Here is an 86,853-nt window from a genome sequence, read left to right as displayed (position 1 = left end):
TTCACGCGCCCACAACCCGACACCAGCGTGGCCCCCACCCATAACCAGACCAACGAGCGAACTGGCCAACAGTCACGACAAGCACCGTTGCAGTACTAGGCCTTGTCTCTTTGGAAACCTGCGAGCGACAACCAGAGTTTACATATCAAGGAATTGTTAACTAAAGTTGTCGCATGACCTCATTCGAGATCACCCCCGAAGAGCAGGTAGAGCTCGACAAGGCTCTCTACGACGCCCTCACCCCCCTCGCATCGGCCCTGCGCTCCCGGGAGTCGGGGCTGCCCGAGGACCGCATGTGGGAGGCCAACCCCGTCCAGGTGACGCTGTCCGTACTGGCCGCGTGGAAGGTGGTGGACACAGAAGTCAAACGACTGACGGCGATCGCGGCAGGCACCGCCGGGTCCTACGGAGCGAGCTATGAGCAGATGGGCGCCGTGTGGGGCATCACCCGGCAAGGCGCCCGCAAGAAGTGGCCCGAAGCCGTCAGCCGCCTGGCGGCCACAGCGGCGCGGACGAACGGCGCACTCGAACTGTGCGGCGGAACGGCCCAACTGACGCAGGAGCCCTCTTTCAGCGGCTGGCGGTGGACCGGCAAGGGCGCGGACGGAACGCATGGGGCGGCCGACGCCGACACCTGGTATGCGACGAAGGAGGAGGCCGCGGCCCATGCGGGAGCCTTCCTGAAGGAGCACGCCCTCAGCCGGGCCTGAGGCCTGCCTCTTTGGTCATCTGCGGATCCAGATGAGGATGGCGGCGAGATGGGGTGCGGCATGGCAGACGATGGCAAGTTTGTCGGTGCGCAAGGCCAGGCCGCGCCACTGTTTGAGGCGGTACGGTGTTCCGCTGCTTGTAGGTCTCGGCATCGAAGCCGGGCGGACGTCCGTCGTGGCGGCCTCGGCGCAGACCGTGCCCAATCTGGTCGGTCGGCTGCGGGATCACCGTGTGGATTTCCCGCCGGCGCAGATGACTACGGATGGCGCGGGCGGAGTAGGCGCGGTCCGCCAGAACGGCAAGGGGGCGAGTCCCGGGTCTGCCGGCGCCGGGGCGCGGCACGCGGATGCGGGCCATGACGGTCTCGAAGGCCGGCGCGTCACCGGCCTGGCCTGCGGTGAGGCTGATAGCCAGGAGCCTTGCATGGCCGTCCGCGGCCAGAAGGACCTTCGTGCTCAATCCGCCGCGCGAGCGTCCGAGTGCATGGTTGGTGCTCTGACCGCATAAATTCGCCGGGTTGGGCTTGAGCAGGTGCACTGCTGGCCACGGAGGATGGCACGTCCTCGGGATTAACCTGGCTCCGTGACGCAGCGATTGAGCACGGTGGTGCTGATGTGTGGTCTTCCGGGAGCGGGCAAGACCACCTACGCGAGGGATCTGGTGCGACGCGGTTACGTTCGCCTGTCGATCGATGAGGTGGTCTGGCAGCGAGTCGGGCAGCGTGACGCCGGCCTGGTGCTGGAAGCGGAGGCGTTCGACCAGCTCAAGGAAGAGGTCCGCCGCGAGCAGCGTCAGGAACTGGTCGAGCTGATGCTGGCCGGGCGCGATGTGGTGGTGGACTACAGCTTCTGGAGTCGTGCCGCCCGTGATGATTACAAGGCGCTGATCGAGAAGCATGGCGGCCGATGGGAACTAATCCACGTCAAGGCCGATCGGACGACCCTGCAACGTCGCCTTGAAGCACGGAACGGCGAGGAAGGCCCCAACTCCGTCACAGTGGACGAGACGCTGTTCAGCCGCTACCTGACCAACTTCGAGGCACCGGACGGAGAGGGTGAGCAGGTCGTCATGCAGCCCTCGGCCTGAGGACCTGAAGCCGTTCAGCGGAGAGGGGACGCCCTCCCCAGCGGATGCCCTTCTCGCAGCGGACGCGGGCGTTCGCGACGTTGTGCGGCCAGGACGTCGGGGTGGCGGGCGTTTGTGTCGCGCCAGCGCAGGTACGAGTGAAGCCGCTCGGGTCTGCGCGGTGTGGTTGCGGTGGTTGGAGTTGGCGATCGTGAATTGACGCAGCGGTCCGAAGTGGGCCTCGATCGGGTTGGCCCAGGGTGCGTAGGTCGGGGTGAAGCACAGCTCGCCCCGGTGTCTCTTCGCCCAGCGCCGGATGGTCTCGCCCTTGTGCGCGGACAGGTTGTCCAGGATGACGTAGATCGGGGCGCCGTCCGGGCGAGCCGCGCGGATCGACCTGAGCGCGGCAAGGGTGTTCGAGGGGCGCCGCGTGGATGCAGACGTCCTGCATGTGATGTAACCCTTGCGGAAATGGTGGTTCGGCGGGCGTGGCCCGGCGCATGGTGAGAAGTCGGTTCAGTGCCCCGTGACGGGGGAAAGTGGCTGGTCAACGTGCGTGGTGACCTCACGCGCGCACGGATCCGGGCCACGACGAGACTCGCATTCGCGCGTGAGGTTGCCACGCTGGGCGGGGTCCAGGAGTGCGACATAGCGCCCCTGGTACCACCGGCCCCAGGTGAGGGTTTGTCACGATGCCGTGTGTCACGGTGGGTTGCGTTGGCCTCTATGAGGGTACCGGCGTGAGAGATCACGGACTCGGAACCGTCGGACGGGCTCTAGCCGTTCAATCCCCCTCAAGGACTCTCAGGTTTCCCGAGGACGTCCACGACTGAGTCGGAGACGTACCCGACGGGGCTTGTGAGCGCTCCAAGTGGGTCGGGGGCGGCCTGAGCGGGGGTGGCTAGCGTGATACTGCCGAGTGCGAGAAGGACGGTTGCTGCTCCCGCAGTGACGATCCGGCGTACGGGGCTCATGTGGCAGGCCTCCTGAATATGTGTGCTCGTTGGCACAGGTGTGATTGGGCTGGGAGCATTCCCGGTCGTGGCTCTGCTGTACCGGTATTCCCGGCGTGATGGCGCTCGGAAGCTTCCGAGGAGCGCACGAGACTCACCGACGTGCCTGAGGCCAGCGAGCACCCGTCGGATCGGCCCGGGCAGTGTGGGCGCCTGTGGTTGCGGAGCGTGGGCCACGCTCCGCGCGGCTCGTCTCCCCGGTGGCCGACAGAGCAGACGACGAAGCCCCCCGCCATGTTTCGGCGGGGGGCTTCTCTGCTTGGTCCGGGGGCGGGCTGGGTGTCTCGGGCGGCTGGCTGTCCGGACGGGACCGGCCGAAGGCCGCATGCCCGGCCGAGGCGGCCAGGGCCGCCCGGCGCGCGGAGCGCGCGCCCTTGAAGCAAATAACGAGTTGGTGTGTGATAGCGAGTGAGGCGTCGTGCCTGGCTGGTGGCATGATCCGTCTGTGGCGATCATGGTCAATCGGGCAGTGCTGGAGCATCGGCTGTTCACGGGGATCTCTCGGCGTCATCTCGCGTACCTGGTCGACGAGTTGGCGGCGCCGTGGCAGGCCGGGGTCGAGGGTCGTCGCCATGCTGCACGAGGTGGGGCCAGGAAGCGGGCCGCGGGTGCCGGAGCTCGCCACCAGCTGGTCTTCGTCGACCGGCTAGTGGCCACGCTGATCCATCTGCGGCACGACCTGCCGCACGCGGTGCTGGGCCTGCTGTTCGGCGTCGACCGCTCCACCATCACCCGCGCGATCGCAGAAGTGCGAACGCTCCTGGCCGCGCGGGGGTGCGCGGTCCCCGACCGTCCCGGCCTGTGGTTACGAACTCTCGCCGACGTGTTCGCCTACGCCCAGGCCGAAGGCACCGAGCTGCGGTTGGACGCCACCGAGATCCAGGTCCGCCGTCCGCCGGCCGGACGCGGCGGCCGACGCGCATTCGTTTCTGGGAAGAAGAAGCAGAACACCATGAAGGCCACCGTCATCGCCGACCACCGTGGCCGCATGTTATGGACCGATGCCCTGCGGCCTGGTCGTATGCACGACGCCACGGCCGCCCGCAACGAGGGCATCGCCATCTGCTTCCAGCACCTCCCGGCGTCGAAGTCCTGCTGGACGACGGCTATCTCGGCCTGAGTCGCGACCACCGCGGACAAGCCATCACACCGCCCAGAAAGCCGCGGCCGGGAGCACTGCCCGGCAGAGTCGAACAGTGGGAGCGCGACCGCCACTGGCACTCATCCGACCGCATCACCGTCGAACACGCCCTTGCCGATCACAAACGCTGGAAGCAACTGACGCGCTGGACCCACCGCCGCGACCGCCTGCCCGACACCTACCGCGCCATCGCCGGCCTCGTTTCCGACCGCCCCATCAACGTCTGAAAACAGGCCACGAGCAGACCAAACACGCCTCACCCGCTATCACACACCAACTCGTTAGATCCTCGGGATCCAGTGTCTCGTGTGTCCAAGATCAAGGGTCAAGGCCCGATCATCTCCAAGGACGGGCCCGGGCCACCGGAGCCTGGGCCACCGTCCTTGAGGATAGTGGTGCGGATCTAGTGGATCCTTTGCTGTTCCAACCACCTGAGGACGTCGTTCTTCTTGTAGAGAATCTTGGCATTCCTGCCACGGCCCAGCTTGTAGCCCTTCAGTCCAAGCTTCGAAGCCTCTCTGTAGACCCAGCTGGTGGACATGCTGAGCAGCCTTGCAACATCCGACGTGTCAATGAGGACAGACTCCACTCGGCGGCGATCGGCCGGTGGAATGGATCGGAGGGAGACTTCGTCGGCAGTTTTGGGTGGCTTCAAGATCTGCTGCTCCTTGCCGGCGGCCGGACGCTCAATTGTGGCTTCGGCTCGACATTGGTTTCTTGTGGGTGGGTAGCGCCCGTCGCGTGCCACGCCAAGCGTCACTGCGAGGGCGAAACAATGATCAGAGGAAGCGCCGGTTTGGCTAACCGGCGATGTGCGGCTATGTTGCGCGCCGCCGGATCAGCTGACGGATCTTGTTCGACCTGATGTCGGGTGGTCGAGTCCTGCTGTGGTGAGCGTCACGAGAGTCTTCGGGAGCCGTTGCGTACGCTGATCGCGGCCGTTCGTGAGGGGCGCCCCGGGAGCGTGAGGGCGACCCCGATGCTCCTCACGGCGTCTGACGCACCGTCAGGAAAGTCGGCATTCGGTCAGCATGAGTCCTGAAAAACCTGGGGAAAGCTGCTCGAACCTGCGACTCGCTGTAGGGTGTGAAAACAGCCCTTGACCTGCAAAAACGCAGGCAGGGAGCCTATTTGTGGGAGTGCCCCGATGTTGCGTACCATGTTCAAGTCCAAGATCCACCGCGCCACCGTTACCCAGGCCGACCTGCACTACGTGGGATCGGTGACGATCGACGCAGATCTCCTCGACGCCGCCGACCTGCTGCCCGGCGAGCTCGTGCACATCGTCGACATCACCAACGGCGCCCGCCTGGAGACGTACGTCATCGAGGGTGAGCGCGGCTCCGGCGTGATCGGGATCAACGGGGCCGCCGCCCATCTCGTCCATCCCGGCGACCTGGTGATCATCATCAGCTACGCTCAGGTGACCGACGCCGAGGCGCGGGTGCTCGAACCCCGCGTCGTGCACGTGGACCGCGACAACCGCATCGTGGCCCTGGGCGCCGACCCGTCCGAGCCGGTACCGGGCTCGGACCAGGAACGCAGCCCGCAGGCCGTACCGGCCTGATCCACACTCGGACCCCTCGCACCAGGAGCGTGCCCATGAGCGACATCGAGATCCGCGACGACCGGGCGGCGGGCCGCCTGGAGGCCATCGGCGACGGTACGGACGGCGAAGTCGTCGGCCACATCGAGTACTTCGTCCTCGAATCGCCCGCGCGCGCCCTGGTCCCCGTCCACACGATCGTGGAACCGGCCCACGAGGGGAAGGGCATCGCGGGTTCGCTGGCGCGTGAGTTGTACGCCATCGCCGGGCGCGAGGGCGTCGTCGTCGCCCCGCTGTGCCCGTACGTCACCAAGTGGGCCGAACGCCACCCCGACGAGGCTCCGGCCGCCGACCCGGAGCTGCTGCGGGCGGCGAAGGAGTGGCTGGTGGCGCACCCCGGTCGCTTCTGAGCCCGCCCGTATCCCTTCTCCCAAAGGCCTGCCGCCCGCATGCTCGCCCTCCTGCACACCTCACCCGCGCACGTCCCCGTCTTCGAGGCCCTGCGCGATGAGGATCACGAAGGCCTGGAACTGCGGCACTTCGTCGACGAGGAGTTGCTGTCCCGGGCCCGTCGTGAGGGGCCCGAGGCGGTGGCGGACGAGGTGCGGGCCGCCCTGGACAAGGCGGTCGGGGAAGGCGCGCAGGCCGTCCTGTGCACCTGCTCGACCATCGGCGCCGTCGCAGAGGCGGCCACCCCCGGTGTGCCGGTGCTGCGCAGCGACCGTCCGATGGCGGCCGCCGCGGTGGCCGCCGGTTCGCGGATCGTCGTGCTCGCCGGCGTGGAGAGCACGTTCGGGCCGACGGTGTCCCTGATCGAGGAGGAGGCCCGTCGCGCCGGACGCCCCGTCGAGGTGCGGACGCGGCTCGTCGAGGGAGCCTGGGACCGCTTCGCGGCGGGTGACGGCGAGGGCTGCGCCCGGCTCGTGGCGGCCGCGGCCGACGCGGTCACCGGCGCCGACGCGATCGTCCTCGCCCAGGGCTCGATGGCCCCGGCCCAGCAGTTGACGACCACGGCGGTCCCGGTGCTGTCCAGCCCGCGTCCCGGCCTCGCGGCGGCCGCGGAGGCGGTGCGCGCCGGGTAGGCCCACCTGGACGGTGTGCCGTCCTGCGGGCGGGTGAGTGCGAAGGCGGCCGTCGGGTACGCGGGGCAGTAGTCCAGAGCCGACGTCGACCCACTGGCCGGAGGACACCATGACCGATCCGCACCCCGACCCCGTACCACCGGGTCCCGCACCTGGCCCGGGCCCTCAGCCCCCGGACCCGTACCCGTCGCCGGTCCCCGACCCACAGCCACCGCCCGGCCCGGAACCCACACCACCGGCACCGCCCGGCCCGGAACCCACCCCGCCCACACCTCCGGGCCCGGAACCCACACCGCCCTCACCCCCGAACCCGACACCTGAGCCGTCCCCGTCGCCGATCCCGCCGGGACCGGAACCGGTGCCGAACCCGGAGCCGGGGCCACCGCTGACCTGACCCCGCCGACAGGCGTACGGCTGTCGCATCACCGCCCGGCACCCGCGCCGACAAGGCCTCGACGGCAGCGGTCGGCGAGGCGGGGCAGACAGAGGCGGCGGGCAGCTGCTCGGGCCGCCCGCCGCCTCGTACAGCTGCCTGCTACGGTCCCCGCCCCACAGCGCGTTCGGGTCCTCCGCTGACCTGACCCCGCCGACAGGCGTACGGCTGTCGCATCACCGCCCGGCACCCGCGCCGACAAGGCCTCGACGGCAGCGGTCGGCGAGGCGGGGCAGACAGAGGCGGCGAGCAGCCGCTCGGGCCGCCCGCCGCCTCGGGGACCTACCCGCTACGCGTCGACCTCCGACCGGTCCCCGCCCCACAGCGTGTGGAACGAGCCGTCCCGGTCCGTGCGCCGGTACGTGTGCGCGCCGAAGAAGTCACGCTGGCCCTGGGTCAGAGCGGCCGGCAGTCGCTCCGCGCGCAGGGCGTCGTAGTAGGCGAGGGCCGCGGCGAAGCCAGGGGTCGGGACGCCCTGGCGGGTGGCGGCGATGATGACCTCGCGCCAGTCGTCCTGGGCGTCCGCGATCTCCTGGGCGAACGTCTCGTCGGACAGCAGGCTCGGCAGGTCGGCCCGGGTGTCGTACGCGGAGCGGATGCGGTCCAGGAAAGCCGCGCGGATGATGCAGCCGCCGCGCCAGATCGCGGAGACCGCGCCCAGGTCGATGTCCCAGTCGTACTCCTCGCGGGCGGCGGCGATCTCGTGGAAGCCCTGCGTGTACGACACGATCTTCGAGGCGTAGAGCGCCTGCTCCACCCGGTCGGCGAAGGCCGCCGCCTCCGACTCGGACAGCGGGGAGGCCTTCGGGCCGGCCAGCCCGCGCGAGGCCTCGCGCAGCGCCGCGTGACCCGACAGGGATCGGGCGAAGACCGCCTCCGCGATGCCCGACACCGGTACGCCCAGGTCGAGGGCGATCTGCACGGTCCAGCGGCCGGTGCCCTTCTGCTCGGCCTGGTCCACCACCACGTCCACGAAGGGCTTGCCGGTCGCGGCGTCCACGTGGGACAGCACCTCGGCGGTGATCTCGATCAGGTAGGAGTCCAGGCGGCCCGTGTTCCAGGTGCGGAAGATCTCCGCGATCTGCGCGGGGGAGTATCCGGCCACATCGCGCAGCAGCTGGTACGCCTCGCCGATCAGCTGCATGTCGGCGTACTCGATGCCGTTGTGGACCATCTTCACGAAGTGCCCGGCGCCGTCGGGGCCCACGTGGGTCACGCAGGGCGCGCCGTCCTTCGCCTTCGCGGAGATCTTCTCCAGCATCGGGCCGAGCGAGTCGTACGACTCCTTCGGGCCGCCCGGCATGATGCTCGGCCCGTTGAGCGCGCCCTCCTCGCCGCCGGAGACGCCCATGCCGACGAAGTGGATGCCCTGCTCGCGCAGTTCGCGCTCCCGGCGGCGGGTGTCCGCGAAGTGCGCGTTGCCACCGTCGATGATCATGTCGCCGGGCTCCAGGAGCGGGGCGAACTCCTGGATCACCGCGTCCGTCGGGTCGCCCGCCTTGACCATGATGACCAGGCGCCGCGGCCGCTCCAGCGCCGCCACGAACTCCTTGGCGGTCTCCGCCGCGATGAAGTCGCCCTCGTGCCCGAACTCCTCGACCAGGGCGTTCGTACGCGCCACTGTGCGGTTGTGCAAGGCGACCGTGTAGCCGTTGCGCGCGAAGTTGCGGGCGAGATTGCGGCCCATGACCGCGAGTCCCGTGACGCCGATCTGGGCTGAGTTGCTCATTCGGTTGGCTCCTAAAGGATCCGGTTATCGATGGTGCCGCTCGTGCTGGTCAGTATCGCCCCACCGACCATCCTGACTTGCCGGTACGCCGAGCGCATGTCCGGGGTCGACGACTTTCCGCAGGCAGATACGCACGACGGGCCCCAGCCGCCTCAGCCGTTGTGCAACTGACGTGCATCACTGGTTGTTTGAGGGACAGGGCGGCCGATTGCCGTCTTGTCATGGCCTGTTCGGGGCGCTTACTTTTGGCCCTTCTGGCATATGTCGAGGGGGATCTTCATGGCCGTACGCGGCCGGCACCGCCGGTATCAGCCGAACAGGATCAACCGCGCCTCACTCACCGTCACGGTCGGCGGCGCCGGCATGGCGATCCCGCTGATCGGCACCGGCACCGCCCACGCGGCCGACGTGTCCACATGGAACAAGGTCGCCGCCTGCGAGTCGACGAACAACTGGAGCATCAACACCGGCAACGGCTTCTACGGCGGGCTGCAGTTCACCCGGTCCACCTGGGAGTCCTACGGCGGCGCGAAGTACGCGCGGCGTGCCGATCTGGCCACCAAGGACCAGCAGATAGCCGTGGCGGAGAAGGTTCTGGAGGGGCAGGGGCCGCGTGCCTGGCCGGTGTGTTCGCAGCAGGCGGGGCTGACCCGGGACGGTGGCAGCCCGGACGTCCACCCGGCCGCCGCCCGGAAGACCCCCGTGAAGACGTCCGTCGAGGACGTGAAGCCGCAGTCCACGCCCCAGTCCCGGGCCGGTACGGCCGAGATGTACACCGTGGTGCGCGGTGACTCCCTCTCCCGGATCGCCGAGACCGAGCACGTCCGGGGCGGCTGGCAGCGGCTGTACTCCGCGAACCGGAAGACCATCGGTGCCGACCCCGACCTGATCCTGCCGGGGCAGCGGCTGAACCTGCGGGCGAAGGCTCCCGCCACGCACCACGCCCACTCCAAGCACTCGGCGGAGAAGGTCTCTTCGGCCACCGAAGAGACCACCGAGGAGAAGGCCACCACCGGCCACTCCCTCGTCGCCCCGGTCAGCGGCCCGATCGGCACCCCGTACCACGTGGCCGGGTCCTCCTGGTCGAAGGGCTACCACACCGGCGTCGACTTCCCCGTGCCCACCGGCACGACCGTGAAGGCGGTCGCCGCGGGCCGGGTCGTCTCCGCCGGCTGGGGCGGCTCCTACGGCTACCAGGTGGTGATCCGGCATGCCGACGGCCGCTACAGCCAGTACGGCCACCTCTCGGCGATCTCCGTGAAGGCGGGGCAGAGCGTGGGTGGCGGGCAGCGCATCGGCCGCTCCGGGTCGACGGGCAACGCAACGGGCCCGCATCTGCACTTCGAGGTGCGGACAGGGCCCGGATTCGGTACCGACATCGACCCTCTGGCGTATCTCAGGGCCGGTGGCGTCAGGATTTGACGCGTACCCGGTGCCGGTCGACGTCCGGCGACGGGATGTACGAGCCGCCGTAGAAGGGGCCGTAGAAGCGGTAGCGGGCCGGGTCCGGGGGCAGCTCGTCGTCCTCGTCGTAGGCCACCGCCAGGACGGTGGGGCCGACCTGGGCGGGGATGAGGATCTCCTCGCGGAACGGGGCCACGGGCTGCTCGGGGATCGTGGCGAGCAGGTCCTCGACGGACTCCCCGATGGGTTCCGTGACGGGCATCGGCTCGGTGACGGTCCCGGCCGGCTGCGGCGCGGTCTCGGTGGTGGTGCGGGCGAGGCGCTCCGTCGTCAGCAGGATCAGGCCACCGGCCGCGACCACGCCGCAGCTCAGGGCGAGCGCGGTGCCGGTGCTGCCGTAGCGGAAGGTCTCGCCGAACATCGTGATGCCGACCGCGGCCGCCACCACCGGGTTGACGACGGTCAGCGTGGCCAGCGGGGCCGCGAGTCCGGCGCCCCGGTAGGAGGCCTGGGAGAGCAGCATGCCGGCCGTGGCGAAGACGCCGATCACGGCCAGGGCGGGGATGTCGGCCGCGGAGACGCCCGCGGTCCAGTCCACCGCGACGGTCTTCGTGAACACCGAGGACATGCCGAAGGCGATGCCGGACGCGGTCGCGAGCAGCATGCTGCGCACCGCGGGGTGCCGGTGGGCGGCCCGCCCCGCGATCATCAGGGCCACCACCACACTGCCGGAGACGACGGCCACGGCGATCCGCTGCGCCGTGTCCAGGGACTGCGCGTGGGAGGAGCCGACCAGGGCCAGCAGACCGGCGAGGCCCACGGTCGCCATGATCGCGCCCCGCCAGGCGGTCGCACCGGCCTTGCGGCCCACGAACAGGGCCGCCATCGGCAGCGCGAACACGATGGTCAGCGCGCCCAGCGGCTGCACCAGGCTCAGCGGGCCGTAAGCGAGTGCCACCACGTGCAGCAGTCCGCCGAGGCCGTTGAGCGCCACCGCGGCCCACCAGGTCGGCCGACGCAGCGGCGCGTACTCCTGAACGGGCGAGGACACCGCCACGTACTCCTGCACGATCGCCCCGCCGGCGTAGGCGACGGCGGAGACGAGCGAGAGGAGAACGGACAACGCGAGGGCACTCATGAGTTGCTCCTCTGCGTGTGGCGGGGGCGCTGAGCCCTGCGCGGCGAACGGTCGGCCTTCATAGCGAACACGATGCCTTGTCGATCTGTTCCCGTCGTCGTCCCAGAGCAGTCAATGGGTCCTACTGCCGATGGAGTACGAATCGGGCGCCGTCCTCCCCAGGGTGGGCGACACGGGGTGAACACCCCCCAGTGGGAACCCCTAGGGACCTTGGTACTACTGCTCTTCGTGGACCTCGATCAGGATCTCGCCGCCCTCGGACCGCTCGGCGGCTTTTTCGTACTACGGACGGGCGGAGCGCCACGCACGCCACTGCCGACACTCGCCCACGCGTACGAGAACCGGTCTTCCGCTGTGTATGGAAATGCTATTACGTTCCGGGTCAAAAAGGTCGCGCAGGCTCTCCGTGCCCCGGAGTTGCGGATCGCGGCCTCCGTGGCCCAACAGGGGCTGGCGGCCCGGCTGTGGTCGGTGACGCTCGGCTGTGCCGCGCTGTACGGCCGCGTGCCCGACCTGGAGCCCGGCCTGCTGCACTGGGACCCCGACGCCTCCGCCCCCGACGACCTGTGGCTGACGGAGGTCCGCTCGCTGCCCGCGGACTCCGCGACCCTCGCGGACGTCGTCCTGCACGGGCATCTCGCCCCGCTGGCGACGGCCCTGCGGGCGCACCACCGGATCGCTCCCGGCCTGCTCTGGGGCAACGCGGCCTCCGCGCTCGCGGGAGCCGCCCGGCAACTGGAGCACTGGGCGAGCCCGCACGGCCGTACGGAGGCCGTCGCCCGCACCCGTACCCTCACCGCGGAACTCCTCGCCCACCCCCTCCTGTCGGACACCGGCACCCTCACCGGCACCGCCTTCCGGCGCCGCAGCTGCTGCCTCTACTACCGTGTGCCCGGCGGGGGTGTGTGCGGTGACTGTTGCTTCATACGACCGCCGCGCTCTTCCGCGGGCGGCGCATCTGGGTGACCATGAGGGAACCGGTCGCCGAGAGCTGGGGGTTGCGGGTGCGAGTCGGACTGCTGACCCGGGAGTACCCGCCGGATGTGTACGGCGGCGCCGGCGTCCATGTCGAGTTCCTCGCCCGGGAGTTGAACTCCCTGGTCGACCTCGAGGTGCACTGCTGGGGCGAGGGCCGCGGAGTGGGCGTGGTGCGCCACCGCTCCTGGGCCGCCCTGGACACCGCCAACGACGCGCTGCGCACCTTCTCCGTCGACCTCGCGATGGCCGCCGGCCTCGAAGGCCGCGAGCTGGTGCACTCGCACACCTGGTACGCCAACCTCGCCGGCCACTTCGGCAAGCTGCTGTACGGCATACCCCATGTGATGACCGCGCACTCGCTGGAGCCGCTGCGCCCCTGGAAGGCCGAGCAACTCGGCGGCGGATACGCCCTCTCCAGCTGGGCCGAGCGCACCGCGATCGAGAGCGCCGACGCCGTGATCGCCGTGTCCGGGGCCATGCGCGAGGACATCCTCAGCTGCTATCCGACGCTGGACGCGGCCAAGGTCCAGGTCGTGCACAACGGCATCGACACCACGCTGTACCGGCCCGACCACGGCACCGACGTGCTCGACCGCATCGGCCTGGACACCGGCCGCCCCTACATCCTGTTCGTCGGCCGCATCACCCGCCAGAAGGGTGTGCCCCATCTGCTGCGTGCGGTGCGGGACATCGACCCGGGCGTGCAGGTCGTGCTGTGTGCCGGGGCCCCGGACACTCCGGAGATCGACCGGGAGTTCCGCGACCTCTACCAGGAGCTCAGCCGCGTCCGCGACCACGTGCACTGGATCCCGCAGATGCTGCCGCGCCCCGAGGTGATCCAACTTCTCACGCACGCCGCCGCGTTCGTCTGCCCGTCGGTGTACGAACCCCTCGGCATCGTCAACCTGGAGGCGATGGCCTGCGGGACACCCGTCGTGGCCTCCCGGGTCGGCGGCATTCCCGAGGTCGTGGACGACGGCAAGACCGGCCTGCTCGTCGACGTGGACGACGACTTCGAGGCGGGCCTCGCGCGGGCGCTTGATCAGGTGATCGGCGACGCGGAGGCGGCCCGGCGGATGGGCGAGGCGGGGCGTGAGCGCGCGGTGGGGGAGTTCGGCTGGGATGCCGTCGCCCGCCGTACGGTCCGGCTTTACGAGGGGATCCTCAAGCAGGAATAGAACGAGAGGGACTTCTTCGGACAGGCTTACTCCGCCCTGGGCAGGGGCAGGGATGGATCAACCACGGTGAGGGGAGCGGCCATGCGTCGTGGCGGACCTTCGGTGCTCGGGATCGTACTGGCGGGCGGAGAAGGCAAACGCCTCATGCCCCTGACGGCGGACCGCGCGAAACCAGCGGTCACCTTCGGCGGCACCTACCGCCTCGTCGACTTCGTGCTGTCCAACCTCGTCAACGGCGACATCCTGCGCATCTGCGTGCTGACGCAGTACAAGTCGCACTCGCTGGACCGGCACATCACCACCACCTGGCGGATGTCGAGCCTGCTCGGCAACTACGTCACCCCGGTCCCCGCCCAGCAGCGGCTCGGCCCGCGCTGGTACCTGGGCAGCGCCGACGCGCTGCTGCAGTCGCTGAACCTCGTGCACGACGAAGGGCCCGAGTACGTCGTCGTGTTCGGCGCCGACCACGTCTACCGCATGGACCCGCGGCAGATGCTCGCCCAGCACATCGAGAGCGGCGCGGGCGTCACCGTCGCGGGCATCCGCGTCCCGCGCGCCGAGTCCTCGCAGTTCGGTGTGATCACCCCGGGCTCGGACGGCCTGACGGTCGAGCGCTTCCTGGAGAAGCCCGTCGACCCGCCCGGCCTCGCGGACGACCCGGAGACGATCTTCGCCTCCATGGGCAACTACATCTTCACCACCAAGGCGCTGATCGAGGCGCTGCAGCGGGACGCCGACGACGAGAACTCCGTGCACGACATGGGCGGCTCGATCCTGCCCCAGCTCACCGACCGCGGCGAGGTCCAGCTGTACGACTTCAGCGCCAACCACGTGCCCGGCGAGACCAACCGCGACCGCGGCTACTGGCGTGACGTCGGCACCCTGGACGCGTACTACGACGCCCACATGGACCTGATCGCCGAGCGGCCCGCCTTCAACCTGTACAACCGGCAGTGGCCCATCTACACCCACTCCAACCAGCTCTCCCCGGCCCGTTTCAACGCGGGCGGCATGGCCAGCGAGTCGATCATCAGCGCCGGCTGCCTGATCCGGGGCCAGGTCACGCGGTCCGTGCTGTCACCCGGCGTCAGAGTCGACCCGGGCGCCGTCGTCCAGGGCTCGGTGCTGCACGACAACGTCCACATTGGCCGGGGCGCGGTCGTGCGCGGGGCGGTGCTGGACAAGAACGTCGAGGTACCGCCGGGCGCGACGATCGGCGTCAACCCGGAGCGGGACGCGGAGCTGTACACCGTCTCCAAGGGCGGAGTGATCGCGCTGGGGAAGGGGCAGCTGGTCACGTAGACGCCGGGCGGGTCAGCCGGAGGCCTCTCGCATCGCCTTCAGGTTCTTCATGATGGCCTCGCTGGTGGGCCCCACCTCCCGGGTCGGGCTGAACGTGAGGGCCTCGGTGCCGGGCGCGGTGCGCACGGGGACGTGTCCGGGGGGCGTGTAGTAGGCGTCGCCCTCCTCGTAGACCTCGTCGTGGTCCGCGAAGTGGAAGGTCAGCTGGCCCTTGAAGACATAACCCCAGTGGGGGCACTGGCACCGGTCGTCGGGCAGTCCCTTGAGCAGTGGTGTGTGATCGACGTTCTCGCGGAAGGTGACGAAATCGACCGTGTAGTCGTCCAGCTCCTCGGACCGGTCGAGAACGATTCCGAAGTCGCCGCCCTGGCTGGCCGTCTCTCTGGATACCTTCGACATCTGCCTCACCCCTTTCTGCCGAGTGACACCTCCATTCTTCGCCGGTGCGGGCGAGGGGGCGACTTGTCGCTCCGCCCTCGGTTTGTCATGTCCCTGGACGCGATACGGAATCCGTGTTGTCATGCCAACTGCTGTCCATGACAACGTTGTTATGGGGGTTCCGTGCACATCAGACGCCTCAGAGACCGACTCGCCTTACTGCTCGCAGCAGCCCTCGGTGCGGCCGGACTGGCCACCGCCGCCCCCACCGCGACCGCCGCCGGCGACGACCCCGTGGAGATCCATGGTCTGAAGGGTGAGTACTACACCCAGTCCGCCCCCGGCGCCTTCGACTTCGACCGGCTCAAGGCCACCGCCTTCGACCCGAACCTCGACTTCGACAATCTCGAACCGCGCCTCGCCTTCACCACCGGACAGTCGGACGACGTCAGCGTCCGCTGGACCGGCAAGATCGTCCCGGAGGGGACCGGCCCCCACACCTTCTCGATCACCGGCGACAACGGCTTCCGGCTGTGGATCGACGGGAAGATCGTCATCGACCACTGGGTGGACGACTGGGACCGCGAACAGACCGGTGAGCCCGTCGAGTTGACCGCGGGCAAGGCCTACGACATCAAGGTCGAGTACTTCGAGCACTACGGCGGCTCCAACCTCCATCTGCGCTGGACCGAGCCCGGCGGCAGCAAGGAGGCCGTCCCGCGGTCGGCCTTCCGCCTCCCTGACGGATGGGCCTACGACGGCGCCACGGCCGCCATGGTCACCGGCACCGGCCGCACCCTCAGGCTCGACTTCGCCCACCGCCTCGCCGTGCCCCCGGCCGGCCTGACCGACCACCTCGAAGCGGTGATCGGTGGAGCCAAGTGGCCCCTGGGCAGTGCCAAGCTGGATCCCGATGACCTTCGCGCCCTCCTCGTCACCCTCGGCGAACCCGTCGTCGGCAACAAGACCGGCACCGCACACGGCACCGCCGACGTCCGCTACGACGGAAACGGCGGCCTCGCCACCGCCGACGGCAACGTTGTCAAGGAGTTCTGGAGCAGCGGCCCCAACCACTCCACGTACGAGCTGCGCACGACATGGGCCGACCAGGTGGGCCCCCACAACGCCCACCCCGAATACCCGCGCCCCCAGCTGACCCGCCCCGCCTGGCTGGGCCTCAACGGCCGCTGGCAGTTCGCCGCCGCGACGGCGGGGGAGCAGCCGCCGATCGGCAGGACCCTCGCCGAGCGCATCCTCGTCCCGTACCCCGTGGAGTCCCAGCTCTCCGGCCTCGAACGGCACAAGGACCGCATGTGGTACCGCCGCACCTTCACCGTCCCCGCCGACTGGGGGATCGGCTCCGGCAAACGGCTGCGGCTCAACTTCGGCGCCGTCGACTGGCGGGCCGAGGTGTACGTCAACGGCATCAAGGTGGCCCGACACCAGGGCGGGTACGACAAGTTCAGCGCCGACATCACCGACGCCCTCCAGCCCGGCCGCGCCCAGGAACTGATCGTCGGCGTGTACGACCCCACCGACGCGGCCACCGGTGAGAACCCGCCGCTCGGCAAACAGCGCCTGGACCCCAGCGGCATCTGGTACACGCCGACCTCGGGCATCTGGCAGACGGTGTGGATGGAGCCGGTGGCGACCGATCACGTCGACTCCCTCAAGCTGACCCCCGACGTCGCCAAGAGCCAACTCACCGTCGAAGCCAAGGGAGTTCGGGACGGCGTACCGATCACGGCGACCGCGTACGACGGACACCGCAAGGTCGCCACGGCCCGCGGCAGAACGGGCGGCCCGCTGACCCTGACCATCCACGACGCACACCTGTGGTCGCCCGACGACCCGTTCCTCTACGACCTGAAGGTCACCGTCGGTGCCGACCGCGTCGGCAGCTACTTCGGGATGCGCTCCATCGCCGTCGAGAAGGTGAACGGCGTCCCCCGCACCCTCCTCAACGGCAAGCCCGTCTTCATGATGGCCACCCTCGACCAGGGCTTCTGGCCCGACGGTCTCTACACCGCACCCACCGACGACGCCCTCGCGTACGACCTGAAGGTCCACAAGCAACTGGGCTTCAACGCCGTGCGGGGGCACATCAAGGTCGAGCCGGACCGCTGGTTCTACTGGGCCGACCGGCTCGGTCTCATGGTGTGGCAGGACATGCCCGCCATGACCGCCGGAGTGGACCCGAGCGCCGAGGCCCGCGCCGAGTACGAGCGCGAGATGAAGCAGATGATCGACGAGCACATCAGCAGCCCGTCGGTCGTCATGTGGGTCACCTTCAACGAGGGCTGGGGCCAGTACGACGAGGCCCGCATCGCCGACCAGGCCAAGGCGTGGGACCCCACCCGGCTGGTCGACTCCATGTCCGGGCTCAACCTCGGGGCCGACGGCGGCACCGGCGACGTCATGGACGAGCACGGCTACCCCAGCCCCGCTCTGCCAGCGCACCCCGACGGCCGCCGCGCCCTGGTCAGCGGTGAGTACGGCGGCCTCGGCCTCGCGGTGCCGGGACATGCCTGGTCCGTGCAGCAGTCGTACGTCGACGTCGACCCGACGGCCTACACCGACGACTACCTGGCCAAGCTCGCCGAGGTGCACGCCCTGGCCTGCAAGGGGAGCAACGGCGCGGTCTACACCCAGATCTCGGACGTCGAGGGCGAGCTCAACGGTCTGCTGACGTACGACCGCCGGGTGCTCAAGCCCGACGCGCAGCGCGTCCACGACGCACAGCAGGCCTTGATCCGCGACGCTTCCCGAGCGACTCCCGCAGGCTGCCCGACCGCCTGAACCTCACGTCTTCGGAGGACTTCCCCCATGAGATGGACCCGGCGCCTGCGCCTGTGCCTGGCGGGGGCGGTGGCAGCGTCCGCGCTGTTCACCGTACCCGGCGCCGCACAGGCCACCGAGCCGAACGACGGTCGACTCACCGATCTGGTCAACCCGTTCATCGGAACCCAGAACGAGGGCAACACCTATCCCGGCGCCGCCGTGCCCTTCGGCATGGTGCAGCTGTCGCCGGACACCGGCCACTACACCGGGTACGACTACTCCCAGAACCACATCCGAGGGTTCTCGCTCGTCCATCTGTCCGGCGTCGGCTGCGGGCTCGGCGGAGATCTGCCCGTGCTGCCGACCACCGGTGACGTCACGCAGACGGATTACGCCAAGTACGCAGCCGAGTTCAGCCATGACGACGAGGAGGCGAGCCCCGGCTACTACCGGGTCGGCCTGAATTCCGGCATCGGAGCCGAGCTGACGGCGACCGAGCGCACCGGGGTACAGCGCTACACCTTCCCGGCCACCGACAAGGCCAACGTCCTGCTGAACGCGGCCCAGTCGCTGCACAAGAAGGTCTCCAGCCAGGTCGAGATCCTCGACAACCGCACCGTGCGCACCGCCATCACGGGCCGCGGTTTCTGTCAGGACACCAAGCCGTACACGGTCTACACGATCACCCGCTTCGACCGGCCCTTCACCGCGTACGGCACCTGGGACGGCCCGACCGTGACCCCGGGCTCGAAGAGCGGGGCCGGCGGCGCCTACGTCCGGTTCGACACCACCAAGGACCGCACGGTCGAGGCGACCACCGCCCTGTCCTATGTCGACGCGCACGGCGCGGCTGTCAACCTCCGTGCGGAAGGCGGCCGTTCCTTCGACGCCGTACGCCTCGCGGCGCAGCGGGCGTGGGAGGACCGCCTCGACGACGTACGGGTGCGGGGTGGCGAGGACAGCCTGCGCCGGACGTTCTACTCGTCGCTGTACCGGTCCTTCCTCGCCCCGAACATCGGCAGCGACGCCGATGGCCGCTACACCGGCTGGGACCGGAGGATCCACCGCGCCGACGGGTTCACGTATTACCAGAACTGGTCCCTGTGGGACACCTACCGCACCCAGTCCCAGCTGCTGTCCCTGCTCGCGCCGCGCGAGGCCCGCGACATGGCGATCTCGGTGATCAAGATCGCCGAGGAGAGCGGCTGGCTGCCCAAGTGGGGCTACGGCACGGTCGAGACGAACATCATGACCGGCGACCCGGTCACCCCGTTCCTCACCAACGCCTACCAGCAGGGCCTGCTCAAGGGGGCCGGAGATTACGCGGAGCGGGCGTACCGGGCGCTGAAGCAGAACGCCGACGGCGTGCCGCCCGCCGACTCGCCCGCGGTGGGCCGGGAGGCGAACAGGGAGTACATCGCCCAGGGCTTCGCGCCGTACATCAAGGGCCGCCCGCATGTGAAGCCGGGGGACTCGGACTACGACCACGGCGCCTCGGCGACCCTGGAGTACGCCCTGTCGGACGCGATGCTCGCCCAGATGGCCCGTGGTCTCGGGCATACGGCGGACGCCGACCGGTATGCCGCCAGGGCGCAGAGCTACCGCCATCTCTTCGATCCCTCGACCGGCTTCTTCCGCGCCCGGGACGCCTCCGGCGCCTTCACCGGGCCGGCCGACCCGGCGCGGAGCGAGGGCTTCCACGAGGGCACCTCCTGGCAGTACCAGTGGCTGGTCCCGCAGGACCTGCCCGGCATGGTCGGCCTGATCGGCGGCAAGCAGGCCGCCAACGACCGGCTCGACTCCTTCTTCGCCTACGACCGGCTGCTGGCCGACCCGGCGAAGACCGCCCGCGAGGTGTGGGTCAATGGCCCGTACGACTACTACAACGCCGACAAGTACAACCCGCAGAACGAGCCCGACCTCATCGCCCCGTACACCTATCTGTCGACCGGCGAGCCGTGGAAGACGACCGACGTCGTGCATGCGGCGCTGACCCTGTTCACGGACGCGCCGACCGGCATGACCGGCAACGACGACCTCGGCACGATGTCCGCCTGGAACGTGCTGTCGTCGATCGGACTCTTCCCGGTGCAGCCGGGCTACGACACCTGGGGACTCTCCACGCCCGTGTTCGACCGGGTCGACCTGACGCTGGATCGCCGCTCCTTCCCGCGGGGAGCCCTGACGATCACCGCGCAGCGCACCTCCGCCGCCCAGCGGTACATCCAGTCGGCCCGTACGGACGGGACGGCCTACGACCGGACCTACCTGACGACCGGCTCCCTGCGCTCCCTGCGCTCGCTCGACTTCACGGTCGGCTCGCGCCCGTCTGAGTGGGGCACCTCGGCGCAGGCGGCGCCACCTGCACTGAACTGACCTCAGGTGTCTCTTGAGTCCCGCCTCTCACGGAGAGGCGGGACTTAATCTGCTGTTAACTGTGCGTAGCTTGATCGTACTTGACCGTAATCGCCAGGGGGAGGTTGACTGCTGGCTCACCCGTCCGTCGACGCGAGGCAAGCCATTGACTTCTGACCTGCTCGCTCCTCTCGACCTGGCGTTCTGGAACATCGAGTCCGCCGAACACCCCATGCACCTCGGTGCGCTGGGCGTCTTCTCGGCGCACTCGCCCACCGCGGGCGCCCATGCCGCCGACCTGCTCGCCGCGCGGGCCGCGGCCGTACCCGGACTGCGGATGCGCATCCGTGACATATGGCAGCCGTCCCCGCTGCGGCCGCTGTCCTTCGGCAGCGCCACCCGTGAGCCCGACCCCGGCTTCGATCCCCTCCACCATGTGCGGCTGCACGCCCCGACCGCGGACTTCCACGCCGAGGCCGGCCGGCTCATGGAACGGTCGCTGGAGCGCGGCAGGCCGCCGTGGGAGGCGCATGTGCTGCCGGGGGAGGACGGTACGTCCTTCGCGGTGCTGTTCAAGTTCCACCACGCCCTGGCCGACGGTCTGCGCGCGCTGACCCTGGCCGCCGCCGTCCTGGACCCGATGGACATGCCGGAGCGCAAGCCCCGGCCCCAGGAACCCAGGCCCGGCCTGCTGCCCGACGTGCGCAAGCTGCCCGGCCTGGTCCGGGGCACCCTGTCCGACGTGGGGCGCGCCCTCGACATCGGCGCCTCGCTGGCCGTGTCCAGCCTGGGGGTGCGCTCCTCGACGGCGTTCACCGCCGAGGCCACCGGCACCCGCCGCACCGCCGGCGTGGTCCTCGACCTCGACGACGTGCACCGGGTGCGCAAGGCCCAGGGGGGCACCGTCAACGACGTCCTGATCGCGCTCGTGGCAGGCGCCCTGCGGCGCTGGCTCGACGAGCGCGGCGACGGCAGCGAGGGCGTGCGGCCGCGCGCCCTGATCCCCGTGTCCAAGCGCCGCCCGCGCACCGCCAGCCCACAGGGCAACCGGCTCTCCGGCTACGTGATACGGCTTCCCGTCGACGACCCCGACCCGCTCGGCCGCCTGGACACGGTCCGCTCCGCCATGGACCGCAACAAGGACGCCGGCCCCAACCGGGGTGCGGGCGCCGTCGCCCTGCTCGCCGACCATGTGCCCGCGCTCGGCCACCGGCTCGGCGGACCGCTGGTCAGCCAGGCCGCCCGGCTCTGGTTCGACATCCTGGTCACCAGCGTGCCGCTGCCCAGCCTCGGCCTGAAGCTCGGCGGCAACCCGGTCACGCAGGTCTTCCCGTTCGCCCCGCTGGCCCGTGGCCAGTCCCTCGCGGTGGCCGTCTCGACCTACCGCGGACACGTCCACTACGGCCTGGTCGCCGACGCCCAGGCCGTACCCGACCTGGACCGGCTGGCCGCCGCCCTCACCGAGGAGGTCGCCACGCTCATCACCGCCTGCGGCTCCTGACCCTCCTTGTCGGGCTTGCGGATTTTGGAGGACCGGCCCGGCGCTCCGTACAATTCCCCGTTCGAAAGCGGACGCGGTCGGAGCGCCGCGCGGGTGATCAGGGAAACGGCAGCGCGATGACGGTGACAGACGAAGGCTCGGCGTTCACGGACGAGGTCGTGTACGAGCCCGGTGACGAGGTCGTACACGGCCCCGGCATCGACCCGGAGCGGCTCGCCGTCTGCCTCAGCGTGCTGGAGGAACTCGACAAGCTGGAGGTCGACCACCCGGACGCGATCGCCGTGCGCCGGGCCACCGCGGGCGTCTACCGCACGGTCAAGCAGCGCCGCCGCCAGGAGCGCAGGGCCGCCAAGACCGCCCACGACAAGTCGGTCACGGAGGCCACGGCCACCGGCTCCGCCCAGCGCATCGACGACGAGACCGAGGGCCTGCTGCCGTCGTCCGCGACCGATGAGGGCAAGATCGCGGGGATACTCCAGCGCCCCCGCTCCTGCTACACCTGCAAGACCCGGTACGTGGAAGTCGACTACTTCTACCACCAGCTCTGTCCCGACTGCGCCCGCCTCAACCGCGGCAAGCGCGACGCCCGCGCCGACCTCACCGGCAAGCGCGCCCTGCTCACCGGCGGCCGCGCCAAGATCGGCATGTACATCGCGCTGAGGCTGCTGCGCGACGGCGCGCACACCACCATCACCACGCGTTTCCCCAAGGACGCCATCCGCCGTTTCAAGGCCATGGACGACTCCGGCGACTGGATGCATCGCCTGGAGGTCGTCGGCATCGACCTGCGCGACCCGGCGCAGGCCGTGGCCCTCGCCGACCAGGTCGCCGAGGCGGGCCCGCTCGACATCCTGGTGAACAACGCGACGCAGACCGTGCGCCGCCTGCCCTCCGCCTACGCCGCCCTCGTCGACGGCGAGAGCGCCCCGCTGCCCGCCGGGGAACTGCCCGCCCACCACGTCATCGGCGCCTTCAACTCGGGTGCGGTCGACGGCCTGGCAGCCCTGCCTCTCGGCACCAGCGGCCTCGACGCCCAGCAGGTCGCCGACCTCGCCCTGGTCGCGGGCAACGCCAGCGTCGCCCGGCACCTCGACGGCACCGCCATCGACGCGGGCGGCCTGGTCCCCGATGTCGTCGACACCAACACCTGGGTGCAGACCATCGAGCAGATCTCCCCGGTCGAGCTCCTCGAAACCCAGCTGTGCAACTACACGGCGCCGTTCATCCTGATCAGCAAGCTCCGCCCGGTCATGGCGGACGCCGCCAGGAAGGCGACCAGCAAGCGCGCGTACGTCGTGAACGTCTCCGCCATGGAGGGTGTCTTCGGCCGCGGCTACAAGGGCGCGGGCCACCCCAACACCAACGCCGCCAAGGCCGCCATGAACATGGTCACCCGGACCAGCGGCCAGGAGATGTTCCAGACCGACGGCATCCTGATGACCTCGGTCGACACCGGCTGGATCACCGACGAGCGCCCCCACTACGACAAGCTGCGCCTGGCCGAGGAGGGCTTCCATGCCCCGCTCGACCTGGTCGACGGGGCCGCACGGGTCTACGATCCGATTGTGCGCGGCGAGCAGGGCGAGGACCTGTACGGCGTCTTCCTGAAGGACTACGCGCCCGGCAAGTGGTGAACCACCGGCTGTGACGTGTGGCCCGGCGCCCCCAGGGAACCCGGACCCTGGTGATTACCGCGCCAGGGAGTGACCATGGGTAGTCCACACAGCATTGATCCGCGAGCGCACCACGACCCGCGCAACCGCTATCCGACCGACGAAGAGTTCTACGGCAGTGACCGCCCCGACCACGCCGTACTGCCGGAGGACCGGCCACGCGGCGGCGGGGGTACGAGTCCGGTGAAGCACCGCGGCACGTGGGCCACGGTTGCGCTCGTCGCCGGCATCATCCTGCTGATCCTCGTGGGGATCGCACTTTTCCCGTGAGGGAGCCACAGCCATGGCCACCGTCACGAGCGAGGTGGTGCGTATGAGCGAAGACGGTCGTGGACGGCGTACTCCTGGGCGGAGTGCGCCGTCCTGACGCGGGTGCCCCCGTCCACCAGCAGATCCGCGCCGGTGATCCACCGCGCGGCGTCCGAGGCCAGCCACACCACGGCCCGCGCGACGTCCTCCGGCTCACCGATGCGCCCCAGCGGCAGCCCGGCGGCCAGCTCCTTCTCGCCCGGCTCCCACACGAACCGCGCCATCTCGGTGCGCACAAGCCCGGGGGAGACCGAGTTGACCCGCACCTTCGGCGCGAGTTCCCCGGCGAGCTGCTGCGTCAGATGCAGCAGGGCCGCCTTGCTGGTGCCGTAGGCGCCGACGTTCGGCCCGACGTGCCCCGCGCCCTCCGTGCAGACGTTGACGACCGAGCCGCCGTGCTCGCGCATCCAGGCCCGCCACGCCCACTGCACCAGCCTGAGCGGCCCCTCGACGTTCACGGCGAACGCCTCCCGCCAGGCATCGGGATCGGCCTCCATGAGCGGTCCGTACGGCTGGTTCGTCGCCGCGTTGTTGACCACGACGTCGATCCGGCCGAACGCGCGCAGGGCCAGCTCCGTGACCTCCCGCAGATGATCCGGATCCGCGACGCTCCCGCTCACCCCGATGCCACCCAGCTCGTCGGCCGTGGAGCGCACCTCGTCCGCGTCCCGCGCGGTCACGCACACCAGCACCCCCGCCGCGGCCAGCTGCCCGGCGACGGCACGTCCGATCCCGCGGGTCGCCCCGGTGACGACGGCAGCCCTGCCCTCCAGCCCATGCCCGTCGAATGGGTGCCCCTTGACTGCGTACGACGACGTCATCGCCGTACCGTCTCATGACGGACCGTCAGTCGACAGCCCCGAGACGGGAGTTGCGTGCGGCGACCAGCTCCAGCACCGTGCGCCAGTCCTCCAGCACCCCCGCGTCGAAGCCGGCCGTGCGGCCCTCCTCGTCCGCCTGGCGCAGGCGCAGCAGATCCTCGTCGGCGGGCAGCTCACCGCGATGGTGCTCGCGCACCAGCCGGGCGACGCGCTCACCGAGCAGGCTTCGCACCGCGTCGGCGGCGCAGTCCGGGTGGGCGCTCTCGTCGCCCGGCCGCAGCAGCGGGCCGATGGCGTGGACCAGGCCGGCGACCTGGAGCTCCTTGTCGGCGGGGCGGCGGCGCCGCAGCAGCGCGGCGGTCTGCAGCGCGTGCTGGTGCAGATCCACCCGGCGACTTCGCAGGCCCGGGGCGTCCCATGAGCCCCGGCAGGCGTACAGCAGATCCATCAGCTCTTCGACACTGCGCAGCTCCATGCGCCAGTCCTTCCGCCGGACAAGCCGTTGCCGTCCTGTCAGCAGATCATGGCCTCCTTGCGATTCGGCCAACGGGACTTGAACTGCGTGGCCAGTTCACCGCGCTCCGTGACCTCACGCCACCGGCGAGGCATCCGCGTCGTCGGGAAGCCGCCGTCCCGTCACGGCAGAGAAGCAGTGCACGCCGTCCGCACGGATCGCCACCCGGAGAGTGCCCCCCTTGCCGTACGCGGAGCGTCCCGGGAGCCGGACGACGATGCGGGCGAGACCCTCGCCGGACCACGCCGTCGTATGGAGGTGGACGACGGCGCCGGTGTCCTCGACCCGCTCCACCACAAGATCCAGTCCCGGGGTCCGACGGTCCTCCCGCGACAGGAACTCGAACTGCTCGGGCCGGACGCCGAGCACGATCTCGTCGGCGCCCGCGGCCGCGGCCGCGCGCAATGTGACGCGGGGCAGCGGCACGTCGAGGCCGCCGAACCGGGCCCCGGTCGAAGACAGCGGAAGCCGGAAGAGGTTCATGGCGGGCGAGCCGATGAAACCGGCCACGAACGTGTTGGCCGGGTGCGCGTAGACCTCCTTCGGCGTGCCCACCTGCTGCAGCACACCGTCCCTGAGCACGGCGAGGCGATCGCCCACGGCCATCGCCTCGGCCTGGTCGTGGGTGACGTACACCGTGGTGATGCCGAGATGATGCTGCAGCCGGACGATCTGCATACGGGTCTGCGCCCGCAGTCGGGCGTCGAGATTGGACAACGGCTCATCCATCAGATACACCCGCGGATCCCGCACGAGCACCCGCCCCGTCGCCACTCGCTGCTGCTCGCCGCCCGCCAGTGACCTGGGCCGACGGCCCAGGAACTGCTCGAGGTCGAGGACGGAGGCGGCGTACTCGACGCGCTGCCGGGCGCGCACCCGGGACATGCGGGCGATCCTCAGGGCGAAGCCGATGTTGTCGGCAGCCGACAAATGCGGGTAGAGGGCGTAGTCCTGGAACACCATCGCGATGTCGCGGTCCCTGGGCGGAAGATGGGTGACGTCCCGGACGCCGATGAGGATCGAACCCGAGTCGACGTCCTCAAGTCCGGCGAGCATGCGCAGGCAGGTCGACTTTCCACAACCGGAAGGACCGAGCAGGACCATGAACTCACCGTCCCCGATCTCGAGGTCGAGCGAGTCCACGGCCGGCCGGTCCATCGACGGGAAGCACCGGGTGGCCTGGTCGAAGGTGACAGACGCCATGACATCCCCCTCCCGGACAGGTCCCTCGCACCCAGCATGGAACGGGTGTTGCCCCTTCGGCACGCCTGTAGACCGAACGAGTGATTGGAGAGGGGGCTGAAACAGGACGACTTATGACAGTAACCTCAAGTTTTCAGCCCCATAGAGCGGACGCCCGCTCATTTGGTTAATCTGGTGTGGACGGACAGTACCAACGGGTCCAACCCACACCCACGTCCGTCCCGGGGCAAGCCGGCAGACAACGGCCTGTTCTCACACGAGTTACCGGCGCCACCGCGTCCGAACTGCTTTCGACTCACACCCGAGCGGGCGTCAGGCGCCGGAGCGCAAAGTGACCGGCACGCCCCGAGGGTGACCCGACACATAAGGAGTGCGCGGTGACACCAGAGAAGACGAATCGCGAACAGCGCCCCAAGGAACGCACGGAGCGCCCCGGCCGACGGTCGGACGAACTCGGCAGCCTGGAAGTCTGGGCCCACGCGGCCCCCATCCGCCTGGCAGGCTACGAGGACGACCTCGCCGAGCCCCACATCCTGCCCAGCGTGGACTGACCCCGGCAGGACCTTCGCGATCGCCGACTGCATGGGCGTGCGAGACTCACGCCCATGCAGATCAGAGAAGCCGCGGCCGAGGACTGGCCGCGGATCTGGCCTTTCTGGCACCGCATCGTCGCCGCAGGCGAGACCTACACCTGGGACCCGGACACCTCCGAGGAGGCGGCCCGGGCCCTGTGGATGAACCCGGCCAAACATGTCTACGTCGCTCAGGACGAGAGCGGCGCCGTCGTCGGCTCGGCCTACGTCACCCCCAACTACGGCGGCCCCGCGGCCCACATCGCGAACGCCGGCTTCATGGTGGACCCCGACCGGGCGGGCCGCGGCATCGGCCGGGCCCTCGCTGAACACGTCCTGGCCGCCGCGAAGTCCGACGGCTACCGGGCGATGGTATTCAACGCCGTCGTCGAGACGAACCCGGCCGTGCAGCTGTGGACGTCCCTGGGCTTCGAGATCCTGGGCACGGTGCCGGAGGCGTACGAGCATCCGCGCTACGGGCGGGTGGGGCTGCATGTGATGTACCGGGCGCTGTAGGGCGCGGCGGTACGCAAGCACGAAGCTCTGCAGCAATCTTTTCGTGTCACTGAGAGCCTGTAGCCACCAGTGCCGCGGTGATGGGTTCGAGTTCGGTGATCAGTTCGTCGAGTTCGGCGGGGGACAGGGCGTCGTAGGGCGGGGCGGCGAGTTCGTCGGTGAGGGCTTCGATGCGGTGCTTGGTCGCGCGGCCGGCGTCGGTGAAGTGGCCGTCGGTGTCGACGAGTCCGCGTTCGCGCAGGCCGTCCATGACGGCGGCCAGGCGCTCCTTCGGCAGGTGATGGATGCGTCCGAACGACTCCGGGGGATGGATGCCCTGCTCCAGAGCGGAGAGCACATGGGCCTCCGTGCCGCCGATGCGCGCGCCGACGAGAGCGGCGATGTGCCCGTCGCCGCGGTGCTCGCGCAGCATGGTCGCGGCATGCCACAGCCGGGCGACGGGGTCGCCGGGTACCTCAAGGGTGCGCATTCCGGCGTACATCATCCGGCCTTCGGTGGGGGCGCTCGTAGCGGCCTTGGTGGTCAGGTCCGCGGCGCGCACCAGGCCCGGGGAGCCGGCCAGCTCGTCGCCGAGGATGCGCCGTAGGGAGGCCGCGCTGCCCCGCTCCCGCGCGGCGACGGAGGCCTCGGGCGGGATCGTCTCCCAGGCGCTGGGGATGTGCCGTGCGGCTTCCCCGTCGGCGAAGTTGTAGAAGGCCGCGTGCACGACCTGGGCCGGCACCCGTCCCAGTGGTGCGGCGCGGCTGGCGAAGTAGCCGTCCCAGTAGGTGCGGTGGCCGAGTGCGGCCAGTTCCTCGTTGCACTCGTCGGCCATGAAGGTGACCAGGCAGATCGGCTCCAGGAGCTCGAACATGCGGCGGGCGATGTGAGTCGTCGGATGCAGGTGCGTGGTGCCCATCGGGTTCTCCCTTTGTCAGGTGTGCCGACTTGGACCGTCCGGCATGCCGAAACTCATCGGTGACCGAAAGGGACGCAGTCGCCCTAGTCCTTGCGCCCCGTCACGGCCACCGTCACCCCGAGGCCGATCATGGTGAGGCCGCCGACGCCGCCGACCAGGGACAGCCGGCGCGGGGAGCGGGCGAACCAGCCGCGGGCGGTGGACGCGATCAGGCCCCACACGCTGTCGGAAGCCAGCGCGATCACGTTGAAGACCAGGCCGAGCAGCAGCATCTGCACCGTGACGTGTCCGCTGTCGCGGTCCACGAACTGCGGCAGCACGGCCGCGAAGAACACGATGGTCTTCGGGTTCGTCACACCGACCGCGAACCCCTCCCAGAAGGTGCGCAGTCCGCTGTGCGCGGGCACCTCGCCGCCCGCGAACGCAGCCCGCAGGGACCCGCGTTCACGCCACGCCTTCACCCCGAGGTACACCAGGTAGAGCGCGCCGGCCAGCTTGAGCACGGTGAAGACCAGGACCGAGCGTTCCACGACCGAGCCGATGCCGAACGCCACCGCCACGACCAGCAGATAGGCGCCGAGCGTGTTGCCCACCACGGTGGTCAGCGCCGCCCGGCGCCCCTGCGCGAGCGCCCGTCCGATCACGAACAGCACACTGGGCCCGGGTATCACGATCAGCAGGAAGGACAGCGCCGCGAAGGCGAGCAGACGGTCGGTGGACATCATGCGACCCATGCAAGCACGGGCAGGGGCCGCTCTTCAGCCCCATTTTCCCGGCGTCCACCGCCCTGCATCCCGCCTCCGCGGAACTACCGGTCCAGCGGCGCCGTCCGCTGCCACGGATGCAGCGTCTCCAGCTGCTGCGCCACCTCCAGCAGCATCGCCTCCGAGCCGGGGCGGCCCACCAGCTGGATCGCGCAGGGGGCGCCGGAGGGCAGGGTGCCGAAGGGGACGGACATGGCGGGCCAGCCGGTCAGGTTCCACGGCGGGGTCAGGGGCGAGTAGTTGGTGTTCGCGAGGACGTTGGCCAGCCAGCCCCGCTCGTGCCAGGCCACCGACCTGGGGGAGCGGCGGGCGAGCGCGGGGGTGAGCAGGACGTCGTACTCGGCGAAGAACGGCTCCATACGGCGGCGCAGGCGCTCCCGGCTGTCGCCGCCCCGGACGCTGCTCAGGAAGCGGCGGCCGATGGTGGCGTGCACGCGGGTGCGGCGGGTGAGCAGGCGCGGGTCCAGGCCCTGGGCGTCCACCGCGGTGCCCGCGGTCCAGTGGGCGAGCGACATGGTGCTCAGGGAGAGGGGGTAGGGCGGGTCGGCGCGGCGGACCTGGTGACCGGCCTTGATCAGGACGCCGGCCGCGTCGCGGGCCGCGGTCGTGTACGGCGCGCTGATGGTGACGCCGGCCAGAGGGCTGCGCAGCGAGACGGCGACCTTGCGCATGGCGGGCTCGTCCGGCGCCGTCACCTCGGCGTCCGCCAGCACTGCCAGCATCAGGCGCGCGTCCTCGACCGTCGTGGCGAGCGGGCCGTTCTCGGACATGCCGAACCAGTCGCCGTCGCTGATGCCCGCCGGGACGACTCCGTGGCCCGGCTTGATGGTGACCAGGCCGCAGTTGGCGGCCGGGATGCGCAGCGAGCCCATGCCGTCGTTGCCGAGGGCGATCGGCACCAGGCCGGCGGCGACCGCGGCCGCGCTGCCGCCCGAGGAACCGCCCGCCGTGCGGGTCGGGTCCCAGGGGTTGCGGGCGGTGCCGTGGACGCCCTCGGTGGTTCCGAAGATGCACAGCTCGGGCACGTTGGTCAGGCCCACGACCACCGCGCCCGCGGCCCGCAGCCGCGCCACCGTGATGTGGTCGTCGGAGGCGGGGGTGTCCGGCGTCGCGGCGGAGCCCACGCGGTTGGACTCGCCGCGCACCGCCAGGTTGTCCTTGACCGCCACCGGCACACCCGCCAGCGGCAGTTCGGCCAGATCGTCGCGGGAGGCCAGCTCGTCGGCCTCGGCGAGCGCCGCCTCGGCCCGCACCACCCGGAACGCCCCGACCCGGCCGTCCAGCCGCTCGATCCGGTCGAGGTGCTCCGCCACCACCTCACGGGGCGTGGCCCGCTTCTCGCGTACGGCGGCGGCGATCTCGGCGGCGGTCCGGCCGACCCAGCTGGTCACGGGCGCTCCTCGGGGTGCGTGACGTGGAACTACTCATGAGTACGCAGAGCACTCTGCCCCGCCGCGGCCGCCGCGTCGAGAGCACTCGCTCTTGGACATACGGGCGGCTCGTCTCGGACTTTTCGCGGGCCGTCGGCCGGCCATGACGGCTTCACTCGCAGGTCGTCCGATCAATGGATCAACTCCCATGCGATCACGCCCCATTGACAGGCCCCTGAGCCCGCCCAATCATCAGACATCGGATGAATCGGGAGCCGCTCATGAGTATGAGTCCCTGTCCCAGACGTCAGGTCCTGACGGCCGCCGCCTCAGTCGCCGCCGCGGCCGCCGCCCTGCCCCTCACCACCGCGCCGGAGGCGCACGCCGCCGAACCGGCCGCCTCCCCTCAATGGGTCCCCGTCCCCGCCCCGGTCCCCGTCCCGCTCGACAGCCTCTACGACAACGACGGCATCGACACCGCCTCCGCCCCCGGCGGCGACTTCGACGGCTCCGGCTACACCTTCCCCGGCGAGGAACTCCCCGCGGGCCGCATCGAGGTCGACGGCATCCCCTTCCTCTTCCCGGCCGCGACCGCGGGCGCCAAGAACAACGTCGTCGCACTCGGCCAGCGCATCGAACTCCCCAAGGGCCGCTATCTCTCGGCGGTCTTCCTCACCGCCGGCAGCTACGGCAACGCCACCGGCAAGGCCACCGTCCACTACGCCGACGGCTCGACCAGCACCGCCGGCCTCACCGGCGCCGACTGGTACTCGGCCGGCGGCTCCCTGTCCGCGCCCTACCGCTACAAGCCGGACGGCACCAAGGACGAGCACGGCGTGGGCATCGGCACCTCGGAGGCGTGGATTGACCCACGGCGCGAGGCCGTGGCCGTCACCCTGCCGGTCACCAACCCGGCCGAGGCGAACAAGACCGCCCTGCACGTCTTCGCGCTCTCCCTCCAACCCGTCGCCCAGGGGCGGGCGTTGGCCCTGCACGACGCCCGCTCCACCCACTCCCTGCTGGCCGCCACCGGCGCCCAGAGCGTCGAGGCCACCGTCGTCAACGCCGGTACCGTCGCCGTCCTGGCCGCCGACGAGGTGTCCGTACGCGTCGACGTCCCCGGCGCCCGCACCGTAGAACCCGCCCGGATACGCCGCCTCGACCCCGGCGAACAGGCCCGCGTCCGCGTCGGCATCCGCAACCGCACGGGCACCGCGCCCGGAACGCAGCAGGACGGCTCGGTGGCCGTCGCCGGACGGGGCACCCAAATCGCCGTACAAAAAGGAAGGTTGACGCTCGGCACGGCCGACTACCAGCCCAGCGAAGCCTCCCTCGCCGCCCACCAGGCCCCGTACTGGTTCCAGGGCGCCAAGTTCGGCATCTTCATCCACTGGGGTGTCTACGCGGTGCCCGCCTGGGCGCCGGTCGGCAAGCAGTACGCCGAGTGGTACTGGGACCAGATGCAGGACCCGAACAACCCCACGTACGCCCACCACCGGGCCGCCTACGGCGAGGACTTCGCCTACGACGACTTCATCCCGCGCTTCACCGCCGAGAAGTACGACCCGCGCGCGTGGGTGGAGCTGTTCCGGGACGCGGGCGCCCAGTACCACGTGCTCACCTCGAAGCACCATGAGGGCTTCGCCCTGTGGGACACCAAGGTCTCCGACCGCAACGCCGTGCAGCTGGGCCCGAAACGGGACCTGGTCAAGGAGCTGTTCGAGGCGTCCCGGCGCCACGCCCCCGGACTCCACCGCGGCCTCTACTTCTCGATGCCCGAGTGGTTCAACCCCGACAACCCGTGGATGGGCCACGCCCCGCGCAACCCGTACACCCTCGAACCGGTCCCCTACACCGGATACACCGCGGGCAAGGACTACGTGAAGGACTACCAGGCCCCGCAGCTGCTGGAGTTGATCCACGGTTACGACCCGGAGCTCATCTGGTGCGACATCGGCGGCGTGAACGACAGCCTTCACGTCCTCGCCGAGTACTTCAACCACGCCAAGAACCGGGCCCGTCCGATCGACGTCACGGTCAACAATCGCTCGGGCATCGCCTTCCACGACTTCACGACCCCCGAGTACACGACGTACGAGAACACGGTCGTCGCCAAGTGGGAGTCCAGCCGCGGCCTGGACCCCTTCAGCTACGGCTACAACAGCGCGACCCCCGACGACGCCTACATGACCGCCGAGGAGGTCGTGCACAGTCTCGTCGACATCGTCTCCAAGAACGGCAACTTCCTGCTCGACATCGGCCCGCGCGCCGACGGCACCATCCCTCAGATCATGCAAACCCGGCTGCGTGAGACGGGCGCCTGGCTCAAGGTCAACGGAGAGGCGATCTACGACACGACCTACTGGTCGCGGATGGCGCAGCTCGGCGACGACCTGCGCTTCACGGTCCGCCCCGACCAGGCCTTCTACATCCACTCTCTGACCCGCCCGGGCGCGAGGCTCACCGTCGAGGCACCGGTGCCGATCCGCGGCGGCGACAGGGTGACGATGCTCGGCCACGACCGGCCACTGACCTGGAGCGTCAACAAGGGAGCCTTGGTGATCGACGTACCCGAGACGGCCCGGAGAGCGGGACAGCATGTGTGGGTGTTCAAGGTGGAGTGGCATGGGTGAGCCGGGTCGTCATCCGGCGGGCGCCGCGACGGGAGGCTCGGCAGGCGCCTTGACCTTCGGCGGGCGGGCGAGGAACACACTCACGACGATGATCCACAGGCCGCCCGCGAGGAAGGCGAAGAATCCCACCCACGGAATGAAGGTGGCCACGCCGAGAATGACTCCGGCCCAGCCGAGCCAGCGCGGCAAAGGCGTGCCGCTGCGTGCCGTGTCCAGACCGGCCGCGAGCATCATGACGCCGATTCCCGCGGCAAAGGGAATGAAGAAATCGGTGCTGATGGCATTCATCGCCTGAAATGCCTGGCCGCCGACCCGCCGTTTGTCACTGGCGTCGACCATGGCGAGGGTGAGGCTCGACGCCGTCCAGAAGCCCACCGCCGACAGAATGCCGCCGGCGAAGGCGACTTGCGGCAGCCAGCCGTGCCGGTCGGCCTCGGAGAGGTGGTGGCGCAGGTTCCCGGCGAAGAACAACAGGAACGCCGCAGCCAGGACCAGCAGATACAGGGCGACACCCTGCCGCGTGTCGTGCTGGTGGTAGAAGAGCTTGATCTGCGGGCCGGGATCTCCGATGTCCGGTGTCGACCCGCCTACGGAGAAAGCGACCACAATCAGAATGACGGCAACAATGCCGGTGAATGGTCCGAGGCGCATCGGAAACCTCCGATCCGGGCATACGGATACCTCTATTCAGGCTTTCACGCAACTCGAAGCCCGGCAACTCGACTGTTATTCGTCGGTGCGTTTCACGAGTGGGAGCGGCGGTGCCGGCGGATTCGCCAGACGGCAAGGGTCACGAGGACGATTGCGGCGGAGGCCAGGGCAAGGGTTCGGCCCACCAGGCCCTCGACGCGTTCGTAGGCGGCTCCCACGGCATAACCGAGGAGGACGTTGCCGACACCCCAGACCAGGCCGCCCACGGCGTTGTAGAGGAGGAAGCGGCGGTACGCCATGTTCGACGCGCCCGCCATCGCCGGAACGAAGGACCGTGCGAAGGCGACGAAGCGGCCGACGAAGACCGCCGCCGGACCACGCCGGCGGATCAGGTCGCGCGCCTTCTCCACCCGCTCGGCCCGTCGGCGCAGGGGGCCGCGGGAGAGCAGCGGGGGCCCGGCGCGCCGGCCGATCTCGTAGCCGACGCTGTCCCCGGCGATCGCCGCGAGGACGACGGCGAGTGTCAGCCAGACCAGCTCCACGTTGCCCTGCCGGGCCAGCACGCCACCGATGATCACCGCGGTCTCGCCGGGCAGGACGAACCCGAAGAACAGCGCGTCCTCGGCGAAGACCAGGGCCGAGACCACGAGGTAGACCACGGGCCCGGACAGGTCGGCGAGCCAGTCGACAAGAGCGTGCATCTGCCGACCCCCTTCTCTGCCGGGTACGAGTACCCGGCAGCGGCGGCTTGGCCCGCGGCCGTCCGGCGCAGCAGGAAGTTCACGGCGGTCATGGTCAGGAGCGGCTCGTCGTGCTGGGTGAGGACTTCGATTCCGGTGTGGACCAGTCCGCGGTCCGGCTTGGAGCGGGACGGGCGGCTCTCCCGCACGGTTCGGGGAGGCCAGGCCGCCCACCTTGCTGATGTAGTGGTCGGTGTACAGCCGCATCATGACGGCGCAGGTGTGCCAGCCGCTGGCGATCAGCCCCTGGTACGGGCCCCGCATTGGTCCTCGATGGGTACGGCGAAGTCCGGGTCGCTCTGCGTGGTGGTCGTCGGTGCTGTCATTGGCGGCACGACAGCCGCCAGGTGCGTCGGTCTCGGGGCGCGGCGGGCTCAGATGTCCTTGAGGACCTGTTCCAGGAAGGGCACCGAGTCCACGGCCGGCGAGGCCACCAGGCTCAGGCGGTCCATGACGGCGAGGTAGTGGTCGACCTCCTCGGGCTTGTCCAGGTACAGGGCGCTGGAGAGCTGCTCGAGGTAGACGACGTCCGGCAGGTCCGGGACGGGGAAGCGCAGCACGGTGATCGGTCCGCCGGCCGCCGCGTGACCGCCGACGTGGAAGGGCAGCACCTGGAGCGTCACGTTCGGCCAGGAGGCCGCCTTGATCAAGTGCTGCAACTGGGCGCGCATCACCTCGGCCCCGCCGAGCGGGCGGCGCAGCGCCGCCTCGTCCACCACGACCCACAGCTTCGGCGCGTCCGGACGGCAGAGCAGTTCCTGCCGGGTCATGCGCAGCTCGACCCGGCGGGCGATCGCGTCCGGGGAGGTGATGGGATGACCGAGCCGGATGACGGCCTCGGCGTACTCGGGGGTCTGCAACAGGCCCGGGATGAACTGGACTTCGTAGGTCCGGATGAGGGAGGCGGCCTCCTCCAGGCCGAGATGCTGCTCGAACCAGCTCGGGAAGGCGTCTCCGTACGCCCGCCACCAGCCGGGTTCGTTGGCCCGCCGCACCGAGTCCAGGAACTCCTGGTGTACGGCAGGGTCCTGGACGCCGTACAGGGTGAGCAGGTCGGCGATGTCGCGCTGTTTGAAGCCGACGCGGCCCAGCTCCATGCGGCACAGCTTGGCGTCCGAGGCGCGTATGGCCGCAGCGGCCTTCTCCCGGCTGATGCCGAGGGATTCGCGCAGGCGGCGCAGGCGGGTGCCCAGCATGATGCGCTGCACGGTGGGCCCGCCGCGCCGCAGGCTCAGGACGTCGGCACCGGAGGGAATGGGTTCTCGCTGAACTGCCGTCATGGTCATCCCCTCGGCCGCCGCACCGGCTGCGTCTGCATGTGTTCGGGACTCAACCAAGCAGGGTAGCACCGAGGCATCGTACGGCTGCGGTGCGTGAAGTCGCCGGAAGGCGCCGACCGGTGGCCGGCGCTTTCCGGCTGTCCGCGGGTGTGCCCGACCTCAGCCGGCGGGGAGTAGGCCGTCGAAGTCGCCGTCCTTCACACCGCGGACGAAGGCGGAGATCTCGGCGCTGGTGTAGACGAGCGCCGGACCCTGGGGGTGGCGGGAGTTGCGGACGGCGACGCTGCCGTCCGGGAGGGCGGCGAGCTCGACGCAGTTGCCCTCCGGGTTGCTGTGGTGGCTCTTGCGCCAGACCGCCCCTGCCAGTTCGGTGGCAGGCATGCCGTTGCTCACGTGCTGCATCTGAACCTCTTTGAGATGAAGTCGCGTTGAGTGGACTCGTGGTCGGCGCTGCAATTGCATCTTCAATTGCATCCACGGGTGGTGTGCGGGACGATAGCGCCCGGCGCCCACTGCTCGCAAGATCATCTGCAATTGCAGCGGTAATTGCCGATGCACTTGCGTGCGGACTGGCGGACGTAGCACGATACTTCGCACAGGTGTAGCGCTCGGTTGTTCTCTCCGCAGGGGTACCAGGGGTCGCGATGTCCGCAGAGCAAGTCGCAGAACCGGTCAACCCCCTGCGTATCGAGGCGACTTGGCAGTGGCTGTGCCAGGCCGTGGACGACATCGGCCGGCCCGGGCCCGGCCTGAGCTTTCCCCTCGCCCCGAGTTCCGCGGACGGCTGCGGCCCCGCCCACTGCTCGGTGCTCGTCGTACCGCCGATCGCTCAATCCGCCCACATCGCCCGCGACTTCATGCGAACGACGCTCGTCGACCGAGCCGCGGAGGAACGCGTCGAGGACGTGGCGGTCACCGTGTCGGAGCTGCTGAGCAACGCCCTGCGCTACGGCCGGGCAGCGGACGGCGCGGCGGAGTTGCAGCCGGCGCTGTGGCTCGCGTACTGGGACCGCTGGTCCTGCGCCGTGTGCGCGGTCACCGACGAGAGCGACCTGGTCCCCGTCGCCGTGCAGGCCGACGAACTCGCCGAGTCGGGACGGGGACTGCAGGTCGTCTCGGTGCTGAGCGACGCATGGGGATGGAACCCGCGGGCCGGCGGCGGAAAGCTCGTCTGGGCCCTGTTCCGTCTCTGAGGCCCCACAGTGCCGCAGCGGTCGGTTCGGCCGTCGCACCGGCTGGCCACGCAGGGGAACGCGGGGTACACCGATAGGACCAGAGCCGAGGAGGTGCGGTCCCGTGGGTGAGGTGCAGGTGTCGGCGCAGGACGGCGAGGTGCGCATGGGGCTCGGCGACGACCTCGTGGTGCGGCTGGCCGAGAACGCCACCACCGGCTACCGGTGGCACGTCGAGGGCATCGAGGGCGGCCTTGAGGTGGCGGCCAGCGACTATGCGCCGCCGGGAGAGCTCGCCCCGGGCGCCGGTGGCACCCGGGTGCTGCGGCTGCGGCCGACCAAGGCCGGTGAGGGGCGCCTTGAGCTCGTGCTCAGGCAGCCGTGGGGCCACGACGTGGCCGACCGGTACGCGTTGCGCGTCACCGTCGAGTGATGTCGGAGGGGCCGCGTCCGGCACACCCGGCCGCGGCCCCTCCCCGTGCAGGGCTACAGCAGGTAGATCTCGTGGACCAGGCCGTCGGCCTCCTCGCGGAAGGAGATCGGCCGTCCCGTCTGGCGGGCCTGGGAGGCCAGCGTCGTCAGCGCGGTGAACGCCCAGTCGCTGCCGTTGAAGATCTTCTTCCAGGCGCCGCCCTTGACGTGCAGGAAGGCGTTGCGGGTCTGGTTGATGGACCACATCGCGTCGACGATCGCGTTCTGCGTCCACGTGCCCGTGACCGCCGTGGCGGCCTGCGCCGCCGCGAACGCCTGGAGGTCGCCGCGGAGTTCGGGCGTGATCGTCGGCCGGGCCTCGCCGGACGCCGTCTGCTCGAACCGCGCGACCATCACATCACTGGCCGGCTTGCCCTGCGCGGTGAGCGCGCTGCCGTTCAGGCCGATGTCCACGCCCGGCGGCAGCAGTACGGGCCGCCCGGCCTCGTCCTGCTCGGCCGCGGAGCGGACCGCCTGCGTGGTGGGCGGCTGCTGCTTCGGCTGCTGGGGGCCGCTGTTCTGCGGGCTCATGTCGTGCTCTCCTCTCCCTGGTTTCCCGGTCTCACCAGGCGTAGATCTGCTGGACGCTGCCGTTGTCCTCGTACAGGCCGACCTTGGCGCCGTTCGCCTTGGACGCGGCGAGTTCGGCGAGCATCGCCGCGTCGGTCGCGCCGACGGTGCCGTTGAGGTTCAGCCAGCCGCGCAGCTCGCCGTACGCCCACACATTGGCGTCGATCTCGTTGCTCCACAGCGCGAGGATGCGCTGGTCGGGCAGCCAGTTGTGGATGAGCGTGCCGAGCGCCGCCACGTTGTGCCAGGTCTCGATGCCGCACTCGCCGTAACCGATGCGGAAGAAGCCCTGGTCGCCCCAGCCCGGACCCCAGCTGTTCTTGCCGATCCAGCACTGCTGCGCGTCGTCGTAGCCGACGAGCGTGACACAGTGGCCGCCCGCGAGGTCACCGGTGCGGTGCCGGTAGACGCCGCTGGAGTAGCTGAAGAAGTCCTGGTAGACCAGGAAACAGGCGGTGATGGAGCCGTAGCGTGCGATGTTCTCCTTCATCGCCGCCGGGTTGTTGGTGACGGACTGCCAGGAGCGGATCTTCACCAGGCGGTTGGGCCAGTCGGCGTTGAGCTTGGAGGCGTCCTGGTCGCCCGCCGTGTACGGGAAGTACTCCTCGATGGTGATGCCGTTGTCCCGCGCCTGGTCGGCAAGGGGCTCCGGGAACCAGCCGGTGGAACAGGTACGGCCGGCCTGACGGCCGTAGTAGTAGAACGCCTGCGCCTCGGACAGGTCGACCGGCAGATAGGGCGCGCCGTAGCTGAAGCGCGTGACGTGCTCCATCATGCCCACGGTGCCGAAGGCCACGCAGGAACCGCACGAGCCCTGGTTCTTGACCGGCGTGGTGTAGTTGACGCCGCCGATGTTGCGCAGGTCGAACGCGGTGGGTGCGCCCACCGAGTCGGCGGTGGCCGCCACGGCCGCTGCGATGTTGCTCTGCTTCGCGCTCTCGATCGCGGAGCGGTCGCCGGACTCGACGGGGACACCGAGGCGCACCACACGCTGCTCCTCGGTGAGCGCCGTCATGCTGGTCGTGGTCATGTGCCACGGATTGCCCGCCTGGTCGAGTACCGACCTGAGGTGGTCGAGGTCCAGCGGGTCGTTGACAGGCATGAGGAACCCTCCTTCGTGCTCGGGGCGTGTCGGTGCCCCTGCCGGCCGCCGCACGGCGGGCAGGGCAGGGCAGGGCGGAGCGCGGCCGGGCCCGGACGGGGCGGGGCGCGTCCGTCACGCCGCGCGGGCACACGTCGCCGCACGGCGGGAAACGTTGGAAACGGTGGCAACTACGAAACGGCGGTACGGACGGCGCTGGTCGCCGACTTCCGCCTGGACGGGATCACATTCTCTGAGAGGCTTTCACAGCCGTACCCCCGTAGTTGAGCGACAGCGGCAACCCCCGGTGCTCCGCGGCTGTCGAGAGGCAGCTAAGCAGAGAACCGGGGGGTCGGGAATACGCCGGAATGCGGGTACCACAAGGGAGAGACACCCCTCCTCTTCGCCACCGGATCAGGCGCCCCGTGCCGCCCCCGTGCTCTCCCGCACGATCACCCGGGGCACCGGCACCCGTACCGTACGCGCCGGTCCGCCGTCCACCAGGGCGGACAGCCAGGGCTTGACCATGCGGCACAGAGCCGAGTCCTCCCAGGCCACCACCGACACGTCGGCCGGTACGGAGAAGCCGAGTTCGGTCGCGGTGGCCACGCCGGCGACGGCCATCACGTCGTTGTCGTAGATAAGGGCGGTCGGGGGTGCGGGCCGCCCGAGGACCCGGCGGGTGACGGCGCGCCCTCCGCGTTTCCCGGACCCGGAGACCGACCAGGTCCTCCACCGTTTCCGGCACGCGCTGGTGCCGGGGGCGGGGATCGGGGACGCGGTGCGCGAAGGGTGGTGGATCAATGTGCGGGAGGGGCGGATCAACCAGGCGGCGCAGGCAGAACCGTTGGTGGCCGTCGATCACGAAGCGGTCGTGGTCACCGCGGTCAAGCTGGCCGACGACGACGGCGGCGACGTCGTGGTCGGTTTCCACGAGGCCCACGGGGACGCGCCCGGGGGATGCTCACAGCCGGGTTCGAGGTGGCGGGCGTGACGGAGACGGATCTGCTGGAACGCCCGGTGCCCGAGACGGAGATCGAGCGACGGGAGGGAGACCGGGTCGGTGTGCGGCTGCGCCCCTTCCAGCTGATGACCCTGCGTTCCGGCGGGCCTCAGGAGGCCCGGCGACGGGATCGGTGTATGACGGCCGGGTTGCCGCCCGGCCGGCCTTTCCTCCGTGTGCGTGCGCCCCCGATGATGTCCCGATGAGACGAAGCACGGTCACCGACCCGGACTGGTCCGCGGAGCCGGACCCGATACTGGCCCTCGCGCGGCAGGACTTGGCGTTCTACGGGCGCACCCGCGACCGGGCCAGACGGCTCCACCACGCCACGGAGCTGGGCGCCCTCGCCTCCACGTCGGCGACGGTCGTGGCGGCCGGGCTGCATGCCCCGGCCTGGCTGACCGCGCTGATCGCGGGCGGCGCCGTCTTCTTCACCGGCGTGCGGCAGCTGTTCAACCCCGGCGCTCGCTGGATCGCCGGTGGGCAGTCCCACGAGACCCTGCGGCGCGCCGTCGACCGTTATCTGCTGCTGCCGCCGGCGGAACGCGATGCGGCGGCGCGCGCCGCGCTGCAGACAGCGATCGAGGAGGTGGGTGGCAACGAGCTGCGGGAGTGGGCCGAGACGCAGGGGCAGCGCGCCAGTGCCTCGCTGCCTGCGGCGAGCGGCTGAACCCGGCAGCCTGCGCGCAGTCGGGGGATCGCTGGAGGTCAGACCGCCAGTGCGGGGATCACCTCGTCGGCAATGCGGTCCGCGAGGGCGGTGGGATCGCCGATCGGGGTGAACAGGACGAGACCCGCGCCGGCGTCGATCACCTCGCGGACGGCGGCCACGCAGTCGTCCGGCGTGCCGGCGATCGCGGCGGCCTCGATGCGGGGAATGCGCCGGCCGTAGATGCGGGCCAGCCCGGCGTTGACCCGCTCACGCGCCAGCCCGGCGTCCGCATCGATGTCGATGTAGACCCGTTTGGCGATCGGGAAGTCCGTCCTGCCCGCCTTGGCCGCCGCCTCGGTGACGAACGCGACCTGCTCCCTGAACGCGGCCGTGGTCGACGACCCCGCCCCGAAGAACCCGTTCCCCAGCCGCACCGCACGCCGAAGCGCCGACTCGCTGGATCCGCCGAACCACAGCGGAGGATGCGGCTTCTGGAGCGGCTTCGGCTCCAACACGGCGTCCTGGAGCTGCCAGAACTCGCCGTCGAAGGTGACGCTCGGCTGCGTCCACAGGGCCTTGGTGAGGGCGATGCCCTCGGAGAAACGGGCCAAGTACCGGGCCTTGTCCATGCCGAACGCGGCGAACGGCCGGTCAGGGCCGCCGGAGCCGACCCCCACCTCCAGTCGGCCGCCGCTCATCTGGTCGATGGTCGCCAGTGCCTTGGCGAAGTGCACGGGCTGGTGCAGCGTGCTGACGAACACCGTGGTGCCCAGCCGCAGCCGCGTCGTGCACGCGGCGGCGTACGTCATGGCCTCCATCGGCGACAGCACCGACCCGGTCCCCAACGGCGACTCCTGCGCCCACGCGCTGTGGTACCCCAGGTCCTCGGCCTTCGCGAAGTACTCGCGGAAGGCTCCCGGATCGAACTGGCCGTCTCGATAGAACTGAGGGATGGAGATGGCATATCGCATGGCTCCAACGTATCGACGACCGCAGCCGAATGCGGCCCGTTGGGGAGTCCGCCGTCAGAGCGGCCAGGCCGACGGTCGCGTCTGACCTCCCAACTGCGCCCGCAGCCACTCCTCCACCTCGCCCACATGTGCGGCCGCCGCAGCCCGTGCCGCCTCCGGGTCGTGGGCCACCAGGGCGCGGTGGATCGCCGCGTGCTCGCGCCGGGTGCGGGCGAAGGCGCCCTCCTCCTGGTAGCCGCGCCAGACGCGGGCGCGGAAGGTGCGGGAGGACAGGCCTTCCAGGATGGCCGCCATGGTGTCGTTGCCCGCGGCGGCCGCGATCTCGCGGTGGAAGGCGAGGTCGTGGGCGAGGATCTCCTCCGGGTCCTCGGTGGCGTTCATCGCCGTGAGGTGCTTTTCGACCTCGGCCAGCTGGTCAGGGGTGATGCGGGCGGCAGCCAGGGCGGTCGCCGTCGACTCCAGGATGCGGCGCACCTCCAGGAGCTCCACCAGGCGCGGCCCCCGGGACAGGTCGGCGACCACCCCGAACGTCTCCAGCAGGTCGCCGGCCTCCAGTTGGGTGACATAGATGCCGGAACCGTGCCGGGCCTCCAGCACACCGAGCACCGTGAGCGCGCGGATCGCCTCGCGCATCGAGCTGCGGGAGATGCCCAGCTGGACGGCGAGATCACGTTCGGTGGGCAGCCGCTGGCCGGGCTCCAGACGGCCCTCGCCGATCATCGCCTTGATCCGCTCGATGGCGCGCTGCGTCACCGTGCCCTTCTGCGGGGCGGTCTCGTCCACGCCATGCCTCCTGTCACCCGGTGCGCCGCAGTCTAACCACGGAGGTGGTCCGACCAATACTGTCAGAAGGCGGGAAAATCTGCCGTCGGAGGGTGTTGTTCCGGGGAAGTGGTCTGATAAATATGCGGGCATCTGCTCGAACACGCTCAACGAGGAGCCGCCAGATGCCCGGCACGACAGTGGGGAAGCGGAACAGGTTTCGAATGATCGGTGTGACGGCCGTGGCCGCGAGCGCCTCGCTCGCGCTCGCCGCCTGCGGCAGCACCAAGGACACCGGGGGCTCCGGCAGCGCCGGAGGCGGCGGCACCGGCAAGGTCGGGGTGATCCTGCCCCTGCTGACCTCGCCGTTCTGGCAGTCGTACAACGACTACGTGCCGAAGACGGCGAAGTCCGAAGGTGTCGACGCGCTCAAGACGGTCAACTCCAACAGTGACCCCTCGCAGCAGATCACCGATATCAACAACCAGCTCAACCAGGGTGTGAAGGGCCTGGTAGTCGCCCCGCTGGACAGCGCCGCCATCGAGGCCGGCCTCGACCAGGCCGACCGCAAGGGCGTGCCGGTCGTCGCGGTCGACGTCGCGCCCGACAAGGGCAAGGTCGCCATGGTCGTGCGCGCCGACAACGTCGCCTATGGCACCAAGGCCTGCGACTACCTGGGGCAGCACATCACCAGCGGCAAGGTCGTGCAGATCATGGGCGACCTGGCCTCGGTCAACGGCCGGGACCGCTCCGAGGCCTTCCGCTCCTGCGTGAAGAAGAAGTACCCGGGGCTCAAGGTCCTGGAGATCCCCGCCAAGTGGGAGTCCGACACCGCGGCCTCCAAACTCGACACCCTCCTCAACGCCAACCCCGACATCAAGGGCATCTACCTGCAGGCCGGCGGCGTCTACCTGGCGCCGACCCTGCAGACCCTGAAGTCCAAGGGCCTGCTGAAGAAGGCCGGTACCGCGGGCCACATCACCATCGTCTCCAACGACGGCATCCCGCAGGAGTTCGACGCCATCCGCAAGGGCGAGATCGACGCGACCGTGTCCCAGCCCGCCGACGCCTACGCCAAGTACGGCATGTACTACATCAAGGCGGCGATGGAGGGGAAGACCTTCAAGCCGGGCCCGACCGACCACGACTCGACCATCGTCAAGCTGCCCAGCGGCATCCTTGAGGACCAGCTGCCCGCGCCGCTGGTGACCAAGGGCAACGTCGACGACCCCAAGCTGTGGGGCAACACGGTCAAATGAGCGACCCCAGCACCCCGCTCGCCGAGGCGCGGGACATCGTCAAGCGGTACGGCCCCACCACCGCCCTCGCGGACGGCCGGCTCACCGTGCTGTCCGGCGAGTCCCACGCCCTCGTCGGCCGCAACGGCGCCGGCAAGTCGACCCTGGTCCGGATCCTCACCGGCCTGGAGGCGCCCGACGAGGGCACGGTCCGCTTCGACGGCGAGCCCGCGCCCCCACTCGCCGACCGCGACGCCTGGCGCCGCAAGGTGGCCTGCGTCTACCAACACCCCACGGTCGTCCCCGAGTTGACCGTCGCCGAGAACCTCTTCATCAACCGGCAGCCGCTCCAGCGCGGCTTCATCAGCTGGCGCCGCCTGAAGACCGAGGCCGCCGCGCTCCTCGACACCTGGGACGTGCACGTCGACCCGGAGGCCCGCACCGCCGACCTCAAGGTCGAGGACCGGCAAATGGTCGAGATCGCACGGGCGTTGAGCTTCGGCGCCCGCTTCATCGTCCTCGACGAACCGACCGCCCAGCTCGACAACCGCGAGATCGAGCGGCTCTTCGACCGCATGCGCGGACTGCAGGACTCCGGTGTCACCTTCCTGTTCATCTCGCACCACCTGCAGGAGGTCTACGAGGTCTGCCAGACCGTCACCGTCCTGCGGGACGCCCGCTGGATCACCACGGCCCCGGTCGCCGACCTGCCGAGGGCGGCGCTGATCGAGGCGATGGCGGGGGAGTCCATCGAGACGATCGCCGGACAGGCCGTACAGGAAAGGCTCGTCGACGACAGCGCGCCCGTGCTCCTCGACGCCCGAGGGCTCACCTCGGAGTCGTACGAGGACATCGACCTGACCGTCCGCCGCGGCGAGGTCGTCGGGCTCGCCGGATCCAGCGCCAGCGGCAAGATCGAGCTGGCGGAGGCCATCGCGGGCCTGCGCACACCCACCGGCGGCACCGCCCGACTGAACGGCGAGCGGCTGCGGTTCGGCTCCGTGCAGGCCGCCCTGAAGGCCGGTGTCGGCTGTGTCCCGCGCGACCGGCACGACCAGGGCCTGGTCGCCGGCATGACCATCGGCGACAACGCCACCATGAGCGTCCTGGACCGGCTCGGCCGTCTCGGCTTCATCGGCACCGACCGCAGACGCGGCTTCGCCGCCGAGCTGATCGACCGTCTCGACATCCACACCGAGGGCCCCGAGCAGCCCGTCTCCGACCTGTCCGGCGGCAACGCGCAGAAGGTCGTCATGGCCCGCGCCCTCGCCTCCGACCCCCGTCTGCTCGTCCTGATCAACCCCACCGCGGGCGTCGACGTGAAGTCCAAGGAGTCACTGCTGGCCCGCGTGGACAGCGCCCGAGAGGACGGCACCGCGGTCCTGGTCGTCTCCGACGAACTCGACGACCTGCGGCGCTGCGACCGCGTCCTCGTCCTCTTCCACGGCCGCGTCGTCGCCGAGCACCCGGCGGGCTGGCGCGACCACGAGCTGATCGCCTCCATCGAAGGAGTGGACCATGGCTGACACCAAGGCTCCGCCGGTGAAGCCGGTGAGCATGCCCGACGGCCGGGCGGCGAGGGCGGTCCTGCTGCGCCGCGCCCGCGAACTCGCCCTGGTACCGGCGCTGTTGCTGCTGCTTCTGCTGGGTGCCGTACTGAACGACTCCTTCTTCACCGAGGCCACCCTGATCTCCATCCTGGCCTCGTCGGCATCGCTGGCGATGGTGGTGCTGGCCGAGTCGCTGGTCCTCATCACCGGCAAGTTCGACCTGTCCCTGGAGTCGGTGGTCGGCATAGCGCCGGCGGTGGCGGCGCTGCTGGTGCTGCCGGCCGCCGAGGCCGGCTGGGGCACGGAACTCCCCGCCGGTCTCGCTCTCCTGGCCATCCCCCTGGTGGGTGCGGCCATCGGTGCCATCAACGGCTTCCTCGTCGTGAAGGTGAGGCTCAACGCGTTCATCGTCACCCTCGCCATGCTGATCATCCTGCGCGGGCTGCTGGTCGGTGCCACGAAGGGCAAGACACTGTTCGGCATGCCCGATGCGTTCTTCTCGCTGGCCACCACCACGTTCCTGCGCATCCCGATCTCCGTGTGGGTGGCCGCCGCGGCCTTCGCGATCGCCGGGCTGCTGCTCAAGTACCACCGGGTGGGCCGTTCGTTGTACGCGATCGGCGGCAACCTGGAGGCGGCCCGCGCCGCCGGCATCCGTGTCGACCGCGTCCGGCTCGGCGTCTATGTCGTCGCCGGTGTCCTCGCCTCGGTCGGCGGTCTGATGTACACCGGCTACGTGGGAGCCATCGGCGCCAACCAGGGCCAGAACATGATCTTCACCGTGTTCGCCGCCGCCGTGATCGGCGGGATCAGCCTCGACGGCGGCAAGGGCACCATGTTCGGCGCCCTGACCGGCGTACTCCTGCTGGGTGTGGTCAAGACCATGCTGACCATGGCCCAGGTGCCGTCGTTCTGGATCGACGCCATCTACGGCGGAATCATCCTGCTCGCGCTCATCCTCGCCCGCCTCACCACGGGACGCGCCCAGGACTGACCACCGCCCCTGCCCCCGACCGAAAGGCCCTCCGTGTCCCCGACGCCCGGCCCCTCCTGCCGCATCACCGCGGTCGACACCTACGACATCCGGTTCCCGACCTCGCGTGAGCTCGACGGCTCCGACGCGATGAATCCGGACCCCGACTACTCGGCCGCGTACGTGGTGCTGCGCACCGGCGGCGAGGACGAGCCGGAGGGGCACGGCTTCACCTTCACCATCGGGCGGGGCAACGAGGTCCAGGTCGCCGCGATCCACGCGCTGCGCCACCACGTGGTGGGACGGTCCGTCGACGAGGTGTGCGCCGATCCGGGAGCCGTCTACCGCGACCTGATCGGGGACAGCCAGCTGCGCTGGCTGGGGCCCGAGAAGGGCGTGATGCACATGGCGATCGGCGCGGTCGTCAACGCCGTGTGGGACCTGGCGGCCAAGCGTGCCCACAAGCCGCTGTGGCGGCTGCTGGCCGAGGCCGATCCGGAGTGGCTGGTCGGGCAGATCGACTTCCGGTACCTCACGGACGCGCTCACCGCGGAGGAGGCGCTGGAGCTCCTGCGCCGGGGCCGCGAGGGCTCCGAAGAGCGCACGGCCCGCCTGCTGGAGCACGGCTACCCCGGCTACACCACCTCCGCCGGCTGGCTCGGCTACAGCGACGAGAAGCTCACCCGGCTCGCCGCCCAGGCGGTCGCCGACGGATTCACCCAGATCAAGCTGAAGGTGGGCGCGGACCTCGACGACGACGTACGCCGCTGCCGGGTCGCCCGCTCGGTGATCGGCCCCGACATCCGCATGGCCATCGATGCCAACCAGCGGTGGAACGTCGACGAGGCGATCCGCTGGACCAAGGCCCTCACCGAGTTCGACCCGTACTGGATCGAGGAGCCCACCAGCCCCGACGACGTCCTCGGCCACGCGGCCATCCGCACCGCGGTGGCGCCCGTCAAGGTGGCGACCGGCGAGCACGTCCAGAACCGGATCGTCTTCAAACAGCTCCTGCAGGCAGGCGCCCTCGACATCCTGCAGATCGACGCGGCCCGCGTCGGCGGCGTCAACGAGAACCTCGCGATCCTGCTGCTCGCCACCAAGTTCGGGGTGCCGGTCTGCCCGCACGCGGGCGGCGTCGGCCTGTGCGAACTCGTCCAGCACCTGTCGATGTTCGACTACGTGGCGGTCTCCGGCACCACCGAGGACCGGGTCATCGAGTACGTCGACCATCTCCACGACCACTTCCTCGATCCGGTGGTGATCCGCGAGGGTCACTACACGGCACCCGCCGCGCCCGGTTTCTCGGCCGCCATGCGCCCGGAGTCCATCGCGCGGTACACCTTCCCCGGCGGTACCTTCTGGGCCGCGGACCTCGACGAGAAGAAAGAAGGACAGGCGGCATGAGCGACTTCGAGGGTCTGAAGGCCCTGGTCACGGGCGGGGCCTCCGGCATCGGGCGGGCGACGGCGGAACTCCTCGCCGCCCGCGGGGCCCAGGTCGCCGTACTCGACCTCGACCCGTCCTCGGTCGACAAGCCGCTGCTCGGCTTCCGCGCGGACGTCAGCGACGACGCGTCCGTGCGGGAGGCGGTGGCCGCCGCGGTCGCCGAGCTCGGCGGCCTCGACATCGTGATCAACAATGCCGGTGTGGGCGCGCAGGGCACCATCGAGGACAACGACGACGCCGACTGGCACCGCGTCCTCGACGTCAACGTCGTGGGCATGGTCCGCGTCGCCCGCGCCGCCCTGCCCCACCTGCGCCGCTCGCAGCACGCGGCGATCGTCAACACCTGCTCCATCGGCGCCACCGCGGGCCTGCCGCAGCGCGCCCTGTACTGCGCGAGCAAGGGCGCGGTGTACTCGCTGACCCTCGCCATGGCCGCCGACCATGTCCGTGAGGGCATCCGCGTCAACTGCGTCAATCCCGGCACGGCGGACACCCCGTGGGTCGGCCGCCTGCTGGACGCGGCCGACGACCCCGTCGCCGAGCGCGCCGCGCTGGAGGCCCGCCAGCCCACCGGCCGCCTCGTCAGTGCGGCCGAAGTCGCGGGCGCCATCGCCTACCTGGCGAGCCCGTTGTCCGGTGCCACCACCGGTACCTCGCTCGCCGTGGACGGCGGCATGCAGGGCCTGCGGCTGAGGCCGGTGGGGCAGTGAACCGGCTCGGCAGCGGCGAGGTCGAGGTCAGCGCCCTGGCCTTCGGCGGTGCCGTCATCGGCAACCTCTACACCGAGGTGAGCGAGGAACAGGCCCGCGAGGCGGTGGCGACGGCCTGGCAGCAGGGCATCCGCTACTTCGACACCGCCCCGCACTACGGCCTCGGCCTGTCCGAACGCCGCCTCGGCGCCGCCCTGCGCGAACATCCCCGTACCGCCTACACGATCTCCACCAAGGTCGGCCGCGTCCTGGAGCCCTCCGGCGAGGGCGGCGACGACCTCGCGAACGGCTTCGCCGTGCCCGCCACGCACCGCCGCGTGTGGGACTTCAGCGCCGACGGCGTACGCCGCAGCCTTGAGGCCAGCCTGGAACGGCTCGGCCTCGACCGCGTCGACGTCGTCTACCTCCACGACCCCGACGACCATGCCGAACAGGCCTTCCACGAGGGCTACCCGGCGCTGGAGAAGCTGCGCTCGGAAGGCGTCGTGGGCGCCATCGGCGCGGGCATGAACCAGGCCGGGATGCTCACCCGCTTCGTCCGCGACACCGACGTCGACGTCGTCCTGTGCGCCGGCCGCTATACGCTCCTGGAGCAGCCGGCGCTCACCGAGCTCCTGCCCGCGGCGCAGGAACGCGGCACGTCGGTGGTCGTCGGCGGTGCCTTCAACTCCGGTCTGCTCGCCGACCCGAAGCCGGGAGCGACGTACAACTACGCTGCTGCGCCACCTGAGTTGCTGGACCGCGCCCTGCACCTGAAGGCGGTCGCCGACCGGCACGGCACCACCCTGCGGGCCGCCGCCCTCGCCTTCTGCGCGGCTCATCCGGCGGTCGCGAGCGTCCTCGTGGGAGCCCGCTCGGCTGCGGAGGTCCGCGACTGTGCCGAGCAGTTCGCGGCGCCGCCTCCGGCCGCCTTCTGGCAGCAGCTGCGCGCGGAAGGGCTCCTGCCGCCCGAGGCCCCGGTACCCGGGGAGGAAGCGTCATGAGAGTCGCCCTGCACACCAAGGTCCGCGCGGACCGCATCGCCGAGTACGAGGCCGCCCACCGCGAGGTCCCGAAGGAACTGACGGACGCGATCCGCGCGGCCGGAGCCACGTCCTGGACGATCTGGCGCAGCGGTGCCGACCTCTTCCACGTCCTGGAGTGCGAGGACTATGCCCGCCTCCTCGCCGAACTGGAGAAACTCCCGGTCAACATCGCCTGGCAGGCCCGCATGGCGAAGCTGCTGGACGTCGTGCACGACTACTCCGACGGGGGTGCGGCCGCCGGCCTGCCCGTGGTCTGGGAACTGCCATGACGGTGGACGCCCACCACCACGTGTGGGACCTCTCCGTCCGGGACCAGGACTGGATCCCCGGAGGCAGCCCGCTCCGCCGCGACTTCACCCTGGCCGACCTCACCCCCGAGGCGCAGGCGGCCGGCGTCGACCGCACGGTCCTCGTCCAGACGATCACGGTGCCGGAGGAGACCCCGGAGTTCCTGGCCCTGGCCGCCGCCCACGACCTGATCGCGGGTGTCGTCGGCTGGACCGACCTCACCCGCCCTGACATCACCGACGAACTCGCCCGCCTGCGCGAACTCCCCGGCGGCCACTACCTCAAGGGCATCCGCCACCAGGTCCAGGGCGAACCCGACCCCGAGTGGCTGCTCCGCCCGGACGTACGCAGAGGCCTCGCGGCCGTGGCCGAAGCGGCCCTGGTCTACGACCTCGTCGTCCTCCCGCACCAACTGCCGTCCTGCACCGAGGCGGCTGCAGCCCTCCCCCAACTCACCTTCGTCCTCGACCACTTGGGCAAGCCGCCCATCGCCGCCGGTGCCCTGAAACCCTGGGCGACCGACCTCCAGGCCCTCGCCGCCCTGCCCAACACGGCCGCCAAACTCTCCGGCCTGGTCACCGAGGCCGCCCCCGACTCATGGACCGTCGACGACCTCCGCCCGTACACCGACACCGCCCTGGAGGCCTTCGGCCCCACCCGCCTGATGTTCGGCTCGGACTGGCCGGTGTGCACGGAAAGGGCGACGTACGGCGAACTCCTGTCCGCCACACAGGAGTTGACCGACCACCTCGACGCGGCCGCCCGGGCGGACGTCTTCCACGGCACGGCCACCCGCGTTTACGGTCTTTGACACCCCTGGAACTGGCCGCTCGGGACGGAAATTTACGTCTTTTCCGGCACCTCTCGCGCGCTTTACGGCCCCCGGCCGCGAGATTAGCTTCCTTCCCGACACCGGGGAAACGGGGACGAGATGGCAGACGGACAGCCCATCATTCAGGGCTCGGGGGCGAACAAGAACAACACCGAGGACAGTGCGACACAGCTCGCGAACCATGCGCAGGGGGGCGCGGACGGCACCGGCCTCTACCTCTTCGGCGCGCCGTCCGACCGGGAATCCCCGGGCGGAGACGGTCTCTACAGCGTGTCCTACCAGGGGTGCGCCGTGCGGGCGCACAGCTACAACGGCGACGGGGTGTACGGGGCGACCCGCTCGAACGGAGCCGGTGTGCACGGCGTCTCCGCCGCGGGGACCGCGGTCTACGGCCAGGACACGGGCGGCGGCACCGGCGTCCAGGGCAACTCGCCGCGCGGCGTCGGGGCCCGCGGCTCAGGTATGTGGGCCGGTGTGGTCGGCGAGGCGTCCGACGCCGCCGGCTTCGGCGTCGAGGGCATCAACCGCCACGGACTGCAGGGAGGTTACGGCGTCCTGGGCTTCGCCCGCACCGGCGTCTGGGGCGACGGGACGATCGGCGTCATCGGCCGTGGCCTCACCCAGTACGGCATCGGGGTCGAGGGCGACGCGCTCGGCGAGGGCGGCATCGGCGTGTTCGGCGCCACGTCGGCGAACACCGGCGGCATCGGCGTGTACGCCACCGCGCCGAACCCCGGATCGACCGCGCTGCAGGTCCGTGGCTCCGCGGTCTTCAGCTCCGGGGGGCACGTCACGGTCCCGGCGGGCAGTGACCGCATCACCGTGACGGGGCCGACCCTCGGGCCGGCGAGCATGGTCCTCGCCACCGTTCAGCAGGACAAGCCGGGCGTCGCCGTACGCGCCGCCGTCCCCGATCCGGCCGCCGGTTCCTTCACCGTGTTCCTGACCCAGACCTCCGCGACAGAAACGGCAGTGGCATGGTTCGTGATCAACTAGACGGAGTGCCGGAGCCCATCGGCCCCGGCGAGACCCGCTCCGCACCCGAGCCCGTGTCCGCGCCCGCCGAGGCACCGCACGGCGTGGACGTCCCGACGACGCTCGTACCGCTGTCGGATGCACTCCACCCGAGCAGGCCGGCGGCGGCCGAGGAGCCGGGCGGACCCGGCGCGTAGCGCGTGGCGCCGGAGGTCAGCTCCGCTGAGCCACCCCCGCCAGCCGCGTGGGCGGCAGATACTCCCGTACATACGTCCGCTCCCAGCACGCCCCCGTCTCCCGCAGCTCCCGCCAGCTCGTGTACTCGTAGCGGAAGAGGCGGGCCCGGATGTAGCGGGGCGGGGCGTCAGGGGGGAACGGCGAGCGGCGCAGCAGGCGCAGCGTGTCGCGGTCGTTCTCCAGGAGGCGTTCCACCAGGGCGCCGAACCATGCGCCGGCGTACGACGGCGAGAGCGCGGCGAACCACATCAGCCAGTCCAGGCGCAGATGGTAGGGCGCGAACTGGCGGGGCCAGCGCCGTGGATCGCCCGGTTTGCCCTTGAACTCGTACTCCCGCCAGTCCGAGTCCTCGTGCGGCACGGCATCGTCCGTGCCCTCGACGACCACCTCGTAGCGGATGCGGCTGACGCTGCCGAACGCCCCGTAGGTGTTGACCAGGTGGAGGGGGTCGAAGGAGCGGTTCATGATCTGGCGGCGGGAGATCATGTTCGCGACCGGGTGGTAGCTGAGCCCGAGGAGCAGTGCGGCGACTGCGAGGACCACGACCTCGTACCAGAGCGGGGCGCCGGGCACGGCGGACGGCGGACCGGCCGGGAGCTTCAGGGCGGAGACGGCGAGGACGATGGTGATCCAGTTCAGCCAGGCGAAGTTGCCCGACAGGACCAGCCACAGCTGGGTGACGATCATCAGCGAGGCGGCGGCCGTGGCGACCGGCTGAGGGGTGAACAACAGCACCGGGACGACGAGTTGGGTGACGTGGTTGGCGGCCACCTCGATGCGGTGCAGGGGCCGGGGGAGGTGGTGGAAGAACCAGCTCAAGGGTCCCGGCATCGGCTGGGTCTCGTGGTGGTAGTACAGGCAGGTCAGCTTCCGCCAGCACGCGTCGCCGCGCATCTTGATCAGGCCCGCGCCGAACTCCACCCGGAACAGGATCCAGCGCAGCAGGAGGAGGACCACGATCGGCGGGGCCACCTCGTCGTTGCCGAGGAAGACCGCGAGGAAGCCCACTTCCAGCAGCAGCGACTCCCAGCCGAAGGCGTACCAGGTCTGGCCGACGTTGACGATCGAGAGGTAGAGGACCCAGGGGACCAGCCACAGCAACATCCCTGCCCAGAGGGGCAGTTGGGAGTCCAGTCCGGCGACCAGTGCCGCCGAGACCGCGCAGCCCGCCCAGGCGCAGGCCGCGAAGAAGCGGTCCGAGTAGTGGAGTTGGAACAGGCTGGGGGCCTGCCTGAAGCGCACCCGGCCGACGAAGCGGGGGACCGGCAGCATGCCCCGCTCGCCGATCAGCGCACGGAACTGCAGGGCCGTCGCCAGGAACGCCACTAGGTACAGCCCGGCCAGAGCCCGCTGGAAGACCAGCCGACTCCACCAGTACTCGGGTGCGATGAACCACTCCACGGCCGTGCGCTCCTCGTTCCATTGTGGCGCCGAAGCCTATGTCACTCTCCGTATGTCCATCTTCCGCTTGTGTAACCCAAGGGGGTGAGATGGGCAAAGGTGATGAATCGAGGGAAGGGGGGCGGAAGGAACGGTTTTGACGGCTGGGCGCCGATGGTGATCGGAGAGCCCGGAATTCGTCGCTGCTTCCCGGTCGAAGAATCGGGGGAACCCTGGCAAGGTGGGCCCATGGTTGATCGGGGCGTGAGCGCCCTGTCTCTCCCGGACGACTGGCCCGCCCACCCGGATCCGATCCTGGCGCTCAACCGCATGGGCAGCTTCGACTGGGACCTGGACACCGGTCTGTTCCACATGGACGCCCAGGCCCACGAGGTCTTCGACCTGCGCCCCGACGAATACGACGACCACCCCGAGACCCTCGCCGTCCGGGTACCCAGGCCCGAGGCCTACCGGCTCGACGGCCTGGTCGCCCAGGCCATGAAGGACGGCAGTGAGAACTACGGCGCCTACTTCCGCATCCGCCGCCGCGACGGCACCCTGCGCTGGACCCACACCCAGGGCTACATCCGGCGCGACGAGACGGGCCGCCCGCGCCGGATCATCGGCATCGTCCGGGACGCGACCCAGGAGCTGAGCGAGAGCCGGGACCGCCGCGAGGAGGCCGCCGAGGACGCGGCGCGGCTCGAGCAGACCAACGTCGTCCAGCTCACCACGGCCGCCCTCGCGCACGCCCGCACCGTCCAGGACGTCATCGACGTCCTCAAGGACACCCACGGCCTCACCCACCTCGGCGCCACCAGCCTGGTCGTGGGCCTGGTCGAGGCCGGCCGCATCCGGCTGATAGCCGAGGGGCCCGCGGGCAGCTTCGTCCCCGGCACCGACCTCACCCGCATCGACGAGCCGTACCCGATGAGCGAGGTCGTACGGACCCTCACGCCCCGCTTTATCTCGTCGCCGGAGGAGTTCGCCGAGGGCTACCCCCTGCTGTGGCCGCACCTCGCCGGTCTGGAGATCACCGCTGCCGCCTATCTGCCGCTGATCGTCCAGGCCCGGCCGATCGGCGCCATGGGCCTGCTCTACAGCGACCGGCGCGGCTTCTCGCCCGAGGAGCGCAACGTCCTGCTCGCCCTCGGCAGCAGCATCGCGCAGAGCATGCAGCGCGCCATGTTCTACGAGCAGGAGAAAGACCTCGCCACCGGCCTGCAGCAGGCGATGCTGCCGCGCACCATCCCCAGCGTCCGCGGCGCCGACGTCGCCGTCCGCTACCGCTCCGGTTCCGCCGCGGGCTCGTTCGGCCGGGACATCGGCGGCGACTGGTACGACCTGATCCCGCTGCCCGGCGGCCGGGTCGGCGCCGTCATCGGCGACGTCCAGGGCCATGACACGCACGCGGCCGCCGTCATGGGCCAACTGCGCATCGTGCTGCGCGCCTACGCCGCCGAGGGTCACACCCCGGCCACCGTCATGGCCCGGGCCTCGGTCTTCCTCCACGAGCTCGACACCGACCGCTTCGCGACCTGCCTGTACGCGGAGGCCGACCTGGCGACGGGAGTGGTCCAAGTGGTCCGGGCCGGTCACATCGACCCGCTGATCCGGGACGCCGACGGCAGCTGCCGCCGCATCTCCCTCCCGGGCGGACTGCCGCTCGGTCTCTCCGCCGAGTTCGGGAGCCTCGAATACCCCGTCGGCACCCTCGAACTCGACCCCGGCCACACCCTGCTCCTGTGCACCGACGGCCTGGTCGAACAGCCCGGCGCCGACCTCGACGACGGCATGCGCACCCTCACCGCCCTCATCACCGGCGGCCCGGACGACGTACGGGATCTCGCGGACTGTCTCATCTCCGTCGCCGAGGAACGCGGCGGCGACGACGACGTGGCCCTGCTCCTGCTGCGCCGCCGGGGCGTGGACGCCCAGCGGTCCGGCGGCCGGCTGCAGCAGCACGTGGCCCCCGGCGACCCCGAGGCCCTCACCGAGGCCCGGCACATGATCCGGGCCGCGGTCCGCGCCTGGGGCGCCAAGGAGCGCGCCGACGAGATCGAGCTGGTCGCCGACGAAATGATCACCAACGCCCTGATGCACACCGAGGGATCCGCCATCGTCACCCTCCGGGTCCTGGGCGGCAGCGAGCGGCGGCTGCGCGTCGAGGTCGAGGACTCCTCCAGCGCCCTGCCGCGCCGCCGCGACGCGGGGGAGTCGGGCGTGTCCGGGCGGGGCCTGCTCCTGGTCGACCTGCTGACGGACGTGTGGGGCGTGGAGGCGCGCGGCGGCGGCAAGTGCGTGTGGTGCGAGTTCGTGGTCCCCGAAGGCGACTGAACCCACCACACTCGATCCCGCCCGCCACTGTCGGTGCCGGGTGGCACTCTGGACGTATGCCGGAACTCCCCGAGGTCGAAGCGCTCAAGGACTTCCTCACCGAGCACCTGGTCGGTCACGAGATCGTGCGGGTGCTGCCCGTCGCGATCAGCGTCCTCAAGACGTACGACCCGCCCCTCACCGCCGTCGAGGGCCGCGAGGTCACCGCCGTGCACCGGCACGGCAAGTTCCTCGACCTGGAGACCGACGGGGGCCCGCACCTCGTCACCCATCTGGCCCGCGCGGGCTGGCTGCACTGGAAGGACCGCCTCCCGGACGGCCCGCCGCGCCCCGGCAAGGGCCCCCTCGCCCTGCGTGTGGCCCTGGAGACCGGCGAGGGCTTCGACCTCACCGAGGCGGGCACCCAGAAGCGCCTCGCCGTCTACGTCGTCCACGACCCCCAGGAGATCCCGGGCGTCGCCCGCCTCGGCCCCGACCCGCTGGCGGACGACTTCGACGAAGGCCGCCTCGCAGCCCTCCTCGGCCCCGAGCGCCGTCAGCTCAAGGGCGCCCTGCGCGACCAGAGCCTGATCGCCGGCGTGGGCAACGCCTACAGCGACGAGATCCTGCACGCCGCGAAGATGTCCCCCTTCAAACTGGCCGCGACCCTCACCCCCGAGGACACCGCCCGCCTCTACGAGGCGCTGCGCTCCACGCTCACCGAGGCGGTGGAGCGCTCCCGGGGTGTGGCGGCCGGCCGTCTGAAGGCGGAGAAGAAGAGCGGCCTGCGCGTCCACGGCCGCACCGGCGAGCCCTGCCCGGTCTGCGGCGACACCATCCGCGAGGTCTCCTTCAGCGACTCCTCGCTCCAGTACTGCCCGACCTGCCAGACGGGCGGCAAACCGCTGGCGGACCGGAGGATGTCGAAGCTGCTGAAGTAGCCGCGCGGCTCAGCCGGTCTACCCCTTCCGGTCCTTCGTCTTGTCCTTGCCGTGCTTGTCCTTCCCGCCGTGCTGCGGGTCCTTGTGGTTCTTCGCCGGAGTCGGCCTGGTGGACGGGACGGCAGACGGAGCCGCGGGGGCGGTGGCGGTCTCGCTCGCGGGTCGCGAGGTGACGGCCGTAGGTGTCGAGGAAGGTGTCCGAGTCGGCGCCGGGCTCGGCGAGACGGTCGAGGCAGGGCTGTCACCGTCGGAGTTCAGCACTCCCCCGAGGGCCGTGGCCGTGGCGAACAGGGCGACGGCCGCGCCACCCAGCAGGGCCTTGGACGCCTGCTTTCGGCGGTTGCGGGGACGGGAATGCGCTGCGGGGGCGGCGGTTCGGGGGGGTGGCGGAGACGTGACGGCCGAGGGCGTGGGGCTGAGAGCCCTGCTGTCGGGTTCCGCAGGGTCCACCGGGTCCAGCGGCTGAGTCGGTTCTGCCGATTCCGTCGGGTTCGGTCCCCATTTCTGCGCGCCCAGCCACTCGGCCGCCTCCTCCGCCCTCGGCCGCTGCGCGGGGTCCTTGGCCAGCAGACGCAGCGCATATTCGGACAGCGCCCGGGGTATGCCGGCGCTCAACCGGTGGGGCGGCGGCGGGGCGATGTCGACGTGCTGCTGCACCACGGCGAGCGAGGTCGCGCCCCTGAACGGCGGGCGGCCGGTGAGCAGTTCGTACAGAACGCAGCCGAGCGAGTAGACGTCCGAGGCGGGCTGCGCGGTCCGGCCCAGGGCCCGCTCGGGGGCCAGGTAGTCGGCGGTGCCCAGGATCTTGCCGGTGGCGGTCGCGGTGCCGGCGCCGTCGTCGGTGAAGCGGGCGATGCCGAAGTCCGTGATCTTCACGGTGCGGTCGGTGGTCAGCATGATGTTCGCGGGCTTGATGTCCCGGTGGATCACGCCCTGGCGGTGTGCGGCGGACAGTCCCGCCGCCACCTGCGCGGCGATGGCGGTCGCCTCCTGTGGTTCCACGGTCCCGCGCATTGACCGCTCCTGCGCCAGGGTCCAGCCGTCCACGAGTTCCATCACCAGATGGAGCCGGCCGTGATCGGAGCCGAAGTCGTACACGGCCACCACATGCGGATGGTTGAGGCGGGCAGTGGTCTGCGCCTCCATGCGGAACCGCTCGATGTCGGCGGTGTCCTCAGCCTTCAGCAGCTTGATCGCCACCGGACGGCCCAGGACCCGGTCGGCCGCGCGCCAGACCTCGCCCATCGCACCGCTTCCCAGCAGTTCCTCCAGCTGATAGCGGTCCGCCAGCAGCACGTGCACACCCATCCCGAATTCCGACATCACCACTGGCTACAGCGCAGCGTCGGACGGGGGTGTCACACCGGGCGGTGTGGCGTTGTGGCGGTGGCGCTAGCGGGGCTGGAGTGTGACGAGGTGCTCCCCGTCCGCCGTGCGGAGCTCGTAGCGGGCGATCTCGCCGGTGTGCATGGCGGAGCTGCCCTGCATCGTGATCGGGCGTGCGTCGTGGCTGGGGACGGTCCAGCTGGTCAGGATCTGCTCGGAGCCGTCGCGGCCGACGGCGATCAGACGACAGGAGCGCGGGCCCGCGCCGTCCTTCACCTCGAGCTTGACCTGGCTGCCCGAATACTCGTCCTGGGTGGTCACCTGCGCCCATACGCCCGACTTCGCGTCGGTCGCCGCGATGCGCACCGAGTCGGTGGTGCCGCCGCCGGCCATCGTCATCGCGATGCCCGGCCCGGCCACCCCGATCGCCAGGGACGCGGCCACGGCGTACAGGAAACGCCGCCGGCCGGCGCGGTGCCGGGCGGCCACCGCGCCGAGCAGCCTGTCGAGCAGCTGCGGGCCGGGCCTGGTCATGGGGCTCACGAACCGTGGCGTCGCCCGGCGGTACAGCATCATCTGCCGGGTGATGGGCCCGAATTCGGTCACGTGAGCGGCGCAGCGCGCGCACTCCATGAGGTGGTCCTCGAAGCGGAAGGCGTCCGCCTCGTCCAGCACGCCGAGCGCGTACGCGGCGACGTCGCGATGCCTCTCCTGGGACCTCATGCCGAATCCTCGTGCCGTTGGGTGCGGGTGGGGTTACTCCTTGCTCCCACAGGTACGCACCAGACAGTCGAATCACTCAGGGCATGTGGAGAATCGCAACCAAGGGATTCGTAGCCGCCCGGCCCGCGGATTGGTCCACATCAAAACGAGTCTAGAAAAGGTGGATGGCGAGGTGACCGAGCGGCAGGCCCAGTTGCCACGCCTTCGTCCACACCTTCGGACCCTCGTCCTCGCCGACCATCGCCGCGCCGCCCGGCACCGCGTTCAGGTCGGGTGCGAGCAGTTCGGTCTCCTCCAGCCAGCGCCAGGCCGCCCGGGCCAGTTCCACGTCGGGAGCGGGACCGCCGGATTCGGCCGCCTGGGCGACCAGCTTCGCCATCCGCTCGCGCACCCAGTCCTGCCACGGCTGGTCGTACGCCGTCAGCGACAGCCAGGTCTCCAGCTGGGAGACCACCCGGATGCCCGGGAGTTCGCCGTCCGTGTCCGAGAGGAAGACGGTCAGCGCCAGGGCGTCGCGCCCGGCGCGGAACTCGAAGGACGTCGGCGGCATCAGGTCGCCCTTCCGCAGCAGCTCGTCGGCGATGTACTCGGCGTACAGCCAGGCCATCGGGACGACCAGCTCACCGCCGCCGGTGCCGTCCGTGCTCTCTTGACCTCTGTGCAGCATCCCTTCCTGCCTTCCTCCGGTGCGTGCGCGTCGCCCGACTCCGGGCCCCGGTCGCGGGGCCCCGAGCCCCCAGTCCGGAACACGGATGAGGACAGCTGATTGCTCAACCGGGGTCCTCAGCAAGGCGCTTTACGGAGGTTTGACTCAGCCGTCGGTTTCACCGCAGGTCGGCCGCATATCCGGGAAGCACTCGGCGCAGGGCGCGCAGCGCGTAGTACGCGCGGGACTTCACCGTACCGGCAGGGATGCCGAGGGTTTCGGCGGCTTCCGCAACACTCGCCCCCTGGAAATACACGAGCACCAGGACTTCACGGTGCTCCGGAGTGAGTGTCTTCACAGCCTCGCGGACATCGAGGGCCGCGGCGGCCCGCTCGGCGTGGTCGCCGATCACCCGCGCGTTCTCCAGGACGGCGTCCCCGACCTCGGGCGGCCGCGCCTGCCGGGCCCGCCGCGCGTCGATGGCGAGCCGCCGTCCCACGGTCATGAGCCACGGCCGTACGGAGTCGAAGTCGTCGGCGCGCAGCGCCTCGGGATGCTGCCAGGCGCGCACCAGCGTCTCCTGCACCAGGTCCTCGGCGCGCTGCCGGTCTCCGTCGCAGAGCCGGAGCAGAAGCGCAAAGAGGGGGCGGCCGTGCTCGCGCTGCAGCGCGGCGAGCTCGTGCTCGGCGGTCGTCGCGTTCGTGAGGGTGGTTCCGGCCGTCATGGGCGTATGGCATCGCAGGGTGCCGCCTCGGGACAGGGCCCGTACCGGGATCTGCGGCGGACGGTCGATCGCGTCGACGAACGGTACGACGAACGGTCCCGCATGCGCCCCGCGAGCGGTCCGGGCATCCGTTCGCGGGCACCGGACGGGTTAATCGGGGTGGCGCGGTTGTTTGGCCGCGCACCCAGTTTCGTACCTATTAATCCGTAAATGTGACAACGGTGGGGTGAGCTGATGATTGCACGCAGGCGACAGGTTGCCCTGGCCCTGATGGCCGTTCTGACCGTGGGCGCGGCCTGCCAGGCCCAGCATCGGCAGGCGTTCACCCGTGCCGGACACTCGGGGGCCCCGGCTGCGTCCGAGGTCCGCACCTTCACGCTGGTCGCCTCCGGCGACGTCATCCCGCACGACTCGATCATCGACCGCGCCCGCTTCGACGGCGGCGGCGCCGGTTACGACTTCCGGCCGATGTTCTCCGGCATCAAGCCCGTCGTCGCGCGCGCCGATCTGGCGCTGTGTCGCATGGACACCGCCTACGGGGCGAACGGCCACTACACCGGCCGCTCCCTGTTCAAGTCCCCGCCCGAGATCGCCCAGGGCCTGGCGGCCACCGGTTACGACGGCTGCTCCACCGCCTCCGACCACAGCCTCGACGACGGCCCCGACGGTGTCCGCCGCACCCTCGACGCCCTGGACCGCGCGGGTGTACGCCATGCCGGTTCGGCCCGCACCGAGGCCGAGGCGCACACCGTCACGATCCTGCGCGCGGGCCCCGCCAAGGTCGCCCACCTGGCCTACACCTTCGACACCAACGGCATCGCGCTGCCCCAGGGCGCGCCGTGGGCCGTCAGTCTCCTGAACGAGAACAGGATCATCGAGGACGCCCGGGCGGCCCGGCGGGCGGGCGCCGACGTGGTCGTCGTCTCCGTGCACTGGGGCACCGAATGGCAGGACGCGCCCGACCAGCAGCAACTGGCCCTGGCCCGGCAGCTCACGGCCTCCCGCACCGGCGGCCGCCCCGACGTCGACCTCGTCCTCGGCACCCGCGCCCATGTCCCGCAGGCGTACGAGAAGGTCAACGGCACCTGGGTCGTCTACGGCCTGGGCGACGAGATCGCCGGCGAGATGACCAACAGATCGGGCGCCCAGGATCCGCGCGGCAACCAGTCCACCCTCGGCCGCTTCACCTTCACCCGGACCGCCGGGCAGGGCGGCCGCTGGGAGGTCAGCAAGGCGGAATTCGTCCCGCTGATGTTCGACGTCGACGCCGGGCGTGCTGTGAACCTCAACCGGGCCATCGCCCAGGGCGCCGAGGTGAAGGCCGTGCGCGACGCGATCCGGAACGTCGTGCTCAGCCGGGGCGCGGCCAAGGACGGGCTGACCATGGGGCAGTAGGTCAGTCCACGTCCACGTGGTCGAAGGTCTTCAGGATCTCCCTCAACACCCGCACGGTCGCCCGCACTTCCGCGTCGGTCAGATCGCCGCCGACCTGGCGGTTCAGATAGTGCTCACGGCCCAGGACAGTGGTGATGGTCGCCCGGCCCTCTTCCGTGATCCGGATCAGGGACGAGCGCTGGTGCGCGGGGTTGGGGACGACCTCGACCCATCCCTGGGCCGCCGCGTCGTTGACCATGCGCTGCACGAACTGCCGGCTCAGCGCCAGGATCCGGCCCATCTGAGGCACCGTCATGGGGTCGTGCTGCCGCAGCAGGTCCAGTACGGCGCGTACGCCGACGGAGACCCCCTCGACCGCCTCGCCCTGCTCGACCTTGCGCAGGGCACGCCGGTACAGCGGGCCGACCAGGTCGAACACCTCGGTCAGGCGGTGGCCCAGCTCGTCGGGGGTGAGGGGCTTGTCGGTGTCGTTCACCCCGCCATCATGACATCCCGGTTGTCAAAGCCCGTCGAATATGACACCTTGGTTGTCATGAATGGTGCTTCGAACGTTCGCCTCTTCCCGTCCTTGGACGGTGACCTCGCCTACCTCGACACCGGCTCCGGTGATCTCGTCGTCCTCCTTCACTCCGGGTACGTCGACCACCGCGTCTGGGACGACCAGATACCGGCCCTCGCCGCCGAGTACCGGGTGATCGCCCCGGATGTGCGCGGCCACGGATCCTCCGCCAACGCCTCCAGGCCCTTCCGCTGGGCCGACGACCTCGCCGCCCTGCTCCGCCACCTCGACGCGGGCCCCGCCGCCCTCGTCGGCCTGTCGATGGGCGGAGTGATCGCCACCGACACCGTGCTGGAGTACCCCGAGCTCGTGCGCGCGGTCGTCACCTGCGGTGCGGCGACCGGCGACTTCCAGTACACGGACGACTGGACCCGTGAGATCCAGGCCGAGTACGCCCGCACGCTGGGCGCCGGCGACATCGAGGGCTGGCTCGATGTGTTCGTGCGTGTCGTGCCCGGCCCGTACCGCAGCGCCGACGACGTCGACCCGGACATCTCACGCCGGTTGAGGGAGATGGCCTTCAACTCGCTCTCGAAGCACACGCCCGGCGAGAAGGACTGGCTCGTGCGCGTGGCCGACTCCTGGTCCCGACTGCCGAAGGTCGACGTCCCGGTGCTCACCGTCAACGGCACCCTGGAGCCCCCCGAGATGCTGGATGCGGCCGAGCGCCTCGCGCGCACCGTCCCCGACGGGCGTGCGCGGACCGTCGAAGACACCGGCCACTACCCGAACATGGAGAAGCCGGAGGTCTTCAACGAGGTCCTGCTGGAGTTCCTCCGCGCTCTCTAGGAGGGACTCGGCGAGGGGGACGGGCCGGCGGAGGCGGACGCGGGCGGATAACTCGGGTGCAGGGAGCGCGACAGCGGAGCCAGGCCCCTGCACAGCGCGGTCGGAAAGGCCGGCGCCCTGCGCTGCACGACCCGGCAGCCTCCCGCCGCCCCCTCGACGATCGGTACCCACCCGGACTTCTCGGCCCGGAAGAACCAGCGGTCGCCGAGCCGGGACGCGCAGCCGGGCGCCGACCCGTCGTCGCAGGCCGGTCCGGTCCGCCAGGAGAAGTCCATCACCAGCCACCTGCCGTCGCACTCCTGAGAGTCCCGGTAGGTGTGCTCCGGCGCGTCGACCGCCATCAGCGCCTGGTCGTAGGAGGCGTCCGTACAGCCGGTCGCCGGCGGGGTGCACCCCAGCTTCCCGCACAGCCGCAACGCGGGCGCCTTCGCGCCGTCGGCGGTGAACTGCACGTAGTGGTCGGCGACCACCTCCCGGCTGCCCAGGGGGACGGGCAGCCGGACCCGTGCCGTGGCCGATCGCTCCTTGGTGCACCCGGAACTGCGGTCCCCGGACGGCGAGGAGAACGTGAGCTGGACCCGCACGAGGTCCTTCTGCACGGGGTCGGTGAGCACCGCCTTGAAATCCCGCACACACGCGCGCCCACCGCTGGGCACCTGCGCGTCGAGCAGCAGCGTACGGCCGCCGTCGGCGAGGCGGGCGCCGGTGACCTCCGACGGCTCGAAAACGGTCCACTGGAGCGTCCCGGTCGCCGACGGCACCGCTTCCCGGCCGGCCACCTGCGTCCCGCATCCGCCGAGCAGCAGCACCGCCACCACACCGAGCATGGCGGTCACGACCGCCCCGTGCCTGTTCCGTCTTCCGGCTGATCCCATCAGCGCTCAATCCCCCCGTGTCGCACCGGTGTTGCCCGGGCCGACGCAGAACTGTAGCGCCGTCACGCGGCTCACCGGAAAAGGGGTGACACGCCGGCGCTCCTGCGGCGCAACCGTCTCCGCGGGCGGGCAGGACGAGAGGCTGTGGCGGCTTGCCCTGCAGACCCGGCTGGCCGTGGTGAGCGTGGAGTACCGCCTGGCGCCCGAGCACCCGTTCCCCGCCGGGCCTGCCACACCGCACTCGCAGGCCGGCCCCCATCAGCAGCGTGAACAACGCCGCAGAGCAATACGCCTAGCGGGCGGCGCCGGTGTCCCGCACCGCCCCAAGCTCCCGTCCGGCCACGGTCCGGAAGCCGTGGGGCGGGCGGCCGGTGAGGCGCTGGACGGTGTCGGTGGTCCGGTCCTCCGCTCCCGCGGCGATGGCGCGGTCCATGTCGGCCAGCATGGCGGCGAACTCCAGCGGGACGACTGCGGCCAGGCGGTCACGCAGCTGTTCGTACGTCAGGTTGTGGTGGACCACGGGGCGGCCGGTGACCTCCGTGACGATCGCGGCGATGTCGTCGTGGCTGAGCGCCTCCGGACCGGTCAGGACCAGGTCGCAGTTGGGGGCGCGGTCGTCGGTCAGGGTCCGTACCGCGACGGCGGCGATGTCGTCGGCGTCGACGAATCCGACCCGGCCGGTCCCGGCCGCGGTCAGGATGGTGCCGTCGGCACGGATGCCGAGGGCGTGTGCGTGGCTGCCGGTGAAGTTCTGCATGAACCAGGAGGGCCGCAGTACCGCCCACTGGTCGAAGAGACCGGGCAGGGCCTGATGGACCTCTCCCACCGCCGGGCCCCCTTCGGGGACGGCCGAGGAACTGAGCAGTACGGCGCGGTGCACGCCCGCGGTGCGGGCTTGGCGCAGGAAGGGCAGCATGACCGCGGCCGGGTCCGGATCGCCGATCGGCGGGAGGAGGTAGACGCGTTCGGCTCCGGCGAGGGCATCGCCGAAGGTGGCGGGGTCGTACCAGTCGAACCGGACAGGTTGCGCGCCCCGGAGCGGGGTGGCCTTCCGGCTCGCGGCCCTGACGCGGTGGCCGGCGGCGATCAGCCCGGCGGCGGTTCGGCTGCCGGTGGTGCCGGTGGCTCCGATGACCAGCGTGGTGCCCGTGGCCGAGGTGGCGTCGTCGACGGTCATCAGGCGCGGCTCCCGGCGAAGTCCAGGCCGGGCTCCTGGACGGCGAGGGGGTTCCAGTAGTCCCGGTAGGAGATGAAGCGTCCGTCCTCGACGGACACGACGGCGATGTAGGTCATGTCGAAGTCGGCCCCGGTCTCGACCAGGCGGCCGACGCCGCGCATCTCGACCACGATGGTCCCGGGGCTCGTGGTCCGGTGGATCCGCAGGTCGGGGAAGTCGTGCAGGTCGATGTGGTCGGGATAGTCGCGCATATAGGCGGCCACGGCCTCGCGGCCCTCCAGCCGCCCGGGCCAACCCGGGGGCGCGAAGGGGAACTCCATGACGCCGTCCTCGGCCCACAGGTCGACCCAGGCGGGAATGTCCTTGTCGAGAAGCAGGCGCAGGCTGTGGCGGTACAGCTCCTCCGGCTCGCGCGGCTCGTCCGCCGATTTCGGCTCGTTCGGTGAGGCGTGCGTGGGCGCGGTCATGGGCAGGGGGTCCTCCGTCCCGTACGATACGGACCCTGGGTCCGTTTTCAGGGATGATATGGACCGCGGGTCCGTTTTGCAAGGAGGGAGTGACGTGACCGAGCGCAGACCGCGCAAGGACGCGACTCGTAACCGAGCGGCCGTCTTTGAGGCAGCAGACGCGTTGTTCGCTCAGGGCCGGAGCCCCGAGAGCATCACCATGGCCGACATCGCGGCTGCGGCCGGCGTCGGCAAGGCGACGCTCTTCCGCGCCTTCGGCGATCGCACCGGGCTGATCCGCGCGCTGTACGCGGCACGGCTCGAACCGATCAGGAACGCGATCGAAGAGGGCCCGCCGCCGCTGGGGCCCGCCACCCCGCCGCAGGTGCGGGTGCCGGCCCTGCTCGACGCCGTCCTGTGCTTCAAACTCGACAACCGCCACCTCGCACTCGCCCTGGAGCAGGACGGCGCGGACAGCCCCTACCGCACCGACCACTACGAGCGCTGGCACACCCTGCTCCGGGACCTGCTGGCGCAGATCCCGGAACTGGCAGGCAGCGACTTCACCGACTTCACCGCCCACGCGCTGCTCGCCGCCACCCGGGCCGACCTCGTCGCTCACCTGACCGGCGAGAAGGGTGCGTCCCGGGAGGAACTGCGGGACCAGCTGGCGAAGTTCACCGCTTCGGTCCTCGGCACCCGTACGGGGCAGGGGGCGCTCTGAGGGCGGGTCATGCGGCGTGTTCGGCGCACAGGCACCCGACGCCCCGCTCGATCCACTCCCGGCCGGCCCACTGTGGATGCCGCTCGATCAGCAACGCCCGGACCTCGGCGACGATCGCGTCCTCACCCGTCGCCGAATCCCGCCTGAGCCATGTCTCGTCGCGCAGTTCCCGCAGATAGTCGCGGACGTCGGCGAGCACCTGCGGCCCGCCGAGGTCGCCGTGCCCCGGCACCACCAACCGGGGTTCGGTGGCGGCCAGCCGGTCCATCACCGTAAGCCAGCGCACGCCGGAGACGTCCGTGTCGTACGGCGGGAACCACGGGAAGATGGCGAACTGGCCCGTCTCGGCCAGGTCGCCGGTGAACAGGACGCCTGCGTCCGGGACTTCGACCACCTGGTCGCCCTTCGTGTGGCCGCGGCCGGTGGGCCGCAGCCGTACGGTCCGGCCGCCGAGGTCCACGTCGTAGCCGTTGTCGTCGTCGTAGACCACGTCGGGGGCGGGCACCGGGACGCCGTCCAGGCGGCGGGCGATCGACCCGCCGAAGCCGCGGAACATCTCCAGGTAGCCGGGCCCCTTCGTCTTCAGGTCGTCCGCCTGCGCGCGGTTGACCAGGTACGTGGCCCGATCGGCGAAGACATGCGCGCCGAAGGCGTGCTCGGGGTGGAAATGCGTCGTGGTCAGGTACAGCCGGCGGCCCTTCGCCACCTCGGAGGCGAAGGCGAGGACCTGCTCGGCGTTGGCGGTGCCGATGCCTGTCTCGACGACGAGTACGGCCTGCGTACCGCCGATGATGCCGATGTTGGGCACCAGTTGGACCCGATGGTTCGGGATCACCAGCAGGTCGGGCGCGATCTCCTGTGCATGGGCAACCTGCACGGCGGGGTCGGGAAGCTGTTCGTCCGTCATGCTCCGATTCCACTGCCCCCGGACCCCGGCCGTCCAAGACCGACCGGGTCGGCTCGATACCGAACGGGTATCGTCGCCGGTCATGGAGCTACGCACGCTGCGCTATTTCGCCGCCGTCGCCGAGGAACTCCACTTCGGCCGTGCCGCCGCCCGCCTGCACATGAGCCAGCCACCGCTGAGCCGGGCCATCAAGCAGTTGGAGGCCGACCTCGGAGCCGCCCTGCTGCACCGCTCCGCCGCAGGCGTCACCCTCACCCCCGCCGGCGCGGCCCTGCTCGACGAGGCGCGCACCCTGCTCGACCAGGCCGAACGCATACGCGTACGGGTGGCTGCGGCGGCCGGCGCCGCGAGCCTCACCGTCGGCATCCTGGGCGACGGCACCGACCGGGGTGCCGCACGGCTGGCCGCCGCGTTCCGGCGGCGGCACCCCGGCGTCGAGGTCCGCATCCGCGAGACCGACCTGACCGATCCGACCTGCGGACTGCGCGCCGGACTGGTCGACGTCGCCCTGACCCGCGGGCCGTTCGACGAGTCCGGCCTGACCGTGCGCGAGCTGCGCACCGACCCGGTGGGGGCGGTGTTGCGCGCCGACGACCCGCTGGCCCGGCGCGACCGCCTGGAGCTGGCCGACCTCGCCGACCGGCCCTGGTTCCGGTTCCCGGAGGGCACCGACCGGCTCTGGCGGTCGTATTGGAGCGGCGGCGAGCCGCGTGAGGGTCCGGTGGTGCGCGCCGTCCAGGAATGCGTGCAGGCAGTGCTCTGGAACGGCACGGTCGGAATGGCCCCGCTCGGCCACGACCTGCCCGCAGGACTCGCCGTCGTACCGCTGACGGACATGACGCCGAGCCGGGTGGTGGTGGCGTCGAAAGAGGGCGACGCCAACCCGCTGCTCCGGTCGTTCGTGCAGATCGCGACGGCCGCCTACCGCGACTGAGAGTCTCCCCGTTCGCCGCCGCCGGGTCGGCCGTGACCCGGTCGAACAGCCGCGTCCACGGCCCGGTCAGGACCCAGAAGGCGTCCTCCTCCCACAAGTGTCAGACCGGCCGCACCGTGGGCCCGTTCGTCGCGATCCGCGCGGTCAGCGGCTGCCTCAGGAAGGAGTCCACGTCGAAGGGGCGAGAAGTCACGGCAGCATCATCGGGCCCCCGAAGCGGCCTGTACACCGACCCGGGACCCAGGTCCCCTCGGAGGGGGACCGGTCCGTCAGACCAGCTGCTTTCCGGAGGCGACGACGACGCCGTACGCGTCGGCGATGGCCGCCAGCGCACTGCGATGCAGCTCGTCCGCGGTCACGTCCACGATCGACCGGGTGGCGCAGGTGTCGGCCGGGACGGTGGGCTTGTTGCCGCGCAGGGCCGCGGACGCCGTGGTGTAGGCGACGCACATGTGGGTCATGAACCCGGCGACGATCACGCTCTCGTTCCCGGCCTCGTCCACGAGCTTGCCGAGGTCGGTGCCGTGGAAGGCGTCGGGGGCGTGCTTGACGACCACGGGCTCGCCCTCGACCGGCGCCACACCGGGGTGGATGCGGCCGATCTCCGTGCGGATGTCGTAGGGCGAGCCCTCGCCGTCGTCGTGCTGGACGTGGATGATGGCGGCTCCGGCCCCGCGGGCGCGGGCGAGCAGGTCCGACGCGGCGTCCAGGGCGGCCTCCCAGCCGTCGAGCTCCATCACGCCACGGGTGTAGGTGTTCTGGTAGTCGACGAGGATGAGCGTCGAGGACGCGAGGGCGGCGGGGGTGTGGTCGGCGTTGTCGAGTTCGCGCAGCGTCTTGCTTGCCACAGGTCTTCTCCTGGGTTCTTCGGGGTGCTTGAACGGGTCGTTCAACGGCCTGTTGAACACACGTGCGACGCTAGGGCGCGAACCGCGGTGTCGGCAATGACGCACTACTTGCAGAAAACGACACCCGCGGCCGGGAGCGGAAGCGGGGGTAGCAGGGTGGGGACCGTGAATCGGTTGATCGTGATCGTGCTGTTCGAAGGCGTGGACCTCCTCGACGTCACCGGCCCGCCGGAGGTGTTCTCCCTCGTCCGGCACGAGACCGCGGACGGAGCCGGCTACGAGGTCGTCCTCGCCGCCGAGACCCTGGAACCGGTGACCACGGCGGCCGGCGTGCGGATCCTGCCCGACGCGACCTTCCACGACGTCGGCGCACGGGCGATCGACACCCTGCTGGTGCCCGGCTCCGTGGAGTCCGTCGAGGTCGACGGCGAGCATGTCGTCCGGCCCGTCGTCGACGCCGGCACGGTGGCCCGGGTGAAGGCGTTGGCTCAGCGCGCCCGGCGGGTGGCCTCGGTGTGCGTCGGTGCGCACATCCTCGCCGCCGCGGGGCTCCTCGACGGCAAGCGCGCCACGACGCACTGGTCGACCGCGCAGCAACTCGCCGCCGACCATCCGGCGGTGCGGGTCGACCCGGATCCGATCTTCATCCGCGAGGAGGGCGAGGTCTGGACCGGCGCGGGGATCAGCGCCTGCCTGGACCTGTCCCTCGCCCTGGTCGCGGAGGACTTCGGAGAGCCGGTCGCCCTGCGCGTCGCCCGCGAGCTCGTGATGTACCTGAAGCGGCCCGGCGGGCAGTCCCAGTTCAGCGTGCCGTTGGAGCAGGTGTCCACGACGCGTCGCATCGAAGAACTCCGGCACCACATCCTGGGCAACCTCGACCAGCGGCTCACCGTCCCGGACCTGGCCGCTCACGCGCATGTCAGCGAGCGCCAGCTCACCCGGATCTTCAAGACCGAACTCGGCACGACACCGCACGCCTACATCGAGTCGGCCCGGGTCGAGATGGCCCGGAACCTGCTGGAGACCACCGACGACACCCTGGAACGCGTCGCCTCCGGCTGCGGGTTCGGCACCGTCGACACGCTGATCCGGGCGTTCCGCCGCCGCCTCGCCACGACGCCGAGCGAGTACCGGGCACGATTCCGCGCCACGCCGGTAGGAAGGACGTCCGAAACGGTGTGAGCGGGGTTCCGGCAGGCACCGGCCCGGCGGGACCCCGGTCCGGCCGCTCCTCGGCTACGGAACCACCGTCACGGGCCACCGCCCCGCCTTCACCAGCCGCACGGCCACCGAACCCACGATCCGGTGCCCGGCCTGCTCGGAGGCGCCCACCACGACTGCGTCCGCCTTCAGCTCGTCCGCCGCCTTGACCAGGCCGCTGTAGGGGTCGCCGCGGAAGGTGTGGAACTCCCAGCGGATGTCGAATATCCCCTTGAGCCGCTCGGCGGCGTCCCGGATAGAGGTCTTGAGGTCCTCGGCGATCTCGTCCGTCGTCTCGGCGACCGGCGCCCCCATGGCCGCGCCCGCGGCCATCACCGGCTGCACATAGACCACGGCGAGCAGCGCGTGCTGGCGCCTGGCCAGGCCGGCGGCATATGCCGCGGCACGCATCGAGGACTCCGAGCCGTCCACCCCGACCACGATGACCTTGGGCCCGTCCGTGCCCCGCTCGAACTGGTGCGAGTGCTGTTCCGTCACGGCTGTGAGGCTATCGGAAGCCGCAGGTCCCCCCGCCGGGCGGGACCTCTCGACGGGCGAGCCGGCCGAGCCCTTCCTACAGTCGGAACCATGAGTGCCACAGCGGAGGCCTCCCCGCCCAAGGACACCACGGGCCCGATACGGCCGCCCGGAAGCGGTCCGATGAGCAAGGTGCCCGAGGCCTTCGCGGCCTTCTTCGGCGCCCTCGGCCTGCTGTGCGGCCTGCTGGCCCTCATCCCTCCGCTGCGCGTCCTGCTGCGCCCGGTGGTCCGCTTCCTCGACGTGATCATCGTCCCGGTCAGCGCCAACCTCGCCTACGCCGTCTTCCTCTTCCTGCTCGCCGCCGCGACCGCCGCCCGCAAGAAGATCGCCTGGTGGCTGGTGGTCGTCTATCTCGGCCTGCTGGTCCTGGACGACATCCTCGGCGTGGCGCTCGGCCTGTATGTCGAGTCCGTCCCGTCCCTCGTCGTCTGCGGTCTCGCGCTGACCCTGCTGATCGTCGCCCGCAAGGAGTTCTACGCCGCCTCCCGGCGCGCCGCCGTCCGCCGGGCCCTGGTGGTGCTGCTGGCCGGGATCGCCGTCGGCATCCTCGTCGGCTGGGGCCTGGTGGCCCTCTTCCCCGGAACCCTGCCCGAGAGCCAGCACCTGCTGTGGGCCGCCAACCGGGTCTGCGGCGGCCTGGTCTCGGCCCGTTCCTTCGACGGCCGCCCGCCCCGCGCCCTGTTCTTCCTGCTCGGCCTGTTCGGCGCGCTCGCCCTGCTCAACGCCGCCGCCACCCTGTTCCGTTCGCAACGCCTGGAAGGCGCCCTGCACGGCGACGAGGAGCCCCGCATCCGCGCCCTCCTGAAGGCCTACGGCGAGCAGGACTCCCTCGGCTACTTCGCCACCCGCCGCGACAAGGCCGTGGTCTTCTCGCCCAGCGGCAAGGCCGCCGTCACCTACCGTGTCGAGGCCGGCGTCTGCCTTGCCAGCGGCGACCCCGTCGGCGACCGGGAGGCCTGGCCGCACGCCATCGCCGCCTGGCTGGACGTCGCCCGTCGCCACGCCTGGGCGCCCGCCGCGATGGGCGCCTCCGAGGACGGCGCCAAGGCCTTCGCCCGCGCCGGCCTCGGCGCACTCCAGCTCGGCGACGAGGCGATCCTGCACGTGCCCGACTTCGACCTCGACGGCCGCGACATGCGGGTCACCCGGCAGGCCGTGCACCGGGTGCGCCGCACCGGCGCCCACTGCCGCATCCGCCGCCACGCCACCCTCACCGACGAGGAGATGGAGGAGGTGATCGACAAGGCGGACGCCTGGCGCGACACCGAGACCGAACGCGGCTTCTCCATGGCCCTGGACCGCCTCGGCGACCCGGCCGACGGCGACTGCCTCCTCGTGGAAGCGCTCAGCGAGGACGGCCGCCTGCTTGCGCTGCTCTCCTTCGTGCCCTGGGGCCGCGACGGCGTCTCCCTCGACCTGATGCGCCGTGACCGCAGCGCCCCCAACGGCGTCATGGAGTTCATGGTCGCCGAACTGTGCGCGGCGGCACCGAAGTTGGGGATCCACAGAATCTCGCTGAACTTCGCGGTCTTTCGCTCCGCCTTCGAGGAGGGCGCCCGCATCGGCGCGGGACCGGTGCTGCGCCTGTGGCGGCGCCTGCTGCTGTTCTTCTCCAGGTGGTGGCAGTTGGAGGCGCTCTACCGCTCCAACGCCAAGTACCAGCCGGAGTGGTACCCGCGCTTCATCTGCTACGGCGACGCCGGCTCCCTCGCCCGAATCGGGCTTGCCTCCGGCATAGCCGAAGGTTTCGTTTCGGTACCGTCCTTGCGCAAACTCTGGGGAAAGGGGCACCCGAAGGGCGCGTCCAGGCCCGCGACCACGGAGGGCCTGCCGTCGCTGTCGGCGCTCGGCCTCGACGGAGGGGGCGAGGCCGGGCCCGGCGATCTTCATGCCGGCCTGCCCGAACAGGTCCGCATCCGGCACCGCACCCTCGACCGGCTGCGCGCCGACGGCACCGACCCCTACCCGGTCGGCATCCCGCGGCGCACCCACGCCCTCGCCGACGTCCGCGAGGGCCAGCAGGTCACCGTCGCCGGCCGGATCATGCTGGTGCGCGACTTCGGCGGCATCGTCTTCGTCACCCTGCGCGACTGGTCGGGGGACCACCAACTCGCCCTCACCCGCGATGACTTGGGCCCCGCCCTCGGCCGATTCACCGCCGACACGGACATCGGCGACCACATCAGCGCCACCGGCCGGGCCGGAGTGAGCGACAAGGGCGAACCCACCGTCTTCGTCACCTCCTGGCAACTGATCGGCAAGTGCCTGCGCCCGCTGCCCGACAAACGCCGCGGCCTCGCCGACCCCGAGGCCAAGGTCCGCATGCGCTACCTCGACCTGGTCTCCAGCCCCGACGCCCGCGCCGTGATCCGAGCCCGCTCCACCGCCGTACAGGCCCTGCGCCAAGGCCTGTTGCAGCGCGGCTACCTCGAGGTCGAGACCCCGATGCTGCAGCAGATCCACGGCGGCGCCAACGCCCGCCCCTTCACCACCCACATTAATGCCTACGACCTCGACCTGTACCTGCGCATCGCGCCCGAGCTGTATCTGAAACGGCTGTGCGTCGGCGGCCTGGAGAAGGTCTTCGAGATGGGCCGCACCTTCCGCAACGAGGGCGTCTCCTACAAACACAACCCCGAGTTCACGATGCTGGAGGCCTACCAGGCCTTCGCCGACTACGACGTGATGCTCGACCTCACCCGCGAACTGATCCAGGGCGCGGCGACTGCCGCCTTCGGCGCGCCGATCGCCCGCAAGGACGGCCAGGAGTACGACATCTCGGGCGCCTGGCCGGTCAAGACGGTGTACGGCGCGATCTCGGAGGCACTGGGGGAGGAGGTCGACGCGGACACGGAGCTGTCGGCACTGCACCGGCTGTGCGACCGCGCCGGCGTGCCGTACACGCCGGACGACGGCCGCGGCGACGTCGTCCTCGAAATGTACGAACGCCTGGTGGAGGAGAAGACCAGGCTGCCCACCTTCTACAAGGACTTCCCGACCGACGTCTCCCCGCTGACCCGTCAGCACCGCACGGACCCGCGGCTCGCCGAGCGCTGGGACCTGGTCGCCTTCGGCACCGAACTCGGCACCGCCTACTCGGAGTTGACCGACCCGGTCGAACAGCGCCGCCGCCTCACCGCCCAGTCCCTGCTCGCCGCCGGAGGAGATCCCGAGGCGATGGAACTGGACGAGGACTTCCTCGACGCCCTCGAATACGCCATGCCGCCCACCGGCGGTCTGGGCATCGGCGTCGACCGGCTGGTCATGTTCCTCACCGGACTGACGATCCGTGAGACGCTGCCGTTCCCGCTGGTGCGCCACCGCTGACCGCTCAGGGCCGCGAAGGGAGCAGCAGCCGCAGGTCGTCTCCCCAGGAGTCGAGGACCTCGCCGTGCCCCGCGGCCCGCGCGGCCCGGGCGATGTCGGCGAATAGGGCGCGCTGGGTGTGCGGATCGCCGTCGGCCAGGATGCGGCGCAGCAACGGCAGCAGCCGCCCGGCGCTCCACCGGTCCTCGCCCAGCGGCTGCCGCTGGAGCTCCCACCGCAGGTATTTGTTGTACGGCCGTACCCGCCGGTGCAGCGCGAAGAGCACCTCCAGCGCGTAGGGCACGCTCTCGGCGGCATCCAGGTGCCCCATCGCGTCGCGGCCGTCGCGGTAGCTCTTCAGCGAGCGGTAGGTCTGGTTGACGTAGGCGTCGAGGTAGTCGGCCACGGCGGTGCGCGCCTCGTCGGGGTCCAGGGTCCGCTTGCGGTCGAGGACGGCGGCGATCTCTCCGTCCAGCCGGTCGAGGAGCACCCGGGCGTGGACGTACGAGTAACGGCTGAAGGCCGCCGGGTCGCCGGGCAGTCCACGGCGGCGGAACTCGGCGAGCGTGATGACCACCAGGTCCAGATGGGCCGAGCGGAACCGGTCGAGCTCGCTGAGCGGCGAGGCGTCGCGCTCGCGCAGCACGACGTGCAGGTCGTGGTCGGAGTGGACGGTCGGCATCCCGTCGTGCACCTGGGAGCCGCTGAGGACCAGTCCGAGGACAGCGGGGTCGGCGGCGGCCCGGACGACGAAGGCAGCCGAGGTGGCCTCGGGGCTGTCGCCGGGGACAGGAGGAAGGGCAGGCATATCGGTGATCTCTCCGAGCGGAAACGTGTGCGGCCGGACGACGACGGCCGCGGACACGAAGACGGACCGTTCGCTTCTGCGGCATCCGGGACGCCGCGCGGGAGATCACTGCACGGGCCCGACGGTATCCGCAATGTCCGCATGGAGGAAAGCGAATTCGGCCGCGAGGCCGTCGGTTACCAAGCCCGTCGGAGAAGCGCCAGGCGGCTTGGGCCGGGCGTGTGCTTTCCTGCCGCCGCTGCGGTGTCGTGGGGGACCGTCGGTCCTGGTTCGGGCGACTGATGAGTCATGAAGAAGGATCAGTTGCTCACCAGGCGCCGGGCGTTGATCGCGGGTGCCGCCGCCCTGGGCGCGGCCGGAGCCGCCGGTGTCCTCGCGTCGGGCGGGGGCGACGAGACGGTTCGGCCCGTCGCTCCCGCGCCCGCCCCCGATCCCGCCCCCCAGGAGAGCTATGCGCTCGAACCGTCGGACTACCGCCTTCAGCCGCTGACCGGATACGGGCAGGTGCGCACCGCACCCCGGAGAACCCGCGTGCGGCATCACCCGTTCCTGCGCGTGTACGGACGCGGTCGCACCATGGTGCTGACCTTCGACGACGGGCCCGACCCCCGCTACACCCCGCACATCCTGGACACCCTGGCCGAGTACGACGTCCGCGCCATGTTCTTCGTGTGCGGGGAGATGGCCGTCGACAACCAGGACCTGCTGGCCAGGATGGCCGACGACGGCCACATCGTCGGCAACCACACCTGGACCCACCCGCTGCTGACCCAGCTGACGCGGTCCGAGATCCGCTCCGAGATGAAACGCACCAGCGACGTCATCGAGAACGCCTACGGTGAGCGCCCCCTGTGGTTCCGCGCACCCTACGGCGCCTGGAACCGTGCGACCTTCCAACTCGGCGCCGAAATGGGCATGGAGCCCCTGGCCTGGACGGTCGACACCCTCGACTGGACCACCCCCGGCACCGGCACCATCGTCGACCGGGTCGAGGACGGCGCAGCCCCCGGCGTCGTGGTGCTCTCGCACGACGCCGGGGGCGACCGCTCGCAGAGCGTCCAGGCCCTGCGCGACTATCTGCCGTACCTGCTGGATTCCGGCTACCACATCACCGTGCCGAGACGGCGGCACGCATAGCCGCATTCCGCCCGCCCGGCCGGGGCACGTTCAGCGGACCTCGACCAGGCGGGCGAAGACGACGACGTTCCCGTCGTAACCGTGTTTCTTGGAGAAACCGCCGCCGCAGGTGATGACCCGCAATTCCGCGGCGCCCTTGGAGGCGTAGACGCGGTCGCCGGGGAAGTTGTTCTTCGCGAAGACCTCGATGCCGTAGACCTCGAACACGGCCGTCTTTCCGTCCTTGCGGGCGATCTCGACGCGATTTCCCTTCTTCAGCGCCCCGAGGTTGTAGAACACCGCGGGTCCTTGCTTGTTGTCGACGTGGCCGACCACCACCGCGGTGCCCTTCTCGCCGGGAGTGACGGCACCGGTGAACCAGCCGGCCAGGTTGGGGTCCTCAGGGGGAGGCGCGCCGACCCAGCCGTCCGCGGCCAGGCCGACCGGCAGCACCGGTGCGTCGACCCGGATCGTGGGGATCCTGACCCGGTCGGGCGGGGAGGCCGGCAGCGGCTGGACGGCAATGGCGGTGCCCACGGCGGCGGAGGCGTGGCTGTCCGCCGCTGCCGCCGAGGCCGGCTGCGGGGGGCCCACGTCGAACTCCCCCGAACCGTTCCGAATGAGCGCGATGCCGGTCAGCAGAACAAGCGCTATGACGCCCCAGGGGGCGCGCTTCTTCCGTCGCTCCTCCTCTTCGGCCAGTTCGGCCAGTTCGGACGCAGACATTCGTTTCCCCTCTCGACGAGGCAGTCGCCGCGTCATTCGCGCATGACGCAACGCTAAGCGGCCTGTGCGAAACCGGCGACGGGGCGGATGCGAACGGGTGGCTCGCCCGAGGGGGTGCGCCATCCGAGTTGCCGAGGGCAGGAAATTTCTGACGGTCCGTGACCTGCGGAGATATCCGATTATCTGATTATTGCTCGGCGTGTCCTCTCACCAGGACGGACCATCGCCGAAATGCGGGCACGTGCATCGCATCTGACTGTCTTTCTGGGAGGCGCTTTCTCGCCGACATTGCCGGGGAATGGGACCCGGGGCGCCTTCCGCGGAGGATCACATGAGCAGTCATCGTGCCCTGGCGGTCTCAGCCGCCGCGGTCGCCGTTCTGGGCCTCGCCGCACCGGCGGCCGTCGCCCGGGACGGCATGAACTTCAACCCGAGCAACATCGTCGCGCTGCCCAGTGTCATCGCCCGCGGCGGGCAGTTGACCATCACCGTCGACGGATGCCCGGGCGGAGCCACCGCGACCTCGGACGCGTTCCCGAGCACACAGCTGATGACGGTCGCAGGCAGCAACACGGCAAGGGGCACCGCGACGGTGAACCGGGACGCGAGAAACGGCTCGCACCCCATCACCGTCACCTGCGGTGGCAAGTCCCTGACCAACCCCGCCGCCTTCACCGTCATCGGTGGTGTCCAGGGCGGCTTCGGCGGCGGCAGCTCCACCGGGGCGACGCCGACCGACGTGGCCATCGGCGGCGGACTCGTGGCCGCGGCCGTCCTCGCCGGCGGAGCGTTCTGGCTGCGCCGGAGGTCCGAGAAGCGGATCTGACCCTTCTCCCTTCGGAGAGCGGACCGCACGTCAAGTCCGTGGAGAAGATCCCACGTTGAAGGGCCTTCGTCCCGATTCCCCAAGAGGAGTCGGGGCGATGGCCCTTTGTCAGGCACCTTCCTCGCCGCTGCGGCGGCGCGAGAGGTGGTACGCCGCCCCGACCGAGCCCGTGATGAGGGCGAGACCCATGCCGATCTCCCTGAGGTCGAACCCGGCGATGCCGCCGCCCACACCGGCGTGCACACCCCGGTGGGGGTGGACCGGGACCGGGACGGGGTCGACCGGCACCGGACTCGGGTGGTGCGGGCGGCCGCCCACGATGGTCAGATCCGTGGAGCCGCTCGCGCCGTCACAGGAGAACGTCACCTGATACACCGCACCCGGCTTCGCGTCCCGGTCCACCAACGCCGTCGCCCAGGACCGTCCCACCGGAATGACGACCGTGTCGAACACCACCGACGTGACCCTCGCAGGCCCCTTGCAGTCGCCGTCCCGGTTCACATGCAGCTTGACCTCGCTGCCCGCCGCGACGGTCGAGGGCAGCACGCTGAAGCCGAACGGCGTGATGGTGTGGCCGTCGTCTCGCGCGACGGCGGCGGGTACGGAGAGGGCGAGGGCGCTTATGCCCAGCAGAGCGGCCGAAGCAATGCGTATCGCGCGCATGGTGGTTCCTCCGGTCCCCGAGGAGCAGCTGCGGACCCGTTCCGCTGTGGGGCTGAATGCGCCTCGGTAACCGAAACGCTAGGAACGGGTGTCCGATCGCGCGATCGCTGTAGGGCGAATGGGGCAAACGCATGGGCCACCCAGGGGACGGCAGCGGCGTGGCGTGCTTCTCCCGGGTGGCCCGTCGTGTGACGGCCTGCCGGTCAGGCCCGGATCTGCGGGAAGAGGTTGAGGAAGGGGGCCGCCGACGCCGTGATGCCTCGGGTGTAGGGCGCGTCGAAGTCCCAGATGAGGAAGAGAAGGAACGCGATCAGGGCGGAGAACAGCCCCGCCAGTACCAGTTCGCGCGTGGTGCGCCGGATCTGCAGCGCGAAGACCATGCCGATGGTGATCACCGCCCCGGCGAGCAGCCCGAACCACACCACGCCCGGCATGGTCGCCCCCATGGAGTCGGCCCGAGCGCTGCGGGCCTGGTCCGCCGCGGTGACCTGGTCGAGGAGCGGCTGGTAGGCCTGGGCCTCGAAGTCGGACTTCGGCTGGTAGTCCGTGACGTCCTGGCGGATGCGGTCGAAGAGTGCGTCGCCGCGCCGGGTGACATGCCCGTCGTCGGCCATCGTCTTCCACTCCGTGTTCACGACGTGTCCGACATAGGCGTTGACATCGTCCCGAATACGGTCACGGATGTCGGCCGGATAGACCCGCACCCGCTCCGAGATCTCGTGCAGCGCGACGGCCTCCGTCTGCACATGGTCCTGGGCGGCGCTGCGGCCCTCCCACACCCCGGCGATGGCCAGGCCCAGGACGATGGCGTACACCACACCGATCCACATCGTCATGTACTCGATGACGTCCGGGGTCTCGCTGGGGTCCTCGTCCACGGGCGCGGCCCGGTGCCGCACGAAGGTGACGATGACCACCACGACGCAGGCGGCCAGCATCGCGAGGGTGAGAACAAGCCATTCCGACAAGAGATTCCTCCAGGAATCAGCGCGGCCGCAGCGCGGCGACGGCGATCACGGCGGGAACCGTGATGAGCAGGACAAAGGTGACGGGTGAAGGACCGCCGCGCGGCGACCGCTTGGGCGCCGGCGCCCGGTAGCGCGGATAGGTCACCGGGGCCAGGAACGTACGGTGGGCGGGCTTGGCCGACGGCTTCGGAGCGGGGGCCGGGGGCGGCGCGGCCGGGGGAGTGGTGCGCGGGCGCGGTGCCGCAGGCTTCGCAGCGGGCGGGGCAGGCAACGGCGGTTTCGGCCTCGGTGTCGGCTTCGGCGTCGGTTTCGGTGTCGGGGTGGGCGCCGGAGGCGGCGGCTTCGGCTCGGGCGGCGCGGGCCTGGGTGTCGGAGTCGGTGTGGGTGTCGGAGTGGGCGCGGGGCAGACCGGCGGGGTCGGCCAGGCAAGGTCCCCGGCAACCGCCACGGCCTGAGTGCCGTCCGGCCCGACCGAGGCATACGCACAGGCGTCGGCAGTCGCGACGCCGGTCGGCGCCCCCACCAGAAACCAGGTCAGCGATACGACGCAGGCCAGCCGCCCCCTATGGGGGCGCGGGGAACGGCGCGACAAGCCACGGCGGCGCCGCAGAAAAACGGCGACCGATGGCCCCCCATCGCGCGGAGCGCCACGCGCCAACGCCCGTTCAGCAAAGGCATTTTGAGTCGGTTCGGGTCCATACACGCCGAAGATCATGAGCCCTCGCGCACCGGGGCACGCCGTATCGCGCCGGGATTGGCTCGAACGGGGGACGAGCCCCGTACGACGGTTTGATCGCCGCGCACCCCGGCGCACAACAAAGCGCACGCAAGTGCGAACTCACCGCACCGGTGCCACAGGTTCCGAAAAGAAATTTGTGAGGCGGTTGAACACAACCGTGGGTCCCATTCGTACCCATGCTCGTGCGGCGACGCAGCAGGGCGCTGCAACACCTTTGCGATATTGGGGAGTTGACGATGAAGACCTCCTGGCGGAGCGCCTCACTCGTGGCAAGCGCTGCGGCCGTACTGGCGCTGACGACGGCGTGCGGTCAGGAAAGCGGCACATCGGCGGTGGGCAGCCAGAACGTGGGCGCCACCGCCGCGGCGGGCGATTACGGCAGCGTGGGCACCGGTGCCGGCGCGGGTGCGAGCGCCAGCCCCAGCAATGGCTACGGTGCCGACGGCCAGAAGTCCGGGGCCCAGGCCTCGGCCGCGGGCAAGCTTGCCGTCACCCAGAACGCCGAGCTCGGCAAGGTGCTGGCGGACGGCAACGGCATGACCCTGTACCGCTTCGACGAGGACACCGCCGAGCCGCCCAAGTCCAACTGCGACGGCGACTGTGCCAAGGCCTGGCCGCCGGTTTCCGCGGACGACGCCACGGCGGGCGCCGGCATCGACAAGGCGCTGCTCGGCGAGGTCACCCGGGCCGACGGCACCAAGCAGCTGACCGTCGGCGGCTGGCCGGCGTACCGCTATGCGAAGGACACCAAGGCCGGGGACGTGGCCGGTCAGGGTGTGGGCGGCAAGTGGTTCGCGCTGGCCCCCGACGGCAAGAAGGCCACCCTGGCGAGCCTGCCGGGACTGTCCGTGCGCAACGACCCCAAGCTGGGCGAGATCGTCGTCGACAAGAACGGCATGACGGTCTACCGCTTCCTGAAGGACGTGGCCTGGCCGAAGCCGATCTCCAACTGCACCGGTTCCTGCCTGGAGAAGTGGCCGGCGGTCGGGATCGTCTCCAAGGACGACACCAAGGGCATCGAGAAGAAGGGCCTGATGGGCTTCACCCGGCCCGACGGCGTCAAGCAGATGACCGTCGACTGCTGGCCGGCATACACGTTCTCCGGCGACACCAAGCCCGGGGACATCAACGGCCAGGGTGTGGGCGGCACCTGGTACGCCATGTCGCCCGACGGAAAGCCGGTCGGCGCGCCGAAGAAGTAGCCATCACCTCCCCAGGGTTGATTGCACCGGACAGCGCGCTCGGCCCCCGTCCGCCCCCTCCGCACCGCACGGAGGGGGCGGACTCTTTGGCGTTTTACGGCTTTTCGACGGGCGAATGCGGCAAGTGCCGCAGGCAGTGACCGGGAACGGACGGTCAATTTCCGTTTGGGCTCGCCCCGTTGGCAGGCGATCAGTAGCCTCAGCTCGAACACCGGATCGCCTACGCCTTGGAGAGATAGATGGAGCGTCCCGCCTGGGCCCCACGGAGCATCGACATCTCGGTGCCCAGCGTCTCGCGGATCTACGACTACTACCTGGGCGGCTCGCACAACTTCGAGGTCGACCGGGAAGCGGCCCGCAAGGCGATGGAGTTCATGCCGGGACTTCCGAAGATCATGCAGGCGAACCGGGCGTTCATGCGGCGCGCGGTGCGCTTCGCGGTCGACGAGGGCATCGACCAGTTCCTGGACATCGGCTCCGGCATCCCCACCTTCGGAAACGTCCACGAGGTGGCGCAGGCCGCGAACCCCGGCGCGCGCGTGGTGTACGTCGACCACGACCCGGTGGCCGTCGCGCACAGCCAGGCGGTCCTCGCGGGCAACGACGGCACGGGAGTCGTCGCCGCCGACCTCCGAAAGCCCCAGGAGATCCTCGCGAGCGCCGAAGTGGAGCGCCTGATCGACCCGAATCGGCCAGTGGCGCTGCTTCTCGTTGCCATACTGCACTTCGTGGAAGACGCGGACGACCCGTACGAGGCGGTGGCCGAGTTGCGCGACGCGCTCGCGCCGGGCAGCCTGCTCGTCCTCACGCACGCCTCGTACGAGGGCATCCCGCTGCCGGCGGAGCGGGCCGAGGGCGCGGTGGACGTGTACAAGGACATCCGCAACCCGCTGATCATGCGCTCGCGCGACGAGATCGCGCGGTTCTTCGAGGGGTACGACATGGTGGAACCGGGACTGGTGGCGCCGCCGCTGTGGCGGCCGCAGGAGGCGGCGGAGGACGAGGATCCGTATGCCTTCTCCGGGTTCGCCGGCGTGGGGCGTACGGCGTGATCGCGGAGCCGGACGGGCAGCAGGACAGACTGCGGAGGTTCGCGACGATCTGGAGCCGGGCGGTGTTCCCGGTGACCTCGACGTCGCTGACCAGGCCGGAGTTCGAGGAGCAACTCCTGCCGCTGGCCCGTCGCCTGAGCCAGGCGCTGCACACCCGCACCCTCGACGCCGACACGGGCAGGGAGGTCGGTGCCGCCCTGGTCGCCGCGCACTGCACCGACCCGGACGCGCTCACCCGCACCCTGGACTGCGTCGACGCCTACCTGGTGCTCTACTGCGGCGAGGGCGGCGACCAGGAGGAGATGCGGGCGCGTTCCTCGCGGCTGCAGCACGCCATGGCCGCCGGGTTCGCCGGGGCGCTGCGCGAGCGGACGCTGGCCGAGCAGGAGGCGATCTCCGCGGCCGCCCTGAAGGCGCAGGGCGTGGTGGCACAGGCGCTGCACGCCACCGAGGCCCGCTTCCGCGCGGTCTTCGAGGGCGCGGCCATAGGAATCGGCATCGCCGACCTGGAAGGCAACATCCTCCAGGTCAACGGCGCACTGCTGCGCATGTTCGGCATCACGGACGCGATGGCCCACGGCCGCAAGGTCCAGGAGTGGACCCACCCCGAGGACGCACCGCAGACCTGGAAGCTCTACGACGAGCTCGTCCGCGGCGAGCGCGAGCATTACCACGTCGAAAAGGCCTTCTACCGACCTGACGGAACGGTCCTGTGGACCAACCTGACGGTCTCCCTGCTGCGCGACGCGGACGGCATCCCGCAGTACCAGCTCGCCCTCATGGAGGACACCACCGAGCGGCGGCTGCTCAACCTCCGGCTGCGCTACGAGGCCACGCACGACGCGCTCACCGGACTGCCCAACCGCACCTTCTTCTTCGAACGCCTGGAGAAGGCGCTGGGCGCCGGCCGGGGCCAGCGCTACGGCCTGTGCTACCTGGACCTGGACGGCTTCAAGACCATCAACGACAGCCTCGGCCACGCGGCCGGCGACCGGCTGCTCGTCGAGGTCGCGGACCGGTTGCAGGGGTGTGCGACCGCGCCCGGCGAGATGGTCGCCCGGCTCGGCGGCGACGAGTTCGTGGCGCTGACCACCGGCCCCGACACCGAGCACGAGGTCGACGAGCTCGCCGCCCGCATCATGAACGCCCTCGTCGCCCCGATCAGCATCGACGGCCGGGAACTGACCGTGCGCGGCAGCATCGGCATCGTCGAGGGCCCGGCCGGGCAGCGCAGCCCGGCGGAGGTGCTGCGCAGCGCGGACATCACCATGTACCGGGCCAAGTCGGCGGGCGGCAACCGCTTCGAGCTCGCCGACGAGGAGGCCGACGCCCGCGCCATCACCCGGCACGGCCTGACCACCGCGCTTCCGGCGGCTCTGGACCGGGGCGAGTTCTTCATCGAGTACCAGCCGCTGGTCCACCTCGGCGACGGCAGCGTGCGCGGCGCCGAGGCCCTGGTGCGCTGGCTGCACCCGCAGCACGGCATCCTCGGCCCGGACCGCTTCATCCCGCTCGCCGAGCACACCGGCCTGATCGTGCCGCTCGGCCGCTGGGTCCTGGAACAGTCCGTCCGCCAGGCCCGCGAATGGCGAGAACGGTACGACGACGCGGGCCCCCTGCGTATCAACGTCAACCTCTCGCCCTGCCAGCTCACCCACCCCGGTCTGGTCCAGGACACCGTCGACATCCTGGAGCGCGCGGGCGTCGACCCGGACGCGCTCTGCCTGGAGGTCACCGAGTCGGCGCTGATCGGCGCCGACGACGACCTCCTCAAGCCCCTGCGCCGGCTCGCCGAGATGGGTGTCGACATCGCCCTCGACGACTTCGGCACCGGCTACTCGAACCTGGCGAACCTGCGCCGCCTCCCGGTCAGCATCCTCAAGCTGGACCGCTCCTTCACCCAGAGCATGCAACAGTTCCCGGCGGACCCCGTCGACCTCAAGATCGTCGAAGGGATCGTCGCGCTCGCCCACAGCCTCGACCTCGCGGTGACGGTGGAGGGCGTGGAAACCGGAGCCCAGGCCGAGCAGTTGCGGATACTGGGCTGCGACACGGCCCAGGGCTGGTACTACGCCCGCCCCGGCCCGCCGGACCGGCTGCACGAGCTGGCGCTGGTGGACGCGACGGGCTGAGTCCCGCACCGGTCCTAGGGCAGCGGCACCGAGCGCAGGGAACCGTGGGTACGGGCCATGACGACGACGTGGCCCGTGTCCCCGCCCGGTGCGAAGACCAGGGGGTATTCGCCGGCTCTGGTCTGCGAGTACGCCGCGGACATCCGGGGCGCGGCGGCTCCGGTCCCCTGCGGACCGGCGTGCAGGTCGATCGTGATCACGCGGTCCCGCTTGGCGCGGTCGTTGCGGGGCGTGAAGGTCACGAACCGTCCGGCGGTCACGGTGGCGTCCGCCTCGGTGGCGTACGTGCTCCACAGTTTGCGGTCGTTCTCGAGGTCGTACGCGTACCAGTTGCCCGCGCTCGTGTCCTCGGCGCCGGCCTCGTACAGCACCAGGATCCCGTCGTCGGAGATCACCCCGCGTACGGGCTTGTCGGCCGTGTTCCTCGGGGTCGGCAGCGGTCTCAGCGTCGCTGGATCCAGGCGCCGCATGGGTGCGAAGGTGTCCCCGGCGGAGTACGGGCTGCCGGTGCAGACCAGGTAGTGGCCGCCGGTGACGAGGTGCGGGCACTCGATGCCTGTCGGGCTGGTCGCCACGGTGGCGCCGGTGCGGGCGTCGCGAGCGGTGACCCGGGCGCCGTCGGCGGTGTAGACGCGGCCCCGGAAGGCGGCCAGGTGTTCGCCCGTCGTCCAGGCGACGGTCCGGTGCCAGAGGGGCGTGCCGTCGGATGCGCGAACGGCGTCGAGAACGGGGGTGTGGGTGAAGGGATCCGATGCCCCGAGAGCGTAGACGATTCCCTCCGCAGCGCCGAGAGCCAAGTAGGTGCGGCCGGTGGGCAGTTGACGGGTCCAGGCCTGCGCACCCGTGCGCAGGTTCGCCGCGCGGAGCACACCCGCGACCCCGGTCACGGCCCGTTCGTCGACCGCGTCGACCACCAGTCCGGCGCTCTTGCCGTGGTCGCCCGCGGGCACCGTCCAGGTGATACGGCCGTCGGCCCGCGAACGCCCCACGAACCCGCCGGAGTCGGTCGCGCACACCACCTGGTGCGCCGTGGCGCCGCAACTGCCGTGGGCCTCCTGGCTGGAGAGGGTCACCGCCCAGGCGCGCCACGGGCCGGAGACTGACGTCGAGCTCGTCTCCACCGTCGGCCCGGAGCCGCCGGACGGCGACGAGACGGCCGGACTCTTCGGCCCGCCGGACGCGGTGTTCCCCGCGCACCCCACCAGCACCAGCAGTGCCGCGCCCACCGCAACGATGTGCCGTTTCATCCCGCCCACCCCCGTCTGAGAGCCCCATGCTACGACCGCTCGGCGCTCCAGCAGCATCCGCTGCAACTCACGTGCCACCCGCGCAACCCGGTTGTGGACGCGCCGGGTTGGAGCGCGAGGATGCGCGGGTGAACGATGAAACCGACGCGGTGAACCAGGCGATCGCGCTCCCGTCGCTCGGACTCGTCAAACGCCTTCTGCACCACTCGTCCACCGCCGCGATGGCACGTCGCACTGATATTCGCATGCGAACCGGATCGGGCGCGTGTCACAGTCACGGGCGTGACCTTGATGGACGTACTCGTCGCCTTCGCCCGATCCGCGCGGATCGGGCCCCTGCACTGCGGGATGCCCCTGGCGGAAGCCGAGGAACTCCTTGGCGCGGGACGCCCGCACCCCGCCATCATCATGAAGGGGCCCGACATCGACGGGTACCCCTACTCCTGGGACGGGCTCGAGCTGGTCGTCACCCAGCGGCGGGTCAGTGCAATCTGGATCAGGCTGCGGCCCGGATCGACCGCGAAGCTCCCCTCGCTCGTCCTGCCCGAATCAGAGTCGTTCGAGGCCACCGTGGACCGCGAGGAACTGGTTGCGGCCCTGGACACTGCGGGCTGTGAGCATCAGGTCAACGATGCCCTCACCTTCGGCGGGCAGTCCAGCATCCTCACCCGGCCCGCCCACGTGTGCGCGGTCTTCAGCCTCCCCGGCCGGGACAACCACGTGCCTCACCGCGACCGTCACTATCTCGGCGTGATGCACCATCACGCAGCCGTACGTCCGTAGAACGTCCGCCGGCTCACCGCTCCAACAGCATCCGCTGCAACTCCCGAGCCGCCCGCGGCGGAGCCACGTCGCTGCGGTGGGCCAGGGCGATCGTGCGGTGGAGGCCGGGGCGGGCCAGGGGGGTGACCCGTAGGCCCCGGCCGGAACGGGTCGCGACCATGCGGGGGACGACGGCCACGCCGAGGCCCGCGCGGACGAAGCCCAGTACCGCGTCCATCTCACCGCCCTCCACCGCGAAGTCCGGCTCGAAGCCCTCGGCGCGGCACGCGGCCACGGTCAGTTCGCGCAGGTCGTAGCCGTGCCGGAACATGACCAGGGGTCCGCTCTCCAGGTCGGCGATGCGGACGGTCCGCCGTCCCGGGCCGGCGGGCGCGGGCGACTCCGGGGACGACACCACGACCAGGTCCTCGCGCAGCAGTTCCACCGTCGTCAGCGCGGGGGAGGGGGACGGCAGCGGCAGCACGACCAGCGCCAAGTCCAGGGCGCCGCGGGCGAGTTCCCGTACGAGATCGTGGGAGCCGCCTTCCTCGATCAGCAGCCGGATGCCGGGATAGCGGTCGTGGAAGGCGCGCAGGACGTCGGGCAGCAGGCCCGTGCACAGGCTCGGGGTCGCGCCCAGCCGGACCCGGCCGCTGCGCAGCTGCACCAGCTCCTGCACCTCGTGCCGGGCCGTGTCCGCGTCGGCCAGGATGCGCCGGGCCAGCGGCAGCAGGGCCTCACCCGCGTCGGTGAGGGTGATGTTGCCGCGCGCCCGCAGGAACAGATCGGCCCCGAGCTCCCGCTCCAGCGCCTTGATCTGCTGGGACAGCGACGGCTGCGCGACATGGACCAGGTCCGCGGCCCGGGTGAAGTGCCGCGTCTCGGCGACCGCCACGAAGTACTGGAGCTGCTGGAACTGCATCCTCGTACGATAGCCGCTGGCTATGGAATCAAGCCGGACCATGTCTTGGACCGATCGGGACCTTCGGCCCTAGCGTCTTGAGCCATGGCTCTGGCAACGCGGACGGACCGACGGCCGTCGATGGCGCGCACGGTGTGGGACAGCTCCGTCGGCAAGAAGACAGTGATGGCCGTCAGCGGCATGATCATGCTGCTGTACCTGGTCGCCCACGTGATCGGTAACCTCAAGATCTTCTTCGGGGCCGGCGAGTTCAACCACTACGCGCACTGGCTGCGTACCGTGGGCGAGCCCTTCAT

Annotated in this window: 83 protein-coding genes and 6 pseudogenes (1 of these 89 only partly in view); 49 read left to right on the top strand and 40 right to left on the bottom strand. The window is 70.7% G+C overall.

Annotation, left to right across the window (positions count from 1 at the left end; translation table 11 throughout):
* Positions 1–173: 173 nt before the first annotated feature.
* The gene (locus ACWDAG_RS34230) at positions 174–710 is read left to right on the top strand and encodes a hypothetical protein (protein ID WP_450699432.1); all 537 of its coding nucleotides are present in this window, start codon (positions 174–176) and stop codon (positions 708–710) included.
* Between the two features lie 15 nt (positions 711–725).
* On the opposite strand, the pseudogene ACWDAG_RS34225 reads toward ACWDAG_RS34230, so the two are convergent.
* Positions 726–1,209 (bottom strand): annotated as a pseudogene (locus tag ACWDAG_RS34225) (transposase); the annotation flags it as partial.
* 84 nt (positions 1,210–1,293) lie between these two features.
* Here ACWDAG_RS34225 and ACWDAG_RS34220 point away from each other — a divergent pair.
* Positions 1,294–1,797, top strand: a complete 504-nt coding sequence (locus ACWDAG_RS34220; protein ID WP_450699431.1) for an AAA family ATPase — start codon at positions 1,294–1,296, stop codon at positions 1,795–1,797.
* Here the strand turns inward: ACWDAG_RS34220 and ACWDAG_RS34215 are convergent.
* Positions 1,778–2,193, bottom strand: a pseudogene (locus ACWDAG_RS34215) (transposase); the annotation flags it as partial. The gene ACWDAG_RS34220 and the pseudogene ACWDAG_RS34215 overlap by 20 nt on opposite strands.
* 1,050 nt (positions 2,194–3,243) lie before the next feature.
* Between ACWDAG_RS34215 and ACWDAG_RS34210 the strand changes: the two are divergent.
* Positions 3,244–4,157 (top strand): annotated as a pseudogene (locus ACWDAG_RS34210) (transposase family protein).
* Between the two features lie 176 nt (positions 4,158–4,333).
* Here the strand turns inward: ACWDAG_RS34210 and ACWDAG_RS34205 are convergent.
* Entirely contained in the window at positions 4,334–4,519 is a 186-nt protein-coding gene (locus ACWDAG_RS34205; RefSeq protein ID WP_450699440.1) for a helix-turn-helix domain-containing protein, read from the bottom strand.
* A 558-nt stretch (positions 4,520–5,077) separates the two neighbouring features.
* Here ACWDAG_RS34205 and panD point away from each other — a divergent pair.
* The 3 genes from panD to ACWDAG_RS34190 are packed head-to-tail and all read left to right on the top strand — an operon-like array spanning position 5,078 to position 6,558.
* Entirely contained in the window at positions 5,078–5,497 is a 420-nt protein-coding gene (panD, locus tag ACWDAG_RS34200; RefSeq protein WP_450699430.1) for an aspartate 1-decarboxylase, read from the top strand.
* A gap of 35 nt (positions 5,498–5,532) precedes the next feature.
* Complete coding sequence (locus ACWDAG_RS34195) at positions 5,533–5,886, top strand: GNAT family N-acetyltransferase (RefSeq protein ID WP_351465087.1); 354 nt, start codon at positions 5,533–5,535, stop codon at positions 5,884–5,886.
* 39 nt (positions 5,887–5,925) lie between these two features.
* The gene (locus ACWDAG_RS34190; RefSeq protein WP_450699429.1) at positions 5,926–6,558 is read left to right on the top strand and encodes an aspartate/glutamate racemase family protein; all 633 of its coding nucleotides are present in this window, start codon (positions 5,926–5,928) and stop codon (positions 6,556–6,558) included.
* Positions 6,559–7,280: 722 nt separating this feature from the next.
* On the opposite strand, the gene gndA is transcribed toward ACWDAG_RS34190, so the two are convergent.
* On the bottom strand, positions 7,281–8,720 hold the full coding sequence (gndA, locus tag ACWDAG_RS34185) for an NADP-dependent phosphogluconate dehydrogenase (protein WP_450699428.1): 1,440 nt from the start codon (positions 8,718–8,720) through the stop codon (positions 7,281–7,283).
* Between the two features lie 279 nt (positions 8,721–8,999).
* On the opposite strand from gndA, the gene ACWDAG_RS34180 reads away from it, so the two are divergent.
* Positions 9,000–10,142, top strand: coding sequence for a transglycosylase family protein (locus tag ACWDAG_RS34180; RefSeq protein ID WP_450699427.1), 1,143 nt, complete (start codon positions 9,000–9,002; stop codon positions 10,140–10,142).
* Here the strand turns inward: ACWDAG_RS34180 and ACWDAG_RS34175 are convergent.
* Complete coding sequence (locus ACWDAG_RS34175) at positions 10,132–11,262, bottom strand: DMT family transporter (RefSeq protein WP_450699426.1); 1,131 nt, start codon at positions 11,260–11,262, stop codon at positions 10,132–10,134. The two genes, ACWDAG_RS34180 and ACWDAG_RS34175, sit on opposite strands and share 11 nt — an antisense overlap.
* Before the next feature lie 228 nt (positions 11,263–11,490).
* On the opposite strand from ACWDAG_RS34175, the gene ACWDAG_RS34170 reads away from it, so the two are divergent.
* The 3 genes from ACWDAG_RS34170 to glgC all read left to right on the top strand — a co-directional run bounded on the left by ACWDAG_RS34170 (position 11,491) and on the right by glgC (position 14,720).
* Positions 11,491–12,228, top strand: a complete 738-nt coding sequence (locus tag ACWDAG_RS34170; RefSeq protein ID WP_450699425.1) for a (2Fe-2S)-binding protein — start codon at positions 11,491–11,493, stop codon at positions 12,226–12,228.
* Between the two features lie 38 nt (positions 12,229–12,266).
* Complete coding sequence (gene glgA / locus ACWDAG_RS34165; RefSeq protein WP_450699439.1) at positions 12,267–13,418, top strand: glycogen synthase; 1,152 nt, start codon at positions 12,267–12,269, stop codon at positions 13,416–13,418.
* Between the two features lie 81 nt (positions 13,419–13,499).
* Positions 13,500–14,720: a glucose-1-phosphate adenylyltransferase gene (glgC, locus tag ACWDAG_RS34160; RefSeq protein WP_450699424.1), complete on the top strand. Its 1,221-nt coding sequence runs from the start codon at positions 13,500–13,502 to the stop codon at positions 14,718–14,720.
* 12 nt (positions 14,721–14,732) lie between these two features.
* On the opposite strand, the gene ACWDAG_RS34155 is transcribed toward glgC, so the two are convergent.
* Complete coding sequence (locus tag ACWDAG_RS34155) at positions 14,733–15,119, bottom strand: hypothetical protein (protein WP_450699423.1); 387 nt, start codon at positions 15,117–15,119, stop codon at positions 14,733–14,735.
* A gap of 162 nt (positions 15,120–15,281) precedes the next feature.
* Between ACWDAG_RS34155 and ACWDAG_RS34150 the strand changes: the two genes are divergently transcribed.
* The 5 genes from ACWDAG_RS34150 to ACWDAG_RS34130 all read left to right on the top strand — a co-directional run bounded on the left by ACWDAG_RS34150 (position 15,282) and on the right by ACWDAG_RS34130 (position 23,678).
* Positions 15,282–17,897, top strand: a complete 2,616-nt coding sequence (locus tag ACWDAG_RS34150) for a PA14 domain-containing protein (RefSeq protein WP_450699422.1) — start codon at positions 15,282–15,284, stop codon at positions 17,895–17,897.
* A 27-nt stretch (positions 17,898–17,924) separates the two neighbouring features.
* A complete protein-coding gene (locus tag ACWDAG_RS34145; RefSeq protein ID WP_450699421.1) occupies positions 17,925–20,255 on the top strand; it encodes a GH92 family glycosyl hydrolase in 2,331 nt (776 codons plus the stop codon).
* 145 nt (positions 20,256–20,400) lie between these two features.
* Complete coding sequence (locus ACWDAG_RS34140; protein WP_450699420.1) at positions 20,401–21,735, top strand: wax ester/triacylglycerol synthase family O-acyltransferase; 1,335 nt, start codon at positions 20,401–20,403, stop codon at positions 21,733–21,735.
* Positions 21,736–21,851: 116 nt separating this feature from the next.
* Entirely contained in the window at positions 21,852–23,369 is a 1,518-nt protein-coding gene (locus ACWDAG_RS34135; protein ID WP_450699419.1) for an SDR family NAD(P)-dependent oxidoreductase, read from the top strand.
* A gap of 75 nt (positions 23,370–23,444) precedes the next feature.
* Positions 23,445–23,678: a hypothetical protein gene (locus ACWDAG_RS34130; protein WP_450699418.1), complete on the top strand. Its 234-nt coding sequence runs from the start codon at positions 23,445–23,447 to the stop codon at positions 23,676–23,678.
* Positions 23,679–23,701: 23 nt separating this feature from the next.
* Here ACWDAG_RS34130 and ACWDAG_RS34125 read toward each other — a convergent pair whose 3' ends face one another.
* The 3 genes from ACWDAG_RS34125 to ACWDAG_RS34115 form a co-directional block, all read right to left on the bottom strand.
* The gene (locus tag ACWDAG_RS34125; protein ID WP_450699417.1) at positions 23,702–24,538 is read right to left on the bottom strand and encodes an SDR family oxidoreductase; all 837 of its coding nucleotides are present in this window, start codon (positions 24,536–24,538) and stop codon (positions 23,702–23,704) included.
* Between the two features lie 25 nt (positions 24,539–24,563).
* Positions 24,564–25,013 (bottom strand): hypothetical protein, encoded by a 450-nt coding sequence (locus tag ACWDAG_RS34120; RefSeq protein ID WP_450699416.1) that lies wholly within the window; start codon positions 25,011–25,013, stop codon positions 24,564–24,566.
* A 114-nt stretch (positions 25,014–25,127) separates the two neighbouring features.
* The gene (locus tag ACWDAG_RS34115; protein WP_450699415.1) at positions 25,128–26,255 is read right to left on the bottom strand and encodes an ABC transporter ATP-binding protein; all 1,128 of its coding nucleotides are present in this window, start codon (positions 26,253–26,255) and stop codon (positions 25,128–25,130) included.
* 377 nt (positions 26,256–26,632) lie between these two features.
* On the opposite strand from ACWDAG_RS34115, the gene ACWDAG_RS34110 reads away from it, so the two are divergent.
* Positions 26,633–26,806 carry a hypothetical protein gene (locus ACWDAG_RS34110; RefSeq protein WP_180292383.1) on the top strand — a complete coding sequence of 58 codons (174 nt, stop codon included), beginning with the start codon at positions 26,633–26,635 and terminating at the stop codon, positions 26,804–26,806.
* A 54-nt stretch (positions 26,807–26,860) separates the two neighbouring features.
* Positions 26,861–27,343 carry an N-acetyltransferase family protein gene (locus ACWDAG_RS34105; RefSeq protein ID WP_450699414.1) on the top strand — a complete coding sequence of 161 codons (483 nt, stop codon included), beginning with the start codon at positions 26,861–26,863 and terminating at the stop codon, positions 27,341–27,343.
* 46 nt (positions 27,344–27,389) lie between these two features.
* Here the strand turns inward: ACWDAG_RS34105 and ACWDAG_RS34100 are convergent, their stop codons facing one another.
* From ACWDAG_RS34100 to ACWDAG_RS34090, 3 genes are all read right to left on the bottom strand, one after another.
* Positions 27,390–28,241, bottom strand: a complete 852-nt coding sequence (locus ACWDAG_RS34100) for an SCO6745 family protein (protein ID WP_450699413.1) — start codon at positions 28,239–28,241, stop codon at positions 27,390–27,392.
* An 83-nt stretch (positions 28,242–28,324) separates the two neighbouring features.
* A complete protein-coding gene (locus ACWDAG_RS34095; protein WP_450699412.1) occupies positions 28,325–28,966 on the bottom strand; it encodes a LysE family translocator in 642 nt (213 codons plus the stop codon).
* Positions 28,967–29,049: 83 nt separating this feature from the next.
* Positions 29,050–30,396 carry an amidase gene (locus ACWDAG_RS34090; protein ID WP_450699411.1) on the bottom strand — a complete coding sequence of 449 codons (1,347 nt, stop codon included), beginning with the start codon at positions 30,394–30,396 and terminating at the stop codon, positions 29,050–29,052.
* 266 nt (positions 30,397–30,662) lie between these two features.
* Between ACWDAG_RS34090 and ACWDAG_RS34085 the strand changes: the two genes are divergently transcribed.
* Positions 30,663–33,008, top strand: a complete 2,346-nt coding sequence (locus ACWDAG_RS34085) for an alpha-L-fucosidase (RefSeq protein WP_450699438.1) — start codon at positions 30,663–30,665, stop codon at positions 33,006–33,008.
* Between the two features lie 9 nt (positions 33,009–33,017).
* Here ACWDAG_RS34085 and ACWDAG_RS34080 read toward each other — a convergent pair whose 3' ends face one another.
* The 4 genes from ACWDAG_RS34080 to ACWDAG_RS34065 all read right to left on the bottom strand — a co-directional run bounded on the left by ACWDAG_RS34080 (position 33,018) and on the right by ACWDAG_RS34065 (position 36,081).
* Positions 33,018–33,659, bottom strand: coding sequence for a hypothetical protein (locus ACWDAG_RS34080; protein ID WP_450699410.1), 642 nt, complete (start codon positions 33,657–33,659; stop codon positions 33,018–33,020).
* Between the two features lie 92 nt (positions 33,660–33,751).
* On the bottom strand, positions 33,752–34,360 hold the full coding sequence (locus tag ACWDAG_RS34075) for a DedA family protein (protein ID WP_450699409.1): 609 nt from the start codon (positions 34,358–34,360) through the stop codon (positions 33,752–33,754).
* 413 nt (positions 34,361–34,773) lie between these two features.
* Positions 34,774–35,679 carry a helix-turn-helix domain-containing protein gene (locus ACWDAG_RS34070; protein ID WP_450699408.1) on the bottom strand — a complete coding sequence of 302 codons (906 nt, stop codon included), beginning with the start codon at positions 35,677–35,679 and terminating at the stop codon, positions 34,774–34,776.
* A gap of 159 nt (positions 35,680–35,838) precedes the next feature.
* On the bottom strand, positions 35,839–36,081 hold the full coding sequence (locus ACWDAG_RS34065; protein WP_123969107.1) for a DUF397 domain-containing protein: 243 nt from the start codon (positions 36,079–36,081) through the stop codon (positions 35,839–35,841).
* A 242-nt stretch (positions 36,082–36,323) separates the two neighbouring features.
* Here ACWDAG_RS34065 and ACWDAG_RS34060 point away from each other — a divergent pair, with 242 nt between their 5' ends.
* A complete protein-coding gene (locus ACWDAG_RS34060; RefSeq protein WP_450699407.1) occupies positions 36,324–36,872 on the top strand; it encodes an ATP-binding protein in 549 nt (182 codons plus the stop codon).
* Positions 36,873–36,975: 103 nt separating this feature from the next.
* Positions 36,976–37,284, top strand: coding sequence for a protease inhibitor I42 family protein (locus tag ACWDAG_RS34055; RefSeq protein WP_450699406.1), 309 nt, complete (start codon positions 36,976–36,978; stop codon positions 37,282–37,284).
* Between the two features lie 53 nt (positions 37,285–37,337).
* On the opposite strand, the gene ACWDAG_RS34050 is transcribed toward ACWDAG_RS34055, so the two are convergent.
* From ACWDAG_RS34050 to ACWDAG_RS34040, 3 genes and pseudogenes are all read right to left on the bottom strand, one after another.
* Complete coding sequence (locus ACWDAG_RS34050) at positions 37,338–37,853, bottom strand: hypothetical protein (RefSeq protein WP_450699405.1); 516 nt, start codon at positions 37,851–37,853, stop codon at positions 37,338–37,340.
* 31 nt (positions 37,854–37,884) lie between these two features.
* On the bottom strand, positions 37,885–38,994 hold the full coding sequence (locus ACWDAG_RS34045) for a C1 family peptidase (RefSeq protein WP_450699404.1): 1,110 nt from the start codon (positions 38,992–38,994) through the stop codon (positions 37,885–37,887).
* A 393-nt stretch (positions 38,995–39,387) separates the two neighbouring features.
* A pseudogene (locus ACWDAG_RS34040) lies at positions 39,388–39,669 on the bottom strand (substrate-binding domain-containing protein); the annotation flags it as partial.
* On the opposite strand from ACWDAG_RS34040, the pseudogene ACWDAG_RS34035 reads away from it, so the two are divergent.
* Together ACWDAG_RS34035 and ACWDAG_RS34030 are read left to right on the top strand one after the other, a co-directional pair.
* Positions 39,614–40,074: pseudogene (locus ACWDAG_RS34035) on the top strand (glycosyl hydrolase-related protein); the annotation flags it as partial. The pseudogenes ACWDAG_RS34040 and ACWDAG_RS34035 sit on opposite strands and share 56 nt — an antisense overlap.
* Positions 40,075–40,178: 104 nt before the next feature.
* Entirely contained in the window at positions 40,179–40,646 is a 468-nt protein-coding gene (locus tag ACWDAG_RS34030; protein ID WP_450699403.1) for a DUF4231 domain-containing protein, read from the top strand.
* Between the two features lie 38 nt (positions 40,647–40,684).
* Here ACWDAG_RS34030 and ACWDAG_RS34025 read toward each other — a convergent pair whose 3' ends face one another.
* Positions 40,685–41,599, bottom strand: coding sequence for an LLM class flavin-dependent oxidoreductase (locus ACWDAG_RS34025; protein WP_450699402.1), 915 nt, complete (start codon positions 41,597–41,599; stop codon positions 40,685–40,687).
* A 54-nt stretch (positions 41,600–41,653) separates the two neighbouring features.
* Entirely contained in the window at positions 41,654–42,382 is a 729-nt protein-coding gene (locus ACWDAG_RS34020; protein ID WP_450699401.1) for a FadR/GntR family transcriptional regulator, read from the bottom strand.
* A 164-nt stretch (positions 42,383–42,546) separates the two neighbouring features.
* Here ACWDAG_RS34020 and ACWDAG_RS34015 point away from each other — a divergent pair, with 164 nt between their 5' ends.
* From ACWDAG_RS34015 to ACWDAG_RS33970, 10 genes are all read left to right on the top strand, one after another.
* Positions 42,547–43,620, top strand: coding sequence for a sugar ABC transporter substrate-binding protein (locus tag ACWDAG_RS34015; protein ID WP_450699400.1), 1,074 nt, complete (start codon positions 42,547–42,549; stop codon positions 43,618–43,620).
* Positions 43,617–45,125, top strand: coding sequence for a sugar ABC transporter ATP-binding protein (locus tag ACWDAG_RS34010; RefSeq protein WP_450699399.1), 1,509 nt, complete (start codon positions 43,617–43,619; stop codon positions 45,123–45,125). Before ACWDAG_RS34015 ends, ACWDAG_RS34010 begins: the two co-directional genes overlap by 4 nt.
* Complete coding sequence (locus ACWDAG_RS34005; protein ID WP_450699398.1) at positions 45,118–46,143, top strand: ABC transporter permease; 1,026 nt, start codon at positions 45,118–45,120, stop codon at positions 46,141–46,143. The genes ACWDAG_RS34010 and ACWDAG_RS34005 overlap by 8 nt, the downstream gene beginning before the upstream one ends.
* Positions 46,144–46,176: 33 nt before the next feature.
* Positions 46,177–47,529: an L-fuconate dehydratase gene (locus ACWDAG_RS34000; protein WP_450699397.1), complete on the top strand. Its 1,353-nt coding sequence runs from the start codon at positions 46,177–46,179 to the stop codon at positions 47,527–47,529.
* The gene (locus ACWDAG_RS33995) at positions 47,526–48,281 is read left to right on the top strand and encodes an SDR family NAD(P)-dependent oxidoreductase (RefSeq protein ID WP_450699396.1); all 756 of its coding nucleotides are present in this window, start codon (positions 47,526–47,528) and stop codon (positions 48,279–48,281) included. Before ACWDAG_RS34000 ends, ACWDAG_RS33995 begins: the two co-directional genes overlap by 4 nt.
* Positions 48,278–49,264, top strand: coding sequence for an aldo/keto reductase (locus ACWDAG_RS33990; RefSeq protein ID WP_450699395.1), 987 nt, complete (start codon positions 48,278–48,280; stop codon positions 49,262–49,264). Before ACWDAG_RS33995 ends, ACWDAG_RS33990 begins: the two co-directional genes overlap by 4 nt.
* The gene (locus ACWDAG_RS33985; protein WP_450699394.1) at positions 49,261–49,575 is read left to right on the top strand and encodes an L-rhamnose mutarotase; all 315 of its coding nucleotides are present in this window, start codon (positions 49,261–49,263) and stop codon (positions 49,573–49,575) included. Before ACWDAG_RS33990 ends, ACWDAG_RS33985 begins: the two co-directional genes overlap by 4 nt.
* Positions 49,572–50,405 carry an amidohydrolase family protein gene (locus ACWDAG_RS33980; RefSeq protein WP_450699393.1) on the top strand — a complete coding sequence of 278 codons (834 nt, stop codon included), beginning with the start codon at positions 49,572–49,574 and terminating at the stop codon, positions 50,403–50,405. Before ACWDAG_RS33985 ends, ACWDAG_RS33980 begins: the two co-directional genes overlap by 4 nt.
* Before the next feature lie 120 nt (positions 50,406–50,525).
* The gene (locus tag ACWDAG_RS33975; RefSeq protein WP_450699392.1) at positions 50,526–51,422 is read left to right on the top strand and encodes a hypothetical protein; all 897 of its coding nucleotides are present in this window, start codon (positions 50,526–50,528) and stop codon (positions 51,420–51,422) included.
* A 5-nt stretch (positions 51,423–51,427) separates the two neighbouring features.
* Positions 51,428–51,598, top strand: coding sequence for a hypothetical protein (locus tag ACWDAG_RS33970; RefSeq protein ID WP_450699391.1), 171 nt, complete (start codon positions 51,428–51,430; stop codon positions 51,596–51,598).
* 16 nt (positions 51,599–51,614) lie between these two features.
* Here ACWDAG_RS33970 and ACWDAG_RS33965 read toward each other — a convergent pair whose 3' ends face one another.
* The gene (locus ACWDAG_RS33965) at positions 51,615–53,039 is read right to left on the bottom strand and encodes a lipase maturation factor family protein (protein WP_450699390.1); all 1,425 of its coding nucleotides are present in this window, start codon (positions 53,037–53,039) and stop codon (positions 51,615–51,617) included.
* Positions 53,040–53,267: 228 nt separating this feature from the next.
* Here ACWDAG_RS33965 and ACWDAG_RS33960 point away from each other — a divergent pair, with 228 nt between their 5' ends.
* Positions 53,268–55,355 carry a SpoIIE family protein phosphatase gene (locus ACWDAG_RS33960; protein WP_450699389.1) on the top strand — a complete coding sequence of 696 codons (2,088 nt, stop codon included), beginning with the start codon at positions 53,268–53,270 and terminating at the stop codon, positions 55,353–55,355.
* A gap of 56 nt (positions 55,356–55,411) precedes the next feature.
* Complete coding sequence (locus tag ACWDAG_RS33955; RefSeq protein WP_450699388.1) at positions 55,412–56,275, top strand: Fpg/Nei family DNA glycosylase; 864 nt, start codon at positions 55,412–55,414, stop codon at positions 56,273–56,275.
* A gap of 18 nt (positions 56,276–56,293) precedes the next feature.
* Here ACWDAG_RS33955 and ACWDAG_RS33950 read toward each other — a convergent pair whose 3' ends face one another.
* From ACWDAG_RS33950 to ACWDAG_RS33935, 4 genes are all read right to left on the bottom strand, one after another.
* Positions 56,294–57,598, bottom strand: a complete 1,305-nt coding sequence (locus ACWDAG_RS33950; RefSeq protein WP_450699387.1) for a protein kinase domain-containing protein — start codon at positions 57,596–57,598, stop codon at positions 56,294–56,296.
* A 69-nt stretch (positions 57,599–57,667) separates the two neighbouring features.
* A complete protein-coding gene (locus ACWDAG_RS33945; RefSeq protein WP_450699386.1) occupies positions 57,668–58,324 on the bottom strand; it encodes a zf-HC2 domain-containing protein in 657 nt (218 codons plus the stop codon).
* Between the two features lie 151 nt (positions 58,325–58,475).
* Complete coding sequence (locus tag ACWDAG_RS33940; protein ID WP_450699385.1) at positions 58,476–58,991, bottom strand: hypothetical protein; 516 nt, start codon at positions 58,989–58,991, stop codon at positions 58,476–58,478.
* 157 nt (positions 58,992–59,148) lie between these two features.
* Positions 59,149–59,694, bottom strand: coding sequence for a sigma-70 family RNA polymerase sigma factor (locus ACWDAG_RS33935; protein ID WP_450699384.1), 546 nt, complete (start codon positions 59,692–59,694; stop codon positions 59,149–59,151).
* A 234-nt stretch (positions 59,695–59,928) separates the two neighbouring features.
* Here ACWDAG_RS33935 and ACWDAG_RS33930 point away from each other — a divergent pair, with 234 nt between their 5' ends.
* Positions 59,929–61,089 (top strand): CapA family protein, encoded by a 1,161-nt coding sequence (locus tag ACWDAG_RS33930; protein ID WP_450699383.1) that lies wholly within the window; start codon positions 59,929–59,931, stop codon positions 61,087–61,089.
* A gap of 1 nt (position 61,090) precedes the next feature.
* Here the strand turns inward: ACWDAG_RS33930 and ACWDAG_RS33925 are convergent, their stop codons facing one another.
* A complete protein-coding gene (locus ACWDAG_RS33925) occupies positions 61,091–61,564 on the bottom strand; it encodes a MarR family winged helix-turn-helix transcriptional regulator (RefSeq protein ID WP_450699382.1) in 474 nt (157 codons plus the stop codon).
* Between the two features lie 57 nt (positions 61,565–61,621).
* On the opposite strand from ACWDAG_RS33925, the gene ACWDAG_RS33920 reads away from it, so the two are divergent.
* Positions 61,622–62,437, top strand: a complete 816-nt coding sequence (locus ACWDAG_RS33920; protein WP_450699381.1) for an alpha/beta fold hydrolase — start codon at positions 61,622–61,624, stop codon at positions 62,435–62,437.
* Here ACWDAG_RS33920 and ACWDAG_RS33915 read toward each other — a convergent pair.
* Complete coding sequence (locus ACWDAG_RS33915) at positions 62,434–63,264, bottom strand: hypothetical protein (protein ID WP_450699437.1); 831 nt, start codon at positions 63,262–63,264, stop codon at positions 62,434–62,436. The genes ACWDAG_RS33920 and ACWDAG_RS33915 overlap by 4 nt on opposite strands.
* Between ACWDAG_RS33915 and ACWDAG_RS33910 the strand changes: the two are divergent.
* Positions 63,263–63,526, top strand: a pseudogene (locus tag ACWDAG_RS33910) (hypothetical protein); the annotation flags it as partial. The gene ACWDAG_RS33915 and the pseudogene ACWDAG_RS33910 sit on opposite strands and share 2 nt — an antisense overlap.
* A gap of 78 nt (positions 63,527–63,604) precedes the next feature.
* Here ACWDAG_RS33910 and ACWDAG_RS33905 read toward each other — a convergent pair.
* Positions 63,605–64,489, bottom strand: a complete 885-nt coding sequence (locus ACWDAG_RS33905) for an NAD(P)H-binding protein (RefSeq protein WP_450699380.1) — start codon at positions 64,487–64,489, stop codon at positions 63,605–63,607.
* The gene (locus ACWDAG_RS33900; RefSeq protein ID WP_450699379.1) at positions 64,489–64,956 is read right to left on the bottom strand and encodes a nuclear transport factor 2 family protein; all 468 of its coding nucleotides are present in this window, start codon (positions 64,954–64,956) and stop codon (positions 64,489–64,491) included. The genes ACWDAG_RS33905 and ACWDAG_RS33900 overlap by 1 nt, the downstream gene beginning before the upstream one ends.
* A gap of 94 nt (positions 64,957–65,050) precedes the next feature.
* On the opposite strand from ACWDAG_RS33900, the gene ACWDAG_RS33895 reads away from it, so the two are divergent.
* On the top strand, positions 65,051–65,659 hold the full coding sequence (locus ACWDAG_RS33895; protein WP_450699378.1) for a TetR/AcrR family transcriptional regulator: 609 nt from the start codon (positions 65,051–65,053) through the stop codon (positions 65,657–65,659).
* A 7-nt stretch (positions 65,660–65,666) separates the two neighbouring features.
* Here the strand turns inward: ACWDAG_RS33895 and ACWDAG_RS33890 are convergent, their stop codons facing one another.
* Complete coding sequence (locus ACWDAG_RS33890; protein WP_450699377.1) at positions 65,667–66,566, bottom strand: MBL fold metallo-hydrolase; 900 nt, start codon at positions 66,564–66,566, stop codon at positions 65,667–65,669.
* Positions 66,567–66,648: 82 nt separating this feature from the next.
* On the opposite strand from ACWDAG_RS33890, the gene ACWDAG_RS33885 reads away from it, so the two are divergent.
* The gene (locus tag ACWDAG_RS33885; RefSeq protein ID WP_450699376.1) at positions 66,649–67,500 is read left to right on the top strand and encodes a LysR family transcriptional regulator; all 852 of its coding nucleotides are present in this window, start codon (positions 66,649–66,651) and stop codon (positions 67,498–67,500) included.
* A 269-nt stretch (positions 67,501–67,769) separates the two neighbouring features.
* Here the strand turns inward: ACWDAG_RS33885 and ACWDAG_RS33880 are convergent, their stop codons facing one another.
* Positions 67,770–68,348, bottom strand: coding sequence for an isochorismatase family protein (locus ACWDAG_RS33880; RefSeq protein WP_450699375.1), 579 nt, complete (start codon positions 68,346–68,348; stop codon positions 67,770–67,772).
* A 156-nt stretch (positions 68,349–68,504) separates the two neighbouring features.
* Between ACWDAG_RS33880 and ACWDAG_RS33875 the strand changes: the two genes are divergently transcribed.
* Positions 68,505–69,530, top strand: coding sequence for a GlxA family transcriptional regulator (locus ACWDAG_RS33875; protein WP_450699374.1), 1,026 nt, complete (start codon positions 68,505–68,507; stop codon positions 69,528–69,530).
* Positions 69,531–69,584: 54 nt separating this feature from the next.
* On the opposite strand, the gene ACWDAG_RS33870 is transcribed toward ACWDAG_RS33875, so the two are convergent.
* Entirely contained in the window at positions 69,585–70,046 is a 462-nt protein-coding gene (locus ACWDAG_RS33870) for a universal stress protein (RefSeq protein ID WP_450699373.1), read from the bottom strand.
* A gap of 90 nt (positions 70,047–70,136) precedes the next feature.
* On the opposite strand from ACWDAG_RS33870, the gene lysX reads away from it, so the two are divergent.
* Positions 70,137–73,415 (top strand): bifunctional lysylphosphatidylglycerol synthetase/lysine--tRNA ligase LysX, encoded by a 3,279-nt coding sequence (gene lysX / locus ACWDAG_RS33865; protein WP_450699372.1) that lies wholly within the window; start codon positions 70,137–70,139, stop codon positions 73,413–73,415.
* 4 nt (positions 73,416–73,419) lie between these two features.
* Here lysX and ACWDAG_RS33860 read toward each other — a convergent pair whose 3' ends face one another.
* On the bottom strand, positions 73,420–74,202 hold the full coding sequence (locus ACWDAG_RS33860) for a hypothetical protein (RefSeq protein ID WP_450699436.1): 783 nt from the start codon (positions 74,200–74,202) through the stop codon (positions 73,420–73,422).
* A gap of 288 nt (positions 74,203–74,490) precedes the next feature.
* On the opposite strand from ACWDAG_RS33860, the gene ACWDAG_RS33855 reads away from it, so the two are divergent.
* Positions 74,491–75,339 (top strand): polysaccharide deacetylase family protein, encoded by an 849-nt coding sequence (locus ACWDAG_RS33855; protein ID WP_450699371.1) that lies wholly within the window; start codon positions 74,491–74,493, stop codon positions 75,337–75,339.
* A gap of 30 nt (positions 75,340–75,369) precedes the next feature.
* Here the strand turns inward: ACWDAG_RS33855 and ACWDAG_RS33850 are convergent, their stop codons facing one another.
* Positions 75,370–76,044 carry a class F sortase gene (locus ACWDAG_RS33850; protein WP_450699370.1) on the bottom strand — a complete coding sequence of 225 codons (675 nt, stop codon included), beginning with the start codon at positions 76,042–76,044 and terminating at the stop codon, positions 75,370–75,372.
* Between the two features lie 331 nt (positions 76,045–76,375).
* Here ACWDAG_RS33850 and ACWDAG_RS33845 point away from each other — a divergent pair, with 331 nt between their 5' ends.
* Positions 76,376–76,870, top strand: a complete 495-nt coding sequence (locus ACWDAG_RS33845; RefSeq protein WP_450699369.1) for a hypothetical protein — start codon at positions 76,376–76,378, stop codon at positions 76,868–76,870.
* Positions 76,871–76,978: 108 nt separating this feature from the next.
* On the opposite strand, the gene ACWDAG_RS33840 is transcribed toward ACWDAG_RS33845, so the two are convergent.
* The 3 genes from ACWDAG_RS33840 to ACWDAG_RS33830 form a co-directional block, all read right to left on the bottom strand.
* Positions 76,979–77,533: a hypothetical protein gene (locus ACWDAG_RS33840; protein WP_450699368.1), complete on the bottom strand. Its 555-nt coding sequence runs from the start codon at positions 77,531–77,533 to the stop codon at positions 76,979–76,981.
* Between the two features lie 203 nt (positions 77,534–77,736).
* Entirely contained in the window at positions 77,737–78,501 is a 765-nt protein-coding gene (locus tag ACWDAG_RS33835; RefSeq protein ID WP_450699367.1) for a bestrophin-like domain, read from the bottom strand.
* Between the two features lie 16 nt (positions 78,502–78,517).
* Entirely contained in the window at positions 78,518–78,646 is a 129-nt protein-coding gene (locus ACWDAG_RS33830) for a hypothetical protein (RefSeq protein WP_389086028.1), read from the bottom strand.
* Between the two features lie 28 nt (positions 78,647–78,674).
* On the opposite strand from ACWDAG_RS33830, the gene ACWDAG_RS33825 reads away from it, so the two are divergent.
* From ACWDAG_RS33825 to ACWDAG_RS33810, 4 genes are all read left to right on the top strand, one after another.
* Positions 78,675–78,956, top strand: a complete 282-nt coding sequence (locus ACWDAG_RS33825; RefSeq protein WP_450699366.1) for a hypothetical protein — start codon at positions 78,675–78,677, stop codon at positions 78,954–78,956.
* A gap of 520 nt (positions 78,957–79,476) precedes the next feature.
* On the top strand, positions 79,477–80,442 hold the full coding sequence (locus tag ACWDAG_RS33820) for an SCO0930 family lipoprotein (RefSeq protein WP_450699365.1): 966 nt from the start codon (positions 79,477–79,479) through the stop codon (positions 80,440–80,442).
* Between the two features lie 239 nt (positions 80,443–80,681).
* Positions 80,682–81,494: an SAM-dependent methyltransferase gene (locus ACWDAG_RS33815; protein WP_450699364.1), complete on the top strand. Its 813-nt coding sequence runs from the start codon at positions 80,682–80,684 to the stop codon at positions 81,492–81,494.
* Positions 81,491–83,626, top strand: a complete 2,136-nt coding sequence (locus tag ACWDAG_RS33810; protein WP_450699363.1) for a putative bifunctional diguanylate cyclase/phosphodiesterase — start codon at positions 81,491–81,493, stop codon at positions 83,624–83,626. The genes ACWDAG_RS33815 and ACWDAG_RS33810 overlap by 4 nt, the downstream gene beginning before the upstream one ends.
* Before the next feature lie 14 nt (positions 83,627–83,640).
* Here the strand turns inward: ACWDAG_RS33810 and ACWDAG_RS33805 are convergent, their stop codons facing one another.
* Positions 83,641–84,873 carry an outer membrane protein assembly factor BamB family protein gene (locus ACWDAG_RS33805; RefSeq protein WP_450699362.1) on the bottom strand — a complete coding sequence of 411 codons (1,233 nt, stop codon included), beginning with the start codon at positions 84,871–84,873 and terminating at the stop codon, positions 83,641–83,643.
* A gap of 282 nt (positions 84,874–85,155) precedes the next feature.
* On the opposite strand from ACWDAG_RS33805, the gene ACWDAG_RS33800 reads away from it, so the two are divergent.
* Entirely contained in the window at positions 85,156–85,656 is a 501-nt protein-coding gene (locus ACWDAG_RS33800) for a hypothetical protein (protein WP_450699361.1), read from the top strand.
* A gap of 13 nt (positions 85,657–85,669) precedes the next feature.
* Here the strand turns inward: ACWDAG_RS33800 and ACWDAG_RS33795 are convergent, their stop codons facing one another.
* Entirely contained in the window at positions 85,670–86,557 is an 888-nt protein-coding gene (locus ACWDAG_RS33795; protein WP_450699360.1) for a LysR family transcriptional regulator, read from the bottom strand.
* Between the two features lie 120 nt (positions 86,558–86,677).
* On the opposite strand from ACWDAG_RS33795, the gene ACWDAG_RS33790 reads away from it, so the two are divergent.
* Positions 86,678–86,853, top strand: the start of a protein-coding gene (locus tag ACWDAG_RS33790) for a succinate dehydrogenase (RefSeq protein ID WP_450699435.1). 496 nt of this gene lie beyond the right edge of the window; the window shows 176 of its 672 coding nt (coding positions 1–176); its start codon is at positions 86,678–86,680; its stop codon lies beyond the right edge, outside the window.

It is taken from the genome of Streptomyces sp. NPDC001157, from assembly GCF_053598255.1.
The sequence above is the reverse complement of the archived record's forward strand: the minus strand, read 5'-3'. Positions and strand labels throughout refer to the sequence as shown.

Excerpts from the sequence above, each read along its gene's own strand:
- ACWDAG_RS34230 (WP_450699432.1), top strand. The coding sequence starts at position 174 with ATGACCTCATTCGAGATCACCCCCGAAGAGCAGGTAGAGCTCGACAAG.
- panD (WP_450699430.1), top strand. The coding sequence starts at position 5,078 with ATGTTGCGTACCATGTTCAAGTCCAAGATCCACCGCGCCACCGTTACC.
- ACWDAG_RS34195 (WP_351465087.1), top strand. The coding sequence starts at position 5,533 with ATGAGCGACATCGAGATCCGCGACGACCGGGCGGCGGGCCGCCTGGAG.
- ACWDAG_RS34190 (WP_450699429.1), top strand. The coding sequence starts at position 5,926 with ATGCTCGCCCTCCTGCACACCTCACCCGCGCACGTCCCCGTCTTCGAG.
- gndA (WP_450699428.1), bottom strand. The coding sequence starts at position 8,720 with ATGAGCAACTCAGCCCAGATCGGCGTCACGGGACTCGCGGTCATGGGC.
- ACWDAG_RS34180 (WP_450699427.1), top strand. The coding sequence starts at position 9,000 with ATGGCCGTACGCGGCCGGCACCGCCGGTATCAGCCGAACAGGATCAAC.
- ACWDAG_RS34175 (WP_450699426.1), bottom strand. The coding sequence starts at position 11,262 with ATGAGTGCCCTCGCGTTGTCCGTTCTCCTCTCGCTCGTCTCCGCCGTC.
- glgC (WP_450699424.1), top strand. The coding sequence starts at position 13,500 with ATGCGTCGTGGCGGACCTTCGGTGCTCGGGATCGTACTGGCGGGCGGA.
- ACWDAG_RS34155 (WP_450699423.1), bottom strand. The coding sequence starts at position 15,119 with ATGTCGAAGGTATCCAGAGAGACGGCCAGCCAGGGCGGCGACTTCGGA.
- ACWDAG_RS34145 (WP_450699421.1), top strand. The coding sequence starts at position 17,925 with ATGAGATGGACCCGGCGCCTGCGCCTGTGCCTGGCGGGGGCGGTGGCA.
- ACWDAG_RS34135 (WP_450699419.1), top strand. The coding sequence starts at position 21,852 with ATGACGGTGACAGACGAAGGCTCGGCGTTCACGGACGAGGTCGTGTAC.
- ACWDAG_RS34130 (WP_450699418.1), top strand. The coding sequence starts at position 23,445 with ATGGGTAGTCCACACAGCATTGATCCGCGAGCGCACCACGACCCGCGC.
- ACWDAG_RS34125 (WP_450699417.1), bottom strand. The coding sequence starts at position 24,538 with ATGACGTCGTCGTACGCAGTCAAGGGGCACCCATTCGACGGGCATGGG.
- ACWDAG_RS34120 (WP_450699416.1), bottom strand. The coding sequence starts at position 25,013 with ATGGAGCTGCGCAGTGTCGAAGAGCTGATGGATCTGCTGTACGCCTGC.
- ACWDAG_RS34115 (WP_450699415.1), bottom strand. The coding sequence starts at position 26,255 with ATGGCGTCTGTCACCTTCGACCAGGCCACCCGGTGCTTCCCGTCGATG.
- ACWDAG_RS34105 (WP_450699414.1), top strand. The coding sequence starts at position 26,861 with ATGCAGATCAGAGAAGCCGCGGCCGAGGACTGGCCGCGGATCTGGCCT.
- ACWDAG_RS34100 (WP_450699413.1), bottom strand. The coding sequence starts at position 28,241 with ATGGGCACCACGCACCTGCATCCGACGACTCACATCGCCCGCCGCATG.
- ACWDAG_RS34095 (WP_450699412.1), bottom strand. The coding sequence starts at position 28,966 with ATGATGTCCACCGACCGTCTGCTCGCCTTCGCGGCGCTGTCCTTCCTG.
- ACWDAG_RS34085 (WP_450699438.1), top strand. The coding sequence starts at position 30,663 with ATGAGTCCCTGTCCCAGACGTCAGGTCCTGACGGCCGCCGCCTCAGTC.
- ACWDAG_RS34080 (WP_450699410.1), bottom strand. The coding sequence starts at position 33,659 with ATGCGCCTCGGACCATTCACCGGCATTGTTGCCGTCATTCTGATTGTG.
- ACWDAG_RS34075 (WP_450699409.1), bottom strand. The coding sequence starts at position 34,360 with ATGCACGCTCTTGTCGACTGGCTCGCCGACCTGTCCGGGCCCGTGGTC.
- ACWDAG_RS34070 (WP_450699408.1), bottom strand. The coding sequence starts at position 35,679 with ATGACGGCAGTTCAGCGAGAACCCATTCCCTCCGGTGCCGACGTCCTG.
- ACWDAG_RS34065 (WP_123969107.1), bottom strand. The coding sequence starts at position 36,081 with ATGCAGCACGTGAGCAACGGCATGCCTGCCACCGAACTGGCAGGGGCG.
- ACWDAG_RS34060 (WP_450699407.1), top strand. The coding sequence starts at position 36,324 with ATGTCCGCAGAGCAAGTCGCAGAACCGGTCAACCCCCTGCGTATCGAG.
- ACWDAG_RS34050 (WP_450699405.1), bottom strand. The coding sequence starts at position 37,853 with ATGAGCCCGCAGAACAGCGGCCCCCAGCAGCCGAAGCAGCAGCCGCCC.
- ACWDAG_RS34045 (WP_450699404.1), bottom strand. The coding sequence starts at position 38,994 with ATGCCTGTCAACGACCCGCTGGACCTCGACCACCTCAGGTCGGTACTC.
- ACWDAG_RS34030 (WP_450699403.1), top strand. The coding sequence starts at position 40,179 with ATGAGACGAAGCACGGTCACCGACCCGGACTGGTCCGCGGAGCCGGAC.
- ACWDAG_RS34025 (WP_450699402.1), bottom strand. The coding sequence starts at position 41,599 with ATGCGATATGCCATCTCCATCCCTCAGTTCTATCGAGACGGCCAGTTC.
- ACWDAG_RS34015 (WP_450699400.1), top strand. The coding sequence starts at position 42,547 with ATGCCCGGCACGACAGTGGGGAAGCGGAACAGGTTTCGAATGATCGGT.
- ACWDAG_RS34010 (WP_450699399.1), top strand. The coding sequence starts at position 43,617 with ATGAGCGACCCCAGCACCCCGCTCGCCGAGGCGCGGGACATCGTCAAG.
- ACWDAG_RS34005 (WP_450699398.1), top strand. The coding sequence starts at position 45,118 with ATGGCTGACACCAAGGCTCCGCCGGTGAAGCCGGTGAGCATGCCCGAC.
- ACWDAG_RS33995 (WP_450699396.1), top strand. The coding sequence starts at position 47,526 with ATGAGCGACTTCGAGGGTCTGAAGGCCCTGGTCACGGGCGGGGCCTCC.
- ACWDAG_RS33985 (WP_450699394.1), top strand. The coding sequence starts at position 49,261 with ATGAGAGTCGCCCTGCACACCAAGGTCCGCGCGGACCGCATCGCCGAG.
- ACWDAG_RS33980 (WP_450699393.1), top strand. The coding sequence starts at position 49,572 with ATGACGGTGGACGCCCACCACCACGTGTGGGACCTCTCCGTCCGGGAC.
- ACWDAG_RS33975 (WP_450699392.1), top strand. The coding sequence starts at position 50,526 with ATGGCAGACGGACAGCCCATCATTCAGGGCTCGGGGGCGAACAAGAAC.
- ACWDAG_RS33960 (WP_450699389.1), top strand. The coding sequence starts at position 53,268 with ATGGTTGATCGGGGCGTGAGCGCCCTGTCTCTCCCGGACGACTGGCCC.
- ACWDAG_RS33955 (WP_450699388.1), top strand. The coding sequence starts at position 55,412 with ATGCCGGAACTCCCCGAGGTCGAAGCGCTCAAGGACTTCCTCACCGAG.
- ACWDAG_RS33950 (WP_450699387.1), bottom strand. The coding sequence starts at position 57,598 with ATGTCGGAATTCGGGATGGGTGTGCACGTGCTGCTGGCGGACCGCTAT.
- ACWDAG_RS33945 (WP_450699386.1), bottom strand. The coding sequence starts at position 58,324 with ATGAGGTCCCAGGAGAGGCATCGCGACGTCGCCGCGTACGCGCTCGGC.
- ACWDAG_RS33940 (WP_450699385.1), bottom strand. The coding sequence starts at position 58,991 with ATGCTGCACAGAGGTCAAGAGAGCACGGACGGCACCGGCGGCGGTGAG.
- ACWDAG_RS33935 (WP_450699384.1), bottom strand. The coding sequence starts at position 59,694 with ATGACGGCCGGAACCACCCTCACGAACGCGACGACCGCCGAGCACGAG.
- ACWDAG_RS33930 (WP_450699383.1), top strand. The coding sequence starts at position 59,929 with ATGATTGCACGCAGGCGACAGGTTGCCCTGGCCCTGATGGCCGTTCTG.
- ACWDAG_RS33920 (WP_450699381.1), top strand. The coding sequence starts at position 61,622 with ATGAATGGTGCTTCGAACGTTCGCCTCTTCCCGTCCTTGGACGGTGAC.
- ACWDAG_RS33915 (WP_450699437.1), bottom strand. The coding sequence starts at position 63,264 with ATGCTCGGTGTGGTGGCGGTGCTGCTGCTCGGCGGATGCGGGACGCAG.
- ACWDAG_RS33905 (WP_450699380.1), bottom strand. The coding sequence starts at position 64,489 with ATGACCGTCGACGACGCCACCTCGGCCACGGGCACCACGCTGGTCATC.
- ACWDAG_RS33900 (WP_450699379.1), bottom strand. The coding sequence starts at position 64,956 with ATGACCGCGCCCACGCACGCCTCACCGAACGAGCCGAAATCGGCGGAC.
- ACWDAG_RS33890 (WP_450699377.1), bottom strand. The coding sequence starts at position 66,566 with ATGACGGACGAACAGCTTCCCGACCCCGCCGTGCAGGTTGCCCATGCA.
- ACWDAG_RS33885 (WP_450699376.1), top strand. The coding sequence starts at position 66,649 with ATGGAGCTACGCACGCTGCGCTATTTCGCCGCCGTCGCCGAGGAACTC.
- lysX (WP_450699372.1), top strand. The coding sequence starts at position 70,137 with ATGAGTGCCACAGCGGAGGCCTCCCCGCCCAAGGACACCACGGGCCCG.
- ACWDAG_RS33860 (WP_450699436.1), bottom strand. The coding sequence starts at position 74,202 with ATGCCTGCCCTTCCTCCTGTCCCCGGCGACAGCCCCGAGGCCACCTCG.
- ACWDAG_RS33855 (WP_450699371.1), top strand. The coding sequence starts at position 74,491 with ATGAAGAAGGATCAGTTGCTCACCAGGCGCCGGGCGTTGATCGCGGGT.
- ACWDAG_RS33850 (WP_450699370.1), bottom strand. The coding sequence starts at position 76,044 with ATGTCTGCGTCCGAACTGGCCGAACTGGCCGAAGAGGAGGAGCGACGG.
- ACWDAG_RS33845 (WP_450699369.1), top strand. The coding sequence starts at position 76,376 with ATGAGCAGTCATCGTGCCCTGGCGGTCTCAGCCGCCGCGGTCGCCGTT.
- ACWDAG_RS33840 (WP_450699368.1), bottom strand. The coding sequence starts at position 77,533 with ATGCGCGCGATACGCATTGCTTCGGCCGCTCTGCTGGGCATAAGCGCC.
- ACWDAG_RS33820 (WP_450699365.1), top strand. The coding sequence starts at position 79,477 with ATGAAGACCTCCTGGCGGAGCGCCTCACTCGTGGCAAGCGCTGCGGCC.
- ACWDAG_RS33815 (WP_450699364.1), top strand. The coding sequence starts at position 80,682 with ATGGAGCGTCCCGCCTGGGCCCCACGGAGCATCGACATCTCGGTGCCC.
- ACWDAG_RS33805 (WP_450699362.1), bottom strand. The coding sequence starts at position 84,873 with ATGAAACGGCACATCGTTGCGGTGGGCGCGGCACTGCTGGTGCTGGTG.
- ACWDAG_RS33795 (WP_450699360.1), bottom strand. The coding sequence starts at position 86,557 with ATGCAGTTCCAGCAGCTCCAGTACTTCGTGGCGGTCGCCGAGACGCGG.